This window comes from Streptomyces sp. Qhu_M48, from assembly GCF_051305195.1.
Lineage (GTDB): Bacteria > Actinomycetota > Actinomycetes > Streptomycetales > Streptomycetaceae > Streptomyces.
This window is the reverse complement of record NZ_CP195432.1, coordinates 273,518-387,371: the sequence shown is the minus strand read 5'-3', so window position 1 is coordinate 387,371 and position 113,854 is coordinate 273,518. Positions and strand designations below refer to the sequence as shown.

Genomic DNA, 113,854 nt, shown 5'->3' with positions numbered 1-113,854 from the left:
CCAGCATCGAGTGGAAGAAGGCGTTGAAGCGGAAGGCCTCCTGCCGCTTCGCCTCGTCGTAGTTCCGCACCTCGTCGGCGGTGAAGAAGACCGAGAACATGTTGGACGCGGTCTGCAGCCGGTGCGCCACGCCCTCCTTGGCGAGCGCGCCCGTGACCAGGCCCTGGATCTCCGCCGAGACCGCGTTCACCTTCTCGTACGCCGCGTCGTCGAGCAGCCGCAGCTGCGCGAGCCCGGCGGCGGTTGCGATCGGGTTACCGGAGAGGGTGCCCGCCTGGTAGACCGGCCCGGCCGGAGCCAGGTGGCCCATGACGTCGGCGCGGCCACCGAACGCGGCGGCCGGGAAGCCGCCGCCCATGACCTTGCCGAAGGTCAGCAGGTCGGCCCGGACGCCGTCGACGCCGTACCAGCCGGCCTTCGAGGTACGGAATCCGGTCATCACCTCGTCGGAGATGTACAGCGCGCCGTTCTCCCGGCACACGTCCGCGAGGCCCTGGTTGAAGCCCTCCGCCGGCGGCACGACGCCCATGTTGCCGGGCGAGGCCTCGGTGATGACACAGGCGATCTCGCCCGGGTGCGCGGCGAACGCGGCCCGCACGGCGGCCAGGTCGTTGTAGGGCAGCACGATCGTGTCCCCGGCCTGGGCGCCGGTCACGCCGGGCGTGTCGGGCAGGCCCAGGGTGGCGACGCCGGAACCGGCCGCGGCCAGCAGCGCGTCCACGTGGCCGTGGTAGCAGCCCGCGAACTTGACGACCTTGGCGCGCCCGGTGAACCCGCGGGCGAGCCGGATCGCGGACATCGTGGCCTCGGTGCCGGAGGAGACCAGGCGCACCTGCTCGACCGGCTCGACGCGGGCCACGATCTCCTCGGCGAGCGCGACCTCGCCCTCGCCGGGCGTACCGAAGGAGGTGCCGCGGGCCACGGCGTCCTGCACCGCGGCGGTGACCTCGGGGTGCGCGTGGCCGAGGATCATCGGCCCCCACGAGCACACCAGGTCGACGTACTCACGGCCGTCCGCGTCGGTGAGGTAGGGACCGGAACCGGACACCATGAACCGGGGCGTTCCGCCCACGGCCCGGAAGGCCCGCACCGGTGAGTTCACGCCGCCGGGCGTCACGAGGGAAGCGCGGTCGAAAAGCGTCTGTGAGACTGGGGCTTCGTATGAATACGGCACTGTGATCCTGACCTGCGAGAACGACTTCGGGCACGACATGGGGAACGGAGGGACGGCGTGGACATCCTGTGTATTACGCCGGGGCGTTCGCCCTCCGCGTCTGCGAAACTGGGGCGACATAGGGATGACTCACGGAATCCATGGTGTCAGAGGCCACGGCGTTCTTGCGGACAGGTGTTTCACCGTACGAACGCGGGGGAGGTCACTGACACGATGATCGGGTTGCGCGGCGGGGTCGTGTTGCCGAGAAAAAGCAGTCGGGTGGAGATATGCATCGCGGTGGCGGACCGGGCGAGGGGACGGACGATCTGGGTCCGGAGTCTGCCCGCCGGGGGAGACACCGGCGCCGGCGGAGCGAGGACCCGAGCGCGGGAACCCCGGGCATTCCCAGCATTCCCGGCACATCGGGCCCTCCGGGAGCACCGGTCGCCGGAGGCGGGAGTGGCCGGTTGGGGGTGACGTACAAGTACTTCGGCGCGCCCGACGGTGCCACGGCGGCCCGCGTCCCGATCTCGATGCGTCCGGAGGAGCTCGGCGGCGACGAGCTCGGCATGGGCGGCATGTTCACCAAGATCAAGCCCGAGACCATAGCCGCCATGGTCCTGACCGGCATCCAGGGCATGCCCCTGCACAAGGTGCCCCCGCTGGAGCTGGTGGTCCTGCACCCGGACTACGCGGTGGTGAAGCTGCCGATGACCGTGGTCGACCCGCTGCGCGCGATCGGCGAGGAATCGGTCGGCGCCGCCGCCTTCATCTGGTCCACGGTCCCGGACCGCGGCGGCCCGCGCGACGCGTTCGACGTCTACCAGCTGCTCCACGAGTGGCAGGACTTCTCGGTCCGCCTCCACGAGGCGGGTCACCAGCCCTACTGCCTGGTCTGGCCGTAGGGACGCGCGGCGCCGGAGAAGACCGAAGAGGATCGGGAGTACGACCGGGAGTGAGACCGGGAGAGGTCCGGCCCGCGGTCGGAGAGGGCCGACCCGCGGTCGCAGAGGACCGGCCCGCGGTCGGAGAGGACCGGCCCGCGCTCAGGTCCGGTCCTCGATCAGGTCCGGTCCTCGGCCGCCTTCGCGGCGTCCGCCGCCCGCGCGCGCTCGGCGGCGAGTTCGCGGGCGGAGGCCAGCCGGTACGGCACGTCGATGACGACGACGTTCTTCATGAACAGCAGCCGGGCCTTGAGGCGCAGCGCGCTCTGGTTGTGCAGCGGCTGCTCCCACCAGTGCCCGACCACGTACTCGGGGATGATCACCGAGATCACCGCGCTCCCGGTCCGCTCGGGCGCCTCCCGGACGTGCCGCAGGACCGGCTGGACGATCGAGCGGTACGGGGAGCTGAGCACCCGCAGCGGTACGTCGATGCCGCGCGCCTCCCAGGTCGCGCGGAGCACCTCCGCCTCCGCCGGGTCCTCGGCGACGGTGACCGCCGTGAGGGAGGTGGGGCGCAGGGTCTTCGCGTACGACAGGGCCCGGAGGCTGGGCGCGTTGACCGAGGCCACCAGGACGAGGACATGGTTCCCGGCGAGGGCGCGGGGCAGCTCGTGGGGGCCGACGGCGACCTCGGAGGCGACGGTGTCGTAGTGCCGCCGCACCCCCTTCATCCCGGCGAAGAGCACCGGCATCGCGATGACGACGATCCAGGCGCCGTGGGTGAACTTGGTGATGAGGACGATGACGAGGACGACCGCCGTCAGACAGGCCCCGAAGGCGTTGATGGCGAGGCTGCGGTGGATGCGGCGGCGGCCGGCGCGGGTGGTGGGGCCGCCGGGGCTTCCGGGCGTGGCGTGGGTTCCGGGCGTGGCGGGTCTGGCGAGTTCTCGCCGCCAGTGCTTGACCATGCCGGCCTGGGAAAGGGTGAAGGAGACGAAGACGCCGATGATGTACAGCTGGATGAGGCGGGTCAGCTGCGCGTCGAAGGCGACGATGAGGGCCATGGCGGCGAGCGCGAGGAGCACGATGCCGTTGGAGTAGACGAGCCGGTCGCCGCGGTGGAAGAGCTGGCGGGGCGCGTAGCGGTCCCGGCCGAGGACGGAGGCGAGCATCGGGAAGCCGTTGAAGGCGGTGTTGGCCGCCAGGATGAGGACGCCCGCGGTGACGGCCTGCAGCGCGTAGAACAGGACGTGCCAGTCGCCGAAGGTGGCCCGCCCGATCTGCGCGAGGGCGGTGGACGTCGGGGTTCCGGGGGCGAGTCCGAGTTCGGTGGGGTCCTCGGCGACGTGGACCTCGTAGACCATGGCGAGCACGGTGATCCCGGAGAACATCGTCACGGAGAGCCCGCCCATGATCGCGAGGGTCATGGCAGCGTTGCGGCTCTTGGGCTTGGCGAACGCCGGTACGCCGTTGCTGACGGCCTCGACACCGGTGAGCGCGGTGCAGCCGGAGGCGAAGGCGCGCATGGCGAGCAGCACGAGGGCGATCCCCGAGTAGGTGGAGACCTCCTCGACGGGCAGGTCGGCGGACTCGGCGCGGATCGTCGAGCCGGTCGCCATCCGTACCGCGGCCACCGCGAACATCAGGTAGATGACGGTGATGAAGGCGTAGGTGGGGAGGGCGAACCAGCGCCCCGACTCGCGCACCCCGCGCAGATTCAGCCAGGCGAGCACCGCGACGAAGAACACCGACATGGCCACGGCGTGCCCGTCGAGCGAGGGGACGGCCGAGGTGATGGCGGCGACCCCGGAGACGACGGAGACGGCGACGGTCATCACGTAGTCGATGAGCAGCGCGGAGGCGGCGGTGAGCGCGGCTGTCTGCCCGAGGTTCTCGGCGGAGACGACGTAGGCCCCGCCACCGCCCGGGTAGGCGTAGCAGGTCTGGCGGTACGAGGCGACGACGACCAGGAGCAGGACGACGATGCCGGCCGCCGCGTACCAGGCCAGATGGAGCACGGCGAGCCCGCCGAGGGCGAGGATCAGCAGGATCTCCTCGGTGGCGTACGCGACCGAGGAGAGCGGGTCGCTGCAGAAGATCGGCAGGGCGACCCGCTTCGGCAGCAGGGTCTCCCCGAGTCGTCCGCTGTCCAACGGACGACCTACGAGCAGGCGTTTCGCCGCACTTCCAGCTCTCATAAGTGATGAAGTTAGGACGAATGGTATGTAATGCGCGGAAGCCGCGCCCGGTGGGAGCCCCCGTACGCCCTGGGAGCCCCGTACGAGGAAGGAACCGACGCGTGAGCGGAGTACGAGGAGTGCCAGGAGTGCTGGGAGTACGGATGACCGGCGAGCCCATGCAGATCGGCGAGGTCGCCGCACGGACCGAACTGCCCCTGCGCACGATCCGGCAGTACGAGGACAGCGGCCTGGTCGTCCCGTCCGCGGCCTCGCCGGGCGGCTTCCCGCTCTACACGGACGCGGACGTGTCGCGGCTGATGGTGGTCCGCCGGATGAAGCCGCTCGGCTTCACCCTCGACGAGACCCGCGAGCTCCTCACGGCCGTGGACCGGCTGGCGGCCGAGCGCGCGGGCACCGAGACGGAGCTCGACCCGGACGAGCGGACCGCGCTGGTGGCCCGCGTCCGCCGCTACGAACAGGCCGCCGCGGAGCGGGTCGCCGAACTGCGGGCGCAGCTCGCCCGCGCGGAGGAGTTCGCCGACTCCCTCCGCCGCACCAGGCTGACGCCCGCCCCGGCGTAACGGGGGACTGGCTCCGGGGCCGGGTGGGTCGGGGCCGGGTGGGTCGGGGCAGGCCCGGGTGGGTCGGGGCCGGGTGGGTCGGGGCAGGCCCGGGTGGGTCGGGCCTCGATCGGCTCGGCTCCGGTCGGTCGGGTCGGGGCCGGTCGGTCAGGCCCGGCCCGGTCGGACCCCGTCAGGTCGGGTCGGGTCGGGGCCGGGTGGGCCTGCTCAGGCCGTGAGCGCCTCGGCCAGCTCGTGGAAGAAGCGTGCGTAGGCGGCCGGGCTGGGCGGGGTCTCCGGGTTCCACGGCGTGGACCGGACCCCCGCCAGGACCTCGTCCGGCGCCGTCGCGTGGGCCCGGCTGTCGAAGAGGACCAGGTCGGGACGGAGTTCGGCGGCGCGGCCCCAGTCGCCGGTGAGCCAGTTGGCACCGGGCCCGGGGCCCGGGTCGACGAGCCGGACACCCAGCTCGGCGAGGTGCGCCAGCTCCGGCCAGGCCAGCGGCCGGGCCAGGTGCACCTGGTCGGGGCCGGCCCCGGAGAGGGCGAGCACGGTGAGCGCGCTCCGGTCGGCGGCCTTCCGCAGGGCGTCCTCGGCGGCCCGCAGCCCGGCCCGGGAGACGGACTCGCGGCCGCCGGGGTCCCCCTCAGCACCCGCCCCGGCGCCCGGCACACCCGCCCGGGTCTCTGGCACACCCGCCCCGGCGTCCAGCGCAGCCGTCCCGGCGTCCGCCCCCGCCGTACCGGCGTCCGCCGCGGCCCCCAGGCTCACCGCCAGCTCCCCGAAACGGTCGAGGATCTCCGGCAGGGTGAGCTCGTTCCCGACGGAGAGTGCGACGAGCGGCACCCCGAGCCGTTCCACGACGGCCTCGTCGAGCGCGTACGGGCTCTTCCCGTCGTAGGTCACGTCGACGATCACGTCCGGCCGCAGCTCCCGCAGCAGCGCCTCGTCCAGGCCCCGGCCCGGCCCGAGGTACGTCACCGCCGCCGCCCGCAGCCCGCCCTCCTTCGCCGGATCCAGGACGTCGCCGTCGTGCCCGGAGCCGTACACCGCGACCGGCGTCACGCCCAGGTCGCACAGGGCCGCCCCGGCCCGCACGTACGCGATCACCCGCCGCGGCACACGTGCCGCCCCCACCTCCGTACCTCTGTCGTCCGTGAATCCCCACGCCAGTGCCCCGGACATACGGCTGCTCCCTCCCCGGCCGGAATGCGCCTCTTCCGCCACCTTGGAGCGGTTCCCCGGCCCGCACAAGAGGGCCTGCGGTTGTCCGACCCCCCGCGTGCTCACGCTCTTCGGCCTGCTCGCCGTCTCGACGGTGGCGTGGGTCGCGCTCGGTCCGCGCGCCCGTGCCCGCGTCCGCCGCGACCGGGCGCGCACCCCGCTGGAGCGGATCCGGCACCCGCGGGAGTCGACCGCGCTGACGCCCGAGGAGGAGCACGCCTTCGACCAGGTCGTCTCCCGGCTCTCCCTGGGCGGACCGGGCCGCCTGCGCTGACCGGCGGGCCGACGAACCCCGGCCCTCGGAACTCAGGCCTTCCAGGCCCGTGGATCACGCCCCGTGGTCGCCAGCAGGCGCTCGAAGACGGTGGCGTCCCCGGGCAGCTCGACGGCCTCGCCGAAGACGCTCATCTTCCGGGCCATGGGCGCCATCCGCTCCACCTCCTCGACGAGCCCCGCGACCACCGCCGGGTCGGCTTCGTAGCTCCGCCCGGTGGCGCGGGCCAGGTCCCAGGCGTGCACGGTCAGGTCGAGCAGCACCATCGAGCCGACGGTCCGCGCGGGCAGCCCCATGGCTCCGGTGGTGCCCTCCTCGGCGTCCGGCGCCGACCAGGCCTCGACGAGCTTCCCGGTCTCGGCCTCGAAGCGCTCGCGCCAGTCGGCCTCGGCGAGCCGGTCGGGAGTCGAGGCGAAGTCGGCCGGCTGCTTGGCGGCGAGGGCCTGGAAGTTCACGACGACGCCGAAGAGATGGTTCAGCAGGGCGCGCACGTCGTACTCGCCGCAGGGCGTGGGCGCGCCGAGAGAGGTGTCGGCGGTGTCCCTGATCAGGGGAGTGGCGCGGGTGGCCGCGGTACGGAGCAGGTCACCGATGCGGGGCGGGGCCTCGTTCGTCATGGTGGCGACGCTAGGGGAGCACACGGGTCGCGGTCTTGAAGAAACACGCCAGGCCGCCCCCTGCCGCCCCCGGGGCTCTCCGACGGACCGGCCACGATCCGCCGGGCGGCCCTAGCATCGGAGGATGTCCGACTCCGCTCCCCGCCGGGACACCCGGGGCATCGTCGACCCCGCCGAGCTGCTCTCCCGCGTTCGCTTCCGCCGCCACACCCCGGCGCCTGAGCTGCGGCCCTACCTGGAGCACTACTGGCTGATCGACTGGGAGCTGCCGGAGCCGTACGCGACCCACGTCGTCCCGCACCCGTCGGTGAACATCGTCTTCCAGCGGTACGGGGCGCTCGGCGTCCCGGCGACGGCGGCGAACGCGTCCGCCGAGGTCGCGGGGATCGGGCTCGGCCTCTTCACCCAGAAGCTGGCGGAGGCGGGGCGGGTCTGCGGGGTGCAGTTCCGTCCGGGCGGCTTCCGCCCCTTCGCGCCCGCGTGGCCGGTGTCGGCCTGGACGGGCCGCCGGGTCCCCCTCACCGAGGTGTTCCCGGACACGGACCCCGACCTGCCGTCCACCGTCCTCTCCCCCGCCACCGACCACGCGCGCGTGGCGGCGCTCGACGCCTTCCTCCTGGCCCACGGCCCCGCCCCCGACCCGGTCGCCGAGCGGGCCATGGACCTGGTGGACCTGGTCCGCACGGACCGCGCGGTCCGCAGGGTGTCCCAACTGGCTGCGGCGTCGGGGCTGTCGGCGCGCTCGCTCCAGCGCCTCTTCGCGACCGGCGTCGGCGTGGGCCCGAAGTGGGTGATCCTGCGCTACCGCATCCACGAGGCCCTGGAACGCGCCGAGGCCGCGGAGGCGGCGGGCGCCCCGGACTGGGCGGCGCTGGCGGCCGAGCTGGGCTACAGCGACCAGGCCCATCTCGTACGGGACTTCACGGCGACGGTCGGTGTGCCGCCGACGGCGTACGCCCGGGGCCGCTCCGACCCCGGGCGCTCCTAGGAGGCGTCGTCCGGGGCGGTGAGCGTCCGGGAGAAGTGGAAGGCCACGATGTCGAAGCGCTCGCGCAGGTAGAAGCGGTGGGCCCCGGTGCGGTGGGTGCCGGAGTCGAGGTTGAGCTCGTGGCAGCCGGCGGCGCGGGCGTGGCCCTCCAGGTGGGCGACGAGCGCGTGGCCGACCCCGGTGGAGCGGGAGGCGGCGGCGGTCACGAGGTCGTCGACGTAGAGATTGCGCAGGGTGCTGGTGTTGTTGACGACGCGCCAGCCGGCCGCGCCGACGCAGCTGCCCTGATCGGTGTAGGCGGCGCTGAAGCGCAGGCCTTGGGGGTGCCCGGCCTCGTACACCTCGCGGAAGAGCTCCGGGGTGAGGTGGGGGCGGAGCTCGGAGAGTACGGGCAGGAGGTCGCTCTCCAGCCGGGGGTCGCCGGGCGAGAGGTCGATGATCTTCATGCCGGGACCGTACCTCAGGGTTTTGTCCGGGTTGACGCGCATGGCACAGCCCTGGATATTTATCTGCGTAACGCAGATGATGTGTCACGCAGCAGTAAATGGCCTCTCCGCCCTGCCCCGGCCTCGTCCCCAGCTCACCCCCGCCCCCGGCAGGGCCGAATTGCCTGGCCGTCCCGCCCGCCCCGGTGCGATCCTGTCCCGGTGAACGGACCGGAGATCCACATCAGTTTCGCCCCCGGCCTGGGGCTTTTCGTATCGCCGGAGCGCCGCTCGGGCCGGACGGCCGTGACCACGGACGGCGCCTCCTCGCTCGGCCATGTCGTGGAGTCGCTCGGCGTCCCGCTCACCGAAGCCGGACGGCTCCTGGTCGACGGGCGGCCCGTCGACACCTCGCACGTCCCGGCCGCGGGCGAGACGGTCGAGGTGGAGAGCGTCGCCCGCCCGCAGCGGGTGCCGGGAGCGCCGCTCCGGTTCCTGCTCGACGTGCATCTGGGCACGCTGGCCCGGCGCCTGCGACTGCTCGGGGTGGACGCGGCGTACGAGAGCGAGGACATCGGCGACCCCGCCCTCGCCGCGCTCTCGGCGCGGGAGGAACGCGTGATGCTCTCGCGGGACCGCGGTCTGCTGCGCCGCCGCGAACTGTGGGCGGGGGCCTACGTCTACAGCGACCGCCCGGACGACCAGCTCCGCGACGTCCTTGAGCGGTTCGCGCCCCCGCTCGCACCCTGGACGCGGTGCACGGCGTGCAACGGACGGCTGAGCGACGCCGACAAGGACGCGGTGCGCGAGCGCCTGGAGCAGGGCACGGAGAAGACGTACGACGTCTTCGCCGAGTGCGTGGAGTGCGGCCGGGTCTACTGGCGCGGCGCCCACCACGCCCGTCTGGAGGCGATCGTCTCCGACGCGGTACGGGAGTTCGGCGCCACGACGACCGGCTGACGAGAAGCGGCTGACGAGGACCTGCTGACGACATCCGGCTGACGGCACCCGGCGGTACCGCCGCCGGGGCGGCGGCCGGCCCGGCGCGACCCGCGTCCTCCGGGGGCTCCGGAGCCTCCGTGTCCTCCTGAGGCTCCAGGGGCTCCAGGGGCTCCAGGGGCTCCGGGACGCTCCGGTTCAGTTCAGGTCGCCGCCGCGCAACCGCTCGACCTGCGCGGCGCTGACCTCGACGGTGCGCCGCATATGGGCGATGAGCAGGGCGACCTCGGCGTCGCTGTAGACGTCGAACATCGTGCCCCAGGCCCCGTTGAGCTTGCGCCACAGGGCGCCGAACTCCGCGATCCGCTCGGGCACGAGGGCGACCAGGACCCGCCGCCGGTCCTCGGTGTCCCGTTCACGCGTCACATAGCCGGACCGCTCCAGGCGGTCGACCAGCCGGGTCGCGGAACCGGTGGTGAGCCCGGTCAGCTCGGCGACCCGTCCGGTGGTCACCGGCCCCGGCTCCAGGCTGAGCAGGTTCAGGCACTGCACATCGGTCGGGTGGAGCCCCAGATGGTCGGCGACGGCCTGGTTGAACAGGGCGTAGGCCGCCATGTAGCGGCGGGCCTCCCCGTACAGCTCGGTCATCAGCGCGCCGCGCCGGGCGGAACTCTTCTGCGTCATGCAGGGATTGTACGAACCGGACACCCCCGCGGCCCGGGCCCGTGAGCCGAGGCGCCTCAGGGCGTCTCGGCCGTCAGATAGCGCTGCACGGTCGGGGCCAGCCAGGCCACGATCTCCTCGCGGGACATCTGGACGGCCGGCGGCAGGCGCAGCACGTAGCGGGTGAGCGCCATGCCGAGGATCTGGGACGCGACGAGCGCGGCCCGTTTCGGGGCCTCCTCCGGGTCGGGGCAGACGCCCCGGGTGACGGGCCCGAGCTGCGAGGCGAAGATCTCCTGCATCCGTTCGGCCCCGGCGGCGTTGGTGACCCCCACCCGCAGCATCCCGGTGAGGACCTCGTCCCGCTCCCAGCGCTCCAGGAAATGGGTGACGAGGACGGCCCCGATGTGCCGCGCGGGCAGGGCGCCCAGCTCGGGCAGGCCGATCTCGATCTCGGAGGCGGCGGCGAACAGGCCCTCCTTGTTGCCGTAGTAGCGCATGACCATCGACGGATCGATCCCGGCGTCGCGCGCGATGGCCCGGATGGTGGCGCGGTCGTATCCGTCGGAGGCGAAGCGCTCACGAGCGGCCTCCAGGATGGCGGCCCTGGTGGCGTCGGAGCGGCGGGCGGTCGTCATATCAACAACTGTAGGCCAACAGGCGTTGACACTCTATCCGGCCCGCCCTTACAGTTGCCAACAAGCGTTGACCAACAGATGTTGGCCAACGGTCGTGGGCACCCTGGAGGCAGCCATGAGCGGCACGGAGCAGACCGACACCCAGGTACTCGTCATCGGCGCGGGCCCCACCGGCCTGCTCCTCGCCGGCGACCTCGCCGCCGCCGGCGTCGACGTCACCCTCGTCGAGCGCCGCCCGCACGGCCTCGCCAACATGACCCGCGCCTTCGGCGTCCACGCCCGCACCCTGGAGCAGCTCGACGCCCGCGGTCTCGCCGACGAACTCCTCGCCACCGGCACGACCCTCACCCGCGCCCGGCTCTTCGGCCGCCTCGACCTCGACCTCACCCGGCTGCCCAGCCGCTTCAACCACCTGCTCGTCACCCCGCAGTACGAGGTCGAGCGCCTCCTGGAGCGCCGCGCGGAGGCCGCCGGGGTCACCTTCCGGTACGGGACGGAGCTGCGCGGACTGCGCCAGGACGCCGACACGGTCACGGCCGAGCTCACCGACCCCGGCGGAACCCCGCGCACCCTCACCGCCCGGCACCTGGTCGGCACGGACGGCGTCCGCAGCGCGGTCCGCACCGCCCTCGGTCTGCCGTTCCCCGGCGGGTCCGTCATCCGCTCCATCGTCCTGGCCGACGTCCGCCTGACGGAGGAGCCCACGGAGTCGTTCAGCGTCAACGGCTCCGGCGACAGCTTCGCCTTCCTCGCCCCCTTCGGCGACGGCTGGTACCGGGTGATGGGCTGGAGCCGCACCCGTCAGGTCGACGACAGCGAACCCGTCGACCTGGACGAACTCCGCGAGATCACCCGCGGCGCTCTCGGCACCGACCTCGGCATGCACGACCCCCGCTGGATCTCCCGCTTCCACAGCGACGAGCGCCAGTCCCCCTCCTACCGCGTGGGCCGGGTCTTCCTCGCCGGCGACGCCGCCCACGTCCACTCCCCGGCCGGCGGCCAGGGCATGAACACCGGACTGCAGGACGCCGCCAACCTCTCCTGGAAGCTCACCGCCGTCCTGCGCGGCACCGCCCCCGACCCGGACGCCCTCCTCGACAGCTACCAGTCCGAGCGCCACCCGGTCGGCGCCACGGTGCTGCGCACCAGCGGCGCGCTCGTCCGCCTCGCGATGGCCCACAGCCCCCTCACCCGGGCCGCCCGCTCCCTCGCCGCGGGCTTCCTCAACGCGGTACGGCCCGCCTCGACCCGCGCCATGGGCATGATCAGCGGAATCGGCATCGCCTACGCGCCCCCGGAGGGCTCCCACCGCCCCGCGGGCCGCCGCGCACCGGACATACGGCTGCGCGAGGGCCGGCTCCACGAGCTGCTGCGCGCGGGCGAGTTCGTCCTGATCGCACCGGAGGGCCCGCCCCCGGCCCTGCCCAAAACCGCCCCCGTCTCCCCCGGCCACCTGGTGCGGGCCACCTGGCCGGACCCGGCGCGACGGACCGCGGTACTGATCCGCCCCGACGGCCACATCCACTGGACGAACGGCTGAGGAGGACCCATCGCACCGGAACAGGAATCAGAAGACGTACGGATCACCGGTGGCGAGCACGAGCACACGGTGGCGGTCGTTGACCGGGTTCCGGTCGGTCGCCCCGTCCCGCCAGGCGGTGGTGATGTCCACGGTCAGCTCGTCCGGAAAGCCCGCGGTCCGCAGATCGAGCGCCAGCTCACCGCCGCCTCCCGCGACCCGCAGCTCGCCCGTACGGCAGGAGACCACCCGGTCGCTGCTCCACAGACAGGCCTGCGGCAGCTCCTGGCCACCCGCCATCGGCTCCGAGAAGGCGAGCCGGACGGTCGCCTGGGAGAGGTCGGAAGGACCGAGGTTCTCGCTCACCAGCCAGACGCCGACGCCGCCGCCCCAGAGGGAGACATGACCGTGATGGGCCACGTCCGCCTCGGGCGCGACCACCGGCCCCACGGCGCCGGCATTCGCGCCCGCGCCCATCACCACCGTGGCCACGAGAGCGACCCCCAGCACACCCTTCCGCAATCCATACATAAGCTCAAAATACCCACAGACCACCCCACCTTCTGACAATCCACCAGCCAGCGTCTCCCCGGCGCGCCCCCGGCCGACCGCCCGCCCCAGCGCCCCCGCGAGGAGGCGCCCGGCACCCGCCTATCCTGGCCGGGCGATCGACGTAATCGACCATCTGCGCGAGGAGCACCACGTCATGACTGCCCCCGGTACCCCCATCGCCGTCGTCACCGGAGCCAGCAGCGGAATCGGCGCCGCCACGGCCAGGCAGCTGGCCGCCGCCGGTTACCGCGTGGTCCTCACCGCCCGCCGCAAGGACCGCATCGAGGCCCTGGCCGCCGAGATCAACGAGGCCGGCCACCAGGCCGCCGCCTACGCCCTCGACGTCACCGACCGCACGGCGGTCGACGAGTTCGCCACCGCCTTCCGCACCGTCGCCGTCCTCGTCAACAACGCGGGCGGCGCCCTCGGCGCCGACCCCGTCGCCACCGGCGACCCCGCCGACTGGCGCCAGATGTTCGAGGTCAACGTCATCGGCACCCTCCACATGACGCAGGCCCTGCTCCCCGCCCTCACCGCGAGCGGCGACGGCACGGTCGTCGTCCTCTCCTCCACCGCCGGCCACTCCACCTACGAGGGCGGCGCCGGCTACGTGGCCGCGAAGAACGGCGCCCGCGTCCTCGCGGAGACCCTCCGCCTGGAGATCGTCGGCACCCCGGTCCGCGTCATCGAGATCGCCCCCGGCATGGTCAAGACGGACGAGTTCGCCACCACCCGCTTCCGCGGCGACACCGACAAGGCCGCCAAGGTCTACGCGGGCGTGGCCGAGCCCCTCACCGCGGACGACGTGGCCGACACCATCACCTGGGCCTGCACCCGCCCCCCGCACGTCAACATCGACCTCCTGGTCGTCCGCCCCCGAGCCCAGGCCTCCAACACCAAGGTCCACCGCGAGCTCTGAGCACACGGAAGGGGCCGACGCGGCGCGCCGGCCCCTCCGCCCCCGTGAAGGAAGGGTTCACCCCTTCACACAGATGACCTGCTTCAGCTTGGCGACGACCTCCACCAGGTCCCGCTGCTGGTCGATGACCTTCTCGATCGGCTTGTACGCACCGGGGATCTCGTCCACGACACCGGAGTCCTTACGACACTCCACGCCCCGCGTCTGCTCCTCCAGGTCCCGCGTCGAGAAGCGCCGCTTCGCCTCGCTCCGGCTCATCTTCCGGCCCGCGCCGTGCGAGGCCGAGTTGAAGGACGCGGTGCTCCCGAGGCCCTTCACGATGTACGAGCCGGTGCCCATCGAGCCCGGGATGATCCCGAACTCCCCGGAGCCGGCCCGGATCGCGCCCTTCCGCGTGACCAGCAGGTCCATGCCCTCGTACCGCTCCTCCGCCACGTAGTTGTGGTGGCAGGAGATCACCCGGTCGAAGGTCACCCGGGCTTTGCGGAACTCCCGCCGGACGACCTCCTGGTACAGCGCCATCATGATCGCGCGGTTGTACTTCGCGTACTCCTGGGCCCAGAACAGGTCGTGCCGGTAGGCCGCCATCTGCGGGGTGTCCGCGACGAACACCGCCAGGTCACGGTCGACGAGCCCCTGGTTGTGCGGCAGCTTCTGTGCTTCGCCGATGTGGAACTCCGCCAGCTCCTTGCCGATGTTCCGCGACCCGGAGTGCAGCATCAGCCACACCGAATCGGAAGTATCGATACAGAACTCCACGAAGTGGTTGCCGGCTCCGAGCGTCCCCATCTGCAGCGAGGCCCGTTCGCGACGGAACTTCACCGCATCCGCCACCCCGTCGAACCGCGACCAGAAGTCGTCCCACCCCGCCGTCGGGAACTGGTAGAGCCGCCCCGGGTCCACCTCGGAGCGGTGCATCCCCCGCCCCACCGGAATCGCCTGCTCGATCTTCGACCGGAGCCTCGACAGGTCGCCCGGCAGGTCGTTCGCCGTCAGCGAGGTCTTGACCGCCGACATGCCGCAGCCGATGTCGACCCCGACCGCCGCCGGACAGACCGCCCCCTGCATCGCGATCACCGAACCGACCGTCGCCCCCTTGCCGTAGTGCACGTCCGGCATCACGGCGAGGCCCTTGATCCACGGCAGCGTCGCCACGTTCCGCAGCTGCTGCATGGCACCGCCCTCCACCGTGGAGGGGTCCGCCCACATCCGAATGGGGACGTTCGCCCCAGGTACCTCTACGTACGACATACTTCCTCGATTCCCCCGAAAAGCCCGATAACGCAAAAACCGGCGCCAAAGCCCGTACAGGTGACAGCGGACCGGCATCAACAGCTGCGTGTGCGATAGACATTGTGTCCATCGGCCGGCTTCGCGCGGCAAACAGTTTTCGGGAAAGACTTCGGGAGAAGGGAGCCTGGGACCGTGCAGCGAAAGAGGTACGCCCCCGGCCGCACCGGGTCCGCGGCTCGCACCGCCGTCGTCCTCACACTCGGCCTCGGCCTGGGAATCGGCCTCACCGGCTGCTCCTCCGGCACACCGGCCGGCGACATCGCCGTCGACGCCAAGGCCGGCCCCGCCGCGCCCGTCGCGCCGCCCGGCCGCTACCGCACGCTCTTCGAGCCCTGCGGCGCCGTCCCCCAGGGCACGCTCAAGGACCTGCTGCCCGGCGCCGCGGCCCTGGCCGACCCGGAGCGCGACCAGGCGTACCGCGGCGTCGCCGCCGTGACGTACGACACCGACCGGCGCGTCGGCTGCACGTGGCGGGCCGACACCCCCGACATCTCGCACCGGCTCGCGCTCGACATCGAGCGGGTCGTCTCGTACGACACCACCATCAGCGACGACGACCGGGCGCAGGACGTCTACGCCCGCAAGCAGGTCGCGGCCGGCATCCCGCTGTCCCGGACCACCCCGACGCCGACGCCCTCCGGCTCGTCGACGGCGACCGGTCAGACCCCGGGCGGCACCCCGCCGGCCACGAGCCCGCCCGGCAAGGCCACGAAGGGCACCACCGCCCCCGCCTCCGGCGCCACCCCCGCGGACCCCGCCGCCACGGGTCTCGAACCGCGCGTCCTGGAGGGCCTCGGGGACATCGCGTACCTCGACGACGTCCTGAGCACGGTCGGCGCGAACGGCCATCAGCGCGCCGTCAGCGTGGTGTTCCGCACATCCAACGTCATCGTGACCATCTCCTACCAGGAGCAGACCACCGGTTCCGCCGAGGCCCCCGACAGCCTGGAACTGCAGGAAAGGGCCCGGAGTCTGGCCCGGCTGCTCGCCGAGCGCCTGGAGGAGTAGCCCTCCGCACCCGCTCCGCGAGCGGACGGCGACCACGTAACGTGTCGGCGTACCCGTGGCCCCACGCCGTGGCCGTACCCGTGGCCGCCGGAGCACCGGCCGGACCGTACGACAAGCGACTGAAGGAACCATGCAGCGATCAGCCCCGCGACTCACCCGCATACTCGCCTGCGCCGCCGTCCCGGTGATGCTCGTCGTCGCCGGCTGCTCCTCGGACTCGAGCGACAGCGGCTCCGGCTCGGGTTCGAAGGACAAGGCGGGCGCGTCGGCCTCGGTGACCCCCTCGCCCTCGCAGACGACGAAGGCCGTCGAGCCGGCGAGGTTCGCGAAGCTGCCGCAGGCCTGCAAGGCGGTCACCGCGAAGACGACGGCTGCGCTGGTGCCCAAGGCGAAGACGAAGAGCGGCACGCCTGCCGTCTCCAGCGACCTCGCCAGCCGCGGCGGCTGCTCGTGGAACGGTCTCGACGACAAGGGCGTGAAGGGCTCTCAGTACCGCTGGCTCGACGTGTCGTTCTACCGGTACGACTCCGACTCCTCGCTCGGCAGCGGCCAGGAGCGCGCGCGGGAGAACCTCGCCAAGGAGCTCGCCAAGATCGAGGCGACGCCGAGCGCGAAGAAGCTCCGCACCACGACGGCCACGGGGATCGGCGACGAGGCGACGTCCGTCTCGTACCAGGTACGCAAGACCGACGAGGACTTCGTCTACGGCTCGATCGTGGCGCGCACGGGCAACGTGCTGGTGCTGCTCTCGTACAACGGCGCCGGATACGCGGGCGCGGCCACCCCGTCGGAGAAGACGGTCATGGACGGCGCGGTGAAGGCGGCCAAGGAGGCCGTGGCAGCGGTCGCGGCCGCAAACAAGTAGGCACAAACCCGCACAGAGCGACACGTATAAGCGGAGCCCGTCCCTCCCCCGGGGGCCGGGCTTCGTTCACATGTGCCACTCTGTGCGCGCGAGATGTCGATTGACGGGAGGGATCGCGGGTGGCCGCGATGCAGCTGACACGCACACACCGGATACTCATCGGCCTCGTCATCGCCGGTGCGCTGATCATCGCGGGGATCGGTTTCGCGGGTTCGTACGCCGCCGTGCGCGAGCTCGCTCTGCAGAAGGGCTTCGGCACCTTCTCGTACTTCTTCCCGATCGGCATCGACGCGGGCATCTGTGTACTGCTCGCCCTCGACCTGCTGCTGACGTGGCTGCGCATCCCGTTCCCGCTGCTCCGGCAGACGGCCTGGGTGCTGACGGCGGCGACGATCGCCTTCAACGGCGCGGCCGCCTGGCCCGACCCGCTGGGCGTCGGCATGCACGCGGTGATCCCGGTGCTGTTCGTCGTGGCCGTCGAGGCCGCGCGGCACGCGGTGGGCCGGATCGCGGACATCACGGCCGACAAGCACATGGAGGGTGTCCGGATCACCCGCTGGCTGCTCTCCCCGGTGCCGACGTTCCGGCTGTGGCGCCGGATGAAGCTCTGGGAGCTGCGCTCCTACGAGCAGGTCATCAAGTTGGAGCAGGAGCGGCTGATCTACCAGGCGCGTCTCCAGGCCCGTTACGGGCGGAGCTGGCGTCGCAAGGCGCCGGTGGAGGCACTGATGCCGCTGCGGCTCGCGCGGTACGGCGTGCCGCTGGCGGAGACGGCGGCGGCGGGTCTCGCGGCGGCCGGCATCGAGCCGGCGGTGCTGCCCGCTCAGGGGCAGTCGCAGGTGGAGCTGCAGCAGTCGGCGCAGCAGCCGCAGCTTCAGCCGGTGGCGCAGGCTCCCCAGCCGCAGCAGCTGCCGCAGCCGGGTCAGCCGCAGCTCCCCCAGGGCCCGACGCAGGGCCAGGGCCCGGCACAAGGCCCGGCACAAGGCCCGGCACAGGGCCGGCCTCAGCCGCAGGGCCAAGGTCAGGCTCAGGCTCAGGCGCAAGGCCAGGCACAGAGTCAGGCACAGGGGCCCTCACAGGGCCCGGTGCAGGACCCGTCCGAGCCGCCGAACCACCACAGCCCGTGGTTCCAGTCGCCGCAGCTTCCGTCGGAGGCCCACGAGACGGCGTACGCCCCCCAGTTCGTCGAGGGCCTGGAGCCGACGCCGGTCGCGGTGCCGCTCGGCCCCGAGGAGGCCCCGCTCCCCGACCCCCGGCAGGAGCAGGGCCCCCAGAGCTTCGAGGAGTACCCCGAGTACGTCGATCCGGAGCCCCCGGTCGACGACTTCGAGGAGGCCGTCTACAAGCTCACGTGGTCGTACGCCCACGAGAACAACCAGTTCCCGGCCGAGGGCGAGCTCCAGCGGCTGGTCGCGGACCACTACGGCCTCCCCGAGTTCCCGGACACCGAGGTCGACGCCCTGCGTCAGCTGGCCCCCAGGATCGAGCAGCGCATCCAGCGGGAGATGGCCGACTTCGACACCCCCTGACAAACCCCGCGCACAGCGAGAGGGCCGCCGCCCGGATTCCGGGCGGCGGCCCTCTCGCACGCCGAGGTCACTCCCTCAGGTCACGCACTCGCGTCACACGCTCACGCGCCGAGCAGCTTCCTCACCCGGTCCGCGCCCACGGCCAGGAGCAGCGTGGGCAGACGCGGCCCGGTCTCCCGGCTGACGAGGAGCTTGTAGAGCAGGGCGAAGAAGGCGCGCTGCGCCAGCTTCAGCTCGGGCGTCGGCTTGGCCGCGGGGTCGAGACCGGCCATGATCTTCGGGACGCCGTAGACGAGGGTGGTGAGCCCGTCGAGCGACCAGTGGGTGTCGAGGCCCTCCAGGAGCAGGCGGAGCGACTCACGGCCCTCGTCGTCGAGGGAGCCGAGGAGCTCGGTGTCGGGCTCCTCGCGGACGATGGTGCGCTGGTCGGCCGGGACCTGGCTGGTGATCCAGTTCTCGGCGCGGTCGAGCCGCGGCCGGACCTCGTCGAGCGTGCTGACCGGGTTCTCCGGGTCGAGCTCGGTGAGGATGCGGAGGGTCTGCTCGTCGTGGCCCGCGGTGATGTCCATGACCGAGGCGAGCGTCCGGTACGGGAGCGGGCGCGGGGTGCGCGGGAGCTCGCCCGCGGCCGTGCGGGCGGCACGGGAGTGCGCGGCGGCGTCGGCGGGCAGCACGGTGCCGTCGGCGACCTTGGCCTCCAGCTTGTCCCACTCGTCGTAGAGCCGCTGGATCTCCTGGTCGAAGGCGATCTTGAACGACTGGTTCGGCCGGCGGCGGGCGTACAGCCAACGCAGCAGCGGCGCCTCCATGATCTTCAGCGCGTCGGCGGCGGTCGGGACGCCACCGCGCGAGGAGGACATCTTGGCCATGCCGCTGATGCCGACGAAGGCGTACATGGGACCGATCGGCTGGACGCCGTCGAAGATCTCGCGGACGATCTGGCCGCCGACGACGAAGGACGAGCCGGGCGAGGAGTGGTCCACGCCGGAGGGCTCGAAGATGACGCCCTCGTACGCCCAGCGCATGGGCCAGTCGACCTTCCACACCAGCTTGCCGCGGTTGAACTCGCTGAGCTTCACGGTCTCGGCGAAGCCGCAGTCGGCGCAGGTGTAGGCGAGCTCGGTGGTCTCGTCGTCGTACGAGGTGACGGTCGTCAGGTCCTTCTCGCACCGTCCGCAGTACGGCTTGTACGGGAAGTAGCCCGAGGTGCCGCCGGAGCCGTCGTCCTCGCTCGCCGCGCCGGAGCCCTCCTCGGCCTCCAGCTCCGCCTCGTCGAGCGGCTTCTGCGACTGCTTCTTCGGCGCCTTCTTCGTCCGGTACTGGTCGAGGATGGCGTCGATGTCGCCGCGGTGCCTCATGGCGTGCAGGATCTGCTCGCGGTAGGTACCGGCTGTGTACTGCTCGGTCTGGCTGATCGGGTCGTACTCGACGCCCAGCTCGGCCAGGGCCTCGACCATGGCGGCCTTGAAGTGCTCGGCCCAGTTCGGGTGGGACGAGCCGGCGGGGGCCGGGACGGAGGTCAGCGGCTTGCCGATGTGCTCGGCCCAGGACGCGTCGATGCCCTCGATGCCGCCCGGCACCTTGCGGAAGCGGTCGTAGTCGTCCCAGGAGATCAGGTGCCTGACCTCGTGTCCGCGGCGGCGGATCTCGTCGGCGACCAGGTGCGGGGTCATGACCTCGCGGAGGTTGCCGAGGTGGATCGGGCCGGACGGGGAGAGGCCGGAGGCGACGACGACCGGTTTGCCAGGCGCACGTCGCTCCGACTCGGCGATGACCTCGTCCGCGAAACGGGAGACCCAGTCGGTCTCGGTGCTGCTCTGAGCCACGGTCGGTACGTCCTTCTTCCTGAGGAGTGCTGCCTGACAGTCGTACGTGAGCCATTCTCCCAGACGGAAGAGCGCACTCCGTGGTTGTCCACAGCCGGAGATCGTGTGCTGCCCGAGGTTGTCCACAGGCGGGGAAATCACGTTGCGCTCCCGTGGGACACTTGACAAGCGAATTAGACCTGACGAACTCAACAGGAACGGAAGCTCATGGCCTCGGTCCCTTCCCTCGCTTCGACCGTGCAGCAGCGCCTCGCGGACGGCCTCTCGGCGGCTCTGCCGGATGCCGGCTCCGCCGACCCGCTGCTGCGACGAAGCGACCGGGCCGACTTCCAGGCCAACGGCATCCTGGCGCTCGCGAAGAAGCTCAAGGGGAACCCGCGTGAGCTGGCGACCCAGGTCGTCGCCGCGATCCCGGAGAACGACGTCCTGGCGGAGATCGAGGTGTCGGGCCCCGGCTTCCTGAACATCACGGTGACGGACGCGGCGATCGTGCGGACCCTCGCGGCCCGTGCCGCCGACGCGCGGCTCGGCGTGCCGTTCAACGAGTCGGCGGGCACGACGGTCATCGACTACGCCCAGCCGAACGTGGCGAAGGAGATGCACGTCGGGCACCTGCGCTCCGCCGTCATCGGTGCCGCGATGGTCGAGATCCTGGAGTTCACCGGCGAGAGCGTGGTCCGCCGGCACCACATCGGCGACTGGGGCACCCAGTTCGGCATGCTCATCCAGTTCCTGATCGAGCACCCGCACGAGCTGGACCACCAGGCCGAGGACGGCGGCGAGGTCTCCGGCGAGGAGGCCATGTCGAACCTGAACCGGCTCTACAAGGCCTCGCGCGCGCTCTTCGACTCCGACGAGGAGTTCAAGACGAGGGCCCGCGCCCGGGTGGTGGACCTCCAGGCCGGTGACGAGGAGACGCTCGCCCTCTGGCAGCGGTTCGTCGACGAGTCGAAGATCTACTTCTACTCGGTCTTCGACAAGCTCGACATGGACATCCGGGACGCCGACGTCGTCGGCGAGTCCGGCTACAACGACATGCTGGCGGAGACCTGCGCCATCCTGGAGGAGTCGGGCGTCGCCGTCCGCTCCGAGGGCGCGCTGTGTGTCTTCTTCGACGACGTGAAGGGTCCTGACGGCAACCCGACCCCGCTGATCGTCCAGAAGTCCGACGGCGGCTTCGGCTACGCGGCGACGGACCTGTCCGCGATCCGGGACCGGGTGCGGAACCTGAAGGCGACGACCCTGCTGTACGTGGTCGACGCCCGCCAGTCGCTGCACTTCAGGATGGTCTTCGAGACGGCCCGCCGGGCCGGCTGGCTGAACGACGACGTGAAGGCCGTCCAGCTGGCCTTCGGCACGGTCCTCGGCAAGGACGGCAAGCCGTTCAAGACCCGTGAGGGCGAGACGGTCCGGCTGGTGGACCTGCTGGACGAGGCCGTGGACCGGGCGACGACGGTCGTGGGCGAGAAGGCCGAGAAGGTGGGCCTGAGCGAGGCGGAGATCGTCGAGAACGGCCGGTACGTGGGCATCGGCGCGGTGAAGTACGCCGACCTGTCGACGTCGGCCGCGCGCGACTACAAGTTCGATCTCGACCAGATGGTCTCGCTGAACGGCGACACCTCGGTGTACCTCCAGTACGCGTACGCGCGGATCAAGTCGATCTTCGGGAAGGCGGGCGACCGTACGCCGCTGGCTCACCCGGAGCTGGAGCTGGCACCGGCGGAGCGTGCGCTCGGCCTGCACCTGGACCAGTTCGCCGAGACGGTGTCCGAGGCGGCCGCGGACTACGCGCCGCACAAGCTCACCGCGTACCTGTACCAGCTCGCATCGCTGTACACGACGTTCTACGACCAGTGCCCCGTCATCAAGCCCGCACCGGCGCAGGAGGTCGCGGAGAACCGTCTCTTCCTCTGCGATCTGACCGCCCGCACGCTCCACCAGGGCATGGCCCTCCTGGGCATCCGGACGCCCGAGCGCCTCTGACGGCCCCGCAGCACGGCGAAAGGGCGAAGCCCCCGGTACGGAACACCGTGCCGGGGGCTTCGTCGTCGGATCTTCGTCGGATCTTCGTCGGGGGTCAGCGGAGGGTGTGCGAGGTCCGGCCCGACACCTGGTCGATCTCCGTGTGGGCCTTCTGGAGCAGCTGGGAGGCGAGGTCCATCAGCGCGCGTGCGCCGGCGATCTCCTCGCCCACCCTCAGCTGGTCCGGGTCGGAGGGGTGCCGGTTGGCGGTGCCGTGGGCCCGGAACTCGGTGCCGTCGGAGAGCCGGACCATGGCCGCGGCCCGTGTCCGGTCGCCTTCCTCCTGGAACTCCATCTCCACGTGCCATCCGACAAGCGTGTGCGTCATGAGGACCACCTCCAGCGAGGTACCTGTCGGCTACCTCTCCAGAGTGCGCCGGACGGCCCTCAGTGGCGAGCCGACCTGAGGTTCCGCGCGGCCTCGGTGGCCCAGTAGGTCAGGATCATCCGGGCGCCGGCCCGGCGGATTCCGGTGAGGGTCTCCATGATCGCCTTGTCGCGGTCGATCCAGCCCTTCTCGGCGGCGGCCTCGACCATCGAGTACTCGCCGCTGATCTGGTAGGCGGCGACGGGCACGTCCACGGACGCGGCGACCTTCGCGAGGACGTCGAGGTAGGGCCCGGCGGGCTTCACCATCACCATGTCGGCGCCCTCCTCCAGGTCGAGGGCGAGCTCGCGCATCGACTCGCGGAGGTTGGCGGGGTCCTGCTGGTAGGTCTTGCGGTCGCCCTTGAGAGAGGAGCCGACGGCCTCACGGAAGGGGCCGTAGAAGGCGGAGGAGTACTTCGCGGTGTACGCGAGGATCGACACGTCCTCCCTGCCGATGGTGTCGAGGGCGTCGCGGACCACTCCGACCTGGCCGTCCATCATTCCGGAGGGGCCGACGACGTGGACGCCGGCGTCGGCCTGGACCTGGGCCATCTCGGCGTAACGTTCCAGCGTGGCGTCGTTGTCGACGCGGCCGTCGGCGTCGAGGACGCCGCAGTGCCCGTGGTCGGTGAACTCGTCGAGGCACAGGTCGGACATGATGACCAGCTCGTCGCCGACCTCGGACCTCACGTCGCGGATCGCGAGCTGGAGGATTCCGTCGGGGTCGGTGCCCGCCGTACCGGCGGCGTCCTTCTTCGCGTCGTCGGGAACGCCGAAGAGCATGATCCCGGAGACCCCCGCCTCCAGCGCCTCGACGGCGGCCTTCCGCAGCGTGTCGCGCGTGTGCTGGACGACGCCCGGCATGGCCTGGATGGGCACGGGCTCGGTGATCCCCTCGCGCACGAACGCGGGGAGGATCAGATCGGCGGGGTGCAGCCGCGTCTCGGCCACCATCCGCCGGAGGGCGGGCGTCGTCCGCAGCCGCCGCGGGCGCGCCCCGGGAAAGGATCCGTACGAGTTCATAAACCCGAGGCTACGCCCGCCCAAACAGTGGTTTTACCGACACGGTGTTGCCGCCGGGCCGCCTCACGTCACCGACACGGTGTCGCCGCCGAACAGCCTCACGTCACCGACACGGTGTCGCCGCCGAACAGCCTCACGTCACCGACACGGTGTGCCGCCCGGCAGCCCCACGTCACCCACACGGCATCGCCGCACGTGGGCCCGCTCCACCGACACGGTGGTGCCTCCCGACGCCCTCGCTCCACCGACACCGTGTGCCGCCCCCGGCACGCGAACGGGGCGGGGCCCGAAAGGCCCCGCCCCAAGTACCGCCCAGGCCGTGCGGCAGCACCACCTAGGTCGTGCGACGCCTCCGCGCCCCCGGCCGCCGCTCGCTGGGCCGCGTCACCGGATCGCCCGCCTCCAGCGCCGACTCCCGTCGCCGCGTCCCGAAGTCCGCGAGCGCCTCCGCCAGCTTGTGCACGGACGGCTCGGGCGAGAGCACGTCCACGCGCAGCCCGTGCTCCTCGGCGGTCTTCGCCGTGGCGGGACCGATGCACGCGATGACGGTCACGTTGTGCGGCTTCCCGGCGATACCGACCAGGTTCCGCACGGTGGAGGACGACGTGAAGAGCACCGCGTCGAACCCGCCGCCCTTGATCGCCTCCCGCGTGTCCGCCGGCGGCGGCGAAGCCCGTACGGTCCGGTAGGCGGTGACGTCGTCGACCTCCCACCCGAGCTCGATGAGGCCCGCGACCAGCGTCTCCGTGGCGATGTCGGCCCGCGGCAGGAAGACGCGGTCGATCGGGTCGAAGACCGGGTCGTAGGGCGGCCAGTCCTCCAGGAGCCCGGCGGCGGACTGCTCACCGCTGGGCACCAGGTCCGGCTTCACACCGAAGTCGACGAGCGCGGCGGCGGTCTGCTCGCCGACCGCGGCGACCTTGATCCCGGCGAAGGCGCGCGCGTCGAGCCCGTACTCCTCGAACTTCTCCCGCACCGCCTTGACCGCGTTGACCGAGGTGAAGGCGATCCACTCGTAGCGCCCGGTGACCAGGCCCTTGACCGCGCGCTCCATCTGCTGAGGGGTGCGCGGCGGCTCGACGGCGATGGTCGGCACCTCGTGCGGCACGGCCCCGTACGAACGCAGCTGGTCGGAGAGCGAGGCGGACTGCTCCTTGGTGCGCGGTACGAGGACGCGCCAGCCGAAGAGGGGCTTCGACTCGAACCACGACAGCTGGTCCCGCTGCGCCGGGGCGCTGCGCTCGCCGACCACGGCTATGACCGGCCGGTGGCCCTCGGGCGAGGGGAGGACCTTGCCCTGCTTGAAGACCTGGGCGATGGTGCCGAGGGTGGCGTTCCAGGTCCGCTGGCGGGTGGTGGTGCCGGCGATGGTGACGGTGAGCGGGGTGTCCGGCTTACGGCCGGCCGCCACCAGTTCACCGGCGGCCGCCGCCACCGAGTCGAGCGAGGTGGAGACGACGACGGTGCCGTCGGAGGCGCCGACCTCGGTCCAGCACCGCTCGTCGGCGGTGCGGGCGTCGACGAAGCGCACGTCGGTGCCCTGGGCGTCGCGGAGCGGGACACCGGCGTACGCGGGTACGCCGACGGCCGTGGCGACACCGGGGACGACCTCGAAGGGGATGCCCTCGGCGGCGCAGACGAGCATCTCGGCTCCCGCGTTCCCGTCGAGGCCGGGGTCGCCGGTCACCGCTCGGACGACCCGCCTGCCGCCCCTCGCGGCCTCCATGACAAGATTGGCCGCGTCCCTCAACACGGGGACACCGGCGGTTGTTGACGCCTCGTCAACAACCGTCAGCTCCGGCGTGCTCACCCCCGCGCGCGCGTGGCCGCGAACGACTTCGAGGACCTCCGGCTCGGCGATCAGGACATCCGCTCCGGCGAGGGCCTCCACGGCCCTGAGGGTCAGGAGGCCGGGGTCACCGGGGCCTGCGCCGAGGAATGTGACGTGCCCATGGCCCGCGAAGGCCGGGGACAGCGGGCTGGTGGTCGGGCTGGTGGGGTTCAAAGTGCTCGCTCCCCCATAAGACCGGCCGCACCCTTGGCGAGCATCTCGTCCGCGAGTTCGCGTCCGAGCGCCATGGCCTCGTCGTGCGAGGTGGGTACGGGTCCGGTGGTGGACAGCTGCACCAGCGTCGAGCCGTCGGTGGTGCCGACGACGCCGCGCAGGCGCATTTCGGTGACAACCTGCCCGTGACCGGGGTCGTCGGCCAACAGGTCGGCCAGCGCACCCACAGGTGCGGAGCAGCCGGCCTCCAGGGCGGCGAGCAGGGATCGCTCAGCGGTCACGGCGGCCCGCGTGCGCGGGTCGTCGAGCTCGGCGAGCGTGGCGACGAGCGCGGCGTCGGACGCCGGGCACTCGATCGCCAGGGCCCCCTGGCCGGGGGCGGGCAGGACGGAGTCGACCGACAGGTGGTCGAGCGACAGGGAGCCGGTGAGCTCCTCCGTACCGCCGATGCGGTTGAGGCCTGCCGCGGCGAGGACCACCGCGTCGAGTTCTCCGCTGCGTACGTAGCCGACCCGGGTGTCGATGTTCCCCCGGATCGGGACGCAGGTGATCTCCAGGCCGTGGCTGCGGGCGTACGCGTGGAGCTGGGCCATGCGTCGCGGCGATCCGGTGCCGACCCGGGCGCCCTTGGGCAGCCGGTCGAGCGTCAGGCCGTCGCGGGCGATCAGCACGTCGCGCGGGTCCTCGCGCTCCGGGATCGCGGCCAGCACCAGATCGGGGTGGAGCGTGGTCGGCAGGTCCTTCAGGGAGTGGACGGCGAAGTCCACCTCGTCGGCGAGCAGCGCGTCACGCAGGGCGGCGACGAAGACGCCGGTGCCGCCGATCTGCGCGAGGTGCTCCCGGGAGGTGTCCCCGTATGTCGTGATCTCCACGAGCTCGACGGGCCGGCCGGTCAGCCGCCGGACGGCGTCGGCCACATGCCCGGACTGGGCCAGGGCGAGCTTGCTGCGCCTGGTCCCGAGCCTCAGTGCCCTCTCGGTCATACTCGCCCTCGGTTCTTGACGTCGGCGTCATTCAGGTCGGCCCGGCTGACGGATGCCACCGTCTCCGGGTCGAGGTCGAAGAGTGTCCGCAGCGCGTCCGCGTACCCGGCGCCGCCGGGCTCGCTGGCCAGCTGCTTGACCCGCACGGTCGGCGCGTGCAGGAGCTTGTCGACCACGCGTCGCACGGTCTGGGTGATCTCGGCGCGCTGCTTCTCGTCGAGGTCGGGCAGCCGGCCCTCGAGCCGGGCGACCTCGCCGGCCACCACGTCGGCGGCCATGGTGCGCAGCGCGACGACGGTGGGGGTGATGTGGGCGGCGCGCTGGGCTGCGCCGAAGGCGGCGACCTCGTCGGAGACGATGCCGCGCACCTGGTCGACGTCGGCGGCCATGGGCGCGTCGGCGGAGGCCTCGGCGAGCGACTCGATGTCGACGAGCCGGACTCCGGGGACCCGGTGGGCGGCGGCGTCGATGTCGCGGGGCATGGCGAGGTCGAGCAGGGCGAGCGGGGTGCGGCGGCCCTGTACGGCGTTCTCCACGTCGTCGCCGGTGAGGACGAGTCCGGTGGCGCCGGTGCAGGAGACGACGACGTCGGCACGTGTCAGTTCGTCGCCGACGGCAACCATCTCGACCGCGTGGGCGGCCACGCCCGTTCCCCCGGCCTCGCTCAGGATCTGGGCGAGCCGCTCGGCGCGGGCGAGGGTGCGGTTGGCGATGACGATCTCGGAGACGCCGGAGCGCGCGAGCGTGGCGGCGGCGAGCGAGGACATCGAGCCGGCGCCGATGACGAGCGCCTTCTTGCCCTTGGCCCAGGTGTCGACGTCGGTGCCGTCGGCGAGCTGCTCGAGTCCGAAGGTGACGAGCGACTGCCCGGCCCGGTCGATCCCGGTCTCGCTGTGGGCGCGCTTGCCGACCCTCAGGGCCTGCTGGAACAGGTCGTTGAGGAGGCGGCCGGCGGTGTGCAGTTCCTGGCCGAGCGCGAGGGCGTCCTTGATCTGGCCGAGGATCTGGCCCTCGCCGACGACCATGGAGTCGAGTCCGCAGGCCACCGAGAAGAGGTGGTGGACGGCCCGGTCCTCGTAGTGCACGTAGAGATAAGGGGTGAGCTCGTCCAGGCCGACGCCGCTGTGCTGGGCGAGGAGCGTGGACAGCTCGGCGACGCCGGCGTGGAACTTGTCCACGTCGGCGTAGAGCTCGATGCGGTTGCAGGTGGCCAGGACCGTGCCCTCGGCGGCCGGTTCGGCGGCGAGGGTGTCCTGGAGGAGCTTGGCCTGGGTGTCCGCCGGCAGCGCGGCCCGCTCCAGGATGGAGACCGGGGCGCTGCGGTGGCTGAGGCCGACGACGAGGAGACTCATGCCGGCATCACGGCGGGGACGTCCCCGTCGGGTCCCTTGCGGCCGGCGCCGGTGGCGCCGCGGGGGGCGGGCGGTGCGGCGGCCGCGGCGGTCTCCGCCTCGGCGCCCGGGTCCGTACCGGTCTCGGCGTTCGACTCCTCGCCGGCCTTCCGCTGCTCGTGGAAGGCGAGGATCTGCAGCTCGATGGAGAGGTCGACCTTGCGTACGTCCACGCCGTCGGGCACGGAGAGCACGGTCGGGGCGAAGTTCAGGATGGAGGTGACTCCGGCGGCGACGAGCCGGTCGCAGACCTGCTGGGCGACGCCGGCCGGGGTCGCGATGACGCCGATGGAGACGCCGTCCTCCTCGATGATCTTCTCGAGTTCGTCGCTGTGCTGCACGGGGATCCCGGCGACGGGCTTGCCGGTCATGGCGGGGTCGGCGTCGATCAGCGCGGCGACCCGGAAGCCACGGGAGGCGAAGCCGCCGTAGCCGGCGAGCGCGGCGCCGAGGTTACCGATGCCGACGATGACGACCGGCCAGTCCTGGGTGAGCCCCAGCTCACGGGAGATCTGGTAGACGAGGTACTCGACGTCGTACCCGACACCGCGGGTGCCGTAGGAGCCGAGGTAGCTGAAGTCCTTGCGCAGCTTCGCGGAGTTGACCCCTGCCGCGGCCGCGAGCTCCTCGGAGGAGACCGTGGGTACGGAGCGCTCCGAGAGCGCGGTGAGTGCGCGGAGATACAGCGGAAGCCGGGCGACGGTGGCCTCGGGAATTCCTCGGCTACGGGTCGCCGGTCGGTGAGTTCGGCCAGTTGCCACGGTGCTCCTGCGGGATGAGCGGGGCTGCAGGCGGCCATATGTCCCAAGACCGCCCCGTCGAATGCAGGCTATGTCTTTGTGAACGCGTGCACAAAGATGGTGTCCGTTTTGTCCGCCCAAAGTGACCGGGGTCACGCGGCTGGTTCCTGTCATCACGGAACCAGGGAGGGGGTCAGCGCGTTGAGAACCCAAAGGGGGCAAAATCGCACACACTCCTCACGACGCGACCCCCGAAGCCCAACAAAACGTCCATGATGGTAACCGTCTTTCGGTCACGCACCCAGTTCGCGCCGGAGCCGCCCGGCGTCGACACGCCAGAAGGTGTGCTGCTCGCCGTCGACGAGGACGACGGGAATCTGCTCCCAGTACGCCCGGTGGAGCTCCTCGTCCCGGGTGATGTCCTTCTCCTCCCAGCGCGCCCCCGTCTCCGCGCACACGGTCTCCACGACCGCGCGGGCGTCGTCGCACAGATGGCATCCCGGCTTGCCGATGAGCGTCACGGTGCGCGCCCCGGCGTCCGTCTTCTTCTTCGTCCGTCCGAACATGGCGTCCATTCTGTCCCGTCGGCCGCGCCGAGCACCGCTCCGGCGGGACGGGACCCGATTAACGGGGGAGCCCCACAGTGTTCACGCCGCGGCATCGCCACAAGTCAGGAAGTTCCGAACAGACTGGCTATGCTCACGACATGGCCGCTCTGGGATGGCTCACCCCTCGTAGGCGCTCCGCCACCGCGCGCAGCGTCCTCGCAGGCGAGGCCGCTGCCGAGGCAGCGCGCAAGTCCTCGCTCCAGCTGGAACAGGAGCGGGAGGAGGCGGCCGCGGAGGCCGAGGCTCCGGTCGAACCCGAGTTCCCGGTCGTCGGCGACGTGCGGGCCGCGGCCTTCTTCGACCTCGACAACACGGTGATGCAGGGCGCCTCGATCTTCCACCTCGGCCGGGGGCTGTACAAGCGGAAGTTCTTCCAGCGCCGCGAGCTCGCCCGCTTCGCCTGGCAGCAGGCCTGGTTCCGGCTCGCCGGCATCGAGGACCCCGAGCACATGCAGGACGCCCGCGACAGCGCCCTGTCCATCGTCAAGGGCCACCGCGTCTCCGAACTGACGAGCATCGGCGAGGAGATCTACGACGAGTACATGGCCGACCGCATCTGGCCCGGCACCCGGGGCCTCGCCCAGGCGCACCTGGACGCGGGCCAGAAGGTCTGGCTGGTCACGGCCGCCCCGGTCGAGACGGCCACGATCATCGCCCGCCGGCTCGGCCTGACCGGCGCGCTCGGCACGGTCGCCGAGTCCGTCGACGGCGTCTACACCGGCAAGCTGGTCGGCGAGCCCCTGCACGGACCGGCGAAGGCCGAGGCGGTACGGGCCCTCGCCGCCGCCGAGGGGCTCGACCTGAGCCGCTGCGCCGCGTACAGCGACTCGCACAACGACATCCCGATGCTCTCGCTCGTCGGGCACCCGTACGCGATCAACCCGGACACCAAGCTCCGCAGGCACGCGAAGGCCCGGGACTGGCGGCTGCGCGACTACCGGACCGGCCGCAAGGCGGCCAAGGTCGGCATCCCCGCCGCGGCGGGCCTCGGGGCGCTGGCCGGCGGCACGGCCGCCGCGGTCGCCCTGCACCGCCGCCGCCACTGACCCCCCGGCCCCCCTCTCCCCCGCGACGCGCCTCCGGCACCCCGGAAGGTCTGCCGATACGTTTCGGCTGCGATCATCTGCGACAACCCCGGACCAGGCGGCCTCACCCGTCCGTGGTCGAACAGCACCGCACAGGTCGACTCCCAGGCATTCGGGGCTCCTTACCCCGCAGCGGCCCCGATCACTCACCGGTCCCGCACTTGAGCACAACGCAACGCCCACGCTGTCACAGTCGAAAGCAAATCGATCAACAACCGGTCACAAACTGCGCCTTGATGTGACTACAAGCAGTAACAGAACCGACTGAACCGGTGATTTGAGCAACTGGGTGTAGCGCTGCCTGTACGAAGCGTTATTCTCCTCAGACGCACAAAGGACCCCTCACGTCGTCACGACGGGTGAACGGTCCCGCACTGCACGTGATGGAAGCTCTGCCTCTGGGAGTCCCGTGTACCCACACGTCGGGGTTGACACCTCGGGCCTGGCTACGCTGCGCGCAACGGTCCTCGACCTTTTGCGCGGCTTCGTCCCCACCGCGTACGCCGGCCCTGTCCCCGCATTCGCCTTCGCCGCCCCGGCACCCGCCGGCCCTTGCTATGCCCTGGCCGACGGCAGCGCCGCCGTGGGCAGACGCGGTGCCCGCTCCGGAACCTCGACCCCCGCCCGCCGCCCCACCGCCGACAGCGACAGCGCTCGCATGATGGACCTGGTCGAGCGCGCCCAGGCGGGCGAGGCCGAGGCCTTCGGCCGCCTGTACGACCAGTACAGCGACACGGTCTACCGCTACATCTACTACCGCGTCGGCGGGAAGGCGACAGCGGAGGACCTGACCAGCGAGACGTTCCTGCGCGCCCTGCGCCGGATCTCCACCTTCACCTGGCAGGGCCGCGACTTCGGCGCCTGGCTCGTCACCATCGCCAGGAACCTGGTCGCCGACCACTTCAAGTCCAGCCGCTTCCGGCTGGAGGTCACCACCGGCGAGATGCTCGACGCCAACGAGGTCGAGCGCAGCCCGGAGGACTCCGTCCTGGAGTCCCTCTCCAACGCCGCACTCCTCGACGCCGTCCGCCGCCTCAACCCCCAGCAGCAGGAGTGTGTGACCCTGCGCTTCCTCCAGGGCCTCTCGGTCGCCGAGACCGCCCGGGTCATGGGGAAGAACGAGGGGGCCATCAAGACCCTCCAGTACCGGGCCGTCCGTACCCTGGCCCGGCTCCTCCCGGACGACGCCCGCTGACCGGTTCGCGCCCCCCACACGCGCCCCCACACCCCGGTCGGCGCCCCCGCGGCGACCCCTCCCCCCACATCCCCACGACCCCCGTCCAACTCACAGTCGGTGACGCCTCGATGACGCACTGGTCGGATCATCTTTCGCGCGTAACCCAAGTGCCACGCCGCTCGTTGTGCGGGATGCAGGCTCCCTGTGGACACGCCATGTCCGCAGCCACTCACTCTTTCGTGTGGATGCGCTCAAGGTGTGCAACCTTCCGGACACCCCGGGGAGTCGACCGTCATGACGAGAGGAGGTGCCGCCAGTGATCGCGAACGTATCGGCGCACCGGCGGGCGAACGCCTTCGCCCAAGCCATGGAGGACCGGGCGTCCGAGGACGCGGCGGCCGAGCAGCCCGAAGCCCCGGCCGAACCGGCCGAGCAGGGGCGGCTGTTGGCCTTGGCGAACGGCCTAGGCGAACTGCCGAAGCCACAGCTCGACCCCGAGGTCAAGGTGGTGCAGCGAGCTCAGCTCGTCGCCGCCATGGAAGCGATGCTCATGGAGGGGAGCGCGGCCGCGGGACCAACGGTGCCCGAGCAGCGCACCTCCGGCGGCAAGGGAGCCCACCGGGCGTCCCCGCTGCGGAAACTGCGTCCCCGCTCACGCTGGTCGAAGGGGCTCGCCGCCGGCGGCCTCACGGTCGGCGTCGCGGCGGGCGCGTTCGGCGGCGTGGCAGCCGCCAGCTCCGACGCGCTTCCGGGTGACTCGCTCTACGGGCTCAAGCGAGGCATGGAAGACATCAAGCTGGGGATGGCGGACGACGACGCGGACCGCGGCGGCATCTACCTCGACCAGGCGTCCACCCGCCTCAGCGAGGCGCGTCGGCTCATGGAGCGCGGTCGCTCGGGCGATCTCGACCACGAGTCCCTCACCGAGATCCGCCGGGTCCTCGGCGGAGTGAAGCACGACGCCACCGAGGGCCACCGCCTGCTCCGTCAGGCGTACGACCGGGACGGCAAGATCGCCCCGATGGCCCGGCTCAACTCCTTCGCCCAGGCCCACCGGGACACCTGGAACGGCCTCCGCGACCGTCTCCCCGTCCAGCTGGCGGACGTCGGCAGCGAGGTGACACACGTCTTCGACGCCATGAACGAAGACGTCGAACCGCTCCAGTCGGTGCTCCCCCGCACCCCGGAGAAGGGCGCGATCGGCTCGGAGAGCCCCAGCGGCAGCCCCAGCGCACCGAGGAACCCCCAGGGCACGGACACCCAGCGTCCGCCGTCCGCCGACGAGGCTCCTCCCTCGGGCAGCCACTCCGCACCGCCCCGCCCGTCCGGCCCCAGCACGGGCACCAGCCCGAGCGCGGACAGCGGCACCGACTCACCGGAGGACGACGGCATCCTCGGCGGCAGCGCCGGCGGACTGCTCAAGCCCTCCCCGTCCGGGACACCGGCGGTCCCGTCCGGCGGCCAGGCGCCGCCCGACGTGCCCGACGTGACCCTTCCGCCACTCCTGCCCGGCCTGCTTCCAGGCCTCGGCATCGACAGCGAGGACGCTCGCTGACAAGAAGAAGGGGCGCCCCCGCGGACGGGGGGCGCCCCTTCTTCCTTCGCCGGCTCGGATTCCTCCGTCACTCCGCTCAGAAGAAGACCGACCGCCGCTGCACCAACAGCTTGTAGAGCGTGTGCTGGATCTGCTCCCGCACCTGATCCGTCAGGTTGAACATCAGCATCGGGTCCTCCGCCGCCTCCGGCGCGTACGAGTCCGTCGGGATCGGCTCCCCGAACTGGATCGTCCACTTCGTCGGCAGCGGCAGCGCCCCGAGCGGCCCCAGCCAGGGGAAGGTCGGGGTGAGCGGGAAGTACGGGAAACCGAGCACCCGCGCCAGCGTCCTGGCGTTCCCGATCATCGGGTATATCTCCTCGGCCCCGACGATCGAGCAGGGCACGATCGGCACCCCGGCCCGCAGCGCCGTCGAGACGAATCCGCCCCGACCGAACCGCTGGAGCTTGTACCGCTCCCCGAAGGGCTTCCCGATCCCCTTGAAGCCCTCCGGCATCACGCCGACGATCTCACCGGCGCGCAGCAGCCGCTCCGCGTCCTCCGCGCAGGCCAGCGTGTGCCCCGCCTTGCGGGCCAGCTCGTTGACGACCGGCAGGACGAAGACCAGGTCGGCGGCGAGCAGCCGCAGGTGGCGCCCGGCCGGATGGTGGTCGTGGACGGCGACCTGCATCATCAGCCCGTCCAGCGGCAGGGTCCCCGAGTGGTTGGAGACGATCAGCGCCCCGCCCTCGGCCGGGATGTTCTCGACGCCCTTCACCTCGACCCGGAAGTACTTCTCGTACAGCGGGCGGATCAGCGACATCAGGACCTGGTCGGTGAGTTCCTCGTCGTAGCCGAACTCGTCGACCTCGTAGTCGCCGGTGACCCTGCGCCGCAGGAACGCGAGCCCGCCCGCGAGCCGCCGCTCCCAGCCGCCCCCGGCACCGGCACCGGCCTCGGCCGCCGCCCCGGAGCTCGCGTCGGCAGCGCTGGCCGCACCGGCCTCCGGAGCGGTCCCGGCACCCTGGGCGCCCTCCCGGGCCCCCTGCGGCTCCTGGGGGCCCTGCTGCGGCCCTGGCAGGGCCCGTACGGCCGCCGCCTCGCCGTCGGTGCGGCCGGGCCGTCGCCGGGCCCGCGACCGGTCGTCGTCGAACGGAATGACCTTGGCGTCCGCCATCGCTGTCCGGTCTCCTCAGGCGCCGTCGTGAACGGGATGAACAGGTGGAACAGATGAAGCGGGAGAGACGGGCGGCCGGACCGTCGACGGGGCCAGACGCCCCGCGATCCGGTCCACCGCCCCGGCGAGCAGCTCCGGAGGCAGCAGCCCGGGTCCCCGGCCGCGTACGAAGTCGGCGAAGGCCTCCGCCGTGGTGTAGCGCGGCAGGAACCCGAGGACCTCGCGCGTCTGCGCCGTCGACACGACCCGGCCGTGGGTGAGCAGCCGGATCTGCTCGGGCGCGAAATCGGTGATCCCGACCGTACGCAGCGCCGTCCCCACCCAGGTGACCGCCGGCAGCAGCACCGGCACCGTCGGACGGCCGAGCCGCCGCGCGCACTGGGAGAGCAACAGCACCCCGTCCCCGGCCACGTTGAAGGTGCCGCTGTTCAGGGTGGCCCTGCGGGGCTCGTGCGCCGCCAGCCGCAGCACGTCGATGACGTCGTCCTCGTGGACGAACTGCAGTCTCGGGTCGTACCCCAGGACGGTCGGCAGGATCGGCAGCGCCAGGTACTCGGCCAGCGGGGAGTCGATCCGCGGCCCGAGGATGTTCGCGAACCGCAGCACGCACACGGCCACGTCCGGACGGCGCCGGGCGAAGCCCCGTACGTACCCCTCGACCTCGACGGCGTCCTTCGCGAAGCCCCCGCTGGGCAGCGACTTCGCGGGCGTCGTCTCGGTGAAGACCGCCGGGTCGCGGGGCGCGGAGCCGTAGACGCTCGTACTGGACTTGATCACGAGCCGGCTGATCCGCGGTGACTTCTGGCAGGCCCCCAGGAGCTGCATGGTGCCGATGACGTTGGTCTCCTTGACCGACGTACGGCCGCCGCCGCCGAGCGCCGTACCGGTGACGTCCAGATGGACCACCGTGTCGACGTCGTGCTCGGCGAGGACCTTGGCGATCTCCGGCCGGCGGATGTCCGCCCGTACGAACTCGGCGGCGCCGAGCTGGTGCGCCGGGTCGACCGCGTCCACCGCGATCACCCGCTCCACCTCCGGATCCCGCTGGATCCGCCGCACGAAGCGGCCGCTGAGATACCGGGCGGCACCGGTGACGAGCACGACCTTGCCCAAGATCAGCGCCTTCCGTCCGTCTTCCGTTGGTCGCCACCGTAGCGCCTCAAGATTTCCGCGCAAACAAGCGTGGCCCTTCACCGCGAACGGTGAAGGGCCACGCTTGGCGCGAAATGCTGCGGTGCAGCGGTCGCCTTACTTCTTGTTGCGACGCTGAACGCGCGTGCGCTTCAGCAGCTTGCGGTGCTTCTTCTTCGCCATCCGCTTGCGCCGCTTCTTGATAACAGAGCCCACGACTACCCTCGCTCACTTCTCGGAACATCCCCGCCTCCCGGCGGGGATCGGTGCGGGGCGTCTGGGCCCACACGACCTACGTCGGCCTAGCCTACCGTCCCGAGCACTCCGCTTGTAATCCGAGGGACATACGGAGCTTTCCCGGCGTTGTTCGCCGCGCTCGCGCTACGCGGTCCCCACCCCCACGAAGGACTCCCGCAGGTACTCGTGAACCGCCTGTTCCGGCACCCGGAAGGACCTGCCCACCCGGATCGCCGGCAGATGACCGCTGTGCACCAAGCGGTACACGGTCATCTTGGAAACGCGCATCACCGAGGCGACTTCCGCCACGGTCAGAAACTTGACCTCGTTGAGAGGTCGTTCGCCAGCAGCCATGACCCACCTGTACCTTCCGCCGCGACGCCCACCGGCTTCCCCTCCGGTGACTCTTCGTCGCCGAGCGCTCACTCTCCAGACTAGGGGCGGGTGGTACGAGTGGGGAAGAGGAGCTGCCACCAGCCGTTTACCGTGACAGACACGCTCGATTGAGTACATAGCGAGTCAGCGGGCGGTAGGAGGCGGAGCGCACGCCGTCATCAAGCGGAACGGCCACCGACACCTGCCCCTCCGCCTCACCGACGAACAGTGCCGGATCATCCGTATCGGCGAGACCGATGGCCTCGATACCCAGCTGACCTGCCCCGCAGACCCATCCGTGATCCCCCACCACGAGCTCCGGCAGCGGCCCGCCGCCCTCGGCCGCGCTCTCCAGAGCGGCCCTAACCGGCAGCGGGGAGTGGGAGTGCGCCCCCGGCTCGCGCCCGCCCCCCGACGGCCCCGGCTCTCGCACCAGTGCGACCCCCCGGACGTAGTCGAGAAGGTGCGTGCGTACGCCGAACCGGGTCGTTATGTCGACACATCGCCCCTGCGCCGGGGTGAGAACAGGACATCCCGCCGCCGACAAAGCGTCTGCGAGAGCGACGTAGAAACCGAGCAGACGGTGCGGATGACCCGTCCCGATGAGCACCGGAACCCGCCGCGCCGCCGCCGCCCCCAACCGCGCCGCGAAGGCGTCGAGCCCCCTCAACGTACGCTCGGGATCGATGACATCGGGCCCCGACCGGTGCTCCGGATCGTCCGACACCCCGCATTTGTCGGCCATCAACCGCAACAGATCGGCCTCATCCCACCCCCGCGTGGGATCGAGCCCCAGGAGCACCCGCGGATCACGCGCGGCGAAGAGCCGATAGCTCCGCAGACTCTCCTCCCGCGACGTCGCCACCGTGCCCGCCAACCCCGCCGCCAACAGATGCGCCCGCAGCGCTCCGGTACTCAACACCCTCCCGATGCTGCCGGAACCCCCCTCCCCCGGAGCCGAAACCCCGGGGACACCGCACAGTCGGCGTAACGCCCACCAGAACGACCCGGGGTGTCCCCCACTCGGGCGGCGGCTCCCCTAGGCGAGCAGTCCCCGCAACGGAAAGGCCGCCTTCCGCGTCGCGAGCACCGCCTGGTCCAGCCGGTCCGCCGGGTCGTACCCCTCGGACCACGCGCGGAAGCCCACCGGCCACCGCCCGTCCGTCATCCGCTGGGGCCCCGGCTGCCGGGTCCGCGCGTACGCCTCGTCCCGCCAGGACGACGGGATCACCGACTCCGGATCCACCGGAGCGTGCGCCGCGATCCCCACCAGATGCGTCCACGACCGCGGTACGACGTCCACCACCGCGTACCCGCCGCCGCCCAGGGCCAGCCAGCGCCCGTCGGCGTACGCGTGCGCCAGCTCGTGACACGCCTCCTGGACCGCCCGCTGCGCGTCCAGCGACACCGCCAGATGGGCCAGCGGGTCCTCGAAGTGCGTGTCGGCCCCGTGCTGCGTGACGAGCACCTGCGGCCGGAAGTCCGCGATCAGCTCCGGCACCACCGCGTGGAAGGCCCGCAGCCACCCGGCGTCGCCCGTCCCGGCCGGCAGGGCCACGTTCACGGCCCCGCCCTCGCCCGGCCCGGCCGCGCCCGTCTCCTCCGGCCACCCCGTCTGGGGGAACAGCGTCCGCGGATGCTCGTGCAGCGAGACCGTCAGCACCCGGGGGTCCTCCCAGAACGCCGCCTGCACCCCGTCCCCGTGGTGCACGTCCACATCCACGTACGCCACCCGCTCCGCGCCCAGTTCGAGCAGCCGGGCGATCGCCAGCGAGGCGTCGTTGTAGATGCAGAACCCCGAGGCCGCCCCCGGCATCGCGTGGTGCAGACCGCCCGCGAAGTTCACCGCGTGCGTGGCCTCCCCGCGCCACACCGCCTCCGCCGCGCCCACGGACTGGCCGGCGATCAGCGCCGACACCTCGTGCATCCCGGCGAACGCCGGATCGTCGACCGTACCGAGCCCGTACGCCTGGTCGGCACGGCGCGGATCCGCCGACGCGGCCCGCACCGCCGCCACGTAGTCCTCGCGGTGGACGAGCCGCAGCGTCGAGTCCCCGGCGGGTTTCGCCGCGACCACGTCGACCGCCCGGTCGAGCCCGTAGGCCCGCACCAGCGACATCGTCAGCGCGAGCCGTACCGGATCCATCGGATGCTCGGACCCGAAGTCGTACTGCGTGACAGCTTCATCCCACATCAACAGTGCGCGGCCGCTCATGCCCGCCACCGTATCGGGCCGCTCTCGCACCGAACGACGTGGCGTACACCACCGTCACGAGGACCAGCACCATCGGCACCAGCATGGCCCCCCGATAGCTCCAGGTGTCCCCGAGCGCCCCCACCAGGGGCGACCCGATGAGGAATCCGACGTAGTTGAAGACGTTGAGCCGCGCCACCGCCGCGTCGCTGGCCCCCGGACCGTGGTTCTCGTACGCCAGCCGCCCCGCCGCCGCGAAGGTCTGCGGCACGATCACGCTCAGCCCGAGCCCGAGCACCGTGAACCCGGCGATCCCCACCCAGGCCCCCGGCGCCACCGCCACCACCGCGAACCCGAGCGCGGCGAGCACGGCCCCGGCCCGCACGACCACCGCGGCCCCCAGCCGGCGCACCCCGAAGTCCCCCACGGCCCGCCCGAGCAGCGTCGTCACCATGTACGCGTTGTACGGCACGGTCGCCACCTCCTCCGAGCTGCCCAGCACGTCCTGGAGGTACTTGGCACTCCAGTTGGAGACGGTGGAGTCCCCGATGTACGCGAAGGTCATCACCAGACAGAGCGGCAGCAGCAGCTTGAAGGCGACACCGCTCCCCTTGCTCTCCCCCACCTCCACGACGGGCGCGTCACCGCCGGCCGCGTACCACCGGCTCCCGATAAGCGCGAGGGGCAGCAGCACCGCCACCACCGGCAGGTACGACACGGACAGCGACAGATGCCAGTGGGCCCCCACCCAGGCCAGCGAGGCCCCGAGGATCCCCCCGAGGCTGTACGAGGCGTGGAAACCGAGCATGATGCTCCGCCCGTACGCCCGCTGGAGGCTGACGCCCAGCATGTTCATCGAGGCGTCCAGGGCACCGACCGCGAGCCCGAAGAGCCCCAGGGCGACAGCCGCCTGCCACAGCTCCGACCCCGTACCCACGGCGAGCAACGACAGGAGGACGAACGGCTGAGCCCACCGCAGCACCACCGCGGAGCCCACCCTGGCCACGACCTTCCCGGTCACGACGCTCGCCACCCCGGCGAGGATCGGCACGGCGGCCAGAAAGGCGGGCAACAGCCCGTCCGAGATCCCGTACCGCTCCTGGATCGCCGGTATTCGGGTCACGAGCAGGGCGAAGGTGACCCCCTGCACGAAGAAACTGACCGCCAGGGATCCCCGCCCACGCCGCAACCGCGCATCCGTCATGGCGGCACAGCGTAGGGGCGGAACCTACCGGGGGGTAGATGGATCACAGTCCCAATATCGCCGCCAGCTCGTCCATGCTCCGGAAGAACCCGTCGGCCCCTGCGAGCTTCGCCTCGGGCGTCATCGCGGTGAAGCCGTACACGTCCATCCCGGCCGCCACCGCCGCCTCCACCCCGAGCGCGCTGTCCTCGACGACCACACACCGCTCGGGCGCCACCCCCATCCGCGCGGCGGCGTGGAGGAACAGGTCGGGCGACGGCTTGCCCCGCCCGACGTCCTCGGCGCTGAAGACGATCTCGTCCCGGAACCACCCGTCGAGCCCGGTCTTCCGGTGCCCCACCCGGATCCGCTCATGGCTCCCGGAGGAGGCCACACAGTACGGAACCCCGGCGTCGGCCAGCTGCTTGACCGCCTCGGCCGCCCCGGGCACGGCCTTCAGCTCGGCCTGGAACGCGGCGAACACCCGCCCGTTGAACGTCTCGTCGAACTCCGCCGGCAACCGCCGCCCGCTCCGCTCCTGGACGAGCTCGTGAATGCGGTGCATGGCCGACCCCATGTAGTCACGCACCGATTCCTCGTACGTGGTGGGGTGCCCGAGCTCCGTCAGATAGCCGGCCAACAGCGTGTTGGAAATCGGCTCGCTGTCCACGAGCACACCGTCGTTGTCAAAGATGACCAGGTCGTAGCGCATGCGCCCAGCTTAGAACGCAAAAATGCCTCAACCCCCGGACAGAGTCCGGGGGTTGAGGCTAAAAATTGTTCGGCGGCGTCCTACTCTCCCACAGGGTCCCCCCTGCAGTACCATCGGCGCTGAAAGGCTTAGCTTCCGGGTTCGGAATGTAACCGGGCGTTTCCCTAACGCTATGACCACCGAAACACTATGAAGTTAACCAACCGGAAATCGGCACAGTTCGTTACTTCAGAACTAACACAGTGGACGCGAGCAACTGAGGACAAGCCCTCGGCCTATTAGTACCGGTCAGCTCCACCCATTACTGGGCTTCCACATCCGGCCTATCAACCCAGTCGTCTACTGGGAGCCTTACCCTCTCAAGGAGGTGGGAATACTCATCTCGAAGCAGGCTTCCCGCTTAGATGCTTTCAGCGGTTATCCCTCCCGAACGTAGCCAACCAGCCATGCCCTTGGCAGGACAACTGGCACACCAGAGGTTCGTCCGTCCCGGTCCTCTCGTACTAGGGACAGCCCTTCTCAATATTCCTACGCGCGCAGCGGATAGGGACCGAACTGTCTCACGACGTTCTAAACCCAGCTCGCGTACCGCTTTAATGGGCGAACAGCCCAACCCTTGGGACCGACTCCAGCCCCAGGATGCGACGAGCCGACATCGAGGTGCCAAACCATCCCGTCGATATGGACTCTTGGGGAAGATCAGCCTGTTATCCCCGGGGTACCTTTTATCCGTTGAGCGACGGCGCTTCCACAAGCCACCGCCGGATCACTAGTCCCGACTTTCGTCCCTGCTCGACCCGTCGGTCTCACAGTCAAGCTCCCTTGTGCACTTACACTCAACACCTGATTGCCAACCAGGCTGAGGGAACCTTTGGGCGCCTCCGTTACCCTTTGGGAGGCAACCGCCCCAGTTAAACTACCCATCAGACACTGTCCCTGATCCGGATCACGGACCGAGGTTAGACATCCAGCACGACCAGAGTGGTATTTCAACGGCGACTCCACCATGACTGGCGTCACGGCTTCAAAGTCTCCCACCTATCCTACACAAGCCGAACCGAACACCAATATCAAACTGTAGTAAAGGTCCCGGGGTCTTTCCGTCCTGCTGCGCGAAACGAGCATCTTTACTCGTAGTGCAATTTCACCGGGCCTATGGTTGAGACAGTCGAGAAGTCGTTACGCCATTCGTGCAGGTCGGAACTTACCCGACAAGGAATTTCGCTACCTTAGGATGGTTATAGTTACCACCGCCGTTTACTGGCGCTTAAGTTCTCAGCTTCGCAACCCCGAAAGGTCACTAACCGGTCCCCTTAACGTTCCAGCACCGGGCAGGCGTCAGTCCGTATACATCGCCTTACGGCTTCGCACGGACCTGTGTTTTTAGTAAACAGTCGCTTCTCGCTGGTCTCTGCGGCCACCCCCAGCTCAGAGTGCAAGACTCATCACCAGACGTGGCCCCCCTTCTCCCGAAGTTACGGGGGCATTTTGCCGAGTTCCTTAACCATAGTTCACCCGAACGCCTCGGTATTCTCTACCTGACCACCTGAGTCGGTTTAGGGTACGGGCCGCCATGAAACTCGCTAGAGGCTTTTCTCGACAGCATAGGATCATCCACTTCACCACAATCGGCTCGGCATCAGGTCTCAGGCTATGTGCTGTCCGGATTTACCTGGACAACGCCCTACACCCTTACCCCGGGACTACCACCGCCCGGGCTGGACTACCTTCCTGCGTCACCCCATCGCTTACCTACTACCACCTTGGGTCAGCGGCTCCACCACTTTCCTTTCCCCGAAGGGTCCGGAACGGCTTCACGGCCTTAGCATTAATGGGCTCGATACTGGGCGTTTCAAAGCGGGTACCGGAATATCAACCGGTTGTCCATCGACTACGCCTGTCGGCCTCGCCTTAGGTCCCGACTTACCCTGGGCAGATCAGCTTGACCCAGGAACCCTTAGTCAATCGGCGCACACGTTTCTCACGTGTGTATCGCTACTCATGCCTGCATTCTCACTCGTGAACCGTCCACAACTCGCTTCCGCGGCTGCTTCACCCGGCACACGACGCTCCCCTACCCATCACAGCGGGCGTTGGCCCTCATGCTGCAATGACACGACTTCGGCGGTACGCTTGAGCCCCGCTACATTGTCGGCGCGGAATCACTTGACCAGTGAGCTATTACGCACTCTTTCAAGGGTGGCTGCTTCTAAGCCAACCTCCTGGTTGTCTCTGCGACTCCACATCCTTTCCCACTTAGCGTACGCTTAGGGGCCTTAGTCGATGCTCTGGGCTGTTTCCCTCTCGACCATGGAGCTTATCCCCCACAGTCTCACTGCCGTGCTCTCACTTACCGGCATTCGGAGTTTGGCTAAGGTCAGTAACCCGGTAGGGCCCATCGCCTATCCAGTGCTCTACCTCCGGCAAGAAACACACGACGCTGCACCTAAATGCATTTCGGGGAGAACCAGCTATCACGGAGTTTGATTGGCCTTTCACCCCTAACCACAGGTCATCCCCCAGGTTTTCAACCCTGGTGGGTTCGGTCCTCCACGAAGTCTTACCTCCGCTTCAACCTGCCCATGGCTAGATCACTCCGCTTCGGGTCTTGAGCGCGCTACTGAATCGCCCTATTCGGACTCGCTTTCGCTACGGCTTCCCCACACGGGTTAACCTCGCAACGCACCGCAAACTCGCAGGCTCATTCTTCAAAAGGCACGCAGTCACGACCCACTGAGTAAACTCAATGAGCGACGCTCCCACGGCTTGTAGGCACACGGTTTCAGGTACTATTTCACTCCGCTCCCGCGGTACTTTTCACCATTCCCTCACGGTACTATCCGCTATCGGTCACCAGGGAATATTTAGGCTTAGCGGGTGGTCCCGCCAGATTCACACGGGATTTCTCGGGCCCCGTGCTACTTGGGTGTCTCTCAAACGAGCCGTTAATGTTTCAGCTACGGGGGTCTTACCCTCTACGCCGGACCTTTCGCATGTCCTTCGCCTACATCAACGGTTTCTGACTCGTCTCACAGCCGGCAGACTGTGAAAGAGAGATCCCACAACCCCGCATGCGCAACCCCTGCCGGGTATCACACGCATACGGTTTGGCCTCATCCGGTTTCGCTCGCCACTACTCCCGGAATCACGGTTGTTTTCTCTTCCTGAGGGTACTGAGATGTTTCACTTCCCCTCGTTCCCTCCACATGCCCTATGTGTTCAGGCATGGGTGACAGCCCATGACGACTGCCGGGTTTCCCCATTCGGAAACCCCCGGATCAAAGCCTGGTTGACGGCTCCCCGGGGACTATCGTGGCCTCCCACGTCCTTCATCGGTTCCTGGTGCCAAGGCATCCACCGTGCGCCCTTAAAAACTTGGCCACAGATGCTCGCGTCCACTGTGTAGTTCTCAAGCAACGACCAGCCACCCATCACCCCACCCGCATAACAGGTGAGTTCACTGGGGCCGGCATCGCGAAGATACAAACCTTACGGCCGTACCCTCAGACACCCAACAACGTGCCAAGCACAGCCCGTATCCTCGAAACCGTTTTCCACGCCGAAGCAGTACTCACGGCCTCCGAAGAGACTGACTGTGCCAACTAATCAACGTTCCACCCATGAGCTGACCGTGCAGAACATTTGCCTGCAATCGGTACTGTGCTCCTTAGAAAGGAGGTGATCCAGCCGCACCTTCCGGTACGGCTACCTTGTTACGACTTCGTCCCAATCGCCAGTCCCACCTTCGACAGCTCCCTCCCACAAGGGGTTGGGCCACCGGCTTCGGGTGTTACCGACTTTCGTGACGTGACGGGCGGTGTGTACAAGGCCCGGGAACGTATTCACCGCAGCAATGCTGATCTGCGATTACTAGCAACTCCGACTTCATGGGGTCGAGTTGCAGACCCCAATCCGAACTGAGACCGGCTTTTTGAGATTCGCTCCGCCTCACGGCATCGCAGCTCTTTGTACCGGCCATTGTAGCACGTGTGCAGCCCAAGACATAAGGGGCATGATGACTTGACGTCGTCCCCACCTTCCTCCGAGTTGACCCCGGCGGTCTCCTGTGAGTCCCCATCACCCCGAAGGGCATGCTGGCAACACAGGACAAGGGTTGCGCTCGTTGCGGGACTTAACCCAACATCTCACGACACGAGCTGACGACAGCCATGCACCACCTGTATACCGACCACAAGGGGGGCACTATCTCTAATGCTTTCCGGTATATGTCAAGCCTTGGTAAGGTTCTTCGCGTTGCGTCGAATTAAGCCACATGCTCCGCTGCTTGTGCGGGCCCCCGTCAATTCCTTTGAGTTTTAGCCTTGCGGCCGTACTCCCCAGGCGGGGAACTTAATGCGTTAGCTGCGGCACCGACGACGTGGAATGTCGCCAACACCTAGTTCCCAACGTTTACGGCGTGGACTACCAGGGTATCTAATCCTGTTCGCTCCCCACGCTTTCGCTCCTCAGCGTCAGTAATGGCCCAGAGATCCGCCTTCGCCACCGGTGTTCCTCCTGATATCTGCGCATTTCACCGCTACACCAGGAATTCCGATCTCCCCTACCACACTCTAGCCTGCCCGTATCGGATGCAGACCCGGGGTTAAGCCCCGGGCTTTCACACCCGACGTGACAAGCCGCCTACGAGCTCTTTACGCCCAATAATTCCGGACAACGCTTGCGCCCTACGTATTACCGCGGCTGCTGGCACGTAGTTAGCCGGCGCTTCTTCTGCAGGTACCGTCACTTTCGCTTCTTCCCTGCTGAAAGAGGTTTACAACCCGAAGGCCGTCATCCCTCACGCGGCGTCGCTGCATCAGGCTTTCGCCCATTGTGCAATATTCCCCACTGCTGCCTCCCGTAGGAGTCTGGGCCGTGTCTCAGTCCCAGTGTGGCCGGTCGCCCTCTCAGGCCGGCTACCCGTCGTCGCCTTGGTAGGCCATTACCCCACCAACAAGCTGATAGGCCGCGGGCTCATCCTTCACCGCCGGAGCTTTTAACCAGCTCCCATGCGGAAGCCGGTGTTATCCGGTATTAGACCCCGTTTCCAGGGCTTGTCCCAGAGTGAAGGGCAGATTGCCCACGTGTTACTCACCCGTTCGCCACTAATCCACCCCGAAGGGCTTCATCGTTCGACTTGCATGTGTTAAGCACGCCGCCAGCGTTCGTCCTGAGCCAGGATCAAACTCTCCGTGAATGTTTACCCGTAATCGGGTGACACTCGCGTTGAGCGGGACAGTCAGGCCGGAATAAGGCCGACTGTCCACAGCGTCCTCGCTGTGTATGTTGCCTACCCGCCACAAGGGCCGGCAGGACTTTCAAAGGAACCTCGCCATCCGAAGATGGACGGGGTATCAACTAATCTGGCGTTGATTTTTGGCACGCTGTTGAGTTCTCAAGGAACGGACGCTTCCTTTGTACTCACCCTCTCGGGCTTTCCTCCGGGCTTCCCTTCGGTCTTGCGTTTCCGACTCTATCAGATCTTTCCGATCCGATTTCCTCGGTGCTTTCCGGTCCCATTCGCTTTCGCTCCAGGCCCTTCCGGCGGTTCCGATTCTATCAGAACTTTTCGGCCTGATTTCCTCGGTGCTTTCGGGTTCCTTTGCCTTCGCTCCGGTCCCTTGCTGCGTTCCAGACTCTATCAGACTTCTGAGGCCTCGATTCACACCCCGGCCGCACCGCCTCCGCCGGCAACGTGCCTGGTGAAGCGGCACCTGGTGCACGGCGCCGAGCTCGTCGCGCCGGCCTCGAACCCGCGGATGGGTCCTGAACGCAGAAAAGCCCCGCACCATAAGGTGCGGGGCTTTCCCACAATGATTGTTCGGCGGCGTCCTACTCTCCCACAGGGTCCCCCCTGCAGTACCATCGGCGCTGAAAGGCTTAGCTTCCGGGTTCGGAATGTAACCGGGCGTTTCCCTAACGCTATGACCACCGAAACACTATGAAGTTAACCAACCGGAAATCGGCACAGTTCGTTACTTCAGAACTAACACAGTGGACGCGAGCAACTGAGGACAAGCCCTCGGCCTATTAGTACCGGTCAGCTCCACCCATTACTGGGCTTCCACATCCGGCCTATCAACCCAGTCGTCTACTGGGAGCCTTACCCTCTCAAGGAGGTGGGAATACTCATCTCGAAGCAGGCTTCCCGCTTAGATGCTTTCAGCGGTTATCCCTCCCGAACGTAGCCAACCAGCCATGCCCTTGGCAGGACAACTGGCACACCAGAGGTTCGTCCGTCCCGGTCCTCTCGTACTAGGGACAGCCCTTCTCAATATTCCTACGCGCGCAGCGGATAGGGACCGAACTGTCTCACGACGTTCTAAACCCAGCTCGCGTACCGCTTTAATGGGCGAACAGCCCAACCCTTGGGACCGACTCCAGCCCCAGGATGCGACGAGCCGACATCGAGGTGCCAAACCATCCCGTCGATATGGACTCTTGGGGAAGATCAGCCTGTTATCCCCGGGGTACCTTTTATCCGTTGAGCGACGGCGCTTCCACAAGCCACCGCCGGATCACTAGTCCCGACTTTCGTCCCTGCTCGACCCGTCGGTCTCACAGTCAAGCTCCCTTGTGCACTTACACTCAACACCTGATTGCCAACCAGGCTGAGGGAACCTTTGGGCGCCTCCGTTACCCTTTGGGAGGCAACCGCCCCAGTTAAACTACCCATCAGACACTGTCCCTGATCCGGATCACGGACCGAGGTTAGACATCCAGCACGACCAGAGTGGTATTTCAACGGCGACTCCACCATGACTGGCGTCACGGCTTCAAAGTCTCCCACCTATCCTACACAAGCCGAACCGAACACCAATATCAAACTGTAGTAAAGGTCCCGGGGTCTTTCCGTCCTGCTGCGCGAAACGAGCATCTTTACTCGTAGTGCAATTTCACCGGGCCTATGGTTGAGACAGTCGAGAAGTCGTTACGCCATTCGTGCAGGTCGGAACTTACCCGACAAGGAATTTCGCTACCTTAGGATGGTTATAGTTACCACCGCCGTTTACTGGCGCTTAAGTTCTCAGCTTCGCAACCCCGAAAGGTCACTAACCGGTCCCCTTAACGTTCCAGCACCGGGCAGGCGTCAGTCCGTATACATCGCCTTACGGCTTCGCACGGACCTGTGTTTTTAGTAAACAGTCGCTTCTCGCTGGTCTCTGCGGCCACCCCCAGCTCAGAGTGCAAGACTCATCACCAGACGTGGCCCCCCTTCTCCCGAAGTTACGGGGGCATTTTGCCGAGTTCCTTAACCATAGTTCACCCGAACGCCTCGGTATTCTCTACCTGACCACCTGAGTCGGTTTAGGGTACGGGCCGCCATGAAACTCGCTAGAGGCTTTTCTCGACAGCATAGGATCATCCACTTCACCACAATCGGCTCGGCATCAGGTCTCAGGCTATGTGCTGTCCGGATTTACCTGGACAACGCCCTACACCCTTACCCCGGGACTACCACCGCCCGGGCTGGACTACCTTCCTGCGTCACCCCATCGCTTACCTACTACCACCTTGGGTCAGCGGCTCCACCACTTTCCTTTCCCCGAAGGGTCCGGAACGGCTTCACGGCCTTAGCATTAATGGGCTCGATACTGGGCGTTTCAAAGCGGGTACCGGAATATCAACCGGTTGTCCATCGACTACGCCTGTCGGCCTCGCCTTAGGTCCCGACTTACCCTGGGCAGATCAGCTTGACCCAGGAACCCTTAGTCAATCGGCGCACACGTTTCTCACGTGTGTATCGCTACTCATGCCTGCATTCTCACTCGTGAACCGTCCACAACTCGCTTCCGCGGCTGCTTCACCCGGCACACGACGCTCCCCTACCCATCACAGCGGGCGTTGGCCCTCATGCTGCAATGACACGACTTCGGCGGTACGCTTGAGCCCCGCTACATTGTCGGCGCGGAATCACTTGACCAGTGAGCTATTACGCACTCTTTCAAGGGTGGCTGCTTCTAAGCCAACCTCCTGGTTGTCTCTGCGACTCCACATCCTTTCCCACTTAGCGTACGCTTAGGGGCCTTAGTCGATGCTCTGGGCTGTTTCCCTCTCGACCATGGAGCTTATCCCCCACAGTCTCACTGCCGTGCTCTCACTTACCGGCATTCGGAGTTTGGCTAAGGTCAGTAACCCGGTAGGGCCCATCGCCTATCCAGTGCTCTACCTCCGGCAAGAAACACACGACGCTGCACCTAAATGCATTTCGGGGAGAACCAGCTATCACGGAGTTTGATTGGCCTTTCACCCCTAACCACAGGTCATCCCCCAGGTTTTCAACCCTGGTGGGTTCGGTCCTCCACGAAGTCTTACCTCCGCTTCAACCTGCCCATGGCTAGATCACTCCGCTTCGGGTCTTGAGCGCGCTACTGAATCGCCCTATTCGGACTCGCTTTCGCTACGGCTTCCCCACACGGGTTAACCTCGCAACGCACCGCAAACTCGCAGGCTCATTCTTCAAAAGGCACGCAGTCACGACCCATTGAGTAAACTCAATGAGCGACGCTCCCACGGCTTGTAGGCACACGGTTTCAGGTACTATTTCACTCCGCTCCCGCGGTACTTTTCACCATTCCCTCACGGTACTATCCGCTATCGGTCACCAGGGAATATTTAGGCTTAGCGGGTGGTCCCGCCAGATTCACACGGGATTTCTCGGGCCCCGTGCTACTTGGGTGTCTCTCAAACGAGCCGTTAATGTTTCAGCTACGGGGGTCTTACCCTCTACGCCGGACCTTTCGCATGTCCTTCGCCTACATCAACGGTTTCTGACTCGTCTCACAGCCGGCAGACTGTGAAAGAGAGATCCCACAACCCCGCATGCGCAACCCCTGCCGGGTATCACACGCATACGGTTTGGCCTCATCCGGTTTCGCTCGCCACTACTCCCGGAATCACGGTTGTTTTCTCTTCCTGAGGGTACTGAGATGTTTCACTTCCCCTCGTTCCCTCCACATGCCCTATGTGTTCAGGCATGGGTGACAGCCCATGACGACTGCCGGGTTTCCCCATTCGGAAACCCCCGGATCAAAGCCTGGTTGACGGCTCCCCGGGGACTATCGTGGCCTCCCACGTCCTTCATCGGTTCCTGGTGCCAAGGCATCCACCGTGCGCCCTTAAAAACTTGGCCACAGATGCTCGCGTCCACTGTGTAGTTCTCAAGCAACGACCAGCCACCCATCACCCCACCCGCATAACAGGTGAGTTCACTGGGGCCGGCATCGCGAAGATACAAACCTTACGGCCGTACCCTCAGATACCCAACAACGTGCCAAGCACGACCACCAGGACCGTCATCACGTTCCACGCCGAAGCAGTACTTGTGAAGCGAACCTTGCGATCGTGCCAACTAATCAACGTTCCACCCATGAGCTGACCGTGCAGAACATTTGCCTGCAATCGGTACTGTGCTCCTTAGAAAGGAGGTGATCCAGCCGCACCTTCCGGTACGGCTACCTTGTTACGACTTCGTCCCAATCGCCAGTCCCACCTTCGACAGCTCCCTCCCACAAGGGGTTGGGCCACCGGCTTCGGGTGTTACCGACTTTCGTGACGTGACGGGCGGTGTGTACAAGGCCCGGGAACGTATTCACCGCAGCAATGCTGATCTGCGATTACTAGCAACTCCGACTTCATGGGGTCGAGTTGCAGACCCCAATCCGAACTGAGACCGGCTTTTTGAGATTCGCTCCGCCTCACGGCATCGCAGCTCTTTGTACCGGCCATTGTAGCACGTGTGCAGCCCAAGACATAAGGGGCATGATGACTTGACGTCGTCCCCACCTTCCTCCGAGTTGACCCCGGCGGTCTCTTGTGAGTCCCCATCACCCCGAAGGGCATGCTGGCAACACAGGACAAGGGTTGCGCTCGTTGCGGGACTTAACCCAACATCTCACGACACGAGCTGACGACAGCCATGCACCACCTGTATACCGACCACAAGGGGGGCACTATCTCTAATGCTTTCCGGTATATGTCAAGCCTTGGTAAGGTTCTTCGCGTTGCGTCGAATTAAGCCACATGCTCCGCTGCTTGTGCGGGCCCCCGTCAATTCCTTTGAGTTTTAGCCTTGCGGCCGTACTCCCCAGGCGGGGAACTTAATGCGTTAGCTGCGGCACCGACGACGTGGAATGTCGCCAACACCTAGTTCCCAACGTTTACGGCGTGGACTACCAGGGTATCTAATCCTGTTCGCTCCCCACGCTTTCGCTCCTCAGCGTCAGTAATGGCCCAGAGATCCGCCTTCGCCACCGGTGTTCCTCCTGATATCTGCGCATTTCACCGCTACACCAGGAATTCCGATCTCCCCTACCACACTCTAGCCTGCCCGTATCGGATGCAGACCCGGGGTTAAGCCCCGGGCTTTCACACCCGACGTGACAAGCCGCCTACGAGCTCTTTACGCCCAATAATTCCGGACAACGCTTGCGCCCTACGTATTACCGCGGCTGCTGGCACGTAGTTAGCCGGCGCTTCTTCTGCAGGTACCGTCACTTTCGCTTCTTCCCTGCTGAAAGAGGTTTACAACCCGAAGGCCGTCATCCCTCACGCGGCGTCGCTGCATCAGGCTTTCGCCCATTGTGCAATATTCCCCACTGCTGCCTCCCGTAGGAGTCTGGGCCGTGTCTCAGTCCCAGTGTGGCCGGTCGCCCTCTCAGGCCGGCTACCCGTCGTCGCCTTGGTAGGCCATTACCCCACCAACAAGCTGATAGGCCGCGGGCTCATCCTTCACCGCCGGAGCTTTTAACCAGCTCCCATGCGGAAGCCGGTGTTATCCGGTATTAGACCCCGTTTCCAGGGCTTGTCCCAGAGTGAAGGGCAGATTGCCCACGTGTTACTCACCCGTTCGCCACTAATCCACCCCGAAGGGCTTCATCGTTCGACTTGCATGTGTTAAGCACGCCGCCAGCGTTCGTCCTGAGCCAGGATCAAACTCTCCGTGAATGTTTACCCGTAATCGGGTGACACTCGCGTTGAGCGGGACAGTCAGACCGGAATAAGGCCGACTGTCCACAGCGTCCTCGCTGTGTATGTTGCCTACCCGCCACAAGGGCCGGCAGGACTTTCAAAGGAACCTCGCCATCCGAAGATGGACGGGGTATCAACTAATCTGGCGTTGATTTTTGGCACGCTGTTGAGTTCTCAAGGAACGGACGCTTCCTTTGTACTCACCCTCTCGGGCTTTCCTCCGGGCTTCCCTTCGGTCTTGCGTTTCCGACTCTATCAGATCCTTTCGGCGCCTGATTCCCAGTCAGCGGGGTTTGTCTTTCCGGCTGTTGGGCCGTTCCGACGAGTGAGACTTTAGCGGATTCCCTGCCTCCGACGCTAATCGGGCGGCTGCGCTCAGGTTTCGAACGCGGATTCCTCATTTCGCAAAAACGCACGGACAGCAGAACGGCGCAGCAAAGCGCCGACGGCTTCTGTAGGTCTTGCGGAATGGCTGTCCGGGGCCGACCGGGGTCGGTGCTCACGTCGGACAACTCGGAGAACCTTACGGATCGGCCAATCCCGTGTCAACCCCGGTCCTCGGGCGTGCGCTCCGGGCGCGACGTGTGCGCTCACCACCCAGTGGTGGGCCGAGGTCGTTCAGCATCGGGCGGAGGCGGTGTTCAGCGAGCCTGCCGGGTGACGGAACGCGTTGCGGTAGTCGCGCGGGCTGGTGGCGAGGTGCGAGGCGAAGTGCTGGCGCATCGTGACCTCGCTGCCGAAGCCCGCGCGGCGGGCGACCTCGGGGAGGGGGTGGTCGGTGCGTTCGAGGAGTTTCTGGGCTGCGGCGACGCGCTGGGTGATGAGCCAGTGCAGGGGGGTGGTTCCGGTGGTGGCCTGGAAGTGGCGGGCGAAGGTGCGGGGGGACATGCCGGCGCGGGCGGCCAGGGTCGCGACGGTGTGGGGTTCGTCGAGGTGGGCGAGGGCGTGGGCGCGGACGTCGGCCAGGGCGTCGGCGTCGCGGTCGGCGCGGGGGGTGGGGTGCTCGATGAACTGGGCCTGGGTGCCCGTGCGGAAGGGGGCGGTGACCATCGCGCGGGCGATGGCGGCGGCGGCCTCGGCCCCGTGGGCGGTGCGGACGAGGTGGAGGCAGAGGTCGATACCGGCGGCGGTGCCGGCGGAGGTCCAGACGCCGGTGTCCTCGACGAAGAGGGCGTCGGGTTCGACCTGCACGGCTGGGTGGCGGGTGGCCAGGGTCCCGGCCAGGTGCCAGTGGGTGACGGCGCGGCGGCCGTCGAGGAGTCCGGCGCGGGCGAGGACGAAGGCGCCGGCGCACAGCGAGGCGACCGGGGTGCCCGCGGTGTGGGCACGGCGGAGCGCGTCGAGGACGGGAGCCGGGAGGTCGGCGTCGGGGTCTTCGATGCCCGGGACGAGGACCAGGTCGGTGGTGGTGAGGTCGTCGAGCCAGCTGAGCGGGCGGTCGGGGGTGAGGGTGAGACCGCCGCGCAGGGGGATGGGGGCGTCCGGGTCGGCGGCGGCCCGGCGGAGTTCGAAGGGCGGGACGCCGCGGAGGGTGCGGTCGCTGCCCCAGACCTCGGTGATGACGGAGATGTCGAAGGCGCGGATGCCGGGGAAGGAGAGGAGGGCGATGCGTTGGGGGCGGGGTGCGGGGGTCGGCGTCACGTGTGGCAGTAAAGCATCGATCGCTGTCATTCCTCCCGCTGGGAAGGGAGCCTCCGCGGCGGGAGCATCGTGGGTATGGAGATATCGGAGAACGCAGCGCTGGTTGTCGTCGACGTGCAGAAGGGCTTCGAGGAGGAGTTCTGGGGGAAGCGGAACAACCCGGCCGCGGAGGAGAACATCGCGGCTCTGATCGACCTGTGGCAGGAGACGGGGCGGCCGGTCGTCTTCGTGCGGCACGACTCGCCGGAGGGCTCGCTCTCCCCGCTGCGGACGGGGTACGTGGGGAACGCGTTCAAGGACTTCGTCGAGGAGCGGCGCGGGAAGGGCGCCGGGCCGGAGCTGCTGGTGACGAAGAGCGTGAACTCGGCCTTCTACGGGGAGCCGTCGCTGGACGGGTGGCTGTCCGGGCAGGAGATCGCGCAGATCGTGATCGTCGGGATCCAGACGAACATGTGCAACGAGACGACGGCCCGGATGGGCGGGAACCTCGGCTACGACGTGGTGTTCCCGCTGGACGCCATGCACACCTTCGACCTGGAGGGGCCGTTCGGCTGGGCGGCGGGCGCCGACGAGCTGTCGCGGGCGACGGCCGTCTCCCTGCACGGGGGCGGGTTCGCGAAGGTGGTGTCGACGGAGGACGTCGTGCGGGGGGCGTCCGCCGGGAGCCGGTGATGTCCGGTCCCGGCGGCGGACGGCGGTGGGTCAGCTGTTGCCGGAGGCGAGTTCGCGGCTGCGGTCGCGGGCGGCTTCCAGAGCGGCGATGAGGGCGGCCCGGACGCCGTGGTTCTCCAGCTCGCGGATGGCGCTGATGGTGGTGCCGGCCGGGGAGGTGACGGCCTCGCGGAGCTTGACCGGGTGTTCGCCGCTGTCGCGGAGCATCACGGCGGCGCCGATGGCGGCCTGCACGATGAGGTCGTGGGCCTGGGCGCGGGGCAGGCCGAGGAGGATGCCGGCGTCGGTCATGGCCTCGACGAGGAAGTAGAAGTACGCGGGGCCGGAGCCGGAGAGGGCGGTGGCGGCGTCCTGCTGGGACTCGGGGACACGGAGGGTCTTGCCTACGCCGCCGAAGATCTCCTCGGTGTGGGCGAGGTGGGCGGGGGTGGCGTGGCTGCCCGCCGAGATGACGGACATGCCCTCGTCGACGAGGACGGGGGTGTTGGGCATGACGCGGACGACGGGCGTCCCGGTGGTGAGACGTTCCTCGATGAAGGAGGTGGGGATACCGGCGGCGGCGCTGATGACCAGGCGGTCGGCGGCGACGTGCGGGGCGAGCTCGTCGAGGAGACGACCCATGTCCTGGGGCTTGACGGCCAGGATGAGGGTGTCGGCGCGCTTGGCGGCCTCGGCGTTGGTGACGGTCTCGACGCCGTAGCGGGCGCGGAGCTCCTCGGCGCGTTCGGAGCGGCGGGCGGTGACCAGGAGGTTCGCGGGGCGCCAGCCCGCGCGGATCATGCCGCTGAGGAGCGCTTCACCGATCTTGCCGGTGCCGAGGACTGCGACGGTCTGGGTCATGGGTCTTCCACCTCGCCGGAAGGGGCCTGCGCCTGTCCAAGCGGATGGATGGTTCATCCATCCGCTTGGACATCCTCGCACCGGCGGGCCGGCCGGCGTGCGGACGTCCGAGGGGCGGTCACGCGGTGCGGCGGCGGAGGGTGGCGGCGCCGAGGCCGAGGACGAGGAGGGCGCAGCCGGCGACGACGAGGGCGTCGCGGACGAAGTCACCGGTGACCTCGGGGTGGCGGAGGACCTGGTTCATGCCGTCGACGGCGTACGACATGGGCAGGACGTCGGAGATCGCTTCGAGGGCGGGGGCCATCCGGTCGCGCGGGGTGAAGAGGCCGCAGAGCAGGAGCTGGGGGAAGATCACGGCCGGCATGAACTGGACGGCCTGGAACTCGGAGGCGGCGAAGGCGGAGACGAAGAGGCCGAGGGCGGTGCCGAGGAGGGCGTCGAGGAGGGCGACCAGGAGGAGGAGCCAGGGGGAGCCGACGACGTCGAGGCCGAGGGCCCGGACGGCGAGGCCGGTGGCGAGGACGGACTGCACGACGGCGAGGAGTCCGAAGGCCAGGGCGTAGCCGGCGATGAGGTCGGCCTTGCCGAGGGGCATGGCGAGGAGGCGTTCCAGGGTGCCGGAGGTGCGTTCACGGAGGGTGGCGATGGAGGTCACCAGGAACATCGTGATGAGCGGGAAGATGCCGAGGAGCGAGGCCCCGATGGTGTCGAAGGTGCCCGGGCTGCCGTCGAAGACGTAGCGGAGCAGGAAGAGCATCACGCACGGTACGAGGAGCATCAGGGCGATCGAGCGCGGGTCGTGGCGCAGTTGGCGCAGGACGCGGGCGGCGGTGGCGAGGGTGCGGGCGCTGCTCATGGCCGGGGCTCCTCGTGGGTGGTTCGGGGGTGCGCCGCACGGGCGGCTGCCGCGTCGACCAGACGGAGGAAGGCCTCTTCGACGGTGGCGGTGTCGTTGCGTCGGCGGAGGGCCTCGGGGGTGTCGTCGGCGAGGATCTCGCCCTCGCGCATGAGGAGGAGCCGGTGGCAGCGTTCGGCCTCGTCCATCACGTGTGAGGAGACGAGGAGCGTCGTGCCGCGTTCGGCGGCGATCCGGTGGAAGAGGTCCCACAGGTCCCGGCGGAGGACGGGGTCGAGGCCGACGGTGGGTTCGTCGAGGACGAGCAGTGCGGGGGTGCCGAGGAGCGCGACGGCGAGGGAGACGCGGCTGCGCTGGCCGCCGGAGAGCCGGCCGGCCAGGGAGTCGGCGTGCGAGGCGAGGTCGACGTCCTCGACGGCCCGGTCGACGACGGTGCGGCGCTCCTGGCGGCGGGCCCGGCCGGGGAGCAGGACGGCCGCGAAGTAGTCGAGGTTCTGGCGGACGGTGAGGTCGTCGTAGACGGAGGGGGCCTGGGTGACGTAGCCGACGCGGGAGCGGAGGCCGGCGTCGCCGGCGGGGCGGCCGAGGACCTGGAGGGTGCCGTCGACCTTGGCCTGGGTGCCGACGATCGCGCGCATGAGGGTGGACTTGCCGCAGCCGGAGGGGCCGAGGAGGCCGGTGATGCGGCCGGCCGGGACCGTGAAGTCGAGGCCGCGCAGGACGGTGCGGTCGCCGCGGACGACGGTGAGGCCGTGCGCGGCGATGGCCGTGGCGGGTGGGGTGGAAGCGGTCGGGGCTGAAGCGGTCGGGGCCGTGCCGGGTGGGGTGGATGCGGTCGCGGGGGGCGCGGCCGGGGCGGATTCGTTCGCGGCCATCACGGGCGGGGCGGGGGTGTTCGCGGCCGTGGCGGGTGGGGTGGAGGTGGTCGCCGGGGGTGCGGCCGGGGCGGGCGGGTTCGGGGGCGCGTCGTTCGCGGGCGTCGCGGGCGCGGCTGGCTCGGTCGTGGTGTGTGCCGTCGTGGCCGCCCCCGTCGTGGCCGCCTCGCCGGGCCCGGGGGCTTCGGGCGGGGCGGCTGTCGCGGTGGCGGGTGCGGCCTTGTCGGCGGCCCCGCCCGCCGGGTAATTCATCATGCGGTGAATAGTGCTCCCGGCGGTATCCGCCGTCAAGCGCTCCTCGGCTGGACGCGGCGGGCCGAGCGCCCGATGAACCACGTCGCGCCGCTCACCACCAGCTCCTTGAACGTGGCCGCCGGGCGGCCCGTGAGGAGGCGGTCACGGGGCGAGTCGTCCGGGCGGACGAACTGGATGACACCGTCGCGGCGGCCGAGGCTGACGCACTGGAAGCGGTACCCGAAGCTCAGGGGCTCGGGCTCCTCGCCGCGCAGCTCCCGGGCGATCGACTCGGCCGTGTGGATGCCCGTGGGCAGCGCGGTGGCGCAGGACATCCGCAGCTCGCCGCCCGCGGCCGGGTGGGCCGCGGCGCCCGCGTCGCCGGGGACGTAGATCTCCGGGTGGGAGACCGAACGCAGGGTGGCGTCGACCGCCACCCGGCCCGAAGGGGCGAGGGTGAGGCCGGCGGCTCCGGCGAGCTCGGCGTTCGGGACGAAGGACGCCGCCCAGACGACCACGTCCCCGTCGACCTCGTCCGCGGTCGCCACCCTGCGGCCCTCCTCGACGCGGACGCCCCGGGCCTGGAGGGCCCGTCGGACATGGGCCGCGCCACGCGGGGAGAGCCCGGCACCCACCTGGCCCCCGGAGAGGAGGCGTACCGAGGTGCCGAGCGGACGGTAGGTCTCGGCCAGCTCGGTCGCCATCTCGATGCCGGTGAGACCACCGCCGACGACGGTGACCGAACCGGGGCGGTCCCGCAGGTGCTTGTGGAGGCCCTCCGCGGACTCCGCGGTGTAGGCGCGGGGGTCACCGGTCGTGGCGGGCAGGGCGGTGCGGCTGCCGAGGGCGTAGACGAGCCGGTCGTACGGAAGGCTGCGCCCGTCGTCCGTCGTGACCAGACGGGCCTCCGGGTCGAGGGCCGTGGCGCGGGCCGGGACGTGCTCGATGCCGGTGCGGTGGAGGAACCGGGCGAGGGGGCGGGTCACGTCGGGCCGGCCGGCCGCCCGCTCGTGGAGCCGTACCCGCTCGGTGAAGTGGTCGGCGGGGTCCACCAGGGTCACCTGGGCGTGCGGGCCGAGGCGGAGGGCGGTCATCAGGCCCGCGTAGCCCGCGCCGAGGACGAGGACGCGGTGGGTCGGGTGGCCGGGGCGCTGCTGCGGTGTCGTCTTCATGCCAGGAGGACGAACGCGGCCCCTCGGAATGTGACATCGGTCCGCGGACCGATCGGCGGGGGCCTCGGCGCCCCCGGCGCTCACGTCCGCCTCCCGGCGGTTCGCGACGGCGTTCCGGCGCTCGCGGCCGTGCCGTCGCCCGCCTACTTGCGCTTGGGCTTCCTGCGGGTGGCGGGGTTGCCGGTGCGGGCGCCGCGGCGCTTCTCGTACTGGGTGCGGGCCGTCTCGTACTCCTCGCGGCGCAGCTTCTCGCCGGGTGCCTCGACGAAGCAGCGGACGCAGTAGGCGAGGAGCGTGCCGATGAAGCCGATCGCCTTGAGGCTGCGCAGGGACTCCTCGCGGGCCGGGTCCGCAGGCCGGCGGAGGTAGCTCTCCCAGGTCTTGCGGAAGGCGATGGCGCTGCAGACCGCGAACATGACGACGACCAGCATGTTGACGATGCCGCCGACGTCCGCGATCTCCAGGCCCTGGTAGGCGAAGCGCAGCACGAAGCAGGCCGCGACGGCGGCGGCGAGCGAGCCGACGGCCAGGCCGATGCGGCGCAGCGTGTAGTTGCCGCTGTGCTCGACCCAGGTCGTGCCGAAGAAACGGATCTCCTCGGGCTGAGGCCCGGCGGGGGTACCGGCGGGGGTGCCGCCGGTACGGCCACCGGTGGTGCTGGGGGTCTGCTCTTCGTCGCTCACGGGGTCGATTATCCCCGGGGCGGCGGAGAAGCGGCTCAGGTGCAGCGCGGTGCGACGTAGCCGTCGCTGCCCGTGCGCACGTACGCGTCGGAGATGTACTCGCCCGGCGCTATGTTGTCCCAGATCCTCGTGGTGCCGTAGGGGCCGCTGATCCACTCGCCGTTCTTCTGGCAGGAGATCGCCACCGTGGCGCCCAGGGGCAGCGCCCGGACGAGCGGGTATTGGGTGCTCGGGCCCGAGCGCACGTTGACCCGGTAGCCCGGCGCGACCGCGTAGCGGGTGCCGGCGTCGGCCGTCACCACCGCGCCCGCCGTCACCACCGCCTCAGCCGTCACCACCGCGTCAGCCGTGGCCACGGGATCGGCCGTCGCCACCGCGCCCGCCGTCGCCACGGCGTCCCCCGGCGCCTTGTTCTCGCCCGGTCTCCGGTCCGTCTTCTCGTCCGTACCCATCGTGTCCTCCCCCTTGGCGCAGAAGCGCTCCGCCGAGTTTCACTCTCCGCGACGCGCAGGCTAGCAAGCTCCACCGACATCGAGGGGGCCATGGACTAGGCTCCGTCGAGTTCGCGCACGTGCGCGCGAGGTGACGGGGAATCACACGGGGGTGGGCGATGCCGCCGTTGCGCGGGACCGGTGCCGACCGGGAAGCCGAGGGGCCCGAGTACGCGGGCGACTACCGTCTCCAGGCATGTCTGGGCTCCGGCGGCATGGGTGTCGTACACCTCGCGGCCTCCGCTTCCGGGCTGCGGCTCGCGGTCAAGGTCGTGCACGCCCGGTACGCGGAGGACCCCGAGTTCAGGGCGCGATTCCGCCAGGAGGTCGCGGCGGCCCGCCGGGTCAGCGGCGCCTTCACCGCGCCGGTCGTCGACGCCGACCCCGATGCCGTACGCCCCTGGATGGCCACCCTCTACGTCCCCGGGCCCACCCTCGCCGACCAGGTGAGGCGGAACGGCCCCCTGTCCCCCGCCGAACTGCGCCGCCTCACCGCCGGGCTCGCCGAGGCGCTGCGCGACATCCACCGCGCCGGTGTCGTCCACCGCGACCTCAAGCCCAGCAACGTGATGCTCACCGACACCGGCCCGAAGGTCATCGACTTCGGCATCTCCCGGCCCCTCGACAGCGACCTGCGCACCGAGACCGGCAAGCTCATCGGCTCGCCGCCGTTCATGGCTCCCGAGCAGTTCCAGCGGCCGCGCGAGGTCGGACCCGCGGCGGACGTCTTCGCCCTCGGCTCGGTGCTCGTGCACGCGGCGACGGGGCACGGCCCGTTCGACTCCGACAGCCCGTACATCGTGGCGTACCAGGTCGTCCACGACGAGCCCGATCTGACGGGCGTCCCGGCGGAGCTGGCGCCGCTCGTCGCCCGCTGCCTCGCCAAGGAGGCCGCCGAGCGGCCGACCCCGGCCCAGATCATGGCGGCGCTGCTGCCGCCCTCGTACGCGGCGGAGGCGTTCATACCGGCGCAGCGGCGGCGGCCCGCACTGCCCCACAGTGAGGGCGCGGAGGGCGGCGAGCTGGGCCCCGCGCCCGCGTGGGACGCGGACACGCCGGTACGGGCCACCGCCCCGGCGCCACCCGGACGACGCCCGCGCCCCGGCCGGGCGCGCCTGCGGCCACGACTGACGATCGCCGTCGCCGCCGCTCTGGCGCTGACCGGTGCCGGTCTGTACGCCGCCCTGAGCACCCCGGCGGGCCGCGGGCCGGAGACCCCGGCCCGCCCGGACGAGGTGGCCACCGCCTTCGCCGGCTGGCGGACCGCGCTCCAGGAGCACGGCCCCACGGCCGCGCCCGCCTGCACGCACGGCGGGGGCGCGCTGTACTGCACGGCCCGGGGCGTCGACCTCGCCCGGCTCGACCCCGTGACGGGAGCCGTCCTCTGGTCGCGGACCTCGCCCGTCACGGCGGAGTCCCCGTCCGCGCCCGTCCTCCTCGCGGACGGTGCGGGCGGGCTGGTCGGCGCCGCCGCTCCGACGGGACCGCTGCGGGCGTACCCGGACGGGGGCGGCGCACCGGCCTGGAGCGCCGGCGCGGACCTCCCCGAGACCTACCGGCCGGCCGGCACCGCCGTCGTCCTCGCCGACGGGACGGGCGGGTTCCGGGCCGTCGACAGCCGCACCGGCAAGGAGCTCTGGCGGCACGGCCTGCCCGGCTTCACGGCGCCGCGCCCGGGGCCGTACGACGCTCCGTCCGGTCTGCTCCCGGTCTCCGAGATCTCGCCCGACGGGAAGCGGACCCGGGTCGCGGCGATCCACCCCCGCACCGGCGAGCAGGCCTGGGGGCACGACCTCGACGGCAACCTCGACCCGCTGGGCCGCACCGGTGACGGGACGCTCCTCCTCGCCTCCCTCTACCAGGGCACGCTGACCGACGGGCTGGTGCTGCTCGGCCCCGACGGCACACCCGAGCGGCGGCTGTCGCTGCCCCACCGGATCGACCTGCGGGGCGTCGCCGTGCGCGGCGCGGTCGTCCATCTGCTCGACGCGGACGGACACCTCACCGCCTTCGACACCGCAGCGGAGAAGGGGCGGGTGCTGTGGGAGCTGGAGACGGCCGCCCAGAACGTCTCGACGCCCGTCCTCGGCCCGGGCGGGCGCCTCTACTTCTCCGTGCAGGACGGGCGGCTGCTCGCCGTCGACACCGCGCGCGGCGCGCTGATCGGCCAGACCCGGCCGAAGCTGCCGAACGGCCGCCTCGGGGGGTACGTCACGCGGGTGCCGGGTCCGCTGGTCGCCGGGGACCGGGTGTTCGGGACGGCTCCGGACGGCTCCGTCTTCGCGGTGGACGCGCGCGATCCCGCGTCCTGGTGAGCCACGGATCCCGGTGGGCGGTCATGGTGACGTCCGCCGCGTCACCCCCGTACGCATGAGGAACCCCCGTACGCATGAGGAAGGGGAGCGGGCCGTGAGCCCGCTCCCCTCCCCTGGTGTCCGCTGTGCCCTCCGGGCTCAGCCCAGCTTCGTCACGTCCCTGACCGCGCCCTTGTCGGCGCTCGTCGCCATCGCCGCGTAGGCGCGCAGCGCGGCCGACACCTTGCGCTGGCGGTTCCTCGGCTCGTAGACGCCGTTCAGGGCCTCGCGGCGGGCGGCGAGGGTGGCCTCGTCGACCAGCAGCTCGATGGAGCGGTTCGGGATGTCGATGCGGATGCGGTCGCCGTCCTCGACGAGGGCGATCGTGCCGCCCGAGGCCGCCTCGGGCGAGGCGTGGCCGATGGAGAGGCCGGACGTGCCGCCCGAGAAGCGGCCGTCGGTGACGAGCGCGCAGGTCTTGCCCAGGCCGCGGCCCTTGAGGAAGGAGGTCGGGTAGAGCATCTCCTGCATGCCGGGGCCGCCGCGCGGGCCCTCGTAGCGGATGACGACCACGTCGCCGTCGGTGACCTGCTTGTTGAGGATCTTCTCGACGGCCTCGTCCTGGGACTCGCAGACGACGGCCGGGCCCTCGAAGGTCCAGATCGACTCGTCGACGCCGGCCGTCTTCACGACGCAGCCGTCCACGGCCAGGTTGCCGCGCAGGACCGCGAGGCCGCCGTCCTTCGAGTACGCGTGGGCCGCGTCGCGGATGCAGCCGCCGGCCGCGTCCACGTCCAGCGCCTCCCAGCGCTCGGACTGCGAGAAGGCGGTGGCCGAGCGGACGCAGCCGGGGGCCGCGTGGAACAGCTCGACGGCCTCGTCCGTCGGGGAGCCGCCGCGCACGTCCCAGGCGTCCAGCCACTCCTTGATGGAGCGGGAGTGGACGGAGTGGACGTCCTCGTTGAGGAGGCCGGCGCGGTACAGCTCGCCGAGGATGGCGGGGATGCCTCCCGCCCGGTGCACGTCCTCCATGTAGTACGTGCGGTCCTTGGCGACGTTCGGGGCGACCTTGGCCAGGCAGGGAACCCGGCGCGAGACCTCGTCCATGTCGCTGAGGCCGTAGTCGAGCTCGGCCTCCTGGGCGGCGGCGAGCAGGTGCAGGATCGTGTTGGTCGAGCCGCCCATGGCGATGTCCAGGGCCATGGCGTTCTCGAAGGCGGCGCGGGTCGCGACCGCGCGCGGCAGGACGGAGGCGTCGTCCTCGTCGTAGTAGCGACGGGTGATGTCGACGACCGTGCGGGCCGCGTTCTCGTACAGCGCCTTGCGCCCGGTGTGGGTCGCGAGGAGCGAGCCGTTGCCGGGCAGGGAGAGGCCGATCGCCTCGGTCAGGCAGTTCATCGAGTTGGCGGTGAACATGCCGGAACAGGACCCGCAGGTCGGACAGGCGTTCTCCTCGATCCGGAGCATGTCCTCGTCCGAGATCTTCGGGTTCACGGCGTCGGACATCGCGTCGACCAGGTCGAGCGTGCGGACCGTGCCGTCGACGAGGACCGCGCGGCCGGACTCCATCGGGCCGCCGGAGACGAAGACCGTCGGGATGTTGAGGCGCAGAGCGGCCATCAGCATGCCGGGGGTGATCTTGTCGCAGTTGGAGATGCAGATCAGGGCGTCCGCGCAGTGCGCCTCGACCATGTACTCCACGCTGTCCGCGATCAGGTCGCGGGAGGGCAGCGAGTAGAGCATGCCGCCGTGGCCCATCGCGATGCCGTCGTCGACGGCGATCGTGTTGAACTCGCGCGGGATGGCCCCGGCGGCCGTGATGGCCTCGGAGACGATCCGGCCGACGGGCTGGAGGTGGGTGTGGCCCGGGACGAACTCCGTGAAGGAGTTGGCGACCGCGATGATCGGCTTCCGGCCGATGTCCGCGCCGGGTACACCGGAGGCGCGCATCAGGGCGCGTGCACCCGCCATGTTGCGGCCGTGGGTGACTGTGCGGGACCTCAGCTCGGGCATCGTGGCTCGCTCCTCGTGATGGGGGTGCTTGCTTTCGAGCGTACGCCGACGGACCAAGATCTGGACAGCGCGTCCGCATGGCGGACTTGCTGTTCAGCTTTCGGTCAGCGGCCGCCCGGTGGGGCTCAGGCCTCGGCCGGCGGCAGCCCTGTGAGCTCAGGCCTTGGTCGGCGGCCGTCCGGCGGGCCTCTCAGGCCTCCGTCAGGTACCGCTGGAGGGTCGGGGCCACCATCGCCACGATCTTCTCCGGGTCCGCCGAGGCCATCGGCTCGACCTGGATCACGTACCGCATGATCGCGATCCCGATCATGTGCGAGGCCGCCAGCTCCGCCCGGAACTTCGGGTCCGGTACGTCGAGCTCGTCCGCGATCCGCTCCAGGAGCCGCCGCAGCACGAAGGTCCGCAGCACCTTGGCCGCCGCCTCGTGGGTGAGCGCGGAGCGGACGACCGCGAGGAGCGGGGCCCGGCTGACCGGGTTCTCCCAGACCCCGATGAAGAACCGGGCGAGCCGTTCGCCGATGGTCTCGCGCGGACCGCCGACGATCGCCGGGATGACGGTCGCGGGCTCGAAGGAGACCTCGATCGCCGCCGCGAAGACCTCGTCCTTCGTACCGAAGTAGTGGTGGACCAGGGCCGGGTCGACCCCGGCCGCCTTGGCGACGGCGCGCATCGAGGTCTTGTCGTAGCCGCGCTCGGCGAACTGGGCGCGGGCCGCCTCCAGGATGCGGTCGCGCGCGCCCGGTCCGCTCTCCTCCTCGGTACGGGACGGGCGGCCGCGCCGGCGCGGGGCCGGTTCGGTCACGGTCGCGGCACCCGGGACGGGCGGGTCGCCGAGGCGAGGTGGAGCCGGGTGAAGGCCAGGGCCTCCGCGAGATCGGCCTCGCGTTCGGCGGCTGACATCGCGCGGCGGGTGTTGACCTCGATGACGACGTGGCCGTCGAAGCCGGTGAGCGCGAGCCGCTCCAGGAGCTCGGCGCAGGGCTGGGTGCCGCGCCCCGGGACGAGGTGCTCGTCCTTGGCGGACCCCTTGCCGTCGGCGAGGTGGACGTGGCCGAGCCGGTCGCCCATGCGGTCGATCATCGCGAGGGCGTCGGTGCGGGCGGTCGCGGTGTGCGAGAGGTCGACGGTGAAGTGCCGGTAGTCGTCCTTGGTGACGTCCCACTCGGGGGCGTACGCGAGCATCTCGCGGTCCTTGTACCGCCACGGGTACATGTTCTCGACGGCGAACCGCACGTCGGTCTCGTCCGCCATCCGCCAGATGCCGGTGACGAAGTCCTTGGCGTACTGGCGCTGCCAGCGGAACGGCGGGTGCACGACGACCGTCGACGCGCCGAGTCGCTCGGCCGCCGCCCGCGCGCGCCGCAGCTTGACCCACGGGTCGGTCGACCAGACGCGCTGGGTGATGAGGAGGCAGGGGGCGTGCACGGCCAGGATCGGGACCTGGTGGTAGTCGGAGAGCCGGCGCAGTGCCTCGACGTCCTGGCTGACCGGATCGGTCCACACCATGACCTCGACACCGTCGTACCCGAGGCGCGCGGCGATCTCGAAGGCCGTCGCCGTCGACTCCGGATAGACCGAGGCCGTCGACAGGGCGACCTTCGCATCCGGGATGCGCACCACTGGTTCTGCCACGGAGACAGGGTACGGGGCGGGCCGGGGGACAGGGGGGTGGTTCCGGTCACGCCCGCCGGGGCGGTACGGGGCGGCATGGACGCGGGCGCGCCGGGGCGGGGCGGGTCCGCACGCGCGCGCGTGCGGGCCCGGAGATCGCGTGCGGACCCGGAGATGGTGACGAGACCCACACGCGGGCACCGGGGGGGATGGCGAGCCACGCGCGCGGGCGCGCCGCCGTCGGCCACGCGGGGGGAGGCGCCGCCGTCGGCCACGCGCGCGTACTCGGCTCGGCCACGCGCGCGTAGTGGCCCCTACTCCACCGGCAGGTGGTCCAGGCGGCGCAGGATGACGCCCTCGCGCAGGGCCCAGGGGCAGATCTCCAGCTCCTCCACCCCCAGCAGGTCCATCGCGCCCTCCGCGACGAGCGCGCCCGCGAGGAGCTGCGCCGCGCGGCCCTCAGAGACGCCCGGCAGGGCCGCGCGCTCGGGAACGGTCATCCCGGCCAGGCGCGGGACCCACTCCACCAGGGACTTGCGGGTCAGGAGGCGCTGGACGTGGAGGCCCTCCCCCGAGCCGGGGGCGCCGGTGATCCTGGCCAGCTGCTTGAAGGTCTTGGAGGTGGCCACGACGTGGTCGGGGCGGCCGGAGCGACTGAACTCGCCGACCGTACGGGCGATCTGCGCGCGCACATGACGGCGGAGCGCCTTCACGTCCTCGGCGTCGGCCGGGTCGCCCGGCAGCCAGCCGGCGGTCAGGCGGCCCGCGCCGAGCGGCAGGGAGACCGCGGTGTCGGGGTCCTCGTCGATGCCGTACGCGACTTCGAGGGAGCCGCCCCCGATGTCGAGGAGGAGCAGCTTGCCCGCGGACCAGCCGAACCAGCGGCGGGCGGCGAGGAAGGTGAGCCGGGCCTCCTCCTCGCCGGTGAGGACCTGGAGGTCGACCCCGGTCTCGTCCTTCACGCGCGCGAGGACGACGTCGGCGTTGCTGGCCTCGCGGACCGCGGAGGTCGCGAACGGCAGGACCTCCTCGCAGCCCTTGTCCTCGGCGGCGAGGAGCGCGTCCCGGACGGTCGCGATGAGCCGCTCGACGCCGTGCGGCGCGATCGCGCCCCGCTCGTCGAGGAGCTCGGCGAGCCGCAGCTCCGCCTTGTGGGAGTGGGCGGGCAGCGGCCGGGCCCCGGGGTGGGCGTCCACCACCAGGAAGTGCGCCGTGTTCGAACCGACGTCGAGGACTCCGAGTCTCATGGGCGGAACGCTACTGCGCCCACCCGCATACGCTTGGTGTTGTGCCAAAGACGAAGAAGGCGAAGCCGGGCAAAAACAGCGGCGAAGGCAGTGGCGACGACCCGGGTGTGACGGGCGTGACGGCCGACGCGGTCGGTGCGGGCGCCGGGACGGGCGAAACCGGCAAGGCCGGCAAGGCGGCCCGAGGCGCCGGGGCGGCCAAGGCGGACAAGGCCGTGAAGAGCGGCAAGAAGCGGAGCGGGAACGTGGAGCCGGACGAGAAGGGCCTGGACTTCGCGCGCGCGTGGGTCGAGTTTCCCGACCCGGCCGACGAGGAGCAGGTCTTCCGCTGCGACCTGACCTGGCTGACCTCGCGCTGGACGTGTGTCTTCGGCAGCGGCTGCCAGGGCATCCAGGCGGGCCGGGCCGACGACGGCTGTTGCACGTTGGGCGCGCACTTCTCCGACGAGGACGACGAGAAGCGGGTCGCGACGCACGTGGCGCGCCTCACCCCGGAGCTGTGGCAGTTCCACGACGTCGGTACGGAGTCGGGCTGGACGCAGCTCGACGAGGACGGCGACCGGCAGACCCGCCGCTGGCAGGGGTCCTGCATCTTCCAGAACCGTCCCGGCTTCTCGGGCGGCGCGGGCTGCTCGCTGCACATCCTGGCCCTCAAGGAGGGCAAGGAGCCGCTGGAGACCAAGCCGGACGTCTGCTGGCAGCTGCCGGTGCGGCGCACGTACGACTGGATCGACCGGCCGGACGACACCCGGGTCCTCCAGGTGTCGATCGGCGAGTACGACCGCCGGGGCTGGGGTCCGGGCGGCCACGACCTGCACTGGTGGTGCACGTCCGCCACCTCGGCGCACGGGGCGGGCGAGCCGGTCTACGTCTCGTACCGGCCCGAGCTCACCGAGATGATGGGCAAGGAGGCGTACGAGGTCCTGGCCGGGCTCTGCGAGGCGCGGCTCGCCTCGCAGCTGCCGCTGGTCGCCCCGCACCCGGCCGACCCGCAGGTGTAGCCACCGCGATCCGCCTCAGGGGGACGGCGGGGGCGGCTCCTCCGTCGCCGGCGGGGGCGTGGTGGGCTCCGGCGTTCCCGGGTCCGTCGTCGGAGGCTCCTCGGTCGTCGGCGGCGGAGTCGTCGGCTCCGTGGTCGGCGGGGACGTCGGCGGAGTGGTCGGCGGGGTTCCCGGGTCCGTCGTCGGGGGCTCCTCGGTCGTCGGCGGCGGAGTCGTCGGCTCCGTGGTCGGCGGGGACGTCGGCGGAGTGGTCGGTTCGGTCGTCGTCGGCGGACGGGTGATCGGGTCGAGGACGGGTGGCGGTGAGGCCTGCCCGCGCCCGTCGATCCGTACGACGGCGCCCGAGGGGTTCACCCCGATCCGGGCGCTCCAGGCTCCCCGCGGTTCGCGGTCGTGGTCGACGCGGACGGCGATCCTGACCGTCTCGCCGGGGCGGAGCGTGCCGGAGGCCCGGGTCACGTACAGCCAGGGGGCGTCCGTCCACAGCGACCAGTCGACGGGGGTGCCGCCGGAGGCGGTGAGCGTGAGCAGGGTCAGATCGCCGTGGCCGCGTGCGGCGACCGTGATCCAGCCGGGGACGGGCTCGCCGGGCGCGGTGGGTCCCGTGGGGCCGGTGGGACCACCGGGGCTGAGCACCTCCACGGAGACGTCGGGGGCGCGGCTGCCGCGGGTGAAGCGGGGTTCCGGGGTGGTGCGGGCGTTGCCCGTGTTCTCGTACCGGTCGTAGGGGCGGCCGTCCGGGCCCACCGGTTCGTCGGCCTCGCGCGCGCTGATCCGGGAGCCGTCGCGGGCCCCGGTGTCGGCGACCGGGGTGCCCCGGTAGGAGGTCCAGAGGGCGAGAACGGGCGCGGCGACCACGGCCGCGACGACGGTGGTCGTCACCGCGCGGGCCCGGATCCGGTCGCGGCGGGCCACATGGTCCTTCGGGTCCATGGGGAAGCCCGTCGGCGAGAAGCGTGGGGCGCCGGCACGCGCGCGCGGGACGTGCAGCATCGCCATGTACGCGGCGGCCCGGGGTGCCTCGACGAGGGGCAGCCGGGCCTGGGGCAGGGAACCGGTGCCGGGCCAGGGGCCGGTGGCACCCACGCGCTCGGCGGCCTTCCGGCAGCGGGGGCAGTCGTCGACGTGCCGGACGAGTTCGGCGCGCAGCGCGGCCGAGAGGAGCACCTGGTGGTCGCCGGTCAGGCGGGCGACGGTGGGGCAGCTGCCGGTGTCGACGACGGCGAGGGCGGCGCGGGTGCGCTCGACCTCGCAGCCGGCGGTCGCGAGGAGCTCGCGGGCCGCGAGCGGGTCGAGGGAGAGCACGGCGGCGACCTGACGGTGGCTGAGGCCGTGCCGTACGGCCAGCTCCAGGGCCTCGCGCTGCTCGGGGGTGGTACCGGCGGCCTCGGGCCAGGCGAGCAGGGCGAGTTCGGCGCGGCGCCGTTCGGCGGTCTCCTCGGGAACCCGGGGCGGTGCGGGCGCGGTGACGGCGGGGCGCCCGGTGTGGGCGCCCTGGCGCCTGCCGCGCTGCTCGCCGAGGCTGCGCAGACACGCCCAGCGGGCGAGGGCGTACAGCCAGGCCGTACGGCCGTCCTCGTCGGAGGGGCAGCGGCCGTGGTGGCGCTCGGCGACGGCCAGGACGTCGCCGAGGACGGCGGTGGCGGTGTCGTGGTCGCAGAGCACGGAGAGGCAGTACGTGAAGAGGCCGTCGAGGGCGGGCTCGTAGCGTGCGGGGGGCCGCTGGCCGAGCGCGCGCGGTCCGTGGTCCGTGGCGGGGTGCGCCCGGTGTGCGCCGGTGGTGCGTGCGGGGGATTCCAGCCTGCTGCTCGTCACCGGTCGACCGTAGGCAGCGCGGGGAGCGCTTTTCGTACCGGTCGCGTTCTTCTCATTCTTACGGGTGAAGGTATCGCTCGAAAGGGGACAGGAAGCCCGCGTTCCGGGGGTCCGGCGTCACCCTTCCGGGACGCGGGGCCCGCTGTCGGTGGGGGCCGCTACGGTGGGCGACATGGCTGCCCGTACGAAATCGACCAAGGACAGGCCCTCCTACCGCTGCACCGAGTGCGGCTGGCAGACGGCCAAGTGGCTCGGCCGCTGCCCCGAGTGCCAGGCCTGGGGGACGGTCGAGGAGTACGGCGCGCCCGCCGTCCGCACGACCGCGGCGGGCCGGGTGTCCACCGCCGCCCTGCCCATCGGGCAGGTCGACGGCCGGCAGGCGACCGCCCGCTCCACCGGCGTCGACGAGCTGGACCGGGTCCTCGGCGGCGGTCTGGTGCCCGGAGCCGTCGTGCTGCTCGCGGGCGAGCCGGGCGTCGGCAAGTCCACGCTCCTCCTCGACGTGGCGGCCAAGGCGGCGAGCGACGAGCACCGCACGCTCTACGTCACGGGCGAGGAGTCCGCGAGCCAGGTCCGGCTGCGCGCCGACCGGATCAACGCGCTCAGCGACCACCTGTACCTGGCGGCCGAGACCGACCTGTCGGCCGTCCTCGGGCACCTGGACGCCGTGAAGCCCTCGCTGCTGATCATGGACTCGGTGCAGACCGTCGCCTCCCCCGAGATCGACGGCGCGCCCGGTGGCATGGCGCAGGTCCGCGAGGTCGCCGGAGCCCTCATCCGGGCCTCCAAGGAGCGTGGGATGTCCACGCTCCTCGTCGGCCACGTCACCAAGGACGGGGCCATCGCGGGTCCCCGGCTCCTGGAGCACCTGGTCGACGTCGTGCTGAGCTTCGAGGGCGACCGGCACGCGCGGCTCCGTCTGGTCCGGGGCGTGAAGAACCGGTACGGGGCGACCGACGAGGTCGGCTGCTTCGAGCTGCACGACGAGGGCATCACGGGCCTGACCGATCCGTCCGGGCTCTTCCTGACCCGGCGTGACGTGGCGGTGCCCGGTACCTGTCTGACGGTCACCCTGGAGGGCCGCCGTCCGCTCGTCGCCGAGGTCCAGGCGCTGACCGTGGACTCCCAGATCCCCTCCCCGCGCCGGACCGTCTCCGGTCTGGAGACCTCCCGGGTCTCGATGATGCTGGCGGTCCTGGAGCAGCGCGGCCGGATCAGCGCGCTGGGCAAGCGGGACATCTACAGCGCCACCGTGGGCGGTGTGCGGCTCACCGAGCCCGCCGCCGACCTGGCGATCGCGCTCGCGCTCGCCTCGGCGGCGAGCGACACCCCGCTGCCGAAGAACCTGGTGGCGATCGGCGAGGTCGGGCTCGCGGGCGAGGTCCGGCGGGTGACCGGCGTCCAGCGCCGGCTCGCCGAGGCGCACCGGCTGGGCTTCACGCACGCGCTGGTCCCGTCGGACCCGGGGAGGGTTCCGGCGGGCATGAAGGTGACGGAGGTCGCGGACATGGGCGACGCGCTGCGGGTGCTGCCGCGCAGCCGCCGGGCGAAGGCGCCGGCGGACGCGGAGGGGTAGTCGGCGGGGTAGGCGGCGGGGTAGGCGGCGGCCCGAACGGACGGGGCGGCCGGTGGAGGTCGGCCGGGTGCTCCTCCGTAGGTTCGGGAGGCCCGCGGTCGGTGGGCGTCGGCCGGGTGCTTCCGTACCTTCGGGAGGCCCGCGGCCTGTGGGCGCCGGCCGGGCGCTTCCGTACCTTCGGGAAGTCGGGTTCGTGCCCTGCGTGCCGGGCGGGCGGTTCGCTCCGTACGCTTCGCAAAGACGCGGAGGGTTAGCCCCGTGTCGGGGCGGGGACTCCTTTCGGACCACCCGGGACCACCCGGGATCGGTCGGGGGCGGAGGGCGGCGGGGTGGTGTCGCTAGACTTTGCCCTGGTCTCGCCCATCCGTACGAGCCGGAGGAGTGCAGTGGCAGCCAAGGACGGGCCGGCAGGTCCTGGAAAGTCCGGCGCGGGCTCCGGCAACGAAGCGCTGATGCGCGCCGCCCTGAGCGCCGTCGCGCCGGGCACCGCGCTGCGTGACGGCCTGGAGCGGATCCTCCGCGGCAACACGGGCGGTCTCATCGTGCTGGGCCTGGACAAGACGGTCGACTCGATGTGCACCGGCGGTTTCGTGCTGGACGTCGAGTTCGCCGCCACGCGCCTGCGTGAGCTGTGCAAACTCGACGGCGCGCTCGTCGTCGACAAGGACATCACCAAGATCCACCGCGCGGGCGTGCAGCTGGTTCCGGACGCCTCCATCCCCACCGACGAGACCGGCACCCGCCACCGCACGGCGGACCGTGTCTCCAAGCAGTGCAACTTCCCGGTCGTCTCCGTCTCCCAGTCGATGCGTCTGATCGCGCTGTACGTGGACGGCGAGCGACGGGTCCTGGAGGAGTCGGGCACGATCCTGTCCCGCGCGAACCAGGCGCTCGCGACCCTGGAGCGGTACAAGCTCCGGCTCGACGAGGTGGCCGGCACTCTCTCCGCCCTGGAGATCGAGGACCTGGTCACGGTCCGGGACGTCACCGCCGTCGCGCAGCGTCTGGAGATGGTCCGCCGGATCGCCACCGAGATCGCCGAGTACGTGGTCGAGCTCGGTACGGACGGGCGGCTCCTCTCGCTCCAGCTGGACGAGCTGATCGCGGGCGTGGAGCCGGAGCGCGAGCTGGTGATCCGGGACTACGTGCCGGAGCCGACGGCCAAGCGCTCGCGGACGGTGGCGGAGGCGCTCACGGAGCTGGACGCGCTGACCCACACGGAGCTGCTCGAACTGCCGGTCGTGGCGCGTGCCCTGGGGTACAGCGGCTCGCCCGAGACCCTCGACTCGGCGGTCTCGCCGCGCGGCTACCGGCTGCTCGCGAAGGTGCCGAGGCTGCCGGGCGCGATCATCGAGCGGCTCGTGGAGCACTTCGGCGGGCTGCAGAAGCTGCTCGCGGCCAGCGTGGACGATCTCCAGACGGTCGACGGCGTCGGCGAGGCCCGTGCCCGCAGCGTGCGCGAGGGCCTGTCCCGGCTCGCGGAGTCCTCGATCCTGGAGCGGTACGTCTAGGACGCCGCTCCGGGGTCAGTCCTTGGCGAGCGTGAACGAGGCCGGGAGCACCTTCGCGCCCGGCATCGTCGCCTCCACGAGGTAGGTGCCGGGTCCCGCCTGACCGGCCGGGGCGGTGGCGCACCGCGGCGCGCTGCGCCCGCGGTCCCACTCCACGGTGTGGGTGACGGTGGCCCGCGCGGGGATGTGCAGCAGGACCGGATTGCCGGGGCGCGGGCAGTCGGCGGAGGACCAGACCTCGTCGTCCTGCTTGTCACTGATCGTCAGAACCGCGCTGCGGGGCCCGAAGTCGGCCTTGCAGGCGGTGTTCGAGGTGTTCCTGGCGACGAGGTGGAAACGGGGCTTCTCCCCCGTCTCGTAGCTGACCTTGGTGCTGCGGAGCGTCAACTGGAGTGCTCCGGCGGGGCAGTTCGGGAGCGGGGAATCGGCCGGAACCTGCTGTCCCGCACCGACGCCCGCTCCTCCGTCGCCGCCCGCGCCGTCGGTGTCGCCGTTCTTGCCGCCGCCGTCGGTGCCGGCGGTCGTGCCCGCGTCCGCGCCGGCGCCGGTGCCCGACCCCGGGTCCGTACCGCTGCCGCCCGGGCCGCCGCTGCCGCCCGTGGCCTCGCCGGAGTCACCCGACTCGTCGCGTCCGCCGGGCTGTTGGCTGATCGCCGGCCCGGTGCCGGAGGGGCCCGGGGTGATCGACGGTGGTGTGGGGGACGAGCCGTTGGCCGCGTCGTTCGCCTTCTTCCCACCCCCGCCACCCGAGGTGACGGCCCATACGGCGAGGAGTGAGAGAAGCGCCACCAGGCACGCCGCCACCGCCCTCCGTCGCCAGTAGATGGTGGAGGGAAGCGGCCCGACCGGATTGCGCAAAGATCCCACGACCCGAACCTTACGAGAGATCCGGCCCAACTCCCGCCCCACCCGCCGCCCGAGGCATCAAGTTTTGCCGATGATCACATCCCCTCTTTCCGGGAACTTTTCCCGGACCCCCGCCCCGAGCCCCTCGTGACCTCACCTGAAATCGGTGGGAACCGGATCGAATCGCGGGTACCCCCACTTCCGTCGGGGGTCGCTCTGGCCGTTGGCCCGGGGCGGAGCACTCCGGATTCCGGTTAGCGTCGTGCACCATGAACACCCTCCTCGACCTCTCCGACCGGCTGTATCTCGACGTAGCCGACTTCGCCCACTCCACCCCCCACTGGTTCCAGTGGCTGGCCGAGGTCTGGACCGAGGCCGGGCTGCTGCTCTTCGGCGCGCTGTTCCTGGCCGGGTGGTGGCGTTCCCGCGAGGGTTCGAGCCGGGTGATGGCGCTCGCGCTGCTGGCCCCGCTCGCCACCGCGTTCGGATATGTGGTGAGCGAGGGTCTCAAGTCGCTGGTCGACGAGGAACGTCCGTGCCGCGCCGTCGTCGGGGCACCCGTCTCGCTCGTCACCTGCCCGCCGTACGGCGACTGGTCCTTCCCGAGCAACCACTCGGCGATCGCGGGGGCGGCCGCGCTCGCGCTGGCGCTGTCCTGGCGCGGGATGGTCTGGCTGACGGTGCCGATGGCGCTGCTCATGGCGTTCTCGCGGGTCTTCGTCGGCGTGCACTACCCGCACGACGTGACCGTCGGCGTGGTCCTCGGCGGTCTGATCGCCCTCCTCGTCATGAAGGCGGCGGTCCGGCCGGTGGGCGCTCTGGTGGAGACGGCCCGGTCGAGCCGGAGCTCGGCCGTGGTGTGGTGTGCGGGGCGCGGTCCCCGGGCGCACGCCGCGGGGCGCGCCGAGGAGCCGCAGCGCGCACGCCACGGCGCGTACTGACCCCGCTCCGGCACCTGTACGAGACGGTGCGCGCCGATGCCGCCCCGGCGCGCACCACGCGGCGCGTTCGGGCCGCGGCCCGGTACCTCACCACGGCGCGCGCCGAGGCCGCCCCGGCGCGCGCACCACGGCGCGAATCGATCCCACCCCGGCGCCGTGCCACCGCGCTTACGGAACGCGGCGTGGACGTGCCAGGATCGGAGGTGCCATGACTTCCATCGACACTGCCCTCACCCCCGACGCCCCCGCGCTCCCGACGCCCCCCGCCGAGCTGCACGGGCCCGTCCTCGCCTGGTTCGACCGGCACGCCCGCGACCTGCCCTGGCGCCGCCCCGAGGCCGGTGCGTGGGGCGTCATGGTCAGCGAGTTCATGCTCCAGCAGACCCCCGTCGTCCGGGTCCTGCCGGTGTACGAGCAGTGGCTCGCGCGCTGGCCCCGCCCGGCCGACCTGGCCGCCGACGCCTCGGGCGAGGCGGTCCGCGCCTGGGGCCGGCTCGGCTATCCGCGCCGTGCCCTGCGGCTGCACGCGGCGGCCGTGGCCATAAAGGAGCGGCACGGCGGCGACGTTCCGAGCGATCACGGGCAACTGCTGGCGCTGCCCGGCATCGGCGAGTACACGGCGGCGGCGGTGGCCTCGTTCGCGTACGGGCAGCGGCACACGGTCCTGGACACCAATGTGCGCCGGGTCTTCGCCCGGGCGGCGACGGGCGTGCAGTACCCGCCGAACGCGACCACGGCCGCCGAGCGGCGGCTCGCCCGCGCGCTGCTGCCGGAGGACGAGGCGACGGCGTCCCGCTGGGCCGCCGCCTCGATGGAGCTGGGCGCGCTGGTGTGCACGGCGAAGGGCGAGGACTGCGGGCGCTGTCCGATCTCGGGGCAGTGTGCCTGGCTGCTCGCCGGGAAGCCGGCGCACGACGGTCCGCCTCGGCGCGGCCAGACGTACGCCGGAACCGACCGGCAGGTCAGGGGCCGGCTCCTCGCCGTTCTGCGGGAGTCGGCGGACCCGGTGGCGCAGGCGGTCCTGGACACGGTCTGGGACGAGCCGGTGCAGCGGGCCAGGGCGCTGGACGGCCTCGTCGCGGACGGTCTCGTCGAGCCCCTGGACGACGGGTACTACCGGCTGCCCGCGTCCTGAGTCACCGGCCCTCCTGGTGACGGGACCGTGAGCGGCGCCCATGGTCAAGGTCCCGTGAGCGGCGCCCATCGTCACGGTCCCGCGAGCGGCGCCCATCGTCAGCCGTCCGTTACCGGGCGCCCATGGCCAGGCGCCCGTGCCCAGGCGCCCATGGCCGGGCGTCCGCCGCCTCTTCCCCCTTTCCTCCGCTGTTACACAACCGATGGGTAGCCGTGCGTCCACCGACGGCTGCCCCGCACAACCCCGTGACAACCGCTCCGTAGCGTCATCGACGACACGAGGAACGAAGCAGGTCACGGGGTTCGGAGGCGGTTCGGATGAGGCATGGCGAGGTGCTCGATTTCGAGGAGTACGTACGCACGCGGCAGGACGCGCTGCTGCGCAGCGCACGTCGTCTCGTGGCCGACCCCGTCGACGCCCAGGACCTGCTCCAGACCGCCCTCGCCCGGACGTTCGGCCGCTGGGACGGCATCGCCGACAAGTCCCTCGCCGACGCGTACCTCCGCCGGGTCATGATCAACACCCGGACCGAGTGGTGGCGCTCCCGCAAGCTCGAAGAGGTGCCCACCGAGCAGCTGCCCGACGCCTGCGTCGACGACCCGACCGAGCAGCACGCCGACCGGGCCCTCCTCATGGACGTCCTGAAGGTCCTCGCGCCGAAGCAGCGCAGTGTCGTCGTCCTGCGCCACTGGGAACAGATGAGCACGGAGGAGACGGCGGCGGCGCTCGGCATGTCGACGGGTACCGTGAAGTCGACGCTCCACCGCGCGCTCGCCCGGCTCCGCCAGGAGCTGGAGAGCCGTGATCTTGACGCCCGTGCCCTCGGGCGGACCGGAGGGCGGACGACCGTACGAGGCGACGAACGGGGGCGGGAGCGGTGCGCGGCCTAGACGGCGACTCCGAAGGCGTCAGACGGAACGAAGGCGGGGGCGACGAGCGATACGGGACCGGGCGTCATCGTCGTACCGCGAAGGCGGCGAGCATCACGGCGGCGGCCGGGCTCGTCGCCGTCGGGCTGTCCATGGCCGCCTGCTCCAGCGGGGGCACCGGGTCCCGTGACGAGGGCGCGGCCGGCACCCACGAGGTGGCCGCGGCGGCGCCCACCCCCTCCCCCTCGGCCGCGGGGGAGAAGCGGTCCGCCGAGCGGGTGGACCCGATCGCGCTGCTCAAGGCGGACCCGAAGATCGGCGAGCGGCTCAAGACCGATCTGAAGCCCTGCGTCGCGGACGCCTATCCGGTGGACGCCTCCTACGGCAATCTCACCGACGCGCCCTCGCCCGACGTCGTCGTCAACGTGATGACCTGCGGTGACGCGGTCGGCATCGGCACGTACGTCTACCGCAAGCAGAGCGACCGCTACGAGAACGTGTTCATGGCGGAGGAGCCGGCGGTCTACGCCACGATCGACCGCGGCGAGCTCGTCGTCACCAAGCAGGTGTACGCGAAGGGCGACCCGGTCGCGTACCCCTCGGGGGAGGACGTGATCACCTACCGCTGGTCGGGGAACCGCTTCACCCAGCACGACTGGGTGCACAACGACTACAGCCGGGCCGTCGGCGACGGCGGGGTCGACGGCGCCGAGGTCCAGGAGCCCGCGCCGAGCGAGCCGCCCGCGAACTGAGCCGCACCCCGGGTGCCGTACCCCAGAATCCGGACCGCGAGAGCCGGACCCCGGAGACGTCACGACCCCACGAGCCGGAACCCGGAGCCGTACACCACAAGCCGGTCCCCGAGAGCCGTACACCCCGCGCCGGACCCAGAGCCGTACACCCGCGCCCAACCCCAGAGCCGTAGACCACGAGCCGTACACCCCGCGAACGCGGAAGCGGCGCACAGACCCGAAGGGCACGCACGATGGCCGAGACCCATGTCCTCTTCGTCGAGGACGACGACGTCATCCGTGAGGCCACCCAGCTCGCCCTGGAGCGGGACGGCTTCCGGGTCACGGCCATGCCCGACGGCCTCTCCGGCCTCGACGCCTTCCGGGAGCGGCGGCCGGACATCGCCCTGCTCGACGTGATGCTGCCGGGCATGGACGGGGTCAGCCTCTGCCGTCGCATCCGCGACGAGTCGACGGTTCCGGTGATCATGCTGTCCGCGCGCGCCGACTCGATCGACGTCGTCCTCGGCCTGGAGGCCGGAGCCGACGACTACGTCACCAAGCCCTTCGACGGTTCCGTGCTGATGGCCCGTATCCGCGCGGTGCTGCGCCGCTTCGGCCACGCGGGCGGCGCCGGTGCCGGCGAGCGCGGGGAGGGCGGGCCGGACGGCGGCGGGCTCCTCGTCTTCGGCGACCTGGAGGTCGACACCGAGGGCATGGAGGTCCGCAGGGGCGGGGAGCCGGTCGCGCTGACCCCGACCGAGATGCGGCTGCTCCTGGAGTTCTCCTCCGCGCCGGGCACGGTGCTGTCCCGGGACAAGCTCCTGGAGCGGGTCTGGGACTACGGCTGGGGCGGCGACACCCGGGTCGTCGACGTCCATGTGCAGCGGCTGCGCGCCAAGATCGGCCAGGACAGGATCGAGACGGTCCGCGGCTTCGGCTACAAGCTCAAGAACTAGGGCACGTTCCGGATGAAGCTGCTCCCCCTCCGTACCGGGGTCCGCTGGAAGATCGCCGTCGCCATCGCCGCGGTCGGCGCGCTGATCGCGGTCACCCTCAGCGTGGTCGTGCACAACGCCGCCCGCATCTCGATGCTCGACAACGCGCGCGAGGTGCAGATGGAACGGCTCCTCTTCGCGCAGCGCATGTACGAGACGGCGAAGCCCAAGGAACCGCGCTTCGGCACGAAGATCAACGACCCGTCGCTGCCCGCCCAGCTCGACCAGCTGATGCGGGACAAGCGGCGCGGTACGTACGTGCAGGAGCACCGGCACGGCGGGCCGCCCGACGTCTGGGCGGCGGTGCCGCTCGCCAACGGCGACGTGCTCTCGCTGCACATCCCCTTCGCCGACCGCAGCGCGACGATCATGAGCGATCTGGACCGGGCCCTCGTCATCGGCTCGGTCTCGGTGGTCTTCGGCGGCTGCGCGCTCGGGGTGCTCATCGGCGGCCAGCTCTCGCGGCGGCTGCGGAAGGCCGCCGTCGCGGCCGGGCGGGTCGCCCAGGGGAACACGGACGTGCGGGTCAGGGAGGCCGTCGGCGGGGTCGTACGGGACGAGACCGACGACCTGGCATGGGCGGTCGACGCCCTGACCGACGCCCTCAACGAGCGGATCGAGGCCGAGCGGCGGGTCACCGCGGACATCGCGCACGAGCTGCGCACCCCCGTCACCGGGCTGCTCACGGCGGCCGAGCTGCTGCCGCCGGGGCGTCCCACCGAGCTCGTCCGCGACCGGGCGCAGGCCATGCGGACGCTGGTCGAGGACGTCCTGGAGGTGGCCCGGCTGGACAGCGCGTCGGAGCGGGCGGAGCTCCAGGAGATCGCGCTCGGCGAGTTCGTGGAGCGGCGGGTGCGGGTCCTCGACCCCGAGGTGGTCGTCCGGGTCGTCCACGACTCCTGGGTGAACACCGATCCCCGGCGCCTCGAACGCGTCCTGGGCAATCTCCTCGCGAACGCCGCCAAGCACGGCAAGCCGCCGGTGGAGGTCACCGTCGAGGGCCGGGTCGTCCGGGTCCGCGACCACGGTCCCGGCTTCCCCGAGGCGCTCCTCAAGGAGGGCCCGAGCCGGTTCCGTACCGGGACGAGCGACCGGGCGGGCCAGGGCCACGGCCTGGGTCTGACGATCGCGGCCGGCCAGGCGAGGGTCCTCGGCGCCCGGCTGACCTTCCGGAACGTGGCCGCCGAGGGCGCGCCGAACGGGGTCGGCGGCGCCATCGCCGTGCTGTGGCTGCCGGACCACGCGCCGACGAACACGGGGAGCTTCCCGATCCTGCGGCCGCCGGTGTAGGGGCGCGCGGGTGGGCGGACGCGGGTGTACGGACGTGGTGGGCGAACGCGGGAGCACGGACGCGGGTGTACGGACGTGGGGCCTGTCCTGTGCGCAGGACCGGCCCCACTCTCGTGCGCGACGTCGAACCGTCTCGCTCCGTACGCGACGTCCGACCGTCTCGCTCCGTACGCGACGTCCGACCGCCCCGCTCCGTACGCGACGTCCGACCGCCCCGCTCCGTACGCGAGGTCAGACCGTCTCGGCGACCTTCGCCGTGCCGTCGCCCTCGGCCGTCTTCGGGGCCGTCTCCGGTCCGGCGCCGCGGAGCGCCACCTCCTTGACCAGCCAGGCGAGGACGAAGGCGAGGACGGAGACCGCGGCGGCGAGCAGGAAGGCGCCGTGCGTGCCCGAGGCCACCGCGTGCTGGTAGGACTCGCGGAGCGTCGCCGGCAGCTTGGCCAGGCTCGCCGCGTCGAGCTGCGCCGTCCGCTCGGTGAACCCGGAGCCGCCGCGCGCGGTCATCTCGTCCTGGACGCGGCTCGTGAAGAGCGCGCCCATGATCGCGACGCCGAAGGAGGAGCCCAGCGTCCGGAAGAGGGTGGTGGAGGACGAGGCGACGCCCATGTCCTTCATCTCGACGCTGTTCTGCGCGACCAGCATGGTGATCTGCATGAGGAAGCCCATGCCCGCGCCGAGGACGGCCATGTGGACCCCGGAGGTCAGCCGCGAGGTGCCGGTGTCCATCGTGGAGAGCAGGAAGAGGCCGACCGTCATGAGGGCGCCGCCCGCGATCGGGAAGATCTTGTACTTGCCGGTGCTGGTGGTGAAGCGGCCGACGAGCAGCGAGACGACCATCATCGACAACAGCATCGGCAGGAGCAGCAGACCGGAGTTGGTCGCCGAGGCGCCCTGGACGGACTGCTGGAAGATCGGCAGGTAGAGCACCGCGCCGAACATCACGAAGCCGGTGATGAAGCCGATCAGGGACATCAGGGTGAAGTTGCGGCTGCGGAAGATGTGCAGCGGCACGATCGGGTCGCTCGCGCGGGTCTCCACCCACAGGAAGGCGGCGAGCGCGAGGGCTCCGCCGACCGCGAGGGCGACGATGGTGGCCGAGCCCCAGGCGTACTCCGTACCGCCCCAGGTGGTGACGAGGACGATCGCGGTGATGCCGACGGTCAGGAGCGCGGCGCCGAGGAAGTCGACCCGGGTGCCCGTGGCGCGCTGCTTCTTCGGCAGGTGTAGGACGGTGGTGACCATGGCGAGGGCGACGACGCCGAGCGGCAGGTTGATGTAGAAGGACCAGCGCCAGCCCCAGTGGTCGGTGATGGTGCCGCCGACGAGGGGGCCGCCGATCATGGCGAGGGCCATCACGCCGGCCATCATGCCCTGGTACTTGCCGCGCTCACGGGGCGGGATGAGGTCGCCGATGATCGCCATCACGCCGACCATGAGGCCGCCGGCGCCGAGGCCCTGGACGGCACGGAAGCCGATGAGCTGGCCCATGTCCTGGGCCATGCCGCTGAGGGCCGAGCCGATCAGGAAGATCACGATCGAGGTGAGGAAGACGCCCTTGCGGCCGAACATGTCGCCGAACTTGCCCCAGAGGGGGGTGGAGGCGGCAGTGGCCAGGGTGTAGGCGGTGACGACCCAGGAGAGGTGCTCCAGGCCGCCGAGCTCACCGACGATCGTCGGCATCGCGGTGCCGATGATCATGTTGTCCAGCATCGCGAGGAGCATCGCGATCATCAGGGCGAGAAGGACGACGCGGACGCTGCGTGGCTGCTGCTCCGATTCCCCCCGCGCCGGCTTCTCTGTCGCTTGCGTCGCCATACTCTTCCCTTACTTGCCGCCCGGCTAGTTACTAGACTGGGGACGGTAGACCCGTAACTTGCCGGTCGTCAAGTAAGTTCTGTGGAAAGTGGAGGGCAGTCATGTCCCGAGGCAACACCCGCCAGCGCATCCAGGACGTGGCGCTCGACCTCTTCGCCGAGCAGGGCTACGAGAAGACCTCCCTGCGCGAGATCGCGGAACGCCTCGACGTCACCAAGGCGGCGCTCTACTACCACTTCAAGACCAAGGAAGACATCCTCGTCGGGATCTTCGAGGACCTGACCCGACCCATGGACGAGCTGATCACCTGGGCCCAGGAGCAGCCCCGCACCCTGGAGACCAGGCGGGAGGTGCTGCGCCGCTACCAGGTGGCGCTGCGCGCGGCGGCCCCCCTCTTCCGCTTCATGCAGGAGAACCAGGCCACGGTCCGCGAACTCAGCGTCGGCCTCACCTTCAAGGAACGCATGATCACGCTGACCGGCCTGGTCCAGGAGCCGGACTTCCCGATGGCGGACAGGGTCCGCTGCGTCAGCGCGATCTTCACCCTGCACGCGGGCACGTTCTTCATGGAGAACATCGAGGGCGACCCCGAGGAGAAGCACAGGGCCACCCTCGAGGTCGCCCTCGATCTGCTGAATCAGGCCCACGGGGCCTGATCCGGCGTCGTATTCAGTTGGTGCCGACCGAAGGGGTCACGCGGCCGGTGCCGACCGAGCGGTCACCCGGCCGGTGCCGACCGGAAGGGGTCACGCGGCCGGTGCCGACCGGAAGGGGTCACGCGGCTCAGATGGAGACGCCGTGGGACCGCAGGAAGGCGGCCGGGTTGACGGCGGAGCCGTAGTTCGGGGTCGTACGGATCTCGAAGTGCAGGTGGGGGCCGGAGGAGTTGCCGGTGTTGCCCGAGAGGGCGATCTGCTGACCGGCCATGACCTTCTGGCCGAGCTTGGCCTTGATCTTCGACAGGTGGGCGTACTGCGAGTACGTGCCGTTGGCGTGCTTGACGACGATCGCGTTGCCGTACGCGGGGCCGTCGCCGCCGCCGTTCGGGCCGGCCTTCACGACGGTGCCCGCACCCGCGGCCTTGACCGGGGTGCCGACCGGGACGGCGAAGTCCTGGCCGGAGTGCTTGTGGGCCCACATGGCGCCGCCCTGGTTGTAGCTGGCGGACAGCGTGTAGGCGGAGACCGGCTTGACCCACGCCGGGGCCTTCTTGGCCGCGACCGGCTTGACGGTGACCTTCTTGACCGCGGCGACCTTCTTGGCGGCCGTGGCCTTCGCGGCGGCGGCCTTCACCTGAGCGGCGACGTGGGCCTGGGCGTCGGCCTGCGCGGCGACGGCGGCGGACGCGGACACCGCGACAGGGGCGGCGACGGCCTTGCCCTCGGCGGCGAAGGCGGACCCAGCTCCGGTCACCATCGTCGCTCCCAGGCCGGCGGCGGCGAGAGCGACGACGGTGACACGGGCGGCGGGGTTCATGCGCTTCGACATACGGGGGAAACCTCCGGGAAGTACGGGACCCGTCGCGAACGGTGCTCCGCGGCGGGCTTGCTCATCCTTGGTAACCCGGACCCCCGGCCAGCCCAAAACACCCCATCTACGACATCACGTCGTAGCGATCTCCATAGAAGTTCAGCCCTTGACGACTCCGGAGGCCCCCTTCGAAATCGGACATACCGGCATAAGAGAACCGGTTTATCCGCATGTCATGAGGTGCCGGAACCGCGTAAAACGCCATCTGGCGTCCGGTTCGGGAGGGTCGGGGACCAAAGTCCCGACGGTTCGGGCCTGAACGTCCCGATTCACCACCAAAGGTCGCCACTATTCCGCCTAGTACCGCCCGAAACCCCTGTGCGCCTTGTCACCAGGCACCGGCCGCCCATGGGATCTGGGTCACTCGACCGAGCCACCCGGAAGGCCGTCCCGCACTACGCTGACCGCTTCGGGGACCCACGGGGGGACACATATGGAACCGGCACTCATCGGCGCGCGCCTCGCCTCCGCCGCGATCGGCCCACTTTTGAAGAAACTGCTGGTCAGCGAGGGCCCGGGGGCGGGTCTGACGGGCTCGTCGAGCACCGTGCGCCTCTCCTCCCTCGTCTCCTTCCGCGGTGAGAAGCGCACGCTGACGGAGAAGGACGTACGGAAGCTGGCGGCGGCGCTGGTGGAGCGGTCGCTCGACCCGAGGGGAGAGGCTCCCTTCCCCCACGACGAGACCGAGGCCGTCACCGACACCCTCGCGCGGACCCTCCTCGCCCTCGGCGACCTCGACATGGACGACGTGCAGGCGGTCCGCCTCGGCCACACCGCCCTCGCCCGCGGCCTGCGCGCGGCCGCCCCGGCCCCCGACGGCCTCGCGTCCGACTCCCTCCTCTACCTGGAGTCGATGACGGAGTGGGCCTGCCTCCACATCCTGGAGTTCTTCACCCGGCGCTCCACCTTCGTGGCCCGCAGCCTGGTCGAGCAGACCCGAGGCCAGGCCGAGCTGATCGCGAAGGTCGACGAGGCCCTCCGCCGGGTGCCGCGCCAGGACACCCGGGACGCGGAGTTCGAGCGGCGCTACCTGGCCCACCTCGCGAAGAAGCACGGCCGCCTCACCATCTACGGCGTGGACCTCCGGGACGCACCGGAGAAGTGGCCGCTGGACGTGGCGTACCTGTCGCTGGAGACGACGGGCGGGCCATGGCACGAGCGGACGGACGTCTCGCCCCTCCTGGACACGATGCGGGCGCGGGCGGACAGGCGGGCCCCCGCCGCCCCTGGCGAGGTCGCCTGGTTCTCCAGCACCCCCTTTGCCGACGTCCCCCGGAGCGACCTCCTCGGCGGCCGCGCCGACCAGGTCCTCGCCCGGCACGAGAAGGTGCTCCTGCGCGGAGCGGCCGGTTCCGGCAAGACGACCCTCGTCCAGTGGCTGGCGGTCTCCGCCGCACGCGAGGACGCCACCGGCGGACACAGGAACGCCGACGGCATGGCGTACCTCCACGACCGCGTCCCCTTCGTCCTCCCCCTCCGCGCCCTCACCCGCCACGGCGAGCGCCTCCCCACCCCCGACCGATTCCTCTCCGCCGCCGGCTGCCCGCTCACCCCGCCCGACGGCTGGACCGACCGGGTCCTCGCCGCCGGGCGCGGCCTGGTCCTCGTCGACGGCATCGACGAGATCCCCGAGGCCGAGCGCGACCGGGCGCGCCGCTGGCTCCGCGACCTCCTCGACTCCTACGAGGGCAACCGCTGGCTCGTGACCTCCCGCCCGACCGCCGTACGCGACGACTGGCTCGCTCCGGACGGCTTCGCCGAGCTGACCCTCGCCCCGATGTCCCCCACCGAGGTCGCCACCTTCGTCCGCCGCTGGCACCGGGCGGCGGGGCCCGAGGCGGCCCCGTACGAACAGCCCCTCCTCGATGCCCTGCGCACGACGGCGGACGTCGCCCAGCTCGCCACCAACCCGCTGATGTGCGGCCTGATCTGCGCCCTCCACCACGGACGGCGCGGGTTCCTGCCGCGCGGCCGCAAGGCGCTGTACGACGCGGCGCTCTCGCTGCTGCTCTCGCGCCGGGACCGCGAGCGGGACATGGGGACCCCTTACGGGATCGAGCTGGGGGACGCCCCGCAGATCCAGCTGATCCAGCGCCTCGCCTACTGGCTGACGCTCAACGGCCGCACGACGATGGACCGCGCGCACGCGGAGTCGGTCGTACGGGAGACGGTGCCGGCGATCACGGAGGCGGCCGGGTACGAGGCGGGCGCGGTCTTCACGCACCTGCTCCACCGCAGCGGCCTGCTGCGCGAGCCGACCGCGGACACCGTCGACTTCGTCCACCGCACCTTCCAGGACTACCTGGCGGCGAAGGCGCTCGTGGACCGGTGGGACATCGGGGTCCTGGTCCGACACGCGGCGGACGACCAGTGGGAGGACGTCATCCGCATGGCCGTGGGACACGCGCGGCCCCGCGAGTGCGCCGAGATCTTCGAGGAGCTCCTGAAGGCGGCGGACGCGGCACCGGACCGCCGCACGCAGCTCCGCGTGCTGGTGGTGGCGGCGACGGCCCTGGACCACGCGACAGAGGTGGCACCGGAGATCCGGGAGCGGATTCTGGCGCGGACGGGAGAAGTGATTCCGCCGCGCGACCCGGAGGAGGCGCGGGAGCTGGCGTCGGTCGGACGGGCGGTCCTGGACCTGCTGCCGGGGCCGGAGGGTCTGGATGACAAGGCGGCGCTGGGGGTGACGACCACGGCGACCCACGTCACGGACGACGCGGCCCTGCCGTATCTCGCCCGGTTCGCGGATCACACCTCCTTGAGCGTCCGCTCCCAGCTGATGTGGGGGTGGTCGCGGTTCGAGACCGTGCGGTACGCGGAAGAGATCATCGCCCGACTCGACCCGACCCGGCTCAACTTCACGCTCGGGTCGGACGAGCAGGCCGCCGAGATCGTACGCCTCGGAATGCGCCCGACAAGGCTCGACCTACGGGCCGGCCTGACACACGACGGCATGGCCCTGCTGCGCGAGACGATCGAAGGCGCGCAGCACCTCCGGGTCGTGGGGAGCCTCGTCGGGCTCCTGAGCCCCTTCCTTGCCCGGAACCAGCTCAAGGGCCTGACACTGTCCGGGCGCCCCGATGAGGGACTCGGCTTCCTCCGTCACCTGCCTGGCCTGACTTCGCTGGACATCAGCGGTTCCGTGCATCTGTCCGAGGAGGACTGGGACGCGATGGCCGCCATGAACGAGCTCGGAGATCTCTTCGTGAGCGCGAGGGGCATGAGAAGCGTCCCGGAGTCGCTGAGGTTGCCGCGGACGACGTTCCTGACCCTGACCGGCAGGGGCACGTCCGTGCCGCTGGACGCCGTTCCACGGGCCTTCCCTGGCCTGAACCATCTGTTCCTTCTGGGCGACACCGAGGCGGTAGACCTCACACCCCTGGCGTCCCTGCCTCAACTCTCCATGGTGATCGCCCTCGGCGCCCAGGTCACCGGCACCGAACACCTCGCCCCCACCGTCACGGTCCGCACCTGACCCGCACGCGAGAGGGGCGGCCCCGGAACCGTCAGGTTCCGGGGCCGCCCCTCATCGCTCAGTCACGCCCGTCGGACGCTTACGCGTCCTTCGACAGGTTCGGGCCCGTGCCGCCCGTCGCCTCGATCGGCGGGGCGTCCGGCAGAGCCGTCTTCTCCTCGCCGCGGAAGGTGAAGGCACGCTCCTCGCCCTCGCCCTCCGTGTCCACGACCACGATGTGACCGGGGCGCAGCTCGCCGAAGAGGATCTTCTCCGACAGGGTGTCCTCGATCTCGCGCTGGATCGTCCGGCGCAGCGGCCGGGCGCCCATCACCGGGTCGTAACCCTTCTTGGCGAGCAGCTCCTTCGCGGACGGGGAGAGCTCGAGGCCCATGTCCCGGTCCTTCAGGCGCTCGTCGACGCGGCCGATCATCAGGTCGACGATCTGGAGGATGTCGTCCTGCGTCAGCTGCGGGAAGACGATGATGTCGTCCACACGGTTGAGGAACTCCGGGCGGAAGTGCTGCTTCAGCTCGTCGCTGACCTTCGCCTTCATCCGCTCGTAGTTGGACTTCGTGTCGCCCTGGGCCGCGAAGCCCAGGTTGAAGCCCTTCGAGATGTCCCTGGTCCCGAGGTTGGTGGTCATGATGATGACCGTGTTCTTGAAGTCCACGACCCGGCCCTGGGAGTCGGTCAGGCGACCGTCCTCCAGGATCTGGAGAAGGGAATTGAAGATATCGGGGTGGGCCTTCTCGACCTCGTCGAAGAGGACGACGGAGAACGGCTTGCGGCGCACCTTCTCGGTGAGCTGGCCGCCCTCTTCGTAGCCGACGTATCCGGGCGGCGAACCGAAGAGACGGGAAACCGTGTGCTTCTCGCTGAACTCCGACATGTCGAGGGAGATCATCGCGTCCTCGTCGCCGAAGAGGAATTCGGCGAGGGCCTTCGAGAGCTCGGTCTTACCGACACCGGACGGACCGGCGAAGATGAACGAGCCACCGGGGCGCTTCGGGTCCTTCAGGCCGGCCCGCGTACGGCGGATGGCCCGCGAGAGGCCGATGACGGCGTCCTTCTGCCCGATGACGCGCTTGTGGAGCTCGTCCTCCATGCGGAGCAGGCGGCTGGACTCCTCCTCGGTCAGCTTGAAGACCGGGATGCCGGTGGCGGTGGCGAGGACCTCGGCGATCAGATCGCCGTCGACCTCGGCCACGACGTCCATGTCGCCGGCCTTCCACTCCTTCTCGCGCTTGGCCTTCGCGGCGAGGAGCTGCTTCTCCTTGTCACGGAGCGACGCGGCCTTCTCGAAGTCCTGCGAGTCGATCGCGGACTCCTTGTCGCGGCGGACGCCGGCGATCTTCTCGTCGAACTCGCGGAGGTCCGGCGGCGCGGTCATCCGGCGGATGCGCATCCGGGAGCCGGCCTCGTCGATCAGGTCGATCGCCTTGTCCGGGAGGAAGCGGTCCGAGATGTACCGGTCGGCCAGGGTCGCGGCCTGGACGAGGGCCTCGTCGGTGATGGAGACCCGGTGGTGGGCCTCGTACCGGTCGCGCAGACCCTTGAGGATCTCGATGGTGTGCGGCAGCGACGGCTCGGCGACCTGGATGGGCTGGAAGCGGCGCTCGAGGGCCGCGTCCTTCTCCAGGTACTTCCGGTACTCGTCGAGCGTGGTGGCGCCGATGGTCTGGAGCTCACCGCGGGCCAGCATCGGCTTGAGGATGCTGGCGGCGTCGATCGCGCCCTCGGCGGCGCCCGCACCCACGAGGGTGTGGAGCTCGTCGATGAACAGGATGATGTCGCCGCGGGTGCGGATCTCCTTGAGGACCTTCTTCAGGCGCTCCTCGAAGTCACCGCGGTAGCGGGAGCCGGCGACCAGCGCGCCGAGGTCCAGGGTGTAGAGGTGCTTGTCCTTGAGGGTCTCGGGCACCTCGCCCTTGACGATGGCCTGCGCCAAGCCCTCGACGACGGCGGTCTTGCCGACGCCGGGCTCGCCGATGAGCACCGGGTTGTTCTTGGTGCGGCGGGACAGCACCTGCATGACCCGCTCGATCTCCTTCTCGCGCCCGATGACCGGGTCGAGCTTGGATTCGCGGGCCGCCTGGGTGAGGTTGCGGCCGAACTGGTCGAGGACCAGGGACGTCGAGGGGGTGCCCTCGGCAGGCCCGCCGGCGGTGGCGGCTTCCTTGCCCTGGTAACCGGAGAGCAGCTGGATGACCTGCTGCCGCACCCGGTTGAGGTCGGCGCCCAGCTTCACGAGGACCTGGGCGGCGACGCCCTCGCCCTCGCGGATCAGGCCGAGCAGGATGTGCTCGGTGCCGATGTAGTTGTGGCCGAGCTGGAGGGCCTCACGGAGCGAGAGCTCCAGGACCTTCTTGGCGCGAGGGGTGAAGGGGATGTGCCCGGACGGGGCCTGCTGCCCCTGCCCGATGATCTCCTCCACCTGCTGGCGGACCGCCTCGAGCGAAATCCCGAGGCTCTCCAGGGCCTTAGCGGCGACACCCTCACCCTCGTGGATAAGGCCCAGAAGGATGTGCTCGGTGCCGATGTAGTTGTGGTTGAGCATCCGGGCTTCTTCCTGAGCCAGGACGACAACCCGCCGCGCGCGGTCGGTGAACCTCTCGAACATCGTTAATCGCTCCTCAGAGCGGTCAGTCAGTTAGGGGTCGATCCCCTCCCTGTCCTTCCGCAGCTTAGTCCCGCAAGCGGGGACCGCTCATTCCAACTGCCGACATCCGTCCGGATCACCCCCTCTTCCGCGGGGAGACCTGCTGCAGAACAGCCGACAAATGCTCCAACCCGATGGTGCGAGACGATGTTCCCGCAGGCCAAGTAGTTAGCCGCGTCTTCAGTACGCCGATGGCGAACGTGAGACGCCGAAGCCGACGAGTCGCCCCTCTCCACTAGGAATGTCTTACCCGTAAGGACTGACACTCCATGCGGCGCACCCCGGTTCCCTCCGCTACCAGCGAACACCCTTGCGCTGCCGAATGCACTCGTACACCCCATCACGGACACCTTGCGCGTTCGGACGGGGACCGATGGTGACCGCGGCGGTCCGCCCGGGCGTAACCAACGCACCGTCCCGGGAGTTCCCCGGGTATGGCCTTCACCGTCCCCCTCCCCCGCACGCCGCTCGAAGGCGGCCTGGCGCGGTGGTACGAGAACGAGCTCGGCTGGGCGACGGTGGCCGGCCCGCCGGTGCGGCTCGTCACGGGGCTGCGCTTCGACGTCCTGGATCTGCCCGCCACGGCCGGCCACGGCGTGCTGAACCGGATGGGCCCCGCCACGGGTCCGGTGGCCCTGCGCGGGCACCGGATGCGGCTGCTCGTGGCGGCGGGGAGCGCGGAGGAGCTACCCGGCCTGCTCGACTGGCTCGAGTGGGGCGGGATCTCGCTGGATCTCACGGCGCTGGGCACCGACGGCCGGATGACCGCGCCCCTTCCCCCGGGGCGGGGCGGATCCGGCGCGCCGGGCGCCGCCGTGTGGCTGCGTGCCCCGGCACCGGGCCGCGAGGTCGAGTCCTCGCTGCCGGCGCTGCGGTCCGCGCCGTGGGGCGATGCGGATGCCCCCTGCCTGGTGCGTCTCGTGGCCGCCGCCGCCGCGGAGTGCCATCGGGTGCGGCTGCTGAGTGCCCGGGCCCGGGGGCCGGTGGCTCAGCAGCTGTCGCCTCAGCGGTTCGCGTCCTCGTAGGCAGCCTTGATGTCGGCGGGAACGCGACCACGGTCGTTCACGTTCATGCCGTTCTCCTTGGCCCACGCGCGAATCTTCGCGGTGTCCGGGCTGCCCGTCGCCACGGCGCGGCCCTTGCCGCGTCCGCCGGTGGTGCGGCCACCGGTGCGACGACCGCTCTTGGTGTACGGCTCGAGCAGGTCACGGAGCTTTTCCGCGTTGGCGGTGGTGAGGTCGATCTCGTAGGTCTTGCCGTCCAGCGCGAACGTCACGGTCTCGTCCGCCTCGACGCCGTCGAGGTCGTCGACAAGAAGGACCTGAACCTTCTGTGCCACCGGATTTCCTTTCATAGAAAATGGAGTACGCGGAAAGGAAACCGCTTTTCCCGGAAAAACACAAACCCCTGGCAGAGGTTCAGAACCCCGGCCACGCGGGAAACGTGCGCGATTCGGACATAGGGTTCCGTGCCGGGTTCCCCCCGGCGTTCCGCGCGGGTTCCGCGTCACAGGTGCAGAAGCATCCGGCTGTTGCCCAAGGTGTTCGGCTTCACTCGTTCGAGACCGAGGAACTCGGCGACTCCCTCGTCATAGGAACGCAGGAGCTCGCTGTAGACATCTCCGTCGACCGGGGTCTCGCCGATCTCAACGAAGCCGTGCTTCGCGAAGAAGTCGACTTCGAAGGTCAGGCAGAATACCCGCCGCACACCGAGCCAACGGGCGGTGTGCAACAACTTGTCCAGCACCTGATGTCCGACGCCGGCGCCCTTGAACTCGGGATCGACGGCGAGAGTGCGGACTTCCGCGAGGTCTTCCCACATCACATGGAGAGCGCCGCAGCCGACGACGGTGGCGTCCTCGTCGCGTTCCGCGACCCAGAACTCCTGGATGGACTCGTAAAGGGTGACGGTCGCCTTGTCGAGCAGGATGCCGCGCCGCACGAACGGATCGACGAGACGACGGACCGCGGCGACATCGCCGGTGCGGGCCCTGCGTACGGTGACGGCTTTTGCGGAGGCCGCGGAAGCGGCCGGGGAAGCGGGCGTCGACATGGGGGGACGCTATCGCTCCTGGGCCCCGGTTCCTTCGGCGCCCTCCTCGGGCGGGGCGGGAAGCGGGTTGTCGCGCTGGACGATTCGGATGGCGTCGTTCAGGGCCTCACGCTGGTCCTGCGACATCATCCCGAAGAAGGCGACGAGCGCGGCGGCCGGGTTGTCGCTCTGGGCCCATGCCTCGTTCATCAGCGCGGCCGCGTATGCGGCGCGGGTGGAGACCGCCGTATATCGATAGGCGCGGCCTTCGACTTCTCTGCGGACCCAGCCCTTCTGGTGGAGATTGTCCATCACGGTCATGACGGTGGTGTAGGCGATGGACCGTTCCTGCTGAAGGTCTTCCAGAACTTCCCGGACGGTCACCGGACGGTTCCATTGCCAGACGCGCGTCATGACGGCGTCTTCAAGCTCTCCCAAAGGACGGGGCACAGCGCCACTTTAGTGCGCAAAGCGTCATTAAGAGGCTATTGACGGAAGGAAACGCAACAAAAAGGACGTACGACCTCGGAGGGCCGTACGTCCCGGGCACCGCGGGAGGGCGGTCGGAGTTCAGGAAGTGGTGGTGGCGTCCGACTGGCGGGTGGCCTCGGCGCGGGCGAGGGCCGCGTCCACGACCGCGTCCTCCTTGGCCTTGTTCGAGCCGCCCTGGGTCTTCACGATGACGACGACGATGGCGGTGAAGAACGCGGCCATCACGATGGGCGGCAGGAGCGCGGATACGTATTCCATGGCGACCAGAGTAGCTATCCGGCCGCCCGCTCCTCGGGCGGGGGCGGGGGTACGGGCCTCCGGCGCGGCGGGAACACCTCGGAGGGCTTGGGCACCGGACGCTCGGCCGGGGCCGGCGGGTTCGGCTTGGGCTCGTCATCCGCCGCCCGCCCGCCGGGCAGCGCGAACAGCCGGGCCCGGGGGCCGGTCGGGGCCGAGGTGGCGGTGGCCTGGGAGACCCGGGCCAGGCGCGCGCGTACGGAGCGCTCGGCGAGGATCCGGCAGCGGGCGAGCAGTTCCGAGGCCGCCGGGTTGCGACGCAGCGCGCGGAGCGCGGCGAGGTCGTCGGCCTGGGGGTCGTACCCGGCGGCGAGAGCGTCCCGGAGGAGTTCCAGGTAGCCGCTGAGGGAGCCGGGCAGCGCCTCGCGGTAGCGGGCCAGGTCGGCGAGGAGGAAGGCGCGCAGCCGGCCCGCCTCGCGCACGGCCTCGTCCACGGACGCGGCCAGGAGCAGCGCGTCCTGGACGTCCTCGTCGTGGAGGGGGGCGGGGTGGAGGGCGACGGCGAGGGCACGGCGGAGCACACGCAGCTCGTCCGCGCTGAACGCCATGCCGCCGCGGGATCCGTATGGCGTGGGCATGGGCCGACGATACGCGCTAATCGGACAATTTTCTCTTAGCGATCATTCCGGCGCGCCGACGGCCGAGCGGCCCGCCGGGCGGGCCACCTGCGGCGCCGGCCCGGGCCCACCCGCGGCCCCGGGCCGGTGGTGCCGCCGGGCCAAGGGCATCACCTGGTCACCGGGCCCGGAGTCGCGCAGTCACGCAGTCACGCAGTCACGCAGTCACGCACGGTCGGCCCGGGCCCGGAGTCACGCACGGTCGCCCGGGCCCGGGGCGTCACATGCGGGAGACGTTGCGCTCGTAGACCAGGCGCAGGCCGATCAGGGTCAGCCACGGCTCGTGCTCGTCGATCTCCTTGGAGTCCGCGAGGACCATCGGCGCCAGACCGCCCGTCGCGATCACCGTCACGTCCGAGGGGTCGCCGCCGGCGCCGGCCAGCTCGCGCTTCATCCGGGCGACCACCCCGTCGACCTGGCCCGCGTAGCCGTAGACGATGCCCGACTGCATGGCCTCGACCGTGTTCTTGCCGATCACGCTGCGCGGCCTGGCCAGCTCGATCTTGCGGAGCATGGCGCCCTTGACGCCGAGCGCCTCCACCGAGATCTCGATGCCCGGCGCGATCGCCCCGCCCGCGTACTCGCCGCGCGCGGTGATCGCGTCGTACGTCGTCGCCGTACCGAAGTCGACGACGATCGCCGGGCCGCCGTAGAGCTCGACGGCGGCGACCGCGTTGATCACGCGGTCCGCGCCGACCTCCTTGGGGTTGTCCGTGAGGACCGGGACGCCCGTCTTGACGCCCGGCTCCACAAGGACCGCCGGAACGTCCCCGTAGTACCGCCGCGTGACCTCGCGCAGCTCGTGCAGCACCGAGGGGACCGTCGCGCAGATCGCGATCCCCTCGATGCCGTCGCCCAGCTCGACGCCGAGCAGCGGGTGCATGCCCATGAGGCCCTGGAGCAGGACCGCCATCTCGTCGGCGGTGCGGCTCGGATCGGTGGAGATCCGCCAGTGCTCGACGATCTCGTCACCGTCGAAGAGACCGAGGACCGTGTGCGTGTTGCCGACGTCGATGGTGAGCAGCATCAGGCCCGCACCTCGCGCAGGTCGAGGCCGATGTCGAGGATCGGGGAGGAGTGGGTGAGCCCGCCGACCGCCAGGTAGTCCACGCCGGTCGCCGCGTACGCCGCCGCGTTCTCCAGGGTGAGGCGGCCCGAGGACTCCAGGACCGCGCGGCCCGCGACGAGGGCGACGGCCTCCTCGGTCTCGGCCGGGGTGAAGTTGTCCAGCAGGATCAGGTCGGCGCCGGCCTCCAGGACCTCGGAGACCTGGGACAGGGTGTCGACCTCGACCTCGATGGGCAGCTCGGGGAAGAGGTCGCGCACGGCCTTGAAGGCCTCGGCGACGCCGCCGGCCGCCACCACGTGGTTGTCCTTCACCAGGGCCGCGTCGGAGAGCGACATCCGGTGGTTGACACCGCCGCCGCAGCGGACCGCGTACTTCTCCAGGGCGCGCAGGCCCGGCGTCGTCTTGCGGGTGTCGCGGACCTCGGCCTTCGTGCCCTCCAGGACGTCCGCCCACGCGCGCGTGGCGGTGGCGATGCCGGAGAGGCGGCACAGGATGTTGAGCGCGCTGCGCTCGCCGGTGAGCAGGTCGCGGGTGCGGGCGGTGACGCTGAGGAGCACGTCCCCGGCCTCGACGCGCTCGCCGTCCTCGACGTGCCGCTCGACCTCGAACTCGTCCGCGCAGACGATGGAGAGCACGGCCTCGGCGACCCGCAGACCGGCCACGACGCCGGCCTCGCGGGCGGTGAAGTCGGCGGTGGCGACGGCGTCCTCCGGGACGGTCGCGACGGTCGTCACGTCGACGCCGCCGTCGAGGTCCTCGGCGATCGCGAGGTGGGCGATGTCCTCGACCTGTACGGGGTCGAGACCGGCGTCCGCGAGGAGCTCGGCGAGCGCGGGGTCGAGCCCGCACTCGAACTCCTCACCGCCGCCGCAGCCACAGCCGTCGCCGCAGCCACCTGCGTCCCCCTCGGGAGACGCGGAGGACGCCGAAGGGGCGCTGATCTGGATCAGAGGGACGTCCACGGGCTGCGGACGGGCTTCCTCGGGCGTGGTCACTTACGGCTCCCTGGGGGCATCGGAGGTGGGGGGAAGGTCGTGCGTGGCGGTCGTCCGGACGTCGAGGGTCCGCTCCGGCGTGAGGCGTACGACGAGATGGCGGCGCCACTCCGCGTCGTCGCGGTCCGGGTGGTCCTCGCGCCAGTGGCAGCCGCGGGTCTCCTCGCGGCGGCGGGCGGCGGTGACCAGGACCCGGGCGACGCACAGCAGGTTGGTGGTCTCCCAGGCGTCCACACCCGGCTCGCCGGCCTTGGCGTCGTCGTCGCCGCCCGCGAGGGCGTCGCCGTGCAGGGCGTCGAGGGCCTCGGCGGCCTCCCGCAGGCTGGCCTCGGAGCGCAGCACGCCCGCGCCGGCCGTCATGGTCCGCTGGATACGGGTCCGGGCGCCGGCCACGGGCAGCGGCAGGGTCACCGGGGCCGGGTGCGGCACCGGGGCGCCGGGCACGCGCGGGGCGGCCGAGATGATGTCCTCGGCGATCCGCTCGGCGAAGACCAGGCCTTCGAGGAGCGAGTTCGAGGCGAGCCGGTTGGCGCCGTGGACGCCCGTACAGGCGACCTCGCCGCACGCGTACAGGCCGGGGACGGTGGTGTGGCCGCGCAGGTCCGTACGGACGCCGCCGGAGGCGTAGTGGGCGGCGGGGGCGACCGGGATCGGCTCCGTCACCGGGTCGATGCCGTGGGAGCGGCAGGCGGCCAGGATCGTCGGGAAGCGCTGCTCCCACATCTCGGCGCCGAAGTGGCGGGCGTCGAGGTACATGTGCTCGGTGCCCTGCTCCTGCATCCGGCGCATGATCGCCTTGGCGACGATGTCCCGGGGCGCCAGCTCGGCCAGCTCGTGCTGCCCGGTCATGAAGCGGACCCCGTCGGCGTCGACCAGGTGGGCGCCCTCTCCCCGTACCGCCTCGGAGACCAGCGGCTGCTGGCCCTCGGAGCCGGCGCCTAGGAAGAGCACGGTGGGGTGGAACTGGACGAACTCGAGGTCGGAGACCTCGGCACCGGCCCGCAGGGCGAGCGCGACGCCGTCGCCGGTGGAGACGGCCGGGTTGGTGGTGGCCGAGAAGACCTGGCCCATGCCGCCGGTCGCGAGGACCACCGCGGGGGCGTGGACGGCGCCGACGCCGTCGTGCTGCCCCTCCCCCATGACGTGCAGGGTGACGCCGGCCGTACGGCCCTCGGCGTCCGTCAGGAGGTCCAGGACGAGGGCGTGCTCGATGGTGCGCACGCCCTCGTCCCGTATCGCCTCGACCAGGGCGCGGGAGATCTCGGCGCCGGTGGCGTCCCCGCCCGCGTGGGCGATCCGGCGGCGGTGGTGGCCGCCCTCGCGGGTCAGCGCGATCTCGCCGTCGGCGGTCTTGTCGAAGTCGGCGCCGGTCGCGATCAGCCGGCGGACGGCGTCCGGTCCCTCGGTGACGAGGGCGCGCACGGCCCGCTCGTCGCAGAGCCCGGCACCCGCGACGAGAGTGTCGTCGAGGTGCTGCTCGGGGGTGTCGCCCTCGCCGAGCGCGGCGGCGATGCCGCCCTGGGCCCAGCGGGTGGAGCCGTCGTCGAGCCGGGCCTTGGTGACGACGACCGCGCGGAGCCCGGCCGCGGTGCAGCGCAGGGCGGCGGTGAGACCGGCGACGCCGGAGCCGACCACGACGACGTCGGCGTCGATGGCCCAGCCGGGTGCGGGGGCGTGCAGCCGTATTCCGGTCACGGGGTGGCTCCGAAGGTCAGGGGGATGTTGTCGATGAGCCGCGTGCTCCCCACGCGCGCGGCGACGGCGAGGATCGCCTCCCCGTCGTGGTCGTCGGCGACCTCGGTGAAGTCGGCCGGGTCCACCAGGGCCAGGTAGTCGAGGACGAGCGGCGGCTCGGCCTTCGCCGCGTCGTCGAGGACGGCGCGGGCCGCGGCGCGCACGGCCTCGGCGCCGCCGCGGTCGGCCGCCTGCGCGACCGCGTGGGCGTCGGCGGCGGCCCGGGCCTCGCCGAGCCGGGAGAGCGCGGCGGCACGGTTCTGGGTGCCGGGCAGGGCCTCGGCACGGGCGCGCAGCGCCTCCTGGGCGGCGAGCCGGTCGCCGGCGGCGAACAGGGCGCCGGACAGCGCCAGGGCCGTACGGCGCTCCCCGGCCGACAGGTAGCGGTTGCGGCTGGAGAGGGCCAGGCCGTCGCCCTCGCGGACGGTCTCCACGCCGACGATCTCGACCGGGAAGTTCAGGTCGCGGGCCATGCGACGGATCAGGGCCAGCTGCTGGGCGTCCTTCTGGCCGAAGAAGGCCAGGTCGGGGGCGGTGAGGTGGAGCAGCTTGGCGACGACGGTGAGCATGCCGTCGAAGTGACCCGGCCGGGAGGCGCCTTCGAGCAGCTCGCCCATGGGGCCGGCGGTGATCCGGACCTGGGGCTCCCCGCCGGGGTAGACCTCGTCGACGGAGGGCGCGAACACGACGCTCGCGCCCGCGTCGAAGGCGAGCTCCAGGTCGGCGTCGAGGGTGCGCGGGTAGCGGTCGAGGTCCTCGCCCGCTCCGAACTGGAGCGGGTTGACGAAGACGGTGACGACGACGAGGCCCTTCCGGCCCACGCGCGCGCGTGCGGCCCGGACCAGGGTGGCGTGGCCCTCGTGGAGGGCGCCCATGGTCATGACCACGGCGGTGGAGCCGGGGGCGCCGAAGCGGGCTACGGCGTCCGCGAGGTCCTCGGCCGTGCGCAGGAGCTCGGCCGGCTGGTGGCGGACGGGTCGCGCGGTGTCGGCGCGGTCCCGGGCGAACAGGCTCATCGGTCGTCTCCTTGCGGCCCGTCGGCGGCTCCGGTGGTGCCGGTCGCGCCCGCCGGTGTCTCGGCGAGCACCCCCAGCAGGTCCTGGGCCAGCTCGGGCTTGAGCAGACCGTGCGCGAGCGCCCGGTCCGCGGTCGTGCGGGCCATCGCCAGGTACCCGGCGACGGTGCCGGGCGCGTGCTTGCGCAACTCGGCGACGTGGGCGGCGACCGTACCGGCGTCACCGCGCGCGACGGGCCCGGTGAGGGCGGCGTCCCCGGACCGCAGGGCGTTGTCCAGGGCGGCGCCGAGGAGCGGGCCCAGCATCCGGTCGGGGGCGGCGACCCCGGCCTTGTGCAGCAGCTCCATCGACTGGGCGACCAGGGTGACCAGGTGGTTCGCGCCGAGGGCGAGAGCCGCGTGGTAGAGCGGGCGGGCCTCCTCGGCGATCCACTCGGGCTCGCCGCCCATCTCGATCACCAGGGCCTCGGCGGCCAGCCGCAGCTCCTCGGGCGCGGTCACCCCGAAGGAGCAGCCGGCGAGCCGCTGGACGTCGACGGGGGTGCCGGTGAAGGTCATGGCGGGGTGCAGGGCGAGCGGCAGCGCGCCGGCCCGCCGCACGGGGTCCAGGACCCGCGCCCCGTACCGCCCGGAGGTGTGAACGATCAGCTGCCCCGGACGTACGGCCCCGGTGTCGGCGAGGCCCTCGACCAGACCGGGCAGGGCGTCGTCCGGCACGGTGAGGAGCACGAGGTCGGCGAGGGCGAGGACGCGCGCGGGCTCGACGACGGGGACCTCGGGCAGGAGGGCGGCGGCGCGGCGCCGGGAGGCGTCGGAGACCGCGGAGACGGCGACGGGGCGGTGCCCGGCGAGCCGGAGGGCGGCGGCGAGGGCGGGGCCCACGCGGCCCGCGCCGACGACTCCGACGGTGAGTCGGGCGGGTCGGTCCTCGGCTCGGGGCTCTGGCGCTGCTGGTGCGTTCACGGTGGGACGGCCTTCCGTTCCAGTCCTCGGCGGGTACCGGACGATTTCTGGTCATGCTACGCCAGCGTTTCGCGCTCCTCCGTGGCTGTCCACAGGGTGTGGGCGGCGGTGTGATGATCGGTCCCATGAATCCTGTGGACCCTGTGGACGAGGAAGCGGCCCGGCTCTACCGGGCGAAGGTCTGGGGCGGCGCCGAGCGGAGACTGTGGCACTCCCCGGCGGACGGCACGGTCGGCACGCGCCTGCGTGAGCTCGCCGACTGGGCCGATGCGGCGGGCCACGGCGAGGGGCCGCTCGACACGTACGGGGACGGCTCGGTCGAGGATCTCGAACGGAGGGTCGCCGAAGAGCTCGGCCACCCCGCCGCCGTCTTCTTCCCCACCGGCACGATGGCCCAGCAGGTGGCGCTGCGCTGCTGGGCCGGGCGCACCGGCAGCCCCGTCGTCGCCCTCCACCCGCTCGCCCACCCCGAGGTCCACGAGGACGGCGCGCTGGGGGCCGTCTCCGGGCTCCGCACGGTCCACCCGACCGACGCGCCCCGGCTGCCCACCGCCGAGGAGGTACGGGACCACCCGGAGCCCTTCGGGACGCTGATGCTGGAGCTCCCGCTGCGGGACGCGGGCTTCGTGCTGCCGTCCTGGGACGAGCTGACCGGGGTGGTGGAGGCGGCCCGGGAGCGGGACGCGGTGGTCCACTTCGACGGAGCGCGGCTCTGGGAGTGCCCGACGCGTCTCGGCCGTCCGCTCGCGGAGATCGCGGGGCTCGCCGACAGCGTGTACGTCTCGTTCTACAAGTCCCTCGGCGGCCTGTCCGGCGCCGCGCTCGCCGGCCCCGAGGACGTCATGGCGGAGGCCAGGGTCTGGCGGCACCGGTACGGGGGCCTGCTCTTCCAGCAGTACCCGGCGGCGCTCGCCGCGCTCCGGGGCCTGGACGTCGAACTGCCCCGGCTGCCCTCGTACGTGGCCCACGCGCGCGTGGTGGCGGAGGCCGTCCGGGAGGGGTTCGCGGAGGCGGGCGCGGGATGGTTCCGGGTCCACCCGGAGACCCCGCACACCCACCAGTTCCAGGTCTGGCTGCCGTACGACGCCGAGACCCTGACGGCGGCGGCCCTCGCCCAGACCGAGGCCACCGGCACGGTCCTCTTCCGCCGCTGGTTCACCCCGGGGGCGGGCGGCCCGCCGGGCGTCTCGGTGACGGAACTGACGGTGACGGCTCCGGGCCTGGAGTGGACGGCGGAGGACGTGAGGGCGGCCGTACGGGACTTCCTGAGCCGCCTGGACTGAGACCGGGTCGGTCAGGGTCGGGTCGGGGTCGGCCGGAGCCGGGCCGGGCCGGGGTTGGCCGGAGCGGGGTCGGGTCAGGCCGGGGTCGGGTCAGGTCGGGGTCGGGTCAGATGGCGCGCGGGGTCAGATGGCGCGCGGGTGCCACCAGCGGCGCAGGGCGGTCCGGAGGCCGCCCCGCGCCGGGCGGCCCGCCAGCACCCGCTCGAAGCGGCGCCGGTCGCGGACCGCCCGCAGGACGGCGACGTCCTGGGTGCCGGGCGCCGGCGGCATCGGCTCGCCCAGCTGAGCGGCGCGGTACGTGTCGAAGAGGTACTGATGCAGCGCGTTCATGACCTCACCGTGCGCCGGGTTCCGACGCCCTGGCGCGCCGATTGACGGCACCCGTCAAACGGCGGCCCCGGCCCGCCCGGCGCGACGATTGACGGCACCCGTCAATCGTCGCGACAGCACCCCCGCCCCACCCCGCACCATGGACGGGTGAGCGTGACCATCGACATCACCGGACTGCCGCACGAGCGGATCGCCTTCAGCCCCTCGCCGCTGGCCGAGCTGGGCGCCGCCCTGCACGCCCTCGCCGAGCCCGCGCACCACGCCAGGCTCCACGCCTGGACCACCACGACCTCCGCCGCCCTGAGGCCCGAGCTCGCCGACCGGCTCCACGAGGCCGACTTCATGTGGCGCTCCACCCGCTCCGACATCCTGCTGCCCGCCCGGCCCCGCGAGACCCTCGCCGAGGAGCTGGACGACCTGGACCGCATGGACGACGAGAAATACGTCGGGTCGGCCCTGGAGATCTCCTGCGCGAGCCCCTACTCGGACGGCGCCCCCTCGCCGCTCGTCGACGAGCGGATGCGGCGCCGCGCCCTCGACCTGGCCACCGCGCGCGGACCGCGCCAGGCCGCGTTCGTGGAGCGGATGCTCGCCGACCCGCCCGGCACGCGCGCGTGGATCCGGCGCCTCCTGGAGGACTGCGACGAGGCCTTCTTCGCCGACACCTGGCACCGCGTCCGGGTCCAGCTCGCGGCCGACGCCCGCCACAAGACGGAGCTGATGCGCCGCAAGGGCCTGGCCGAGGCCGTCGCGGACGCCTCCGCCGCGATGGTCCTGGAGACGGACGCGGCGGGCTCCCGCATCGTCGTCGACAAGCTGGGTCACGCCCGCACCAGCGCCGAGGGCTCCGGCGTGACGTTCCTGCCGACGGCCTTCGGCTGGCCGCACCTCGTCGCCCTGCACGCGCCGGGCTGGCAGCCGGTCATCCAGTACCCCGTCCCCACCCGTGACCTCGGCGGCGGCGTCCCGGTCGGCACGGTCACCCTGCGTCTGGAGGCGGTCGCCCACCCGATGCGGATGCGGCTGAGCCGCAGCCTCGCCCGGGGCGCGTACACCACGAGCGAGCTCGCCGACACGTACGGCATCACCGCCCCCGAGGTCTCCCGCCACCTCGCGGTCATGAGGAAGGCGGGTCTGATCTCCACCCAGCGCCGTGGCCGGTACGTGCTCCACCAGCTGGACGTCACGGTCGTCGCCCGCCTCGGCAGCGACTTCCTGGAGAGCGTGCTGCGGTAGGGCGGCCGGGGGCGGGGCGACGATCTGCGGGTCCGTCAGCCGGTCCGTACGGAGACGGGGGCGAACGCCGGCGCGGGAGCTCGTACGCGGTCCGGGTCCTGCCGCCGCCGAAGGGCCCGTCGATCCACGGCGGCATCGCCGCGCCCCCGCTCAGCCCGCCGCGCCGCCGCCCGCCCGCACCAGGCCCGTCTCGTACGCGAGGACGACGACCTGGACCCGGTCGCGCAGGCCCAGCTTGGTCAGGATGCGGCCCACGTGGGTCTTCACCGTCGCCTCGGAGAGGACGAGACGGGCGGCGATCTCGCCGTTCGACAGGCCCTGCGCGACCAGCATCATCACCTCGCGCTCCCGGCCGGTCAGCCGCTCCAGCTCCTTGTGCTCGGGGTCCTTGCCCGAGGACGGCAGCATCGGCGAGAAGCGGTCGAGGAGGCGGCGCGTGGTCGACGGCGCCACCACCGCGTCGCCGCTGTGCACGGAGCGGATCGCGCCGAGCAGCTCCGCCGGGGGCACGTCCTTGAGCATGAAGCCGCTCGCGCCCGCCTTGAGCCCCGAGAAGGCGTACTCGTCGAGGTCGAAGGTGGTCAGGATCAGCACCTTCGGGGGGTCCGGCTGCGAACAGATCCGCCGGGTCGTCTCCACCCCGTCGAGCTTGGGCATGCGCACGTCCATCAGGACGACGTCGACCGCCGTGGCGCGCAGCACCTCCAGCGCCTCGACGCCGTCGCCCGCCTCCGCCACGACCTCCATGTCGGGCTGGGCGGCCAGCACCATACGGAAACCGGTGCGCAGCAGCACCTGGTCGTCGACAAGCATCACGCGGATGGACATCAGATTCCTTCGGGTCGTCAGTGAGCGGGCTTGAGGGGGAGCAGGGCGCTGATCCGGAAGCCGCCGCCGGGACGCGGGCCCGCGTCCAGCGTGCCGCCGACCATGCCGATCCGCTCCCGCATGCCGATCAGACCGTGCCCCCGGCCGTCGGCGCCGCCGTCCTCGTACATCTCCTGCGGCGCCCCCCGGCCGTCGTCCTCGACGAGCAGCCCGAGGCCGTCGTCGAAGTAGACCAGCCGGACGCTGGCGCCGACATCGGGGCCGCCGTGCTTGCGCGTGTTGGTGAGCGCTTCCTGCACGATCCGGTACGCGGTGAGCTCGACGCCGCTGGGCAGCGGGCGGGGGCTCCCCTCGATGGCGAAGTCGACGGTGAGACCGGCGCTCCTGACCTGCTCCACGAGGTCCTCGATCTGCTTCACGTCGGGCTGGGGCACGTACTCCCCGGCCTCCTGGTGCTCCCCGGTGCGCAGGATGCCGAGCAGCCGGCGCATCTCGGCGAGCGCCTGGCGGCCCGTGGTGGAGATGGTCTCCAGGGCCTGCTTGGCGGTCTCCGGGGAGGAGTCCATGACGTAGGCGGCGCCGTCGGCCTGCACCACCATCACCGACACGTTGTGCGCGACGACGTCGTGCAGTTCGCGGGCGATCCGGGCCCGCTCGGCGGCGACCGCGACCTTGGCCTGCGCCTCGCGCTCCCGCTCCAGGCGGGAGGCGCGCTCCTCCAGCTGCGCGAAGTAGGCGCGGCGGGTGCGCAGGGAGTCGCCGAGGACCCAGGCGAGGGCGAACGGCACGGTCATGATGACCGTGAAGAAGATCTTGGCGGGGCCTGAGCTGGGGTCCTCCACCGGCCATCTCACCTGGGCGATCGGTGCGGCGAGGAGACCGGCGACGAGCGCCAGGCGGGACGCCCAGCGCGGGCCGTCGTGCGCCGCGACCGTGAAGACGATCACGAGCATGGCGAAGTCGGCCAGGAACGGCGCCAGGTCGAGCCCCAGCTGGACGAGCCCGAGCGCGACCGAGAGCAGCAGCATCTTCTCGGGGGCCCGTCGGCGCAGGGCCACGACCAGGGAGAAGAGCACGGCGACGAGCCCGTACGCGACGGGGTGGCCGGACGTCACGGAGCTGGCCACCCACAGCAGGGAGAACCCGAGGAAGACGACGGCCCAGAAGGTGTCGACGCCCGTGGGGTGTCTGCGGATGAAGTCGTAGAGGCGCTGCACGTCACCCAGAGTAGGGAAGGCGGGCAGGTGCGGGGATCAACCGTGGGGTCGATCCTTGGCGCGGGGCCCGTACTCCCCGAGGTGGAGACTGGGGCGCGTGACGGATGAGACGTGTCAGTGGCAGGGGTGGCGAGAGGCCACGGAACGGGCGCTCTACGGCCCCGGGGGCTTCTACCTGCGCCCCGAGGGGCCGGCGGGCCACTTCCGTACGTCGGTGCACGCCTCCCCGCTCTTCGCGGCGGCCGTGGCCCGGCTGCTCGGCGAGGTCGCGGAGGAGCTGGGAACCGACGGGGTCGACCTTGTGGATGTCGGCGCGGGGCGCGGCGAGCTGCTCGCGGGGGTGCTCGCCGCGACGGCGGGGAGCGGCCTCACGGTCCGGGCGTACGCCGTCGAGCGCGCCGCCCGGCCGGACGGGCTCGACCCCCGGATCGTGTGGACGGACCGGCCTCCCGCAGGGGTGCGCGGGCTCCTCTTCGCGAACGAGTGGCTGGACAACGTGCCGGTGGACGTGGCCGAGGCGGACGCGGCGGGCACGGCCCGGTACGTGGAGGTCCGCGCGGACGGCGCGGAACGGCTCGGCGGTCCGGTCTCCGGCCCGGACGCGGAGTGGCTGGCCCGCTGGTGGCCGCTGCGGGAGCCGGGCGCGCGGGCCGAGATCGGCCGGCCGCGGGACGAGGCGTGGGCGGCGGCGGTGTCCTCGCTGGCGGCGGGCCGCGCGGTGGCCGTGGACTACGCGCACGTACGGGACGCCCGGCCGCCCTTCGGCACGCTGACCGGCTTCCGCGCGGGCCGCGAGGTCCCCCCGGTCCCGGACGGCTCCTGCGACCTGACGTCCCACGTGGCCCTGGACGCGTGCGCGGCGGCGGTCGCCTCCGCCGGGGACGCGGACGGTCCGGTCTCGCAGCGGGAGGCCCTGCGAGCCCTGGGGGTGTCCGGTGGACGGCCCCCGATCGCGCTGGCCTCGACCGATCCGGCGGCGTACGTCCGCGCCCTCTCCACCGCCGGCGAGGCCGCCGAGCTCACCGCCCGCGGCGGTCTCGGCGACTTCCTCTGGCTGACCCGGCGGGTCCCGGCGGCGGGGGACTGACTCCGCCCGCCGGATCCGGTCGGCCGGGCCCGCGGACAGGGCGACGGGGCGTCCGGGGCGCGGGGGATACTGACCGCATGACGGAGACGACGGTCGGTATCGGCGGCGCGGCGGAGAGCACCGACATGGTGCTGAACATCGGGCCGCAGCATCCCTCGACCCATGGCGTGCTCCGGCTCCGGCTCGTGCTCGACGGCGAGGTCGTGCGGCAGGCCGAGCCGGTCATCGGGTACATGCACCGCGGCGCGGAGAAGCTGTTCGAGGCGCGGGACTACCGGCAGATCATCATGCTGGCCAACCGTCACGACTGGCTCTCCGCCTTCTCCAACGAGCTCGGCGTGGTCATGGCCGTCGAGCGGATGCTGGGCATGGAGGTCCCGGAGCGCGCGGTGTGGACCCGTACGCTCCTCGCCGAGCTGAACCGGGTCCTCAACCACCTGATGTTCCTCGGCTCGTACCCCCTCGAACTGGGCGGGATCACCCCGGTCTTCCACGCCTTCCGGGAGCGCGAGGAGCTCCAGGCGGTGATGGAGGAGGTCTCCGGCGGCCGGATGCACTACATGTTCAACCGGGTCGGCGGGCTCAAGGAGGACCTGCCGGCCGGCTGGCTCGGCCGGGCGCGGCAGGCCGTCGCCGACGTGCGCTCGCGGATGGACGTGTACGACCGGCTGGTCCTCGGGAACGAGATCTTCCGGGGCCGTACGCGCGGGGTCGGCGTACTGTCCCCGGCGGCCGTCCACGCGTACGGGGTGTCGGGGCCCATCGCCCGCGCCTCGGGCGTCGACTTCGACCTGCGCCGTGACGAGCCGTACCTGGCCTACGGGGAGCTCCAGGACACCCTGCGGGTCGCCGTGCGCGAGGAGGGTGACTGTCTGGCCCGGTTCGAGTGCCTGCTCGACCAGACGCACAACTCCCTGGACCTGGCGGACGCGTGCCTGGACCGGATGGCGGAGCTGCCGGCCGGGCCGATCAACCAGCGGCTGCCGAAGGTGCTGAAGGCCCCGGAGGGCCACACCTACGCGTGGACGGAGAACCCGCTCGGCGTCAACGGCTACTACCTGGTGTCGAAGGGCGAGAAGACGCCGTACCGGCTGAAGCTGCGCTCGGCCTCGTTCAACAACATCCAGGCGCTCGTGGAGCTGCTGCCCGGGACGCTCGTCGCCGACATGGTGGCGATCCTGGGCTCGCTGTTCTTCGTCGTCGGCGACATCGACAAGTGAGCGACGGGTAGGCGGGGAGCGGGGGCGCCGGGACTGTCGGCGCCCTGTGGGGCGTCAGGCCTCCCGGCACCCGGCAGGGTCAGGTCTCCCGGCCCATGACGACGTACTCCCGCTCCTCCGTGCCGGGTCGCCGCCGCTCGACGGTGGTCCAGCCCCAGCGCCCGTACCGGTCCGTGAGTTCCGGTACGTCGAGGGTCATGAGCCGGGCGGGGCCGGGCGTCCCGACCACGAGCAGCGCGTCGTGGAGGCTCCGGCCGAGGCCCCGGCCCTGGTGGGCGGGGGCGACGACGAGTTCGGCGAACTCGAAGGCGGGGGCGGCTCCGGAGAGGGCCGTGTCGTTCCATCCGGCGGCGAAGCCGAGCAGGGCCTCGTCGGGGTCGAGCGCGATCACCGCGGTGAATCCGTCCTTCGACGCGGCCGCGTCGAGGAGCCTGTCCACGGTCCGTACGGCGCCGAGCGGCGGCTCGTGCCAGGGGGCGCCGCAGAACGCCTGGGCGCACAGGGCCAGGAGTTCGTCGCGGCGCCTGGTGCCCTCGCCGACCGGGAGGTCGGTGAGGCGGTGGGTCACGAGTTCACCGCTCCGCGCAGCTCGGCCACGTCGAACTGCTCGGTCTCGTCGTGCGCGGTCAGGTCGATGACCTGGCCGACCGCCTGGGACGGGGGCGTGACCCGGGGGGCGAGCGGGTTGCCGAGGGTGCCGGAGGGGCTGATCGGGGTGAGGAGCGGGGCGCCGAGCACCGCCTGGGCGGCCAGGGCCTCTTCGAGGACCTCCTCGCCCACGACATCGGCGAGGTCGGTGTTCTGCACGGCCTCGATGGCCTCCGCCGCCTTCTGCGTACCGAAGAAGTCGAAGCCGCCCTCGGGGCGCGGGACGGGCCTGCGGGCCGCGTACGGGACGATCGCGGCGGCGGTCGGGACCGCCGGCACCTTCGTGGAGGAGGGCGGGACCGGCGCGGCCGGCGGGAGCGCGAGGGCGGGGGCGGCCGGGCGGGTGTGCTGCTCGGTTCCGTCGGCCGCCGCGTGCTTCCCCCGCGGTTCCTCCGTCTCCAGGGCCCGCTCGGCGAGGTCACGCGCGCGGGCCGCCTCGGTGGTGCGGCGGGCCTGCTGGGCGGCGGCGTTGCGGGGGAGGTCGCGCAGCGCCTGGGCGGCGCGGCGGAAGGCCTCCGGGGTGGGCGTGGAACCGCCGCCGGGCAGTGCCCTGGCGGTGCCGGACGTCTCCAGGGCCAGGACGCGGGCGCCCTCCAGGGCGCTGGCCCGCTCGGTCTCGGCGGTGGCGTACCGGCGGAGCAGCTCGGCGTGCTCGCCGCGCAGCCCGGCGAGTTCCACGCGCTTGGCGCGGAGCTTGGCGTCGAGGCGGGACCGCAGCGCGCGGGCCTCCTCCAGGTCGGACTCCAGCTCGGCTACCCGCTCCTCGGCCTTCCACTGGTCGGCGGTGCGGGCCCGGTCGAGCTCGGCGACCCGCAGGCCGGCGCTCCGGTCCCAACTGCGCATGAGGACGGCGCCGGTGACGGCGGCGGCCGCCGCCGCGGCGGCGAGCAGCCGTACGACGACCAGTTCGCCGGGCAGCCAGGCGGCCGCGGCGCACACGACCGCGGCGCCTGCGACCGCGGAGGGCGGCAGCAGCTTGTGCAGAGGCGGGGAATGGCGGTGGCGTCCACGTGGCATGGCCTGAAATTTACCGTGCGTAGGCGCCGTGTGGGGTGTCGGCCCGGCAATCTCTTGGCCACTTCTCGTCACCAGAAGTGGATATCCACCGTTCCGGTTCCGTTTCGGGCCGACTCCCCTCACCCGGTGCCTACTTCTTGAGCAGCCCCTTCGTCTCCAGATACTCCTTGGCGACGTCCTCCGGCTTCGCCCGCTCGGCGTCCACCTTGCGGTTGAGTTCGGCGAGATCCGCTGTGGTCAGCACCTTGGTGATCTTGTCCAGGGCGGCGGCTATCTCAGGGGAACCGGCGTCCTTGGCGTTGACCACGGGCAGCACGTTGTCGGCGTTCTGCAGCTTCTTGTCGTCCTTGAGGAAGACCAGGCCGTAGCCGTCGATCGTGGCGTCCGTGGTGGTCGTCAGGACCAGCTGGTCCACCCCGTCCTTCACCGCCTGCTTGGCCTGCGGGGTACCGACCCCCTTGGGGTCGATCCCGGTCACGTCGATCCCGTACGTCTTCTTCAGACCGGGGGCGCAGAACGGCCGCACCGCGCATTCGTCACCGGCGGCGATCTTCACCTTCAGCTTCGACGCGCCGAGATCCGAAAGCGTCGTCAGCTTGTTCTTCTCGGCGAATTCCTTCGTCACCGCGAAGGCGTTCTGATCGACCGCCTCACCGACCGCCAGCACCTTCAGGCCGCGCGGTTCGGCGAGCTTGCGCAGCGCCTCGACCGTGGCCGTCGCGTCACCGGAGGCGACCGGCTTCTCCTCGGGCGCCTTCGGCCCGTTCACCTTCGCGTTGAGGAATTCCGCGATCGTCGCCGCGTATTCCGGGACGACGTCGATCTCGCCCTTCTCCAGCGAGGGCTCGTAGAGCTCGCGATTCTTCACCGTGGTGATGGACACGGAGTATCCGGCGTCCCGCAGCGTCTGCGCGTAGAGCTCGGCCAGGACCTTGGCCTCGGTGAAGGCCGCCGCCCCGACGACCAGCGAACCCTTCTTCCCGCCACCGGAGTTCCCGGCGTCCCCGGAACCCCCGGAGTCCTTCTTCCTGCCCTGCTCCAGGCTGTCACCGCCGCACGCGGCGAGCGCGACGGTCAGCGCCGCCGTACCCAGTACCGCGACCGCGATACGCGAGACCCTGTTCACGAGATCACCCATCCCCACTCAGCGTTCAGCAAAAAGAAACAAGTTCAGAAACGTGCGAGCCGGTCGAAGAGACGCTCCGCGGCCACCATCACGCCCTCCACCAGGAGGGCCAGCAGGGCCACGAGTACGGCGCCCGCGACGACCTGCGCGGTGTCGTACGTGGCGAAGCCGGCCGTGATGATCCGGCCGAGGCCGCCCTGACCGACCATCGCCGCGACGGTCGCCGTGGCGACCACCTGCACCGCGGCCGAGCGCACACCGGTCATCACCACCGGCCGGGCGAGGGGGAGTTCGACCTGGCGGAAGAGTTGCCCGCCGGTCATCCCCATGCCCCGCGCGGCCCGCACCGCGGCCCGGTCCACCTCCCGCATCCCCACGTACGCGTTGGTGAGGAGCGGCGGTATCGCGAACAGCACGAGGGCCACGACGGTCGGTACGTAGCCGGCGTTCCGCAGGGGCGACACCATGAACAGGGCGAGCACCGCGAAGACGGGGATCGCCCGTCCCACGTTCGACACGTTCATCGCGAGCGTCCCGCCCTTGCCGAGGTGACCGAGCCAGAGCCCCAGCGGCAGCGCGAGCGCCGCCGCGATCAGCAGCGCCGCCCCGCTCACGTACACGTGCTCGGCGAGCCGCTGCCCGACGCCCTCCTCGCCCGTCCAGTGCGCGCCGGTGGTGAGCCAGCCCCAGGCGTCCGTCACGATGCCCACCTCACCCACCTCCCGGCGCGGTCCGTATGCGGGTCCACGGCGTGAGCAGCCGCTGGAGCCCCAGGAGCAGCAGGTCGGCGGCGACGGCGAGCAGCACGCACAGCACCGAGGCGGCGAGCATCTGCGCCTTGAAGAAGGTGGGCAGCGCGTCCTCGATGAGGTTGCCGAGGCCGCCCCGGCCGACGACGGAGCCGACCGTCGTCAGCGCGATCGTGGAGACCGTCGCCATCCGTATCCCCGCCATCAGCACCGGCAGGGCGAGGGGCAGTTCGACCTGCCAGAGAAGCCGCAGCGAGCCGTACCCCATGCCCCGGGCGGCCTCGCGCGTCTCGGCGGGCACCGCGGCGAGCCCCGCCAGGGTGTTGCGCACGAGGATCGTCAGCGCGTACAGCACGAGGCCGGTCACCACGAGCGCCGCCGAGAGCCCGAAGAAGGGCAGCAGGAGGGAGAACATGGCGAGCGACGGCACCGTGTAGAGCAGGGTGGTCAGTCCGAGGACCGGCCCGGCGAACCGCGGCCGGGCCCGGACGAGCAGGGCCAGCGGCACCGCGACGACCAGCGCGATCAGCACGGAGGCGACCGTGATTTCCACATGCTGGAGCGTGGCGTCGGTCAACTCCTGGGCCCGCGTGCGCAGGTACTCGCCGCAGATCCAGTCGTTCGTGACCAGACAGTTCGGTGCGCTCATCCGTCCTCCCCCCGCCCGTCGACCTTCCCGAACACATGTCTGACGACCCTAACCCCCGCCACCGACAATCCCCGAGACCCGCCACAATGCGGCAACACGCCCTTCACACACCCCCGGCATCCAGGGGCCAGAATGGGGAACCATGATCCGGTTCGAGCACGTGACCAAGCGGTACGCGGACGGCACCACCGCCGTCGACGACCTCTCCTTCGAGGTCGCGGAGGGCGAACTCGTCACCCTGGTCGGGCCGTCCGGCTGCGGCAAGACGACCACGATGATGATGGTGAACCGGCTCGTCGAGCCGACCTCGGGCCGCGTCCTCGTCGACGGCGAGGACATCGCCGGCGTCGACCCCGTCGCCCTGCGCCGCAAGATCGGCTACGTCATCCAGCAGGTCGGGCTCTTCCCCCACCGCACGGTCCTCGACAACACCGCGACCGTCCCCGCCCTCCTCGGCTGGAAGAAGGCCGCGGCACGCGCGCGTGCGGCCGAACTCCTCGACCTCGTCGGCCTCGACCCCGCCACCTACGGCTCCCGCTACCCCGCCCAGCTCTCCGGCGGCCAGCGCCAGCGCGTCGGCGTCGCCCGCGCCCTCGCCGCCGACCCGCCCGTCCTCCTCATGGACGAGCCCTTCGGCGCGGTCGACCCCGTGGTCCGCGAGCGCCTCCAGAACGAGTTCCTCGCCCTCCAGGCGACCGTCCGCAAGACCGTCCTCCTCGTCACCCACGACATCGAGGAAGCCGTCCGCATGGGCGACCGCATGGCCGTCTACGGGCAGGGCCGCATCGAGCAGTTCGACGCCCCCGCCACCGTCCTCGGCGCCCCCGCCACCCCGTACGTCGCGGACTTCGTCGGCAACGACCGCGGCCTGAAGCGGCTCGCCGTCACCCCGGTCACCGAGGCCGACCTCGACGTCTGGACGGCAAGCCGCGAAGGGCACGCCGCAGGCCCCGAGGAATACGAGGACGGCACCCGTGTACCCCTCGGGAGCTCCCTCAAGGACGCCCTCGCCGTGCTCCTCCAGCACGACACGGGCCGCCTCACCGTCACGGGCGCCGACGGCCGCCCCCTCGGCGTGCTCACCCCGGCCGGCGTCCACCGGGCCCTGCGCCGGGCGACCGTGACGGAGTGAGCCCGGGGGCCCGCCAGGTCCCACCGAGCCGCCCGCCGGACCCACCGGGCTCCCTCCGGACCCACCGGGCGCCTCCCACCGGACCCCCGGGCCACCCGCCGGACCCACCGGGCCTCCGGCCGGGTGCGGGCCCCGCCGGGACTCCCCTCAGGTCGCGCTGAGCTTGCCGCCCATCCAGACCATCCCCGGCGGGATCTCCCGGTTCCAGGTGTTGAAGTTGTGGCCGCCGCTCTCCAGCGTGATCGACGAGACCCGCGCCGGGCTCTTCACCTTCCTGATGAACTCCAGCGTGCCCCGCCGGTTGTCCTCGCCGCGCTTCGACGTCGTCACCAGGAACGACGTCCTCCCCTGCGGCAGGTGGTCCAGGCTCCACAGCAGGTCCGCGCGCTTGCGCAGCCCGTCGTCCCCCTGGAAGAGGTCGCCCGTCGTGACGTCCTCCGCCGCCCGGTAGTACGCGGAGAACCCCGCCCCCGCCGCGAACCGGTCCGGGTGGTGCAGCGCGATCTTCAGCGCGCAGTACGCGCCCGTGGAGTTCCCCATGAACCCCCAGTTGCGCGGCTTCGTGCCCACCCGGTACGTCTCCGAGACCGCCTTCGGCAGGTCCTCGGCGAAGAAGGTCTCCGTCTGCGGGCCACCGGGCACGTCCACGCACTCGGTGTCGCGGGGCGGCGCCACCGTCGGACGCAGCATCACCAGGATCATCGGCTGCATCCGCCCCTCCTTCGCCTGGAGGTACGCCGTCTTCGGGTACTTCAGCCCCTTGATCAGGTTCTCCGCCGTCCCCGGATACCCCGTGAGCACCACCGAGGCCGGGAACGTGCGCTTCGCGTACCGCTCCTGGAAGTACTCCGGCGGCAGGTACACATAGGCCGACGAGACGATCCCCGACCGCTCCCCCGCCACCACGACCTTCTGTATCTGGCCGGCGACCTCGGGACGGCCCCCGCCCGGCACGTCGAGCGCCTGCCTCCCCACCACCCGTACGTCCTTCGAGCCGGCCCCGTGGTCGACCACCACGCCCATGCCCTGCTCCTGGCCGAAGAGATCGGCCCACGAGCCGTAGAAGAGGAACGACCGGTTCGCCGCGAGACCCACCGCCGCGAACAGCGCCACCTGCGTCACAAGGAGCAGCCCCACCCGTCCCACCACCGCCCGCCGGCCGCGGCCCGCGAGCCGCGGCCACAGCCAGACCGTGGCGAGGAACAGCGCCACGGCCAGCGCGACCGCCACCACGAGGACTTTGCTGCTGGTGAGACCCATGGAACGACCGAGCCTTCTTTCCGAGAATTTCCTGTGAACCGATGAACCCGACCCCGCGCGGCTCCGTCCTAGAAGGCGCACCGACCGGAACGGCCCGCCGAACGCGCCGCGGGGCCCGACCGGAGTCAAAGACCCTTCGCAGGACCACGGGAAGCACGGGAAGCCATGTCTGTCACAGTAGATGGGGACAAATCAGGATTGGTTCCGGTTCGGGTGCGCCGGATTCTCCGCGGCCCCCGCCCCGAGAAGGTCCCCGCCCTCATCGGTACGGCCTGCACCCTGATCGGCCTCATCGACATCGCCGCAGGCGTCTTCCCCCGCTTCCGCGCCAGCCGCGTGCACGCCGTCGCGGAAGTCCTCCCCGGCACCCTCGGCCCCCTCTCCGCCGCCCTCTCCCTGAGCGCCGGCGTCCTCCTCCTGCTCCTCGCCCACGGCCTCAAGCGCCACAAGCGCCGCGCCTGGCGCGCCGCCGTCGTCCTCCTCCCCCTCGGCGCCGCGGCCCAGTTCGTCTGGCGCCACTCCGTCCTCGGCGCCCTCCTCTCCCTCGTACTCCTCACCCTCCTGCTGCGCCACCGGACCGAGTTCGCCGCCCTGCCCGACCCGCGCAGCCGCTGGCGCGCACTCGCCAACTTCGTCGTCATGGGCGCCGGATCCATCGCCCTCGGCCTCGTCATCGTCAGCGCCCACCCGCGCCGCGTCCTCGGCAGCCCCAGCCTCGCCGACCGACTCGAACACGTCCTCTACGGACTCTTCGGCGTCGAGGGCCCCGTCGGCTACAGCAACGGCGTCGACTGGACCGTCGGCTACTCCCTCGGCGCCCTCGGCATGCTCACCGCCCTCACCACCATCTACCTCGCCTTCCGCCCCGAACACCCCGCCGCCCGCCTCACCGACGAGGACGAGACCCGCCTCCGCGCCCTCCTCGACCAGCACGGCGGACGCGACTCCCTCGGCCACTTCGCCCTCCGCCGCGACAAGGGCGTCGTCTTCTCCCCCAGCGGAAAGGCCGCCGTCTGCTACCGCGTGGTCTCCGGCGTCATGCTCGCCAGCGGCGACCCCATCGGCGACGTCGAAGCCTGGCCCGGCGCCATCGAACGCTTCATGGACGAGGCCAAGGCCCACTCCTGGACCCCCGCCGTCATGGGCTGCTCCGAGACCGGCGGCCAGGTCTGGACCCGCGAGACCGGCCTCGACGCCCTCGAACTCGGCGACGAGGCGGTCGTCGACGTCGCGGATTTCTCCCTCTCCGGACGTGCCATGCGCAACGTCCGCCAGATGGTGAAGCGCATCGAGCGCAACGGCTACACCACCCGGGTCCGCCGCGTCGGTGACCTCGACGAGGCCGAACTCGCACACGTCCGCCGCGCCGCCGCGGACTGGCGCGGCACCGACACCGAGCGCGGCTTCTCCATGGCCCTCGGACGCATCGGCGCCCCCGGCGACGGCGACGCCGTGATAGCGACCGCCCACAAGACCGACCCCGACGACACCCCCGACTCCCCGTACGGCGACCTCAAGGCGATCATCCACTTCGTCCCCTGGGGCCGCGACGGCATGTCCCTCGAACTCATGCGCCGCGACCGCTCCGCCGACCCCGGCATGAACGAGCTCCTCATCGTCGCCGCCCTCCAGGCCTCCCCCGGCCTCGGCATCGCGCGCGTGTCCCTCAACTTCGCCATGTTCCGCTCGGCCCTCGCCCGCGGCGAGAAGATCGGCGCCGGACCCGTCCTCCGCGTCTGGCGCGGACTCCTCGTCTTCCTCTCCCGCTGGTTCCAGATCGAGTCCCTGTACAAGTTCAACGCCAAGTTCCAACCCCGCTGGGAACCCCGCTTCGTCGTCTACCGCACCAGCCGCGACCTCCCCCGCATCGGCTTCGCCGCCATGCAGGCCGAAGGCTTCGTGAACCTCTCCCTGCCCCGCCCCCTCGCCCGCAGGCGCACCGCCCCGGCCCCCCGCCCCTGCGCCCACATCGTCACGGCACCCGCCGAGCGCGAGATCCGCGCCGCCTGATCCCGCCCGTGGGCCCTACGCTGGTCACATGAGTACGACGATCGACCGGGGTACGGCCCGGGGCCTGCCGGAGTGGGACCGCTGCGCGGTCATGGGCGTGGTCAACGTGACCCCCGACTCCTTCTCCGACGGCGGCCGCTGGTTCGACACCACGGCCGCCGTCAAACACGGCCTCGACCTCGCCGCCGAGGGCGCCGACCTCATCGACGTCGGCGGCGAGTCCACCCGGCCCGGCGCAAGCCGCGTCGACGAGGAGGAAGAGCTCCGCCGCGTCGTCCCCGTCGTCCGCGGCCTCGCCGCCGAAGGCGTCACCGTCTCCGTCGACACCATGCGCGCCGCCGTCGCCGCCCGCGCCGTCGAAGCCGGCGCCGTCCTCGTCAACGACGTCAGCGGCGGCCTCGCCGACCCCGGCATGGTCCCCGCCGTCGCCGCCGCCGAGGTCCCCTTCGTCGTCATGCACTGGCGCGGCTTCAGCCGGGACATGAACAGCCTCGCCGTGTACGACGACGTCGTCGGCGAGGTCGTCGGCGAACTCCGCGCCCGCCTGGAGGCCGTCGTCGACGGCGGGATCGACCCCGAGCGCATCGTCGTCGACCCCGGCCTCGGCTTCGCCAAGCTCGCCCCCCACGACCTGGCCCTCGTCGCCCACCTCCCCGAGCTCCGCGCCCTCGGCCGCCCCCTCCTGGTCGCCGCCTCCCGCAAGCGGTTCCTCGGCCACGTCCTCGCCCGGGAAGGCGCCTCACCGCCGCCCGCCCGCGAACGCGACGCCGCCACCGCCGCCGTCTCCGCCCTCGCCGCCCACGCGGGCGCGTGGGCCGTCCGCGTCCACGAGGTCAGAGCCACCGCCGACGCCGTACGCGTCGCCCGCGCCGTCGAGGGAGCCGCGTGAGCCGCAGCGCCGACGAGACGGCCGTCGAAGCCGCCAACACCGCCTTCTACGAAGCGATGGAGACCGGCGACTTCGAAGCCGTCTCCGACCTCTGGCTCGACGACGGCGCCACCTCCATCACCTGCGTCCACCCCGGCTGGCCCGTCCTCACCGGCCGCGGCGAGGTCCTCCGCTCGTA

The 113,854-nt window shown here is 71.0% G+C and carries 96 protein-coding genes and 6 rRNA genes (2 of these 102 cut by a window edge); 36 read left to right on the top strand and 66 right to left on the bottom strand.

What is annotated here, in order from left to right; all coding sequences use genetic code 11:
- Window positions 1-1,213, bottom strand: the 5' portion of a protein-coding gene (hemL, locus tag ACRRSS_RS02045) for a glutamate-1-semialdehyde 2,1-aminomutase (RefSeq protein WP_435969499.1). The gene continues 134 nt to the left of window position 1, outside the view; only the first 1,213 of its 1,347 coding nucleotides appear in the window; it begins with the start codon at window positions 1,211-1,213; its stop codon lies off the left edge, out of view.
- Between the two features lie 230 nt (window positions 1,214-1,443).
- Here hemL and ACRRSS_RS02040 point away from each other — a divergent pair, with 230 nt between their 5' ends.
- Complete coding sequence (locus ACRRSS_RS02040) at window positions 1,444-2,061, top strand: hypothetical protein (protein WP_435969498.1); 618 nt, start codon at window positions 1,444-1,446, stop codon at window positions 2,059-2,061.
- A 158-nt stretch (window positions 2,062-2,219) separates the two neighbouring features.
- On the opposite strand, the gene ACRRSS_RS02035 is transcribed toward ACRRSS_RS02040, so the two are convergent.
- The gene (locus tag ACRRSS_RS02035; RefSeq protein WP_435969497.1) at window positions 2,220-4,238 is read right to left on the bottom strand and encodes an APC family permease; all 2,019 of its coding nucleotides are present in this window, start codon (window positions 4,236-4,238) and stop codon (window positions 2,220-2,222) included.
- 143 nt (window positions 4,239-4,381) lie between these two features.
- On the opposite strand from ACRRSS_RS02035, the gene ACRRSS_RS02030 reads away from it, so the two are divergent.
- A complete protein-coding gene (locus ACRRSS_RS02030; RefSeq protein ID WP_435975225.1) occupies window positions 4,382-4,801 on the top strand; it encodes a MerR family transcriptional regulator in 420 nt (139 codons plus the stop codon).
- Between the two features lie 207 nt (window positions 4,802-5,008).
- Here ACRRSS_RS02030 and ACRRSS_RS02025 read toward each other — a convergent pair whose 3' ends face one another.
- Window positions 5,009-5,917, bottom strand: a complete 909-nt coding sequence (locus ACRRSS_RS02025; protein WP_435969496.1) for an ABC transporter substrate-binding protein — start codon at window positions 5,915-5,917, stop codon at window positions 5,009-5,011.
- Window positions 5,918-6,062: 145 nt separating this feature from the next.
- On the opposite strand from ACRRSS_RS02025, the gene ACRRSS_RS02020 reads away from it, so the two are divergent.
- Window positions 6,063-6,278, top strand: a complete 216-nt coding sequence (locus ACRRSS_RS02020) for a hypothetical protein (RefSeq protein WP_435969495.1) — start codon at window positions 6,063-6,065, stop codon at window positions 6,276-6,278.
- Window positions 6,279-6,310: 32 nt separating this feature from the next.
- On the opposite strand, the gene ACRRSS_RS02015 is transcribed toward ACRRSS_RS02020, so the two are convergent.
- Complete coding sequence (locus tag ACRRSS_RS02015) at window positions 6,311-6,895, bottom strand: TIGR03086 family metal-binding protein (RefSeq protein ID WP_435969494.1); 585 nt, start codon at window positions 6,893-6,895, stop codon at window positions 6,311-6,313.
- Window positions 6,896-7,019: 124 nt separating this feature from the next.
- On the opposite strand from ACRRSS_RS02015, the gene ACRRSS_RS02010 reads away from it, so the two are divergent.
- Window positions 7,020-7,883, top strand: a complete 864-nt coding sequence (locus ACRRSS_RS02010; protein WP_435969493.1) for an AraC family transcriptional regulator — start codon at window positions 7,020-7,022, stop codon at window positions 7,881-7,883.
- Here the strand turns inward: ACRRSS_RS02010 and ACRRSS_RS02005 are convergent.
- Window positions 7,880-8,329 carry an N-acetyltransferase family protein gene (locus tag ACRRSS_RS02005; RefSeq protein WP_435969492.1) on the bottom strand — a complete coding sequence of 150 codons (450 nt, stop codon included), beginning with the start codon at window positions 8,327-8,329 and terminating at the stop codon, window positions 7,880-7,882. The two genes, ACRRSS_RS02010 and ACRRSS_RS02005, sit on opposite strands and share 4 nt — an antisense overlap.
- Window positions 8,330-8,530: 201 nt before the next feature.
- Here ACRRSS_RS02005 and ACRRSS_RS02000 point away from each other — a divergent pair, with 201 nt between their 5' ends.
- On the top strand, window positions 8,531-9,268 hold the full coding sequence (locus ACRRSS_RS02000; RefSeq protein WP_435969491.1) for a Mut7-C RNAse domain-containing protein: 738 nt from the start codon (window positions 8,531-8,533) through the stop codon (window positions 9,266-9,268).
- Between the two features lie 177 nt (window positions 9,269-9,445).
- Here ACRRSS_RS02000 and ACRRSS_RS01995 read toward each other — a convergent pair whose 3' ends face one another.
- Both ACRRSS_RS01995 and ACRRSS_RS01990 read right to left on the bottom strand, forming a co-directional pair.
- Window positions 9,446-9,931 carry a MarR family winged helix-turn-helix transcriptional regulator gene (locus tag ACRRSS_RS01995; RefSeq protein WP_435969490.1) on the bottom strand — a complete coding sequence of 162 codons (486 nt, stop codon included), beginning with the start codon at window positions 9,929-9,931 and terminating at the stop codon, window positions 9,446-9,448.
- A 56-nt stretch (window positions 9,932-9,987) separates the two neighbouring features.
- Entirely contained in the window at window positions 9,988-10,548 is a 561-nt protein-coding gene (locus ACRRSS_RS01990; protein WP_435969489.1) for a TetR family transcriptional regulator, read from the bottom strand.
- Between the two features lie 115 nt (window positions 10,549-10,663).
- Here ACRRSS_RS01990 and ACRRSS_RS01985 point away from each other — a divergent pair, with 115 nt between their 5' ends.
- A complete protein-coding gene (locus tag ACRRSS_RS01985; protein ID WP_435969488.1) occupies window positions 10,664-12,088 on the top strand; it encodes an FAD-dependent monooxygenase in 1,425 nt (474 codons plus the stop codon).
- Window positions 12,089-12,115: 27 nt separating this feature from the next.
- Here ACRRSS_RS01985 and ACRRSS_RS01980 read toward each other — a convergent pair whose 3' ends face one another.
- The gene (locus ACRRSS_RS01980; protein ID WP_435969487.1) at window positions 12,116-12,577 is read right to left on the bottom strand and encodes a hypothetical protein; all 462 of its coding nucleotides are present in this window, start codon (window positions 12,575-12,577) and stop codon (window positions 12,116-12,118) included.
- A gap of 196 nt (window positions 12,578-12,773) precedes the next feature.
- Here ACRRSS_RS01980 and ACRRSS_RS01975 point away from each other — a divergent pair, with 196 nt between their 5' ends.
- Window positions 12,774-13,538, top strand: a complete 765-nt coding sequence (locus ACRRSS_RS01975; protein WP_351897127.1) for an SDR family NAD(P)-dependent oxidoreductase — start codon at window positions 12,774-12,776, stop codon at window positions 13,536-13,538.
- 57 nt (window positions 13,539-13,595) lie between these two features.
- Here the strand turns inward: ACRRSS_RS01975 and ACRRSS_RS01970 are convergent, their stop codons facing one another.
- Entirely contained in the window at window positions 13,596-14,789 is a 1,194-nt protein-coding gene (locus ACRRSS_RS01970) for an RtcB family protein (protein ID WP_435969486.1), read from the bottom strand.
- A 174-nt stretch (window positions 14,790-14,963) separates the two neighbouring features.
- On the opposite strand from ACRRSS_RS01970, the gene ACRRSS_RS01965 reads away from it, so the two are divergent.
- The 3 genes from ACRRSS_RS01965 to ACRRSS_RS01955 all read left to right on the top strand — a co-directional run bounded on the left by ACRRSS_RS01965 (window position 14,964) and on the right by ACRRSS_RS01955 (window position 18,233).
- Window positions 14,964-15,839: a DUF3558 domain-containing protein gene (locus tag ACRRSS_RS01965; RefSeq protein ID WP_435969485.1), complete on the top strand. Its 876-nt coding sequence runs from the start codon at window positions 14,964-14,966 to the stop codon at window positions 15,837-15,839.
- Between the two features lie 130 nt (window positions 15,840-15,969).
- Window positions 15,970-16,704 carry a DUF3558 domain-containing protein gene (locus ACRRSS_RS01960; RefSeq protein WP_435969484.1) on the top strand — a complete coding sequence of 245 codons (735 nt, stop codon included), beginning with the start codon at window positions 15,970-15,972 and terminating at the stop codon, window positions 16,702-16,704.
- A 119-nt stretch (window positions 16,705-16,823) separates the two neighbouring features.
- Entirely contained in the window at window positions 16,824-18,233 is a 1,410-nt protein-coding gene (locus ACRRSS_RS01955; RefSeq protein WP_435969483.1) for a DUF2637 domain-containing protein, read from the top strand.
- Between the two features lie 101 nt (window positions 18,234-18,334).
- Here the strand turns inward: ACRRSS_RS01955 and lysS are convergent, their stop codons facing one another.
- Complete coding sequence (lysS, locus tag ACRRSS_RS01950; RefSeq protein ID WP_435969482.1) at window positions 18,335-20,059, bottom strand: lysine--tRNA ligase; 1,725 nt, start codon at window positions 20,057-20,059, stop codon at window positions 18,335-18,337.
- A 207-nt stretch (window positions 20,060-20,266) separates the two neighbouring features.
- Here lysS and argS point away from each other — a divergent pair, with 207 nt between their 5' ends.
- Window positions 20,267-22,042: an arginine--tRNA ligase gene (gene argS / locus ACRRSS_RS01945; protein WP_435969481.1), complete on the top strand. Its 1,776-nt coding sequence runs from the start codon at window positions 20,267-20,269 to the stop codon at window positions 22,040-22,042.
- 94 nt (window positions 22,043-22,136) lie between these two features.
- Here the strand turns inward: argS and ACRRSS_RS01940 are convergent, their stop codons facing one another.
- The 7 genes from ACRRSS_RS01940 to ACRRSS_RS01910 all read right to left on the bottom strand — a co-directional run bounded on the left by ACRRSS_RS01940 (window position 22,137) and on the right by ACRRSS_RS01910 (window position 29,167).
- On the bottom strand, window positions 22,137-22,409 hold the full coding sequence (locus ACRRSS_RS01940) for a DUF1876 domain-containing protein (RefSeq protein ID WP_435969480.1): 273 nt from the start codon (window positions 22,407-22,409) through the stop codon (window positions 22,137-22,139).
- 59 nt (window positions 22,410-22,468) lie between these two features.
- The gene (gene hemB, locus ACRRSS_RS01935; protein ID WP_435969479.1) at window positions 22,469-23,473 is read right to left on the bottom strand and encodes a porphobilinogen synthase; all 1,005 of its coding nucleotides are present in this window, start codon (window positions 23,471-23,473) and stop codon (window positions 22,469-22,471) included.
- Window positions 23,474-23,807: 334 nt separating this feature from the next.
- Entirely contained in the window at window positions 23,808-25,478 is a 1,671-nt protein-coding gene (locus ACRRSS_RS01930; RefSeq protein ID WP_351897107.1) for a uroporphyrinogen-III synthase, read from the bottom strand.
- Window positions 25,475-26,461, bottom strand: a complete 987-nt coding sequence (gene hemC / locus ACRRSS_RS01925; RefSeq protein WP_435969478.1) for a hydroxymethylbilane synthase — start codon at window positions 26,459-26,461, stop codon at window positions 25,475-25,477. Before hemC ends, ACRRSS_RS01930 begins: the two co-directional genes overlap by 4 nt.
- Entirely contained in the window at window positions 26,458-27,813 is a 1,356-nt protein-coding gene (locus tag ACRRSS_RS01920) for a glutamyl-tRNA reductase (protein WP_435969477.1), read from the bottom strand. Before ACRRSS_RS01920 ends, hemC begins: the two co-directional genes overlap by 4 nt.
- Window positions 27,810-28,613, bottom strand: a complete 804-nt coding sequence (locus ACRRSS_RS01915; protein ID WP_435969476.1) for a redox-sensing transcriptional repressor Rex — start codon at window positions 28,611-28,613, stop codon at window positions 27,810-27,812. Before ACRRSS_RS01915 ends, ACRRSS_RS01920 begins: the two co-directional genes overlap by 4 nt.
- Before the next feature lie 272 nt (window positions 28,614-28,885).
- Window positions 28,886-29,167, bottom strand: coding sequence for a glutaredoxin family protein (locus ACRRSS_RS01910; RefSeq protein ID WP_435969475.1), 282 nt, complete (start codon window positions 29,165-29,167; stop codon window positions 28,886-28,888).
- Between the two features lie 131 nt (window positions 29,168-29,298).
- On the opposite strand from ACRRSS_RS01910, the gene ACRRSS_RS01905 reads away from it, so the two are divergent.
- The 3 genes from ACRRSS_RS01905 (at window position 29,299) to ACRRSS_RS01895 (ending at window position 33,017) form a co-directional block, all read left to right on the top strand.
- A complete protein-coding gene (locus ACRRSS_RS01905; protein ID WP_435969474.1) occupies window positions 29,299-30,246 on the top strand; it encodes an HAD family hydrolase in 948 nt (315 codons plus the stop codon).
- A gap of 448 nt (window positions 30,247-30,694) precedes the next feature.
- A complete protein-coding gene (locus tag ACRRSS_RS01900) occupies window positions 30,695-31,480 on the top strand; it encodes an ECF subfamily RNA polymerase sigma factor, BldN family (RefSeq protein WP_073818370.1) in 786 nt (261 codons plus the stop codon).
- Between the two features lie 298 nt (window positions 31,481-31,778).
- Complete coding sequence (locus ACRRSS_RS01895; RefSeq protein ID WP_435969473.1) at window positions 31,779-33,017, top strand: DUF5667 domain-containing protein; 1,239 nt, start codon at window positions 31,779-31,781, stop codon at window positions 33,015-33,017.
- A gap of 76 nt (window positions 33,018-33,093) precedes the next feature.
- Here ACRRSS_RS01895 and ACRRSS_RS01890 read toward each other — a convergent pair whose 3' ends face one another.
- From ACRRSS_RS01890 to ACRRSS_RS01820, 15 genes are all read right to left on the bottom strand, one after another.
- Complete coding sequence (locus tag ACRRSS_RS01890) at window positions 33,094-34,173, bottom strand: lysophospholipid acyltransferase family protein (RefSeq protein ID WP_435969472.1); 1,080 nt, start codon at window positions 34,171-34,173, stop codon at window positions 33,094-33,096.
- A gap of 15 nt (window positions 34,174-34,188) precedes the next feature.
- Window positions 34,189-35,286, bottom strand: coding sequence for an NAD-dependent epimerase/dehydratase family protein (locus ACRRSS_RS01885; protein WP_435969471.1), 1,098 nt, complete (start codon window positions 35,284-35,286; stop codon window positions 34,189-34,191).
- 135 nt (window positions 35,287-35,421) lie between these two features.
- Window positions 35,422-35,520 carry a 30S ribosomal protein bS22 gene (locus ACRRSS_RS01880; RefSeq protein WP_003948845.1) on the bottom strand — a complete coding sequence of 33 codons (99 nt, stop codon included), beginning with the start codon at window positions 35,518-35,520 and terminating at the stop codon, window positions 35,422-35,424.
- 165 nt (window positions 35,521-35,685) lie between these two features.
- Window positions 35,686-35,895: a helix-turn-helix domain-containing protein gene (locus ACRRSS_RS01875; protein ID WP_015034391.1), complete on the bottom strand. Its 210-nt coding sequence runs from the start codon at window positions 35,893-35,895 to the stop codon at window positions 35,686-35,688.
- 127 nt (window positions 35,896-36,022) lie between these two features.
- Window positions 36,023-36,838, bottom strand: a complete 816-nt coding sequence (locus tag ACRRSS_RS01870) for a phosphatase (RefSeq protein WP_435969470.1) — start codon at window positions 36,836-36,838, stop codon at window positions 36,023-36,025.
- 117 nt (window positions 36,839-36,955) lie between these two features.
- Complete coding sequence (locus tag ACRRSS_RS01865; protein WP_435969469.1) at window positions 36,956-38,131, bottom strand: acetoin utilization protein AcuC; 1,176 nt, start codon at window positions 38,129-38,131, stop codon at window positions 36,956-36,958.
- A complete protein-coding gene (locus ACRRSS_RS01860; protein ID WP_435969468.1) occupies window positions 38,100-39,314 on the bottom strand; it encodes an MFS transporter in 1,215 nt (404 codons plus the stop codon). Before ACRRSS_RS01860 ends, ACRRSS_RS01865 begins: the two co-directional genes overlap by 32 nt.
- A 43-nt stretch (window positions 39,315-39,357) precedes the next feature.
- Entirely contained in the window at window positions 39,358-40,005 is a 648-nt protein-coding gene (locus ACRRSS_RS01855; RefSeq protein WP_435969467.1) for an HAD family hydrolase, read from the bottom strand.
- 67 nt (window positions 40,006-40,072) lie between these two features.
- A 5S ribosomal RNA gene (gene rrf, locus ACRRSS_RS01850) occupies window positions 40,073-40,189 on the bottom strand.
- A 74-nt stretch (window positions 40,190-40,263) separates the two neighbouring features.
- A 23S ribosomal RNA gene (locus ACRRSS_RS01845) occupies window positions 40,264-43,386 on the bottom strand.
- Between the two features lie 290 nt (window positions 43,387-43,676).
- A 16S ribosomal RNA gene (locus ACRRSS_RS01840) occupies window positions 43,677-45,202 on the bottom strand.
- A gap of 622 nt (window positions 45,203-45,824) precedes the next feature.
- Window positions 45,825-45,941, bottom strand: a 5S ribosomal RNA gene (gene rrf, locus ACRRSS_RS01835).
- A 74-nt stretch (window positions 45,942-46,015) separates the two neighbouring features.
- A 23S ribosomal RNA gene (locus tag ACRRSS_RS01830) occupies window positions 46,016-49,138 on the bottom strand.
- Between the two features lie 288 nt (window positions 49,139-49,426).
- Window positions 49,427-50,952, bottom strand: a 16S ribosomal RNA gene (locus tag ACRRSS_RS01825).
- The 16S, 23S and 5S rRNA genes sit together here, the layout of an rRNA operon.
- A gap of 642 nt (window positions 50,953-51,594) precedes the next feature.
- Complete coding sequence (locus tag ACRRSS_RS01820; RefSeq protein ID WP_435969466.1) at window positions 51,595-52,647, bottom strand: GlxA family transcriptional regulator; 1,053 nt, start codon at window positions 52,645-52,647, stop codon at window positions 51,595-51,597.
- 45 nt (window positions 52,648-52,692) lie between these two features.
- Here ACRRSS_RS01820 and ACRRSS_RS01815 point away from each other — a divergent pair, with 45 nt between their 5' ends.
- Window positions 52,693-53,289, top strand: a complete 597-nt coding sequence (locus ACRRSS_RS01815) for a cysteine hydrolase family protein (protein WP_435969465.1) — start codon at window positions 52,693-52,695, stop codon at window positions 53,287-53,289.
- A 30-nt stretch (window positions 53,290-53,319) separates the two neighbouring features.
- Here ACRRSS_RS01815 and proC read toward each other — a convergent pair whose 3' ends face one another.
- The 6 genes from proC to ACRRSS_RS01785 all read right to left on the bottom strand — a co-directional run bounded on the left by proC (window position 53,320) and on the right by ACRRSS_RS01785 (window position 58,401).
- Window positions 53,320-54,129, bottom strand: coding sequence for a pyrroline-5-carboxylate reductase (gene proC / locus ACRRSS_RS01810; RefSeq protein ID WP_209495394.1), 810 nt, complete (start codon window positions 54,127-54,129; stop codon window positions 53,320-53,322).
- A 118-nt stretch (window positions 54,130-54,247) separates the two neighbouring features.
- Window positions 54,248-54,985 (bottom strand): ABC transporter permease, encoded by a 738-nt coding sequence (locus ACRRSS_RS01805; protein WP_435969464.1) that lies wholly within the window; start codon window positions 54,983-54,985, stop codon window positions 54,248-54,250.
- Entirely contained in the window at window positions 54,982-55,860 is an 879-nt protein-coding gene (locus tag ACRRSS_RS01800) for an ABC transporter ATP-binding protein (RefSeq protein ID WP_435975224.1), read from the bottom strand. The genes ACRRSS_RS01805 and ACRRSS_RS01800 overlap by 4 nt, the downstream gene beginning before the upstream one ends.
- A gap of 287 nt (window positions 55,861-56,147) precedes the next feature.
- Window positions 56,148-57,266, bottom strand: a complete 1,119-nt coding sequence (locus tag ACRRSS_RS01795; RefSeq protein WP_435969463.1) for an NAD(P)/FAD-dependent oxidoreductase — start codon at window positions 57,264-57,266, stop codon at window positions 56,148-56,150.
- A gap of 143 nt (window positions 57,267-57,409) precedes the next feature.
- The gene (locus tag ACRRSS_RS01790) at window positions 57,410-57,949 is read right to left on the bottom strand and encodes a hypothetical protein (protein WP_435969462.1); all 540 of its coding nucleotides are present in this window, start codon (window positions 57,947-57,949) and stop codon (window positions 57,410-57,412) included.
- Between the two features lie 35 nt (window positions 57,950-57,984).
- Window positions 57,985-58,401: an SH3 domain-containing protein gene (locus tag ACRRSS_RS01785; protein WP_435969461.1), complete on the bottom strand. Its 417-nt coding sequence runs from the start codon at window positions 58,399-58,401 to the stop codon at window positions 57,985-57,987.
- A gap of 158 nt (window positions 58,402-58,559) precedes the next feature.
- On the opposite strand from ACRRSS_RS01785, the gene ACRRSS_RS01780 reads away from it, so the two are divergent.
- A complete protein-coding gene (locus tag ACRRSS_RS01780; RefSeq protein ID WP_435969460.1) occupies window positions 58,560-60,755 on the top strand; it encodes a protein kinase domain-containing protein in 2,196 nt (731 codons plus the stop codon).
- 138 nt (window positions 60,756-60,893) lie between these two features.
- Here ACRRSS_RS01780 and ilvD read toward each other — a convergent pair whose 3' ends face one another.
- The 4 genes from ilvD to ACRRSS_RS01760 form a co-directional block, all read right to left on the bottom strand.
- Window positions 60,894-62,747: a dihydroxy-acid dehydratase gene (gene ilvD, locus ACRRSS_RS01775; RefSeq protein ID WP_435969459.1), complete on the bottom strand. Its 1,854-nt coding sequence runs from the start codon at window positions 62,745-62,747 to the stop codon at window positions 60,894-60,896.
- A gap of 190 nt (window positions 62,748-62,937) precedes the next feature.
- Complete coding sequence (locus ACRRSS_RS01770) at window positions 62,938-63,549, bottom strand: TetR family transcriptional regulator (RefSeq protein ID WP_435969458.1); 612 nt, start codon at window positions 63,547-63,549, stop codon at window positions 62,938-62,940.
- Complete coding sequence (locus ACRRSS_RS01765; protein ID WP_435969457.1) at window positions 63,546-64,379, bottom strand: sugar phosphate isomerase/epimerase family protein; 834 nt, start codon at window positions 64,377-64,379, stop codon at window positions 63,546-63,548. Before ACRRSS_RS01765 ends, ACRRSS_RS01770 begins: the two co-directional genes overlap by 4 nt.
- 293 nt (window positions 64,380-64,672) lie before the next feature.
- Window positions 64,673-65,605: a Ppx/GppA phosphatase family protein gene (locus tag ACRRSS_RS01760; RefSeq protein ID WP_435969456.1), complete on the bottom strand. Its 933-nt coding sequence runs from the start codon at window positions 65,603-65,605 to the stop codon at window positions 64,673-64,675.
- A gap of 41 nt (window positions 65,606-65,646) precedes the next feature.
- Between ACRRSS_RS01760 and ACRRSS_RS01755 the strand changes: the two genes are divergently transcribed.
- Window positions 65,647-66,606, top strand: a complete 960-nt coding sequence (locus tag ACRRSS_RS01755; RefSeq protein ID WP_435969455.1) for a hypothetical protein — start codon at window positions 65,647-65,649, stop codon at window positions 66,604-66,606.
- Between the two features lie 15 nt (window positions 66,607-66,621).
- Here the strand turns inward: ACRRSS_RS01755 and ACRRSS_RS01750 are convergent, their stop codons facing one another.
- Window positions 66,622-68,421, bottom strand: coding sequence for a BACON domain-containing protein (locus ACRRSS_RS01750; protein WP_435969454.1), 1,800 nt, complete (start codon window positions 68,419-68,421; stop codon window positions 66,622-66,624).
- Between the two features lie 172 nt (window positions 68,422-68,593).
- On the opposite strand from ACRRSS_RS01750, the gene radA reads away from it, so the two are divergent.
- Window positions 68,594-69,997, top strand: coding sequence for a DNA repair protein RadA (radA, locus tag ACRRSS_RS01745; protein WP_435969453.1), 1,404 nt, complete (start codon window positions 68,594-68,596; stop codon window positions 69,995-69,997).
- 452 nt (window positions 69,998-70,449) lie between these two features.
- Window positions 70,450-71,508 carry a DNA integrity scanning diadenylate cyclase DisA gene (gene disA / locus ACRRSS_RS01740; protein ID WP_435975223.1) on the top strand — a complete coding sequence of 353 codons (1,059 nt, stop codon included), beginning with the start codon at window positions 70,450-70,452 and terminating at the stop codon, window positions 71,506-71,508.
- A gap of 15 nt (window positions 71,509-71,523) precedes the next feature.
- Here disA and ACRRSS_RS01735 read toward each other — a convergent pair whose 3' ends face one another.
- A complete protein-coding gene (locus ACRRSS_RS01735) occupies window positions 71,524-72,375 on the bottom strand; it encodes a hypothetical protein (protein WP_435969452.1) in 852 nt (283 codons plus the stop codon).
- A gap of 248 nt (window positions 72,376-72,623) precedes the next feature.
- Between ACRRSS_RS01735 and ACRRSS_RS01730 the strand changes: the two genes are divergently transcribed.
- From ACRRSS_RS01730 to cseC, 6 genes are all read left to right on the top strand, one after another.
- Window positions 72,624-73,295, top strand: a complete 672-nt coding sequence (locus tag ACRRSS_RS01730) for a phosphatase PAP2 family protein (protein WP_435969451.1) — start codon at window positions 72,624-72,626, stop codon at window positions 73,293-73,295.
- 208 nt (window positions 73,296-73,503) lie between these two features.
- Window positions 73,504-74,430 carry an A/G-specific adenine glycosylase gene (locus ACRRSS_RS01725; RefSeq protein WP_435969450.1) on the top strand — a complete coding sequence of 309 codons (927 nt, stop codon included), beginning with the start codon at window positions 73,504-73,506 and terminating at the stop codon, window positions 74,428-74,430.
- Between the two features lie 317 nt (window positions 74,431-74,747).
- Window positions 74,748-75,320, top strand: coding sequence for a SigE family RNA polymerase sigma factor (locus ACRRSS_RS01720; RefSeq protein ID WP_435969449.1), 573 nt, complete (start codon window positions 74,748-74,750; stop codon window positions 75,318-75,320).
- Window positions 75,308-76,051 carry a hypothetical protein gene (locus tag ACRRSS_RS01715; RefSeq protein WP_435969448.1) on the top strand — a complete coding sequence of 248 codons (744 nt, stop codon included), beginning with the start codon at window positions 75,308-75,310 and terminating at the stop codon, window positions 76,049-76,051. Before ACRRSS_RS01720 ends, ACRRSS_RS01715 begins: the two co-directional genes overlap by 13 nt.
- Window positions 76,052-76,284: 233 nt before the next feature.
- Window positions 76,285-76,989 (top strand): two-component system response regulator CseB, encoded by a 705-nt coding sequence (gene cseB / locus ACRRSS_RS01710; protein ID WP_435969447.1) that lies wholly within the window; start codon window positions 76,285-76,287, stop codon window positions 76,987-76,989.
- Window positions 76,990-77,001: 12 nt separating this feature from the next.
- Window positions 77,002-78,318 (top strand): two-component system sensor histidine kinase CseC, encoded by a 1,317-nt coding sequence (gene cseC / locus ACRRSS_RS01705; protein WP_435969446.1) that lies wholly within the window; start codon window positions 77,002-77,004, stop codon window positions 78,316-78,318.
- Window positions 78,319-78,549: 231 nt separating this feature from the next.
- On the opposite strand, the gene ACRRSS_RS01700 is transcribed toward cseC, so the two are convergent.
- Window positions 78,550-80,133, bottom strand: a complete 1,584-nt coding sequence (locus ACRRSS_RS01700; RefSeq protein WP_435969445.1) for an MDR family MFS transporter — start codon at window positions 80,131-80,133, stop codon at window positions 78,550-78,552.
- A gap of 101 nt (window positions 80,134-80,234) precedes the next feature.
- Between ACRRSS_RS01700 and ACRRSS_RS01695 the strand changes: the two genes are divergently transcribed.
- On the top strand, window positions 80,235-80,789 hold the full coding sequence (locus tag ACRRSS_RS01695) for a TetR/AcrR family transcriptional regulator (RefSeq protein ID WP_435969444.1): 555 nt from the start codon (window positions 80,235-80,237) through the stop codon (window positions 80,787-80,789).
- A gap of 127 nt (window positions 80,790-80,916) precedes the next feature.
- Here the strand turns inward: ACRRSS_RS01695 and ACRRSS_RS01690 are convergent, their stop codons facing one another.
- On the bottom strand, window positions 80,917-81,621 hold the full coding sequence (locus tag ACRRSS_RS01690; protein WP_435969443.1) for a M23 family metallopeptidase: 705 nt from the start codon (window positions 81,619-81,621) through the stop codon (window positions 80,917-80,919).
- Between the two features lie 475 nt (window positions 81,622-82,096).
- Here ACRRSS_RS01690 and ACRRSS_RS01685 point away from each other — a divergent pair, with 475 nt between their 5' ends.
- On the top strand, window positions 82,097-85,141 hold the full coding sequence (locus ACRRSS_RS01685; protein ID WP_435969442.1) for an NACHT domain-containing protein: 3,045 nt from the start codon (window positions 82,097-82,099) through the stop codon (window positions 85,139-85,141).
- A gap of 79 nt (window positions 85,142-85,220) precedes the next feature.
- Here ACRRSS_RS01685 and ACRRSS_RS01680 read toward each other — a convergent pair whose 3' ends face one another.
- Window positions 85,221-87,743: an ATP-dependent Clp protease ATP-binding subunit gene (locus ACRRSS_RS01680; RefSeq protein ID WP_435969441.1), complete on the bottom strand. Its 2,523-nt coding sequence runs from the start codon at window positions 87,741-87,743 to the stop codon at window positions 85,221-85,223.
- A 473-nt stretch (window positions 87,744-88,216) separates the two neighbouring features.
- On the opposite strand from ACRRSS_RS01680, the gene ACRRSS_RS01675 reads away from it, so the two are divergent.
- A complete protein-coding gene (locus ACRRSS_RS01675; RefSeq protein ID WP_435969440.1) occupies window positions 88,217-88,807 on the top strand; it encodes an SCO3374 family protein in 591 nt (196 codons plus the stop codon).
- Here the strand turns inward: ACRRSS_RS01675 and ACRRSS_RS01670 are convergent.
- From ACRRSS_RS01670 to ACRRSS_RS01625, 10 genes are all read right to left on the bottom strand, one after another.
- On the bottom strand, window positions 88,786-89,121 hold the full coding sequence (locus tag ACRRSS_RS01670) for a histone-like nucleoid-structuring protein Lsr2 (protein ID WP_435969439.1): 336 nt from the start codon (window positions 89,119-89,121) through the stop codon (window positions 88,786-88,788). The genes ACRRSS_RS01675 and ACRRSS_RS01670 overlap by 22 nt on opposite strands.
- A 167-nt stretch (window positions 89,122-89,288) precedes the next feature.
- The gene (locus tag ACRRSS_RS01665) at window positions 89,289-89,834 is read right to left on the bottom strand and encodes an amino-acid N-acetyltransferase (RefSeq protein ID WP_351900956.1); all 546 of its coding nucleotides are present in this window, start codon (window positions 89,832-89,834) and stop codon (window positions 89,289-89,291) included.
- Between the two features lie 9 nt (window positions 89,835-89,843).
- Window positions 89,844-90,263, bottom strand: coding sequence for a BlaI/MecI/CopY family transcriptional regulator (locus ACRRSS_RS01660; RefSeq protein WP_015034428.1), 420 nt, complete (start codon window positions 90,261-90,263; stop codon window positions 89,844-89,846).
- Window positions 90,264-90,383: 120 nt separating this feature from the next.
- Window positions 90,384-90,563, bottom strand: a complete 180-nt coding sequence (locus ACRRSS_RS01655) for a hypothetical protein (protein WP_435969438.1) — start codon at window positions 90,561-90,563, stop codon at window positions 90,384-90,386.
- A 14-nt stretch (window positions 90,564-90,577) separates the two neighbouring features.
- Window positions 90,578-91,150 carry a hypothetical protein gene (locus ACRRSS_RS01650; protein WP_435975222.1) on the bottom strand — a complete coding sequence of 191 codons (573 nt, stop codon included), beginning with the start codon at window positions 91,148-91,150 and terminating at the stop codon, window positions 90,578-90,580.
- Window positions 91,151-91,439: 289 nt separating this feature from the next.
- Entirely contained in the window at window positions 91,440-92,246 is an 807-nt protein-coding gene (locus tag ACRRSS_RS01645; RefSeq protein ID WP_435969437.1) for a type III pantothenate kinase, read from the bottom strand.
- Window positions 92,246-93,283 (bottom strand): carboxylating nicotinate-nucleotide diphosphorylase, encoded by a 1,038-nt coding sequence (nadC, locus tag ACRRSS_RS01640; RefSeq protein WP_435969436.1) that lies wholly within the window; start codon window positions 93,281-93,283, stop codon window positions 92,246-92,248. The genes ACRRSS_RS01645 and nadC overlap by 1 nt, the downstream gene beginning before the upstream one ends.
- Window positions 93,284-94,978, bottom strand: a complete 1,695-nt coding sequence (locus ACRRSS_RS01635) for an L-aspartate oxidase (RefSeq protein ID WP_435969435.1) — start codon at window positions 94,976-94,978, stop codon at window positions 93,284-93,286. It lies immediately after the preceding gene.
- A complete protein-coding gene (gene panC, locus ACRRSS_RS01630) occupies window positions 94,975-96,033 on the bottom strand; it encodes a pantoate--beta-alanine ligase (RefSeq protein WP_435969434.1) in 1,059 nt (352 codons plus the stop codon). The genes ACRRSS_RS01635 and panC overlap by 4 nt, the downstream gene beginning before the upstream one ends.
- On the bottom strand, window positions 96,030-96,995 hold the full coding sequence (locus tag ACRRSS_RS01625) for a Rossmann-like and DUF2520 domain-containing protein (protein ID WP_435969433.1): 966 nt from the start codon (window positions 96,993-96,995) through the stop codon (window positions 96,030-96,032). The genes panC and ACRRSS_RS01625 overlap by 4 nt, the downstream gene beginning before the upstream one ends.
- A 125-nt stretch (window positions 96,996-97,120) precedes the next feature.
- On the opposite strand from ACRRSS_RS01625, the gene ACRRSS_RS01620 reads away from it, so the two are divergent.
- Window positions 97,121-98,278 (top strand): threonine aldolase family protein, encoded by a 1,158-nt coding sequence (locus ACRRSS_RS01620; protein WP_435969432.1) that lies wholly within the window; start codon window positions 97,121-97,123, stop codon window positions 98,276-98,278.
- Between the two features lie 123 nt (window positions 98,279-98,401).
- Here ACRRSS_RS01620 and ACRRSS_RS01615 read toward each other — a convergent pair whose 3' ends face one another.
- A complete protein-coding gene (locus ACRRSS_RS01615; RefSeq protein ID WP_435969431.1) occupies window positions 98,402-98,608 on the bottom strand; it encodes a hypothetical protein in 207 nt (68 codons plus the stop codon).
- A gap of 153 nt (window positions 98,609-98,761) precedes the next feature.
- Between ACRRSS_RS01615 and ACRRSS_RS01610 the strand changes: the two genes are divergently transcribed.
- On the top strand, window positions 98,762-99,844 hold the full coding sequence (locus tag ACRRSS_RS01610; protein WP_435975221.1) for a DUF5937 family protein: 1,083 nt from the start codon (window positions 98,762-98,764) through the stop codon (window positions 99,842-99,844).
- Window positions 99,845-99,994: 150 nt separating this feature from the next.
- Here ACRRSS_RS01610 and ACRRSS_RS01605 read toward each other — a convergent pair whose 3' ends face one another.
- Window positions 99,995-100,672, bottom strand: coding sequence for a response regulator (locus tag ACRRSS_RS01605; RefSeq protein WP_435969430.1), 678 nt, complete (start codon window positions 100,670-100,672; stop codon window positions 99,995-99,997).
- A gap of 17 nt (window positions 100,673-100,689) precedes the next feature.
- Window positions 100,690-101,889, bottom strand: coding sequence for a sensor histidine kinase (locus ACRRSS_RS01600; RefSeq protein ID WP_435969429.1), 1,200 nt, complete (start codon window positions 101,887-101,889; stop codon window positions 100,690-100,692).
- A gap of 97 nt (window positions 101,890-101,986) precedes the next feature.
- On the opposite strand from ACRRSS_RS01600, the gene ACRRSS_RS01595 reads away from it, so the two are divergent.
- The gene (locus tag ACRRSS_RS01595) at window positions 101,987-102,976 is read left to right on the top strand and encodes an SAM-dependent methyltransferase (protein WP_435969428.1); all 990 of its coding nucleotides are present in this window, start codon (window positions 101,987-101,989) and stop codon (window positions 102,974-102,976) included.
- A 77-nt stretch (window positions 102,977-103,053) separates the two neighbouring features.
- A complete protein-coding gene (locus ACRRSS_RS01590) occupies window positions 103,054-104,196 on the top strand; it encodes an NADH-quinone oxidoreductase subunit D (RefSeq protein WP_435969427.1) in 1,143 nt (380 codons plus the stop codon).
- A gap of 79 nt (window positions 104,197-104,275) precedes the next feature.
- Here the strand turns inward: ACRRSS_RS01590 and ACRRSS_RS01585 are convergent, their stop codons facing one another.
- The 5 genes from ACRRSS_RS01585 to ACRRSS_RS01565 form a co-directional block, all read right to left on the bottom strand.
- Window positions 104,276-104,764, bottom strand: coding sequence for a GNAT family N-acetyltransferase (locus ACRRSS_RS01585; RefSeq protein WP_435969426.1), 489 nt, complete (start codon window positions 104,762-104,764; stop codon window positions 104,276-104,278).
- Window positions 104,761-105,861, bottom strand: coding sequence for a hypothetical protein (locus ACRRSS_RS01580; protein WP_435969425.1), 1,101 nt, complete (start codon window positions 105,859-105,861; stop codon window positions 104,761-104,763). Before ACRRSS_RS01580 ends, ACRRSS_RS01585 begins: the two co-directional genes overlap by 4 nt.
- Window positions 105,862-105,991: 130 nt before the next feature.
- Window positions 105,992-106,999, bottom strand: coding sequence for an ABC transporter substrate-binding protein (locus tag ACRRSS_RS01575; protein WP_435969424.1), 1,008 nt, complete (start codon window positions 106,997-106,999; stop codon window positions 105,992-105,994).
- A 32-nt stretch (window positions 107,000-107,031) separates the two neighbouring features.
- On the bottom strand, window positions 107,032-107,697 hold the full coding sequence (locus tag ACRRSS_RS01570; protein WP_435969423.1) for an ABC transporter permease: 666 nt from the start codon (window positions 107,695-107,697) through the stop codon (window positions 107,032-107,034).
- 1 nt (window position 107,698) lies between these two features.
- Window positions 107,699-108,385 carry an ABC transporter permease gene (locus ACRRSS_RS01565; protein WP_435969422.1) on the bottom strand — a complete coding sequence of 229 codons (687 nt, stop codon included), beginning with the start codon at window positions 108,383-108,385 and terminating at the stop codon, window positions 107,699-107,701.
- A gap of 142 nt (window positions 108,386-108,527) precedes the next feature.
- On the opposite strand from ACRRSS_RS01565, the gene ACRRSS_RS01560 reads away from it, so the two are divergent.
- Complete coding sequence (locus tag ACRRSS_RS01560; protein WP_435969421.1) at window positions 108,528-109,517, top strand: ABC transporter ATP-binding protein; 990 nt, start codon at window positions 108,528-108,530, stop codon at window positions 109,515-109,517.
- Between the two features lie 147 nt (window positions 109,518-109,664).
- Here the strand turns inward: ACRRSS_RS01560 and ACRRSS_RS01555 are convergent, their stop codons facing one another.
- On the bottom strand, window positions 109,665-110,777 hold the full coding sequence (locus ACRRSS_RS01555; RefSeq protein ID WP_435969420.1) for an alpha/beta hydrolase: 1,113 nt from the start codon (window positions 110,775-110,777) through the stop codon (window positions 109,665-109,667).
- A 165-nt stretch (window positions 110,778-110,942) separates the two neighbouring features.
- Between ACRRSS_RS01555 and ACRRSS_RS01550 the strand changes: the two genes are divergently transcribed.
- The 3 genes in view from ACRRSS_RS01550 to ACRRSS_RS01540 are tightly spaced (at most 28 nt apart) and all read left to right on the top strand, a layout consistent with a single transcriptional unit that may run on beyond the window.
- Window positions 110,943-112,787: a phosphatidylglycerol lysyltransferase domain-containing protein gene (locus tag ACRRSS_RS01550; protein ID WP_435969419.1), complete on the top strand. Its 1,845-nt coding sequence runs from the start codon at window positions 110,943-110,945 to the stop codon at window positions 112,785-112,787.
- A 28-nt stretch (window positions 112,788-112,815) separates the two neighbouring features.
- Window positions 112,816-113,676, top strand: coding sequence for a dihydropteroate synthase (gene folP / locus ACRRSS_RS01545; protein ID WP_435969418.1), 861 nt, complete (start codon window positions 112,816-112,818; stop codon window positions 113,674-113,676).
- Window positions 113,673-113,854, top strand: partial view of a nuclear transport factor 2 family protein gene (locus ACRRSS_RS01540; protein WP_435969417.1) — the 5' portion only. 298 nt of this gene lie beyond the right edge of the window; the window shows 182 of its 480 coding nt (coding positions 1-182); the start codon lies at window positions 113,673-113,675; its stop codon lies off the right edge, out of view. The genes folP and ACRRSS_RS01540 overlap by 4 nt, the downstream gene beginning before the upstream one ends.

Bases quoted from the DNA above. Each gene is read 5' to 3' on its own strand.
- ACRRSS_RS02040 (WP_435969498.1), top strand. From the start codon at position 1,444: ATGCATCGCGGTGGCGGACCGGGCGAGGGGACGGACGATCTGGGTCCG.
- ACRRSS_RS02035 (WP_435969497.1), bottom strand. From the start codon at position 4,238: ATGAGAGCTGGAAGTGCGGCGAAACGCCTGCTCGTAGGTCGTCCGTTG.
- ACRRSS_RS02030 (WP_435975225.1), top strand. From the start codon at position 4,382: ATGACCGGCGAGCCCATGCAGATCGGCGAGGTCGCCGCACGGACCGAA.
- ACRRSS_RS02015 (WP_435969494.1), bottom strand. From the start codon at position 6,895: ATGACGAACGAGGCCCCGCCCCGCATCGGTGACCTGCTCCGTACCGCG.
- ACRRSS_RS02010 (WP_435969493.1), top strand. From the start codon at position 7,020: ATGTCCGACTCCGCTCCCCGCCGGGACACCCGGGGCATCGTCGACCCC.
- ACRRSS_RS02005 (WP_435969492.1), bottom strand. From the start codon at position 8,329: ATGAAGATCATCGACCTCTCGCCCGGCGACCCCCGGCTGGAGAGCGAC.
- ACRRSS_RS01995 (WP_435969490.1), bottom strand. From the start codon at position 9,931: ATGACGCAGAAGAGTTCCGCCCGGCGCGGCGCGCTGATGACCGAGCTG.
- ACRRSS_RS01990 (WP_435969489.1), bottom strand. From the start codon at position 10,548: ATGACGACCGCCCGCCGCTCCGACGCCACCAGGGCCGCCATCCTGGAG.
- ACRRSS_RS01985 (WP_435969488.1), top strand. From the start codon at position 10,664: ATGAGCGGCACGGAGCAGACCGACACCCAGGTACTCGTCATCGGCGCG.
- ACRRSS_RS01975 (WP_351897127.1), top strand. From the start codon at position 12,774: ATGACTGCCCCCGGTACCCCCATCGCCGTCGTCACCGGAGCCAGCAGC.
- ACRRSS_RS01970 (WP_435969486.1), bottom strand. From the start codon at position 14,789: ATGTCGTACGTAGAGGTACCTGGGGCGAACGTCCCCATTCGGATGTGG.
- ACRRSS_RS01960 (WP_435969484.1), top strand. From the start codon at position 15,970: ATGCAGCGATCAGCCCCGCGACTCACCCGCATACTCGCCTGCGCCGCC.
- argS (WP_435969481.1), top strand. From the start codon at position 20,267: ATGGCCTCGGTCCCTTCCCTCGCTTCGACCGTGCAGCAGCGCCTCGCG.
- ACRRSS_RS01940 (WP_435969480.1), bottom strand. From the start codon at position 22,409: ATGACGCACACGCTTGTCGGATGGCACGTGGAGATGGAGTTCCAGGAG.
- hemB (WP_435969479.1), bottom strand. From the start codon at position 23,473: ATGAACTCGTACGGATCCTTTCCCGGGGCGCGCCCGCGGCGGCTGCGG.
- hemC (WP_435969478.1), bottom strand. From the start codon at position 26,461: ATGACCGAGAGGGCACTGAGGCTCGGGACCAGGCGCAGCAAGCTCGCC.
- ACRRSS_RS01920 (WP_435969477.1), bottom strand. From the start codon at position 27,813: ATGAGTCTCCTCGTCGTCGGCCTCAGCCACCGCAGCGCCCCGGTCTCC.
- ACRRSS_RS01910 (WP_435969475.1), bottom strand. From the start codon at position 29,167: ATGGACGCCATGTTCGGACGGACGAAGAAGAAGACGGACGCCGGGGCG.
- ACRRSS_RS01905 (WP_435969474.1), top strand. From the start codon at position 29,299: ATGGCCGCTCTGGGATGGCTCACCCCTCGTAGGCGCTCCGCCACCGCG.
- ACRRSS_RS01890 (WP_435969472.1), bottom strand. From the start codon at position 34,173: ATGGCGGACGCCAAGGTCATTCCGTTCGACGACGACCGGTCGCGGGCC.
- ACRRSS_RS01875 (WP_015034391.1), bottom strand. From the start codon at position 35,895: ATGGCTGCTGGCGAACGACCTCTCAACGAGGTCAAGTTTCTGACCGTG.
- ACRRSS_RS01865 (WP_435969469.1), bottom strand. From the start codon at position 38,131: ATGAGCGGCCGCGCACTGTTGATGTGGGATGAAGCTGTCACGCAGTAC.
- ACRRSS_RS01860 (WP_435969468.1), bottom strand. From the start codon at position 39,314: ATGACGGATGCGCGGTTGCGGCGTGGGCGGGGATCCCTGGCGGTCAGT.
- ACRRSS_RS01855 (WP_435969467.1), bottom strand. From the start codon at position 40,005: ATGCGCTACGACCTGGTCATCTTTGACAACGACGGTGTGCTCGTGGAC.
- ACRRSS_RS01820 (WP_435969466.1), bottom strand. From the start codon at position 52,647: ATGACAGCGATCGATGCTTTACTGCCACACGTGACGCCGACCCCCGCA.
- ACRRSS_RS01815 (WP_435969465.1), top strand. From the start codon at position 52,693: ATGGAGATATCGGAGAACGCAGCGCTGGTTGTCGTCGACGTGCAGAAG.
- proC (WP_209495394.1), bottom strand. From the start codon at position 54,129: ATGACCCAGACCGTCGCAGTCCTCGGCACCGGCAAGATCGGTGAAGCG.
- ACRRSS_RS01805 (WP_435969464.1), bottom strand. From the start codon at position 54,985: ATGAGCAGCGCCCGCACCCTCGCCACCGCCGCCCGCGTCCTGCGCCAA.
- ACRRSS_RS01800 (WP_435975224.1), bottom strand. From the start codon at position 55,860: ATGGCCGCGAACGAATCCGCCCCGGCCGCGCCCCCCGCGACCGCATCC.
- ACRRSS_RS01795 (WP_435969463.1), bottom strand. From the start codon at position 57,266: ATGAAGACGACACCGCAGCAGCGCCCCGGCCACCCGACCCACCGCGTC.
- ACRRSS_RS01785 (WP_435969461.1), bottom strand. From the start codon at position 58,401: ATGGGTACGGACGAGAAGACGGACCGGAGACCGGGCGAGAACAAGGCG.
- ACRRSS_RS01780 (WP_435969460.1), top strand. From the start codon at position 58,560: ATGCCGCCGTTGCGCGGGACCGGTGCCGACCGGGAAGCCGAGGGGCCC.
- ilvD (WP_435969459.1), bottom strand. From the start codon at position 62,747: ATGCCCGAGCTGAGGTCCCGCACAGTCACCCACGGCCGCAACATGGCG.
- ACRRSS_RS01760 (WP_435969456.1), bottom strand. From the start codon at position 65,605: ATGAGACTCGGAGTCCTCGACGTCGGTTCGAACACGGCGCACTTCCTG.
- radA (WP_435969453.1), top strand. From the start codon at position 68,594: ATGGCTGCCCGTACGAAATCGACCAAGGACAGGCCCTCCTACCGCTGC.
- disA (WP_435975223.1), top strand. From the start codon at position 70,450: ATGCGCGCCGCCCTGAGCGCCGTCGCGCCGGGCACCGCGCTGCGTGAC.
- ACRRSS_RS01730 (WP_435969451.1), top strand. From the start codon at position 72,624: ATGAACACCCTCCTCGACCTCTCCGACCGGCTGTATCTCGACGTAGCC.
- ACRRSS_RS01725 (WP_435969450.1), top strand. From the start codon at position 73,504: ATGACTTCCATCGACACTGCCCTCACCCCCGACGCCCCCGCGCTCCCG.
- ACRRSS_RS01720 (WP_435969449.1), top strand. From the start codon at position 74,748: ATGAGGCATGGCGAGGTGCTCGATTTCGAGGAGTACGTACGCACGCGG.
- cseB (WP_435969447.1), top strand. From the start codon at position 76,285: ATGGCCGAGACCCATGTCCTCTTCGTCGAGGACGACGACGTCATCCGT.
- cseC (WP_435969446.1), top strand. From the start codon at position 77,002: ATGAAGCTGCTCCCCCTCCGTACCGGGGTCCGCTGGAAGATCGCCGTC.
- ACRRSS_RS01700 (WP_435969445.1), bottom strand. From the start codon at position 80,133: ATGGCGACGCAAGCGACAGAGAAGCCGGCGCGGGGGGAATCGGAGCAG.
- ACRRSS_RS01695 (WP_435969444.1), top strand. From the start codon at position 80,235: ATGTCCCGAGGCAACACCCGCCAGCGCATCCAGGACGTGGCGCTCGAC.
- ACRRSS_RS01690 (WP_435969443.1), bottom strand. From the start codon at position 81,621: ATGTCGAAGCGCATGAACCCCGCCGCCCGTGTCACCGTCGTCGCTCTC.
- ACRRSS_RS01685 (WP_435969442.1), top strand. From the start codon at position 82,097: ATGGAACCGGCACTCATCGGCGCGCGCCTCGCCTCCGCCGCGATCGGC.
- ACRRSS_RS01680 (WP_435969441.1), bottom strand. From the start codon at position 87,743: ATGTTCGAGAGGTTCACCGACCGCGCGCGGCGGGTTGTCGTCCTGGCT.
- ACRRSS_RS01675 (WP_435969440.1), top strand. From the start codon at position 88,217: ATGGCCTTCACCGTCCCCCTCCCCCGCACGCCGCTCGAAGGCGGCCTG.
- ACRRSS_RS01665 (WP_351900956.1), bottom strand. From the start codon at position 89,834: ATGTCGACGCCCGCTTCCCCGGCCGCTTCCGCGGCCTCCGCAAAAGCC.
- ACRRSS_RS01655 (WP_435969438.1), bottom strand. From the start codon at position 90,563: ATGGAATACGTATCCGCGCTCCTGCCGCCCATCGTGATGGCCGCGTTC.
- ACRRSS_RS01650 (WP_435975222.1), bottom strand. From the start codon at position 91,150: ATGGCGTTCAGCGCGGACGAGCTGCGTGTGCTCCGCCGTGCCCTCGCC.
- ACRRSS_RS01645 (WP_435969437.1), bottom strand. From the start codon at position 92,246: ATGCTGCTCACCATCGACGTCGGCAACACGCACACGGTCCTCGGTCTC.
- panC (WP_435969434.1), bottom strand. From the start codon at position 96,033: ATGAGCCTGTTCGCCCGGGACCGCGCCGACACCGCGCGACCCGTCCGC.
- ACRRSS_RS01620 (WP_435969432.1), top strand. From the start codon at position 97,121: ATGAATCCTGTGGACCCTGTGGACGAGGAAGCGGCCCGGCTCTACCGG.
- ACRRSS_RS01615 (WP_435969431.1), bottom strand. From the start codon at position 98,608: ATGAACGCGCTGCATCAGTACCTCTTCGACACGTACCGCGCCGCTCAG.
- ACRRSS_RS01605 (WP_435969430.1), bottom strand. From the start codon at position 100,672: ATGTCCATCCGCGTGATGCTTGTCGACGACCAGGTGCTGCTGCGCACC.
- ACRRSS_RS01590 (WP_435969427.1), top strand. From the start codon at position 103,054: ATGACGGAGACGACGGTCGGTATCGGCGGCGCGGCGGAGAGCACCGAC.
- ACRRSS_RS01580 (WP_435969425.1), bottom strand. From the start codon at position 105,861: ATGCCACGTGGACGCCACCGCCATTCCCCGCCTCTGCACAAGCTGCTG.
- ACRRSS_RS01575 (WP_435969424.1), bottom strand. From the start codon at position 106,999: ATGGGTGATCTCGTGAACAGGGTCTCGCGTATCGCGGTCGCGGTACTG.
- ACRRSS_RS01565 (WP_435969422.1), bottom strand. From the start codon at position 108,385: ATGAGCGCACCGAACTGTCTGGTCACGAACGACTGGATCTGCGGCGAG.
- ACRRSS_RS01560 (WP_435969421.1), top strand. From the start codon at position 108,528: ATGATCCGGTTCGAGCACGTGACCAAGCGGTACGCGGACGGCACCACC.
- ACRRSS_RS01555 (WP_435969420.1), bottom strand. From the start codon at position 110,777: ATGGGTCTCACCAGCAGCAAAGTCCTCGTGGTGGCGGTCGCGCTGGCC.
- ACRRSS_RS01550 (WP_435969419.1), top strand. From the start codon at position 110,943: ATGTCTGTCACAGTAGATGGGGACAAATCAGGATTGGTTCCGGTTCGG.
- folP (WP_435969418.1), top strand. From the start codon at position 112,816: ATGAGTACGACGATCGACCGGGGTACGGCCCGGGGCCTGCCGGAGTGG.